The organism is Agrococcus beijingensis, assembly GCF_030758955.1.
GTDB classification, from domain to species: Bacteria; Actinomycetota; Actinomycetes; order Actinomycetales; family Microbacteriaceae; genus Agrococcus; species Agrococcus beijingensis.
Map to the genome: position 1 here is coordinate 692,614 of NZ_CP132360.1, position 112,529 is coordinate 805,142.

Annotated in this window: 107 protein-coding genes and 1 pseudogene (1 of these 108 running past the window's edge); 52 read left to right on the top strand and 56 right to left on the bottom strand. The window is 71.4% G+C overall.

What is annotated here, in order from left to right:
* Together Q9250_RS03220 and Q9250_RS03225 are read right to left on the bottom strand one after the other, a co-directional pair.
* Nucleotides 1-882, bottom strand: a pseudogene (locus Q9250_RS03220) (hypothetical protein); the annotation flags it as partial.
* Between the two features lie 2 nt (nt 883-884).
* The gene (locus tag Q9250_RS03225) at nt 885-1,352 is read right to left on the bottom strand and encodes an ABC transporter permease (RefSeq protein WP_306233135.1); all 468 of its coding nucleotides are present in this window, start codon (nt 1,350-1,352) and stop codon (nt 885-887) included.
* A 126-nt stretch (nt 1,353-1,478) separates the two neighbouring features.
* Between Q9250_RS03225 and Q9250_RS03230 the strand changes: the two genes are divergently transcribed.
* The gene (locus Q9250_RS03230) at nt 1,479-2,852 is read left to right on the top strand and encodes a short-chain fatty acid transporter (protein ID WP_306233136.1); all 1,374 of its coding nucleotides are present in this window, start codon (nt 1,479-1,481) and stop codon (nt 2,850-2,852) included.
* A gap of 93 nt (nt 2,853-2,945) precedes the next feature.
* Here the strand turns inward: Q9250_RS03230 and Q9250_RS03235 are convergent, their stop codons facing one another.
* Both Q9250_RS03235 and Q9250_RS03240 read right to left on the bottom strand, forming a co-directional pair.
* Nucleotides 2,946-3,887 (bottom strand): hypothetical protein, encoded by a 942-nt coding sequence (locus tag Q9250_RS03235; RefSeq protein WP_306233137.1) that lies wholly within the window; start codon nt 3,885-3,887, stop codon nt 2,946-2,948.
* An 80-nt stretch (nt 3,888-3,967) separates the two neighbouring features.
* The gene (locus Q9250_RS03240) at nt 3,968-4,330 is read right to left on the bottom strand and encodes a sterol carrier family protein (RefSeq protein ID WP_306233138.1); all 363 of its coding nucleotides are present in this window, start codon (nt 4,328-4,330) and stop codon (nt 3,968-3,970) included.
* A gap of 98 nt (nt 4,331-4,428) precedes the next feature.
* On the opposite strand from Q9250_RS03240, the gene purD reads away from it, so the two are divergent.
* Together purD and Q9250_RS03250 are read left to right on the top strand one after the other, a co-directional pair.
* Nucleotides 4,429-5,688: a phosphoribosylamine--glycine ligase gene (purD, locus tag Q9250_RS03245; protein WP_306233139.1), complete on the top strand. Its 1,260-nt coding sequence runs from the start codon at nt 4,429-4,431 to the stop codon at nt 5,686-5,688.
* A complete protein-coding gene (locus tag Q9250_RS03250) occupies nt 5,685-6,587 on the top strand; it encodes a phosphoribosylaminoimidazolesuccinocarboxamide synthase (RefSeq protein ID WP_306233140.1) in 903 nt (300 codons plus the stop codon). Before purD ends, Q9250_RS03250 begins: the two co-directional genes overlap by 4 nt.
* 162 nt (nt 6,588-6,749) lie before the next feature.
* On the opposite strand, the gene ypfJ is transcribed toward Q9250_RS03250, so the two are convergent.
* Entirely contained in the window at nt 6,750-7,649 is a 900-nt protein-coding gene (ypfJ, locus tag Q9250_RS03255) for a KPN_02809 family neutral zinc metallopeptidase (protein WP_306233141.1), read from the bottom strand.
* Between the two features lie 123 nt (nt 7,650-7,772).
* Between ypfJ and purS the strand changes: the two genes are divergently transcribed.
* The 6 genes from purS to Q9250_RS03285 all read left to right on the top strand — a co-directional run bounded on the left by purS (nt 7,773) and on the right by Q9250_RS03285 (nt 12,770).
* Nucleotides 7,773-8,048 carry a phosphoribosylformylglycinamidine synthase subunit PurS gene (purS, locus tag Q9250_RS03260; protein WP_306233142.1) on the top strand — a complete coding sequence of 92 codons (276 nt, stop codon included), beginning with the start codon at nt 7,773-7,775 and terminating at the stop codon, nt 8,046-8,048.
* Nucleotides 8,045-8,734, top strand: a complete 690-nt coding sequence (purQ, locus tag Q9250_RS03265) for a phosphoribosylformylglycinamidine synthase subunit PurQ (RefSeq protein WP_306233143.1) — start codon at nt 8,045-8,047, stop codon at nt 8,732-8,734. The genes purS and purQ overlap by 4 nt, the downstream gene beginning before the upstream one ends.
* 170 nt (nt 8,735-8,904) lie before the next feature.
* Nucleotides 8,905-9,396 carry a DUF3817 domain-containing protein gene (locus tag Q9250_RS03270; protein WP_306233144.1) on the top strand — a complete coding sequence of 164 codons (492 nt, stop codon included), beginning with the start codon at nt 8,905-8,907 and terminating at the stop codon, nt 9,394-9,396.
* A 94-nt stretch (nt 9,397-9,490) separates the two neighbouring features.
* A complete protein-coding gene (purL, locus tag Q9250_RS03275) occupies nt 9,491-11,785 on the top strand; it encodes a phosphoribosylformylglycinamidine synthase subunit PurL (protein WP_306233145.1) in 2,295 nt (764 codons plus the stop codon).
* Between the two features lie 74 nt (nt 11,786-11,859).
* Nucleotides 11,860-12,297: a DUF1761 domain-containing protein gene (locus Q9250_RS03280; protein ID WP_306233146.1), complete on the top strand. Its 438-nt coding sequence runs from the start codon at nt 11,860-11,862 to the stop codon at nt 12,295-12,297.
* Complete coding sequence (locus tag Q9250_RS03285) at nt 12,294-12,770, top strand: SRPBCC family protein (protein WP_306233147.1); 477 nt, start codon at nt 12,294-12,296, stop codon at nt 12,768-12,770. Before Q9250_RS03280 ends, Q9250_RS03285 begins: the two co-directional genes overlap by 4 nt.
* A gap of 221 nt (nt 12,771-12,991) precedes the next feature.
* Here Q9250_RS03285 and Q9250_RS03290 read toward each other — a convergent pair whose 3' ends face one another.
* Nucleotides 12,992-13,282, bottom strand: coding sequence for a chorismate mutase (locus Q9250_RS03290; protein ID WP_306233148.1), 291 nt, complete (start codon nt 13,280-13,282; stop codon nt 12,992-12,994).
* Between the two features lie 9 nt (nt 13,283-13,291).
* On the bottom strand, nt 13,292-13,909 hold the full coding sequence (locus Q9250_RS03295) for a GNAT family N-acetyltransferase (RefSeq protein ID WP_422665068.1): 618 nt from the start codon (nt 13,907-13,909) through the stop codon (nt 13,292-13,294).
* A 50-nt stretch (nt 13,910-13,959) separates the two neighbouring features.
* Here Q9250_RS03295 and Q9250_RS03300 point away from each other — a divergent pair, with 50 nt between their 5' ends.
* The 4 genes from Q9250_RS03300 (at nt 13,960) to Q9250_RS03315 (ending at nt 18,169) form a co-directional block, all read left to right on the top strand.
* Entirely contained in the window at nt 13,960-14,586 is a 627-nt protein-coding gene (locus Q9250_RS03300; protein WP_306233149.1) for a maleylpyruvate isomerase family mycothiol-dependent enzyme, read from the top strand.
* Nucleotides 14,587-14,655: 69 nt separating this feature from the next.
* Nucleotides 14,656-16,005 (top strand): NADP-specific glutamate dehydrogenase, encoded by a 1,350-nt coding sequence (gene gdhA / locus Q9250_RS03305; protein WP_306233150.1) that lies wholly within the window; start codon nt 14,656-14,658, stop codon nt 16,003-16,005.
* A gap of 65 nt (nt 16,006-16,070) precedes the next feature.
* A complete protein-coding gene (locus Q9250_RS03310; RefSeq protein ID WP_306233890.1) occupies nt 16,071-17,387 on the top strand; it encodes a glycosyltransferase 87 family protein in 1,317 nt (438 codons plus the stop codon).
* Between the two features lie 53 nt (nt 17,388-17,440).
* Nucleotides 17,441-18,169, top strand: a complete 729-nt coding sequence (locus Q9250_RS03315) for a DUF899 family protein (RefSeq protein WP_306233151.1) — start codon at nt 17,441-17,443, stop codon at nt 18,167-18,169.
* 34 nt (nt 18,170-18,203) lie between these two features.
* Here Q9250_RS03315 and Q9250_RS03320 read toward each other — a convergent pair whose 3' ends face one another.
* From Q9250_RS03320 to Q9250_RS03340, 5 genes are all read right to left on the bottom strand, one after another.
* Nucleotides 18,204-19,490: an adenylosuccinate synthase gene (locus Q9250_RS03320; protein ID WP_306233152.1), complete on the bottom strand. Its 1,287-nt coding sequence runs from the start codon at nt 19,488-19,490 to the stop codon at nt 18,204-18,206.
* Between the two features lie 107 nt (nt 19,491-19,597).
* Nucleotides 19,598-20,539: a sugar kinase gene (locus tag Q9250_RS03325; RefSeq protein ID WP_306233153.1), complete on the bottom strand. Its 942-nt coding sequence runs from the start codon at nt 20,537-20,539 to the stop codon at nt 19,598-19,600.
* On the bottom strand, nt 20,536-21,153 hold the full coding sequence (gene eda, locus Q9250_RS03330) for a bifunctional 4-hydroxy-2-oxoglutarate aldolase/2-dehydro-3-deoxy-phosphogluconate aldolase (protein WP_306233154.1): 618 nt from the start codon (nt 21,151-21,153) through the stop codon (nt 20,536-20,538). Before eda ends, Q9250_RS03325 begins: the two co-directional genes overlap by 4 nt.
* On the bottom strand, nt 21,150-21,905 hold the full coding sequence (locus Q9250_RS03335; protein ID WP_306233155.1) for an SDR family oxidoreductase: 756 nt from the start codon (nt 21,903-21,905) through the stop codon (nt 21,150-21,152). The genes eda and Q9250_RS03335 overlap by 4 nt, the downstream gene beginning before the upstream one ends.
* Nucleotides 21,902-22,927, bottom strand: a complete 1,026-nt coding sequence (locus Q9250_RS03340) for a zinc-dependent alcohol dehydrogenase (protein ID WP_306233156.1) — start codon at nt 22,925-22,927, stop codon at nt 21,902-21,904. The genes Q9250_RS03335 and Q9250_RS03340 overlap by 4 nt, the downstream gene beginning before the upstream one ends.
* A gap of 159 nt (nt 22,928-23,086) precedes the next feature.
* On the opposite strand from Q9250_RS03340, the gene Q9250_RS03345 reads away from it, so the two are divergent.
* The 5 genes from Q9250_RS03345 to Q9250_RS03365 are packed head-to-tail and all read left to right on the top strand — an operon-like array spanning nt 23,087 to nt 27,582.
* Nucleotides 23,087-24,100, top strand: a complete 1,014-nt coding sequence (locus Q9250_RS03345) for a TRAP transporter substrate-binding protein (RefSeq protein ID WP_306233157.1) — start codon at nt 23,087-23,089, stop codon at nt 24,098-24,100.
* A complete protein-coding gene (locus Q9250_RS03350) occupies nt 24,100-24,636 on the top strand; it encodes a TRAP transporter small permease (RefSeq protein WP_306233158.1) in 537 nt (178 codons plus the stop codon). The genes Q9250_RS03345 and Q9250_RS03350 overlap by 1 nt, the downstream gene beginning before the upstream one ends.
* Complete coding sequence (locus tag Q9250_RS03355) at nt 24,633-25,940, top strand: TRAP transporter large permease (protein ID WP_306233159.1); 1,308 nt, start codon at nt 24,633-24,635, stop codon at nt 25,938-25,940. The genes Q9250_RS03350 and Q9250_RS03355 overlap by 4 nt, the downstream gene beginning before the upstream one ends.
* A 20-nt stretch (nt 25,941-25,960) precedes the next feature.
* Entirely contained in the window at nt 25,961-26,791 is an 831-nt protein-coding gene (kduI, locus tag Q9250_RS03360) for a 5-dehydro-4-deoxy-D-glucuronate isomerase (protein WP_306233160.1), read from the top strand.
* Between the two features lie 8 nt (nt 26,792-26,799).
* Nucleotides 26,800-27,582 (top strand): IclR family transcriptional regulator, encoded by a 783-nt coding sequence (locus tag Q9250_RS03365; protein WP_306233161.1) that lies wholly within the window; start codon nt 26,800-26,802, stop codon nt 27,580-27,582.
* 67 nt (nt 27,583-27,649) lie between these two features.
* Here Q9250_RS03365 and Q9250_RS03370 read toward each other — a convergent pair whose 3' ends face one another.
* The 3 genes from Q9250_RS03370 to Q9250_RS03380 form a co-directional block, all read right to left on the bottom strand.
* Nucleotides 27,650-29,008, bottom strand: coding sequence for a TIGR01777 family oxidoreductase (locus Q9250_RS03370; protein ID WP_306233162.1), 1,359 nt, complete (start codon nt 29,006-29,008; stop codon nt 27,650-27,652).
* Between the two features lie 70 nt (nt 29,009-29,078).
* The gene (locus Q9250_RS03375; protein ID WP_306233163.1) at nt 29,079-29,561 is read right to left on the bottom strand and encodes an SRPBCC family protein; all 483 of its coding nucleotides are present in this window, start codon (nt 29,559-29,561) and stop codon (nt 29,079-29,081) included.
* Nucleotides 29,562-29,591: 30 nt separating this feature from the next.
* Entirely contained in the window at nt 29,592-30,017 is a 426-nt protein-coding gene (locus Q9250_RS03380; RefSeq protein ID WP_306233165.1) for an SRPBCC family protein, read from the bottom strand.
* A 163-nt stretch (nt 30,018-30,180) separates the two neighbouring features.
* On the opposite strand from Q9250_RS03380, the gene argG reads away from it, so the two are divergent.
* The 4 genes from argG to Q9250_RS03400 all read left to right on the top strand — a co-directional run bounded on the left by argG (nt 30,181) and on the right by Q9250_RS03400 (nt 37,864).
* Nucleotides 30,181-31,602, top strand: a complete 1,422-nt coding sequence (gene argG, locus Q9250_RS03385; RefSeq protein ID WP_306233167.1) for an argininosuccinate synthase — start codon at nt 30,181-30,183, stop codon at nt 31,600-31,602.
* Nucleotides 31,603-31,776: 174 nt separating this feature from the next.
* Nucleotides 31,777-32,109 carry a YciI family protein gene (locus Q9250_RS03390; protein WP_306233168.1) on the top strand — a complete coding sequence of 111 codons (333 nt, stop codon included), beginning with the start codon at nt 31,777-31,779 and terminating at the stop codon, nt 32,107-32,109.
* A 63-nt stretch (nt 32,110-32,172) separates the two neighbouring features.
* Nucleotides 32,173-36,963 carry an Lhr family helicase gene (locus Q9250_RS03395; RefSeq protein WP_306233169.1) on the top strand — a complete coding sequence of 1,597 codons (4,791 nt, stop codon included), beginning with the start codon at nt 32,173-32,175 and terminating at the stop codon, nt 36,961-36,963.
* 94 nt (nt 36,964-37,057) lie between these two features.
* Nucleotides 37,058-37,864 carry a DNA-formamidopyrimidine glycosylase family protein gene (locus Q9250_RS03400; protein WP_306233170.1) on the top strand — a complete coding sequence of 269 codons (807 nt, stop codon included), beginning with the start codon at nt 37,058-37,060 and terminating at the stop codon, nt 37,862-37,864.
* Here the strand turns inward: Q9250_RS03400 and Q9250_RS03405 are convergent.
* From Q9250_RS03405 to Q9250_RS03420, 4 genes are all read right to left on the bottom strand, one after another.
* On the bottom strand, nt 37,842-38,462 hold the full coding sequence (locus Q9250_RS03405; RefSeq protein WP_306233171.1) for a TrmH family RNA methyltransferase: 621 nt from the start codon (nt 38,460-38,462) through the stop codon (nt 37,842-37,844). The two genes, Q9250_RS03400 and Q9250_RS03405, sit on opposite strands and share 23 nt — an antisense overlap.
* A gap of 25 nt (nt 38,463-38,487) precedes the next feature.
* On the bottom strand, nt 38,488-39,441 hold the full coding sequence (locus Q9250_RS03410) for a class C sortase (RefSeq protein WP_306233173.1): 954 nt from the start codon (nt 39,439-39,441) through the stop codon (nt 38,488-38,490).
* Nucleotides 39,442-39,508: 67 nt separating this feature from the next.
* Nucleotides 39,509-40,957: a SpaH/EbpB family LPXTG-anchored major pilin gene (locus Q9250_RS03415; RefSeq protein ID WP_306233174.1), complete on the bottom strand. Its 1,449-nt coding sequence runs from the start codon at nt 40,955-40,957 to the stop codon at nt 39,509-39,511.
* 56 nt (nt 40,958-41,013) lie between these two features.
* Entirely contained in the window at nt 41,014-43,476 is a 2,463-nt protein-coding gene (locus Q9250_RS03420) for a hypothetical protein (RefSeq protein ID WP_306233176.1), read from the bottom strand.
* Nucleotides 43,477-44,083: 607 nt separating this feature from the next.
* On the opposite strand from Q9250_RS03420, the gene Q9250_RS03425 reads away from it, so the two are divergent.
* Nucleotides 44,084-44,908 carry an HAD-IIA family hydrolase gene (locus tag Q9250_RS03425; protein WP_306233177.1) on the top strand — a complete coding sequence of 275 codons (825 nt, stop codon included), beginning with the start codon at nt 44,084-44,086 and terminating at the stop codon, nt 44,906-44,908.
* 59 nt (nt 44,909-44,967) lie between these two features.
* On the opposite strand, the gene Q9250_RS03430 is transcribed toward Q9250_RS03425, so the two are convergent.
* The 8 genes from Q9250_RS03430 to Q9250_RS03465 form a co-directional block, all read right to left on the bottom strand.
* Nucleotides 44,968-45,879: a class C sortase gene (locus Q9250_RS03430; RefSeq protein ID WP_306233179.1), complete on the bottom strand. Its 912-nt coding sequence runs from the start codon at nt 45,877-45,879 to the stop codon at nt 44,968-44,970.
* 67 nt (nt 45,880-45,946) lie between these two features.
* A complete protein-coding gene (locus Q9250_RS03435) occupies nt 45,947-47,359 on the bottom strand; it encodes a SpaH/EbpB family LPXTG-anchored major pilin (protein ID WP_306233181.1) in 1,413 nt (470 codons plus the stop codon).
* Nucleotides 47,360-47,420: 61 nt separating this feature from the next.
* Nucleotides 47,421-49,952, bottom strand: coding sequence for a hypothetical protein (locus Q9250_RS03440; RefSeq protein WP_306233182.1), 2,532 nt, complete (start codon nt 49,950-49,952; stop codon nt 47,421-47,423).
* A gap of 627 nt (nt 49,953-50,579) precedes the next feature.
* Entirely contained in the window at nt 50,580-51,179 is a 600-nt protein-coding gene (locus Q9250_RS03445) for a hypothetical protein (protein ID WP_306233183.1), read from the bottom strand.
* A 40-nt stretch (nt 51,180-51,219) separates the two neighbouring features.
* Nucleotides 51,220-52,353 carry an NAD(P)-binding domain-containing protein gene (locus tag Q9250_RS03450; protein WP_306233184.1) on the bottom strand — a complete coding sequence of 378 codons (1,134 nt, stop codon included), beginning with the start codon at nt 52,351-52,353 and terminating at the stop codon, nt 51,220-51,222.
* A gap of 194 nt (nt 52,354-52,547) precedes the next feature.
* The gene (locus Q9250_RS03455; protein WP_306233185.1) at nt 52,548-53,474 is read right to left on the bottom strand and encodes an AEC family transporter; all 927 of its coding nucleotides are present in this window, start codon (nt 53,472-53,474) and stop codon (nt 52,548-52,550) included.
* 122 nt (nt 53,475-53,596) lie between these two features.
* Nucleotides 53,597-54,148 carry an orotate phosphoribosyltransferase gene (gene pyrE, locus Q9250_RS03460; RefSeq protein WP_306233186.1) on the bottom strand — a complete coding sequence of 184 codons (552 nt, stop codon included), beginning with the start codon at nt 54,146-54,148 and terminating at the stop codon, nt 53,597-53,599.
* 216 nt (nt 54,149-54,364) lie between these two features.
* Nucleotides 54,365-54,976, bottom strand: a complete 612-nt coding sequence (locus Q9250_RS03465) for a DinB family protein (RefSeq protein WP_306233187.1) — start codon at nt 54,974-54,976, stop codon at nt 54,365-54,367.
* A 68-nt stretch (nt 54,977-55,044) separates the two neighbouring features.
* Here Q9250_RS03465 and Q9250_RS03470 point away from each other — a divergent pair, with 68 nt between their 5' ends.
* Nucleotides 55,045-55,857, top strand: a complete 813-nt coding sequence (locus Q9250_RS03470; protein WP_306233188.1) for an exodeoxyribonuclease III — start codon at nt 55,045-55,047, stop codon at nt 55,855-55,857.
* A gap of 2 nt (nt 55,858-55,859) precedes the next feature.
* Complete coding sequence (locus tag Q9250_RS03475) at nt 55,860-56,219, top strand: hypothetical protein (protein ID WP_306233189.1); 360 nt, start codon at nt 55,860-55,862, stop codon at nt 56,217-56,219.
* 107 nt (nt 56,220-56,326) lie between these two features.
* Here Q9250_RS03475 and Q9250_RS03480 read toward each other — a convergent pair whose 3' ends face one another.
* Nucleotides 56,327-56,755, bottom strand: a complete 429-nt coding sequence (locus Q9250_RS03480; protein ID WP_306233190.1) for a hypothetical protein — start codon at nt 56,753-56,755, stop codon at nt 56,327-56,329.
* 75 nt (nt 56,756-56,830) lie between these two features.
* The gene (locus tag Q9250_RS03485) at nt 56,831-57,352 is read right to left on the bottom strand and encodes a hypothetical protein (RefSeq protein WP_306233191.1); all 522 of its coding nucleotides are present in this window, start codon (nt 57,350-57,352) and stop codon (nt 56,831-56,833) included.
* Nucleotides 57,353-57,663: 311 nt separating this feature from the next.
* On the opposite strand from Q9250_RS03485, the gene Q9250_RS03490 reads away from it, so the two are divergent.
* From Q9250_RS03490 to Q9250_RS03520, 7 genes are all read left to right on the top strand, one after another.
* The gene (locus Q9250_RS03490; RefSeq protein ID WP_306233192.1) at nt 57,664-59,040 is read left to right on the top strand and encodes a DUF6421 family protein; all 1,377 of its coding nucleotides are present in this window, start codon (nt 57,664-57,666) and stop codon (nt 59,038-59,040) included.
* A gap of 223 nt (nt 59,041-59,263) precedes the next feature.
* Complete coding sequence (locus Q9250_RS03495; RefSeq protein ID WP_306233194.1) at nt 59,264-60,502, top strand: glycosyltransferase; 1,239 nt, start codon at nt 59,264-59,266, stop codon at nt 60,500-60,502.
* 106 nt (nt 60,503-60,608) lie between these two features.
* Nucleotides 60,609-61,250, top strand: a complete 642-nt coding sequence (locus Q9250_RS03500) for an NAD(P)-dependent oxidoreductase (RefSeq protein ID WP_306233195.1) — start codon at nt 60,609-60,611, stop codon at nt 61,248-61,250.
* A 222-nt stretch (nt 61,251-61,472) separates the two neighbouring features.
* Nucleotides 61,473-61,943, top strand: coding sequence for a hypothetical protein (locus Q9250_RS03505; RefSeq protein WP_306234013.1), 471 nt, complete (start codon nt 61,473-61,475; stop codon nt 61,941-61,943).
* The gene (locus tag Q9250_RS03510; RefSeq protein ID WP_340318407.1) at nt 61,943-62,134 is read left to right on the top strand and encodes a helix-turn-helix transcriptional regulator; all 192 of its coding nucleotides are present in this window, start codon (nt 61,943-61,945) and stop codon (nt 62,132-62,134) included. The genes Q9250_RS03505 and Q9250_RS03510 overlap by 1 nt, the downstream gene beginning before the upstream one ends.
* A 108-nt stretch (nt 62,135-62,242) precedes the next feature.
* Nucleotides 62,243-62,626, top strand: coding sequence for a hypothetical protein (locus tag Q9250_RS03515; RefSeq protein ID WP_306233196.1), 384 nt, complete (start codon nt 62,243-62,245; stop codon nt 62,624-62,626).
* Between the two features lie 49 nt (nt 62,627-62,675).
* The gene (locus Q9250_RS03520; RefSeq protein WP_306233197.1) at nt 62,676-63,887 is read left to right on the top strand and encodes a nitroreductase/quinone reductase family protein; all 1,212 of its coding nucleotides are present in this window, start codon (nt 62,676-62,678) and stop codon (nt 63,885-63,887) included.
* Between the two features lie 122 nt (nt 63,888-64,009).
* On the opposite strand, the gene Q9250_RS03525 is transcribed toward Q9250_RS03520, so the two are convergent.
* Together Q9250_RS03525 and Q9250_RS03530 are read right to left on the bottom strand one after the other, a co-directional pair.
* A complete protein-coding gene (locus Q9250_RS03525; RefSeq protein ID WP_306233198.1) occupies nt 64,010-64,450 on the bottom strand; it encodes a nitroreductase family deazaflavin-dependent oxidoreductase in 441 nt (146 codons plus the stop codon).
* Nucleotides 64,451-64,533: 83 nt separating this feature from the next.
* Nucleotides 64,534-67,035 carry a DEAD/DEAH box helicase gene (locus Q9250_RS03530; RefSeq protein WP_306233199.1) on the bottom strand — a complete coding sequence of 834 codons (2,502 nt, stop codon included), beginning with the start codon at nt 67,033-67,035 and terminating at the stop codon, nt 64,534-64,536.
* A 69-nt stretch (nt 67,036-67,104) separates the two neighbouring features.
* On the opposite strand from Q9250_RS03530, the gene Q9250_RS03535 reads away from it, so the two are divergent.
* Entirely contained in the window at nt 67,105-68,727 is a 1,623-nt protein-coding gene (locus Q9250_RS03535; RefSeq protein WP_306233201.1) for an SDR family oxidoreductase, read from the top strand.
* A gap of 61 nt (nt 68,728-68,788) precedes the next feature.
* Nucleotides 68,789-69,025: a putative acetyltransferase gene (locus Q9250_RS03540; protein WP_306233202.1), complete on the top strand. Its 237-nt coding sequence runs from the start codon at nt 68,789-68,791 to the stop codon at nt 69,023-69,025.
* Between the two features lie 68 nt (nt 69,026-69,093).
* Here the strand turns inward: Q9250_RS03540 and Q9250_RS03545 are convergent, their stop codons facing one another.
* Nucleotides 69,094-69,960, bottom strand: coding sequence for an endonuclease domain-containing protein (locus Q9250_RS03545; RefSeq protein WP_306233203.1), 867 nt, complete (start codon nt 69,958-69,960; stop codon nt 69,094-69,096).
* 190 nt (nt 69,961-70,150) lie between these two features.
* Between Q9250_RS03545 and Q9250_RS03550 the strand changes: the two genes are divergently transcribed.
* Nucleotides 70,151-70,927 carry an alpha/beta fold hydrolase gene (locus Q9250_RS03550; RefSeq protein WP_306233204.1) on the top strand — a complete coding sequence of 259 codons (777 nt, stop codon included), beginning with the start codon at nt 70,151-70,153 and terminating at the stop codon, nt 70,925-70,927.
* 6 nt (nt 70,928-70,933) lie between these two features.
* Complete coding sequence (locus Q9250_RS03555; protein ID WP_306233206.1) at nt 70,934-71,509, top strand: dihydrofolate reductase family protein; 576 nt, start codon at nt 70,934-70,936, stop codon at nt 71,507-71,509.
* A gap of 67 nt (nt 71,510-71,576) precedes the next feature.
* Here the strand turns inward: Q9250_RS03555 and Q9250_RS03560 are convergent, their stop codons facing one another.
* Nucleotides 71,577-72,239, bottom strand: a complete 663-nt coding sequence (locus Q9250_RS03560; RefSeq protein ID WP_306233207.1) for a DUF2306 domain-containing protein — start codon at nt 72,237-72,239, stop codon at nt 71,577-71,579.
* A 214-nt stretch (nt 72,240-72,453) separates the two neighbouring features.
* On the opposite strand from Q9250_RS03560, the gene Q9250_RS03565 reads away from it, so the two are divergent.
* Nucleotides 72,454-73,770 carry a M18 family aminopeptidase gene (locus Q9250_RS03565; RefSeq protein ID WP_306233208.1) on the top strand — a complete coding sequence of 439 codons (1,317 nt, stop codon included), beginning with the start codon at nt 72,454-72,456 and terminating at the stop codon, nt 73,768-73,770.
* 2 nt (nt 73,771-73,772) lie between these two features.
* Here the strand turns inward: Q9250_RS03565 and Q9250_RS03570 are convergent, their stop codons facing one another.
* The 5 genes from Q9250_RS03570 to Q9250_RS03590 all read right to left on the bottom strand — a co-directional run bounded on the left by Q9250_RS03570 (nt 73,773) and on the right by Q9250_RS03590 (nt 79,461).
* Nucleotides 73,773-74,342, bottom strand: coding sequence for a dihydrofolate reductase family protein (locus tag Q9250_RS03570; RefSeq protein WP_306233209.1), 570 nt, complete (start codon nt 74,340-74,342; stop codon nt 73,773-73,775).
* 237 nt (nt 74,343-74,579) lie between these two features.
* A complete protein-coding gene (locus Q9250_RS03575) occupies nt 74,580-75,275 on the bottom strand; it encodes a DNA alkylation repair protein (protein ID WP_422665069.1) in 696 nt (231 codons plus the stop codon).
* Nucleotides 75,276-75,282: 7 nt separating this feature from the next.
* A complete protein-coding gene (locus tag Q9250_RS03580; RefSeq protein ID WP_306233211.1) occupies nt 75,283-76,338 on the bottom strand; it encodes a PDDEXK nuclease domain-containing protein in 1,056 nt (351 codons plus the stop codon).
* Between the two features lie 65 nt (nt 76,339-76,403).
* Complete coding sequence (locus tag Q9250_RS03585; RefSeq protein WP_306233213.1) at nt 76,404-77,906, bottom strand: SulP family inorganic anion transporter; 1,503 nt, start codon at nt 77,904-77,906, stop codon at nt 76,404-76,406.
* A gap of 67 nt (nt 77,907-77,973) precedes the next feature.
* On the bottom strand, nt 77,974-79,461 hold the full coding sequence (locus tag Q9250_RS03590) for an amino acid permease (protein ID WP_306233218.1): 1,488 nt from the start codon (nt 79,459-79,461) through the stop codon (nt 77,974-77,976).
* Between the two features lie 363 nt (nt 79,462-79,824).
* On the opposite strand from Q9250_RS03590, the gene Q9250_RS03595 reads away from it, so the two are divergent.
* Both Q9250_RS03595 and Q9250_RS03600 read left to right on the top strand, forming a co-directional pair.
* The gene (locus Q9250_RS03595; RefSeq protein ID WP_306233219.1) at nt 79,825-80,253 is read left to right on the top strand and encodes an MFS transporter; all 429 of its coding nucleotides are present in this window, start codon (nt 79,825-79,827) and stop codon (nt 80,251-80,253) included.
* A complete protein-coding gene (locus Q9250_RS03600) occupies nt 80,184-82,940 on the top strand; it encodes an NtaA/DmoA family FMN-dependent monooxygenase (protein ID WP_306233220.1) in 2,757 nt (918 codons plus the stop codon). Before Q9250_RS03595 ends, Q9250_RS03600 begins: the two co-directional genes overlap by 70 nt.
* 225 nt (nt 82,941-83,165) lie before the next feature.
* Here the strand turns inward: Q9250_RS03600 and Q9250_RS03605 are convergent, their stop codons facing one another.
* The 10 genes from Q9250_RS03605 to Q9250_RS03650 all read right to left on the bottom strand — a co-directional run bounded on the left by Q9250_RS03605 (nt 83,166) and on the right by Q9250_RS03650 (nt 92,911).
* Nucleotides 83,166-83,915: a cyclase family protein gene (locus tag Q9250_RS03605; RefSeq protein WP_306233222.1), complete on the bottom strand. Its 750-nt coding sequence runs from the start codon at nt 83,913-83,915 to the stop codon at nt 83,166-83,168.
* A gap of 143 nt (nt 83,916-84,058) precedes the next feature.
* Nucleotides 84,059-85,327, bottom strand: coding sequence for an ABC transporter substrate-binding protein (locus tag Q9250_RS03610; RefSeq protein ID WP_306233223.1), 1,269 nt, complete (start codon nt 85,325-85,327; stop codon nt 84,059-84,061).
* A 23-nt stretch (nt 85,328-85,350) separates the two neighbouring features.
* A complete protein-coding gene (locus Q9250_RS03615) occupies nt 85,351-86,055 on the bottom strand; it encodes an ABC transporter ATP-binding protein (protein ID WP_306233224.1) in 705 nt (234 codons plus the stop codon).
* A complete protein-coding gene (locus tag Q9250_RS03620) occupies nt 86,042-86,779 on the bottom strand; it encodes an ABC transporter ATP-binding protein (protein ID WP_306233225.1) in 738 nt (245 codons plus the stop codon). The genes Q9250_RS03615 and Q9250_RS03620 overlap by 14 nt, the downstream gene beginning before the upstream one ends.
* Nucleotides 86,776-87,876 carry a branched-chain amino acid ABC transporter permease gene (locus tag Q9250_RS03625; protein WP_306233227.1) on the bottom strand — a complete coding sequence of 367 codons (1,101 nt, stop codon included), beginning with the start codon at nt 87,874-87,876 and terminating at the stop codon, nt 86,776-86,778. Before Q9250_RS03625 ends, Q9250_RS03620 begins: the two co-directional genes overlap by 4 nt.
* Before the next feature lie 2 nt (nt 87,877-87,878).
* Nucleotides 87,879-88,757, bottom strand: a complete 879-nt coding sequence (locus Q9250_RS03630; RefSeq protein WP_306233228.1) for a branched-chain amino acid ABC transporter permease — start codon at nt 88,755-88,757, stop codon at nt 87,879-87,881.
* A 97-nt stretch (nt 88,758-88,854) separates the two neighbouring features.
* The gene (locus Q9250_RS03635; protein ID WP_306233229.1) at nt 88,855-89,823 is read right to left on the bottom strand and encodes an SDR family NAD(P)-dependent oxidoreductase; all 969 of its coding nucleotides are present in this window, start codon (nt 89,821-89,823) and stop codon (nt 88,855-88,857) included.
* A complete protein-coding gene (locus Q9250_RS03640; protein WP_306233230.1) occupies nt 89,795-90,562 on the bottom strand; it encodes an SDR family NAD(P)-dependent oxidoreductase in 768 nt (255 codons plus the stop codon). Before Q9250_RS03640 ends, Q9250_RS03635 begins: the two co-directional genes overlap by 29 nt.
* Entirely contained in the window at nt 90,559-92,043 is a 1,485-nt protein-coding gene (locus Q9250_RS03645) for a flavin-containing monooxygenase (RefSeq protein WP_306233232.1), read from the bottom strand. Before Q9250_RS03645 ends, Q9250_RS03640 begins: the two co-directional genes overlap by 4 nt.
* Nucleotides 92,044-92,071: 28 nt before the next feature.
* On the bottom strand, nt 92,072-92,911 hold the full coding sequence (locus Q9250_RS03650) for an alpha/beta fold hydrolase (protein ID WP_306233233.1): 840 nt from the start codon (nt 92,909-92,911) through the stop codon (nt 92,072-92,074).
* Nucleotides 92,912-93,081: 170 nt separating this feature from the next.
* Between Q9250_RS03650 and Q9250_RS03655 the strand changes: the two genes are divergently transcribed.
* The 3 genes from Q9250_RS03655 to Q9250_RS03665 are packed head-to-tail and all read left to right on the top strand — an operon-like array spanning nt 93,082 to nt 95,886.
* The gene (locus Q9250_RS03655; RefSeq protein WP_306233235.1) at nt 93,082-94,209 is read left to right on the top strand and encodes an alcohol dehydrogenase catalytic domain-containing protein; all 1,128 of its coding nucleotides are present in this window, start codon (nt 93,082-93,084) and stop codon (nt 94,207-94,209) included.
* Nucleotides 94,206-94,739 (top strand): VOC family protein, encoded by a 534-nt coding sequence (locus Q9250_RS03660; RefSeq protein ID WP_306233237.1) that lies wholly within the window; start codon nt 94,206-94,208, stop codon nt 94,737-94,739. The genes Q9250_RS03655 and Q9250_RS03660 overlap by 4 nt, the downstream gene beginning before the upstream one ends.
* A 10-nt stretch (nt 94,740-94,749) precedes the next feature.
* Nucleotides 94,750-95,886 (top strand): oxidoreductase, encoded by a 1,137-nt coding sequence (locus tag Q9250_RS03665; RefSeq protein ID WP_306233239.1) that lies wholly within the window; start codon nt 94,750-94,752, stop codon nt 95,884-95,886.
* Nucleotides 95,887-95,892: 6 nt separating this feature from the next.
* Here the strand turns inward: Q9250_RS03665 and Q9250_RS03670 are convergent, their stop codons facing one another.
* Complete coding sequence (locus tag Q9250_RS03670; protein ID WP_306233241.1) at nt 95,893-97,143, bottom strand: alpha/beta fold hydrolase; 1,251 nt, start codon at nt 97,141-97,143, stop codon at nt 95,893-95,895.
* Nucleotides 97,144-97,288: 145 nt separating this feature from the next.
* Here Q9250_RS03670 and Q9250_RS03675 point away from each other — a divergent pair, with 145 nt between their 5' ends.
* Both Q9250_RS03675 and Q9250_RS03680 read left to right on the top strand, forming a co-directional pair.
* Entirely contained in the window at nt 97,289-98,002 is a 714-nt protein-coding gene (locus tag Q9250_RS03675) for a TetR/AcrR family transcriptional regulator (protein ID WP_306233242.1), read from the top strand.
* Between the two features lie 73 nt (nt 98,003-98,075).
* Entirely contained in the window at nt 98,076-98,447 is a 372-nt protein-coding gene (locus tag Q9250_RS03680) for a hypothetical protein (RefSeq protein ID WP_306233243.1), read from the top strand.
* Between the two features lie 70 nt (nt 98,448-98,517).
* Here Q9250_RS03680 and Q9250_RS03685 read toward each other — a convergent pair whose 3' ends face one another.
* The 3 genes from Q9250_RS03685 to Q9250_RS03695 are packed head-to-tail and all read right to left on the bottom strand — an operon-like array spanning nt 98,518 to nt 100,235.
* Complete coding sequence (locus Q9250_RS03685; protein ID WP_306233244.1) at nt 98,518-99,393, bottom strand: potassium channel family protein; 876 nt, start codon at nt 99,391-99,393, stop codon at nt 98,518-98,520.
* Between the two features lie 19 nt (nt 99,394-99,412).
* Nucleotides 99,413-99,604, bottom strand: coding sequence for a hypothetical protein (locus tag Q9250_RS03690; protein WP_306233245.1), 192 nt, complete (start codon nt 99,602-99,604; stop codon nt 99,413-99,415).
* A gap of 49 nt (nt 99,605-99,653) precedes the next feature.
* Nucleotides 99,654-100,235 carry a cation efflux transmembrane domain-containing protein gene (locus Q9250_RS03695; protein WP_306233246.1) on the bottom strand — a complete coding sequence of 194 codons (582 nt, stop codon included), beginning with the start codon at nt 100,233-100,235 and terminating at the stop codon, nt 99,654-99,656.
* Nucleotides 100,236-100,551: 316 nt separating this feature from the next.
* Between Q9250_RS03695 and Q9250_RS03700 the strand changes: the two genes are divergently transcribed.
* Both Q9250_RS03700 and Q9250_RS03705 read left to right on the top strand, forming a co-directional pair.
* Nucleotides 100,552-100,950, top strand: coding sequence for a DUF3054 domain-containing protein (locus tag Q9250_RS03700; RefSeq protein ID WP_306233247.1), 399 nt, complete (start codon nt 100,552-100,554; stop codon nt 100,948-100,950).
* 21 nt (nt 100,951-100,971) lie between these two features.
* On the top strand, nt 100,972-102,693 hold the full coding sequence (locus tag Q9250_RS03705; protein WP_306233248.1) for a nuclease-related domain-containing DEAD/DEAH box helicase: 1,722 nt from the start codon (nt 100,972-100,974) through the stop codon (nt 102,691-102,693).
* A gap of 173 nt (nt 102,694-102,866) precedes the next feature.
* On the opposite strand, the gene Q9250_RS03710 is transcribed toward Q9250_RS03705, so the two are convergent.
* Complete coding sequence (locus Q9250_RS03710) at nt 102,867-104,195, bottom strand: MFS transporter (RefSeq protein ID WP_306233249.1); 1,329 nt, start codon at nt 104,193-104,195, stop codon at nt 102,867-102,869.
* Between the two features lie 44 nt (nt 104,196-104,239).
* Nucleotides 104,240-105,061, bottom strand: a complete 822-nt coding sequence (locus Q9250_RS03715) for a hydantoinase/carbamoylase family amidase (protein WP_306233250.1) — start codon at nt 105,059-105,061, stop codon at nt 104,240-104,242.
* Between the two features lie 98 nt (nt 105,062-105,159).
* Between Q9250_RS03715 and Q9250_RS03720 the strand changes: the two genes are divergently transcribed.
* Complete coding sequence (locus Q9250_RS03720) at nt 105,160-106,056, top strand: LysR substrate-binding domain-containing protein (protein ID WP_306233251.1); 897 nt, start codon at nt 105,160-105,162, stop codon at nt 106,054-106,056.
* 28 nt (nt 106,057-106,084) lie between these two features.
* Here the strand turns inward: Q9250_RS03720 and Q9250_RS03725 are convergent, their stop codons facing one another.
* The gene (locus Q9250_RS03725; protein ID WP_306233252.1) at nt 106,085-107,269 is read right to left on the bottom strand and encodes a CaiB/BaiF CoA transferase family protein; all 1,185 of its coding nucleotides are present in this window, start codon (nt 107,267-107,269) and stop codon (nt 106,085-106,087) included.
* Nucleotides 107,270-107,540: 271 nt separating this feature from the next.
* Between Q9250_RS03725 and Q9250_RS03730 the strand changes: the two genes are divergently transcribed.
* Nucleotides 107,541-108,683 carry an acyl-CoA dehydrogenase family protein gene (locus Q9250_RS03730; RefSeq protein ID WP_306233894.1) on the top strand — a complete coding sequence of 381 codons (1,143 nt, stop codon included), beginning with the start codon at nt 107,541-107,543 and terminating at the stop codon, nt 108,681-108,683.
* Nucleotides 108,684-108,797: 114 nt separating this feature from the next.
* Here the strand turns inward: Q9250_RS03730 and Q9250_RS03735 are convergent, their stop codons facing one another.
* Nucleotides 108,798-108,968 (bottom strand): hypothetical protein, encoded by a 171-nt coding sequence (locus Q9250_RS03735; RefSeq protein ID WP_306233253.1) that lies wholly within the window; start codon nt 108,966-108,968, stop codon nt 108,798-108,800.
* A gap of 197 nt (nt 108,969-109,165) precedes the next feature.
* On the opposite strand from Q9250_RS03735, the gene Q9250_RS03740 reads away from it, so the two are divergent.
* The 4 genes in view from Q9250_RS03740 to Q9250_RS03755 are tightly spaced (at most 46 nt apart) and all read left to right on the top strand, a layout consistent with a single transcriptional unit that may run on beyond the window.
* Complete coding sequence (locus Q9250_RS03740; protein ID WP_306233254.1) at nt 109,166-110,152, top strand: methionine ABC transporter ATP-binding protein; 987 nt, start codon at nt 109,166-109,168, stop codon at nt 110,150-110,152.
* The gene (locus Q9250_RS03745) at nt 110,149-110,967 is read left to right on the top strand and encodes a methionine ABC transporter permease (RefSeq protein ID WP_306233255.1); all 819 of its coding nucleotides are present in this window, start codon (nt 110,149-110,151) and stop codon (nt 110,965-110,967) included. The genes Q9250_RS03740 and Q9250_RS03745 overlap by 4 nt, the downstream gene beginning before the upstream one ends.
* A gap of 46 nt (nt 110,968-111,013) precedes the next feature.
* Nucleotides 111,014-111,844, top strand: a complete 831-nt coding sequence (locus Q9250_RS03750) for a MetQ/NlpA family ABC transporter substrate-binding protein (RefSeq protein WP_306233256.1) — start codon at nt 111,014-111,016, stop codon at nt 111,842-111,844.
* Nucleotides 111,845-111,876: 32 nt separating this feature from the next.
* Nucleotides 111,877-112,529 carry the 5' portion of an MFS transporter gene (locus Q9250_RS03755; RefSeq protein WP_306233257.1) on the top strand. Its footprint extends 529 nt past the window's final position, so 653 of the gene's 1,182 nt are visible here — the first part of the coding sequence; the start codon lies at nt 111,877-111,879; its stop codon lies off the right edge, out of view.

A 112,529-nucleotide genomic window follows, 5' to 3' on the forward strand; every position in this document is an offset into this window, starting at 1 on the left:
GGCGGGCTCGGGCAGCAGCCGCGCGGCGAGCCGGGCGAGCGGCGGGCCGAGCAGCGCGCCGATCGCAAGTGTCAGCGCGAGTGGCCAGCCCGGCTGCGGCACGTCGGCGCCGATCGCCGAGAGCGCTGGGCGGAGCGAGGCGACACCCGCTGCCCCGGCCGCCGCGAGCGCGAGCAGGCCGAGCGCGCGGCGCGGCAGCGCCCGCGGCGGGCCCGACTCGTCGGCGTCCCCCGGGGGGCCGCTGCTCGCCGTCGTCGGCGCGGCAGCGAGCAGCGCCAGCACGACGAGGTGGAGCCCGGCGGCGACCAGCAGCAGCACCGCGACGTCGAACGACGGCACGGGCGCTGCGACGATGGTGGACTCGCCGTCGCCGCCGACACCGGCACCGGCACCGAGCGCGGCACCCGATGCGGAGGCGATCGCTGCGGCGATCGCGGTGCCGAGCGCGGCCGCGAGCAGGGTCGGCGCTGGCCGCACCCGCGGCGCGAGCGGCGGGTCGCTCGCCGCGGCTGTGCGCATCGCGCGCACCTGCAGCCCCGCCGCGAGGCCCAGCAGCGCCGCCGGTGCGATCCCCTGCGTCACCGGTTGCGCCATCGCCGCGGCCATCCCAGGCGCCATCCCGAGCATCACCAGGGAGCCCACCGCGGCGAGCGTCACCAGGGCGAGCGCTGACGCGGCCAGCGCGAGCGTGCGCGGTCGGGCTCGGCGCGGGGCGAGCAGCCCGAGGCCGGCCGCGGCGAGCGCGGCGGCCGAGCCGAGCGCGAGCGCGAGCGATCCGCCGTCGTGACGCACCGCATCCGTCACCAGCGTCGTCGCGCCGAAGCCGTTGGCGATCCACACGAGCGCGTGCGCGACCGCCAGCCGCAGGCGCGCGGTCGGCACGCTCAGGCCCCTCGGGGGCGGTCGTCCTCCGCAGGTCGGTCGTCCTCCGCAGGCCGTGCATCGGCGGTGGGCGACTCGGGCTGCGCGGAGCCGGCCTCGACGCCCTCGTCGGCGAGCGCATCCGTCTCGATCTCGCGCACCTCGGTGCGCTCGACCGTCACGGTGCGAGCGCGCTTCGCGAGCGAGCGGTCGATGATCCAGGCGACCAGCCCTCCCACCGCGACACCGAGCACGAAGCCGACGACGATCGCCAGCCCCAGCACGGGGCTGGTGTCGACCGGCGTGCCGTTGGCGTCGGTCGAGGGCGGCATCGCCGATGAGATGAGCCAGGCGGCCACCGCGCCGATGACGGCGCCGATCGCCATGAAGGCCCCGTACCTCGGCGTCCGCCGCACCTGCATCTGCTCGTCGTCGCGCGTCTCGTGCGAGTTCGCGGCGTCGGGCTGAGCGGAGTCGGCGGGGGCGTTCATGCCGCCATGATCCCACGTCGCGCGCAGGCGCCCGGGACGTGGGCGCCGAGCCTCATAGCGAATCGCTAGTGTCGGTCATGGGCGGTTTCGCCCATGACGACCCCTGCACCACAACGGAGTGAATCCATGTCGAACGCCACGGCTGAGAAGCCCACCGGCGCGCCGCTCGCACGCGCGATGCGGCCCCTGAACACCCTCGTCGAGCGGTGGATCCCCTCGGCGCTGGTCTTCGCGATCGTGCTGACCCTGGTGGTCGCCGTGCTCGCGCTGACGGTGACCCAGACCAACCCCGTCGACCTCGTCGACCACTGGGGCGACGGGCTCTCGGGCCTGCTCGCCTTCATGACCCAGATGGCGCTGATCCTGCTGCTCGGCCACATGCTCGCGAACACCCGCCCCGTGCGGAAGCTGCTGACCAAGCTGTCTGCGCTGCCGCAGACGCCGGTGCAGGCCTACCTCTTCGTGTTCGTGATCGCCGCGGTCGCGTCGCTCATCACCTGGGGCCTCGGCCTCGTCGTCGGCGGCCTGCTGGCGCGCGAGGTGGCCGCCTCGGGCAAGGAGCGCGGCCTGAAGCTGCACTTCCCGATGCTCGTCGCCGCAGGCTTCTCGGGCTTCGTCGTGTGGCACATGGGCTACTCGGGCTCCGGCCCGCTGACCGCCGCCACCCCCGACTCGTTCATCTCGCAGAGCCTCGGCGGCGGCGTCGTGCCGATCACCGACACCACCTTCGCGCTGCCGAACCTGATCGGCGCCGTCGCCACGATCGTCGTCGTCGCCGTGGCCCTGTCGCTCGTCGCACCGCGCGGCAGCGACAGGATCGTCGAGCTGCAGGTCGACCTGCGCGAGCAGCTCGCCGAGGGCGAGGAGGAGGTCGTCACCCCCGCCGATCGCATCGACGCGAGCCGCATCATCACGCTCATCGTCGGCGCCGCGCTGGTCTTCTACCTGGTGGTGCACTTCGTGCGCGGCGGCACCCTCACGCTCGACATCGTCAACTGGTCGTTCCTGGCGCTCATCTTCCTGCTGGTGCGCAACCCGTTCGAGATCATCCGGCTCACGAAGGAGGCGGCCTCGAACGTCGGCGAGATCCTTCTGCAGTTCCCGCTCTACGCCGGCATCCTCGGCATCATGACCGGCTCCGGCCTGATCCAGGTGTTCTCCGACTGGTTCGTGTCGGTCTCGACGCCCACGACCTTCGGCGTGCTCGCGCTGCTGTCGGCGGGCCTCGTGAACTTCTTCGTGCCCTCCGGCGGCGGGCAGTTCGCGGTGCAGGCGCCGATCCTGCTCGACGCCGCCGAGCGGCTGGGCGTCGACCCGGCGATCCCGATCATGGCGGTCGCCTACGGCGACCAGTGGACGAACATGATCCAGCCCTTCTGGGCGCTGCCGCTGCTCGCCATCGCCGGGCTCAAGATGCGCGACATCCTCGGCTACACGACAGTGACGCTCATCGCCTCGGGCCTGGTGTTCGCGTCGATCCTGCTGATCTGGTCGCTGTAGCGAGCAGGTAGCTCGCTCTGTTCCGCGCAGCCGCGGCGGCCCTCCGGCCGCCGCGGCTGTCGTGCGTCGGCAGCGCGAGCGCGCCGGCGCCCGTCAGCGGTGGTGCTGCAGCAGGGAGTTCAGCGACAGCGACGTCTTCGACAGCGAGCTCGACCGCAGCGACGACCGCGTGAGCGCCGAGCCGTGCTGCTTGATGCGCTCGGCGTCGGCGGAGTCGAGCCGCCCGACCAGCGCCTGCGTCGCCTCGTCGAGCCGCATCGGCAGCGCGGTGCTCGCCGCCTGCTGCGCCAGCTTGGCCGCCTGCTGCGATGCGCGACGCACGTCCTGCGCCGCCCGGCGGGGATCCGCCTGGCCGCTCAGCAGCTGCTCGGCGCGCTCGCCGGTGCTGCGCCGCAGCTCCTCGATGCGCTGCAGCCGGTCGGCTCCCGGCGCCTGCGGCTGCCGCTGCGGCTGAGCCTGCGCGGCCTGCTGCTGCACTGGCCGCTGCTGCACTGGCTGCTGCACTGGCCGCTGCATCGGCTGCTCCGAGGGCCGCTGCGCCTGCACGTACTGCTGCACCCGCTGCGGCTGCTGCGCGTGCACCTGCGGCTGCTGCCCTGAGCGACGGGCCCGCTCCTGCTCGGCCTCCTGCGCCACCGCCTCGATCCGGTCGCGCCACGACTGCGGCACCTTGTTCTGCAGGTGCTCGGCCTGCGAGCTCACCTGCGAGACGCGCTGGTCGACCTCGCGGCGCACCTGCTGCGCGCCCGTGCGCACCTGCTCCTGCGCACGGCTGCTGGCGCTGCGGGCGAGCTTCATGAGCGCGCTCCAGCCGCCGCGCAGCATGAGGAACCCCACGAACGTCGACAGACCCGCGAGCAGCAGCGGCACGGCCGCCTCGCTCAGCGCATCCTCGACGCCGATCACCAGCGCCGACTGGGCGATCCAGCTCACCCACTGGACCAGCGCGGGCACGCCGTTGAAGAGCAGCACGATGCCGACGATCAGGATCACCAGCGGTGCGATGAACCCCTGCGGGCGGACGACTTGGGCCATGGCCTCAGTATGGCCCTCGGGGCGGGGAGCGCCAGGGGCTCTGCGCGGTGCGATCGATCCGCGGCGCAGACCGAAGGGTCCTAGGCGGAGAGGCGAACCAGCGGCAGCCAGGCCGACACGTCGGCGCGCACCCCCGACGCCCGCACGGCTCCGCGACCCACCGCATCCGCCCATGTCTCCGTGCCGCTGGCGAGCGCCAGCCAGGTCGCGACGTCGGTCTCGATCACGTTCGGCGGCGTGCCCCGCGTGTGGCCTGGCCCCTCGACGGCCTGCACCGCGCCGAAGGGCGGCACCCGCACCTCGACGCTCTTGCCGGGCGCTCGCTCGGCGAGGCACTGCAGCGTGTAGCGCACCGCGAGCGCCCGATCGGGGCGGGCGGCGTCGGGCAGCAGGGCGGCCCGCACGGCGTCGACACCGTCGAGATCGGGGATGCGCTTGGCCACCCCGCAAGGCTAGTCGCGGCCGCAGACGCAGACGCTTTCACAGGCGATGCATCCGGGTCGGCACGCCGAGGGGCCTCAAGGGTTCGTAGAATGGGCGGGTGCGGATCCTGGTACTCGGCAGCGGCGCGCGCGAGCACGCCATCATCGCGGCACTCCTCGCGGAGGGCGGCCACGATGTCACAGCCGCGCCCGGCAACGCCGGCATCGCCACCGACGTCGAGACGGTGCGCATCGACATCAAGCAGCCCGACCTCGTCACCGAGTTCGCGGTCGACGGCGGCTTCGACCTCGTCGTGATCGGCCCGGAGGCGCCGCTCGTGGCCGGGGTGGCCGACGCGCTGCGGAAGGCCGGCGTGCCCGCGTTCGGCCCGACGAAGGCGGCCGCCGCGATCGAGGGCTCGAAGTCGTTCGCGAAGCAGATCATGGCGCAGGCCGGCGTGCCCACCGGCGCCGACGTCACCGCCACGACGATGGCAGAGGTGCAGGCGGCGCTCGACAGCGCGACGCCGCCCTATGTGCTGAAGGCCGACGGCCTCGCCGCCGGCAAGGGCGTCATCGTCACCGACGACCGCGCGGCGGCCGAGGCGCACGCCGAGGCGTTCCTGCCCGACGGCCCGATCCTCATCGAGGAGTTCCTCGCCGGCCCCGAGGTGAGCCTGTTCGTGCTGACCGACGGCGAGCACGTCGTGCCCCTCGCCCCCGCGCAGGACTTCAAGCGGCTCGGCGACGGCGACGCGGGCCCCAACACCGGCGGCATGGGCGCGTACTCGCCGCTGCCGTGGCTCGCCGAGCGGTACGGCAGCGAGCAGGCCTTCGTCGATGAGGTCGTCGAGACGGTCGCGCTGCCCACGATCCGCGCGATGGCGGCGCACGGCACGCCCTTCACGGGCCTGCTCTACTGCGGCCTGATCGTCACCGACGCGGGCGTGAAGGTGATCGAGTTCAACGCGCGCTTCGGCGACCCGGAGACGCAGGTGGTGCTGCCGCGCATCGAGTCGGGGCTGGCGGATGCGCTCCTGGCGGCCGCGAACGGCACCCTCGGCTCCGTCGCGCCACTGGTGTGGCGCGACTCGGCGGCGGTCGCGGTGGTGCTCGCGAGCGAGGGCTACCCCGGCGACCCGATGACGGGCCGCCCGGTCGAGGGCGTCGACGATGCCGAGGCGCTGGAGGGCGTGCAGGTGCTGCACGCCGCGACCGGCCGCGGCGAGCAGGGCCTGACCGCCACCGGCGGCCGGGTGCTGAACGTCGTCGGCACGGGTGCCACGCTCGCCGAGGCGCGCGAGCGCGCCTACGCGGGGCTCGGCAGGATCTCGCTGCTGGGCGGCCAGTCGCGCTCGGACATCGCGGCGAAGGCGTGACGGCTCTCGCGGCGTCGGCCGAGCTGCCCGGCTGGTCGCTGGCCTACAGCGGCAAGGTGCGCGACCTCTATGTCGCCGAGGGCGAGTCGCTCGCGACGGCCGCCGAGATGCTGATGGTCGCCTCCGACCGGGTCTCGGCGTTCGACCAGGTGCTCGAGCCCGCGATCCCCGGCAAGGGCGAGCTGCTGACGACCCTGACGCGCTGGTGGATCGACCGGCTGGGGCTGCCCTCGCAGCTCGCGCCCGACGCCGACGCCCGCACGCCCGAGGCGGTGCGCGGCCGCGCGATGCTGGTGCGCACCCTCGACATGCTGCCCGTCGAGTGCGTGGTGCGCGGCCGGGTGACCGGTTCGGGGCTCAAGGAGTACCGCCAGGTCGGCTCGATCTCTGGCGTCGTGCTGCCCGCCGGGCTCGACGACGGCGACGCGCTGCCCGAGCCGATCTACACGCCCGCCTGGAAGGCGCCGCAGGGCGAGCACGACGAGAACGTCTCCTACGAGCGCACCGTCGAGCTGGTCGGCGAGGCCGATGCCGCCGCGATCCGCGACCTGGCGCTGGCCGTCTACGCGCAGGGCGCGGCGATCGCGGCCGAGGCAGGGCTGGTGCTCGCCGACACCAAGTTCGAGTTCGGGCGCGACCGCGTCACGGGCGAGCTGATCCTGGCGGATGAGGTGCTCACCTCGGACTCGTCGCGGTACTGGGACGCCGAGGCCCTCGAGGCCGGCCGCGTCGAGTCGTTCGACAAGCAGATCGTGCGCGACTGGCTGGCGGCGAACTGGGACGGCGAGGGCGCGGCACCCGCGCTGCCCGACGACATCGTCGAGCGCACGGCGGCCCGCTACGGCGAGCTGCTGGCCAAGCTGACGGGTTCGCCAGCGGACGCGACCCCCGCCCGCTGACCCGCCCCGCCGACCCGCGCGCCGGCGCGCGCCACGGACAGCCCGGCAGATGTAGGGCCATGGGTCGCTTCTGACGCGCGTCAGCGACCACAAGCCCTACATCTGCGGAGACAGGTGGCGAGCCGCGGCCGCCGGCCGGCCCGACCAGCGGGGCAGCGCTGCTCAGACCTGCGGCGCGCTCCAGGTGTTGCAGGCACCGACGCCGTCGTTGTAGCCCGTGGCGAGCCAGTTCGCGCGCTGCTCGCTCGAGCCGTGCGTCCAGCCCTCGGGGTTCACGCCGCCGCCGCCCATCTGCTGCAGCCGGTCGTCGCCGATCGTCTGCGCCGCGTTGAGCGCGTCGTTCATCTCGGTCTGCGTGGGCGCGATGAGCAGCGGCGCCCCGCCGTCATCATCCGCGGTCTGCGAGGCCGCCGCGATCCACGCGCCGGCGTAGCAGTCGGCCTGCAGCTCGGAGCGCACCGCAGTCGACTGCGGCCCGGTGTCGCCCTGCTGCACCCGCTGCAGGTCGCCGGTGACGTTCTGGATGTGGTGGCCCCACTCGTGCCCCAGCACGTACAGCTGCGCCAGGTTGCCGCCCGAGGCGCCGAACTGGTCGCGCATCTGCTGGAAGAAGGTGGTGTCGAGGTAGATGCGCTCGTCGGGCGGGCAGTAGAACGGCCCGACGGCGCTCGTCGCACCGCCGCAGCCGGTCTCGACCTGCCGGTCGAACAGCTGCACCGTCGGGTCGCGGTACTCGAGGTTGTTCGCGGCGAACGTCGTCTCCCAGAACTGCGACATCGAGTCGGCGCCGCCTTCCATGCGGCAGTCGATGTTGGCCGGGTCGTTGGCCTGCTCGCCGGTGCAGCCGGTGATCTCCTCGCCCGACTGCGTCTGCGACTGCGGATCGATCGGCTGGCCAGGAGCGAGGCCGGTGAGGTCGACGCCGAAGAACATCGACACGAGCACCAGGATGACGGTCAGGATGCCGCCGCCGCCGATCGCGATCGCGCCGCCGCCGCGCCCGCCGCCACCGCCGCGGCTCACGCTCGTGGTGTCGAAGTTCGCATCGCCCCTGAAGGTCATGGCGAAACAATAGCCCCGCGCTCCTCCTGAAGACCCGGAAGCCGCACCCGCGCTCTCGGCGGCACCCGACGCATCCGTAGACTGGAGGCTGCACCCCGACCACCTCACCGTTTAGGGAGACCCATGGCCCTCATCGTCGTCGACGTCATGCCGAAGGCCGAGATCCTCGACCCGCAGGGCAAGGCGGTCACCCGCGCGCTCGCCCGCCTCGGCCACGAGGCGGTGGGCGACGTGCGCGTCGGCAAGCGCTTCGAGCTCACCGTCGACGGCGAGGTGACGGATGCGCTGCTCGCGCAGGTGCGCACGGTCGCCGAAGAGGTGCTCGCGAACACCGTCATCGAGGACGTCGTGGGCGTGCAGGTCGTGGAGGCCGCGTCGGCGCAGGGATCCGCGCAGTGAAGGTCGGCGTCATCACCTTCCCCGGCACGCTCGACGACCGGGACGCGCAGCGGGCCGTGAAGGTGGCCGGTCACGAGCCGGTCGCCCTCTGGCACGGCGAGCACGACCTCAAGGGCGTCGACGCGCTGGTGCTGCCGGGCGGCTTCTCGTACGGCGACTACCTGCGCTGCGGCGCGATCGCCGCGCTGTCGCCGATCATGACCGAGGTCGTCGAAGCCGCCGAGCGCGGCATGCCGGTGCTCGGCATCTGCAACGGCTTCCAGATGCTCGCCGAGGCGCGACTGCTGCCGGGCGGCCTGGTGCGCAACGAGACCGGCCTGTTCGTGCGCCGCGACCAGCGCCTGCGGGTCGAGAACGCATCGACCGCCTGGACGAACCGCTTCGAGCAGGGCCAGGAGATCGTCATCCCGCTGAAGAACGGCGAGGGCCGGTTCGTCGCGACGCCCGATGAGGTCGCGCGCATCGAGGGCGAGGGGCTCGTCGCCTTCCGCTACGTGGGCGAGAACCCGAACGGGTCGATCGACGACATCGCCGGGCTGACGAACGCCGCCGGCAACGTCGTCGGCCTCATGCCGCACCCCGAGCACGCGGTCGAGCTCGGATTCGGCCCGACCACGACGCGCATGAAGGCGGGTCTCGACGGCCTCGAGATCTTCAAGTCGGCGCTGGAGCGCATCGCCGCCTGACCCGACTCCGCACGGCCGCGCGACCCGACCATCGTCGCCCGACGGAGCGCTGCACAACGCAAGCCGAGGCGCGGCGTTCGGCACCGATCTCGCCCACAGCTCCCGGGCTGCGGCTGGATCGACCGCGCGGGCTTGCGTTGTGCACCGGCGCGTGGATGTAGGCTGTCTACATGACCGCCGCCACCGCATCCACCACCGGACTCAGCCCGAAGCGGCTCTACCGCTTGCTCGCGATCGCCGAGGCGATCACCTGGACGCTGCTGATCGTCGCGATGATCGCCAAGTACGGCTTCGGGGTCGAGGCGCTCGTGCCCATCGCCGGCCCGATCCACGGCTTCGTCTTCATCGCCTACGCGGCGATGCAGCTCGTCGTCGGCCACAACCAGCGCTGGTCAATCGGCACGCTGCTGCTCGGCATCGTCACGGCGGTCGTGCCCTACGCGACGATCCCGTGGGAGCGCCGCATCGCCCGCCGGGGCCTGCTCGACGGGGCCTGGCGCACCGAGGCGAGCGACGACCCGCGCGACGCCCGCTGGATCGACCGGGCATACCGGTGGGGCATCACCCACCCGCTGCGCTCGGCGCTCATCGTGGTCGCCCTCGTCGCCGTCGTCTTCGTGGTGCTGCTGAACGCCGGCCCGCCCAGCGAGTGGTTCTCCTGACGACGACGGCGGGCGACCCGACGCATCCGCCCGCTCGATAGGATCGAGAGACCGCCGAGCAGAGCCCCCGAAGGGCTCGACGCCGAGGAGAGCCGTGAGCGCAGCACCCCGCACCATTCCCCGTGACACCGTCGAGGTGGCCGCATCGACCCCCGAGCGCGAGCAGCCGTTCGCCGCCCTGGGCCTGAAGCCCGACGAGTACGAGCAGATCCGCACGATCCTCGGCCGCCGCCCGACGAGCGCCGAGCTCGCCATGTACTCGGTGATGTGGAGCGAGCACTGCTCCTACAAGTCGTCGAAGACGCACCTGCGCACCTTCGGGCAGAAGGTGACGCCCGAGATGCAGGAGCGCCTGATGGTCGGCATGGGCCAGAACGCGGGCGTCATCGACGTCGGCGAGGGCTGGGCCGTCACCTTCAAGATCGAGTCGCACAACCACCCCTCGTTCGTCGAGCCGTTCCAGGGCGCCGCGACCGGCGTCGGCGGCATCGTGCGCGACATCATCTCGATGGGCGCCCGCCCGGTCGCGGTGATGGATGCGCTCCGGTTCGGTGCGATCGACCACCCCGACACCGCTCGGGTCGTCCACGGGGTCGTCGGCGGCATCTCGTTCTACGGCAACTGCCTCGGCCTGCCGAACATCGGCGGCGAGACGGTCTTCGACGCCGTCTACCAGGGCAACCCGCTCGTCAACGCGCTCGCCGTGGGCGTGCTGCGGCACGAGGACCTGCACCTCGCCAACGCCACCGGCGTCGGCAACAAGGTCGTGCTCTTCGGTGCCCGCACCGGCGGCGACGGCATCGGCGGCGCATCGATCCTCGCCTCCGAGTCGTTCGACGACGAAGGCCCCGCCAAGCGGCCCGCCGTGCAGGTGGGCGACCCGTTCGCCGAGAAGGTGCTCATCGAGTGCTGCCTCGAGCTCTACGCGGCCGGCGTGGTCGAGGGCATCCAGGATCTCGGCGCCGCCGGCATCTCGTGCGCCACCAGCGAGCTCGCCGCCAACGGCGACTCGGGCATGAAGGTCGAGCTCGATCACGTGCTGCTGCGCGACCCCACGCTCACGGCCGAGGAGATCCTCATGTCGGAGTCGCAGGAGCGCATGATGGCGATCGTGAGCCCTGCGAAGCTCGACGAGTTCCTGGCGATCACCAGCAAGTGGGATGTCGAGACCAGCGTGCTCGGCGAGGTCACCGGCGACGGACGCCTCGTCATCACCCACACCGGCGAGACGATCGTCGACGTCGACCCGAAGACGGTCGCGATCGACTCCCCCGTCTACGACCGGCCGATGGCGCGGCCCGACTGGCAGGACGCCCTGCAGGCAGACAGCGCCTCCGTCCTGGCGCGCGTCTCGGGCGCGGCGCTCGGCGACCAGCTGCGCACCCTGGTCGGCTCGCCCAACCTGGCCGACGCATCCTGGATCACCGACCAGTACGACGACTACGTGCTCGGCAACACGGCGCTGTCGATGCCCGACGACGCCGGCATGGTGCGCATCGACGAGGAGTCGGGGCTCGGCTTCGCCGTCGCGGTCGACGCGAACGGCCGCTACTGCCAACTCGACCCGCGCGAGGGCGCCAAGGCGGCGCTCGCCGAGGCCTACCGCAACGTGGCCGTCTCGGGCGCGATGCCGGTGGGCGTGAGCGACTGCCTGAACTTCGGCAACCCCGAGATCCCCGCGGTCATGTGGCAGTTCGCCGAGGCCGTCGACGGCCTCGCCGACGCCTGCGTCGAGCTCGGCATCCCGGTCACCGGCGGCAACGTGTCGTTCTACAACCAGACCGGCGAGACGCAGATCCACCCGACGCCCGTCGTCGGCGTGCTCGGCATCATCGACGACGTCGACCGTCGCCTGCCCTCCGGCTGGCAGGACGACGGCCAGGCGCTGTTCCTGCTCGGCACCACCCGCGACGAGCTCGACGGCTCGGCTTGGGCCGGCGCCATCCACGACCACCTCGGCGGGCTGCCGCCCAAGGTCGACCTGCCCGCCGAGAAGCAGCTCGCCGGCCTCATGCAGGGCATCGCCTTCGAGGGCCTCGCGACCTCGGCGCACGACCTCTCGGAGGGCGGCCTCGGCGTCGCCGTCGTCGAGAGCGCCCTGCGCTTCGGCATCGGCGCGCGCATCTGGCTCTCCGGCCTGACCGAGCGCGACGGCATCGACGAGACCGCGGCGCTCTTCTCCGAGTCGGGCGCGCGCGCGATCGCCGCCGTCGCCCGCGAGGACGAGGTGAAGTTCACCGGCATGTGCGAGGCGCGCGGCGTGCCCGTGCTGCGCATCGGCGTCACCGACGCCACCAGCGGCACGATCGAGATCCAGGACGTCGCGACGCTGTCGCTCGACGAGCTGCGCGCCTCGAACCGCGAGACGATCCGCGGCCGCTTCGCGTAGGCGCCCGACGGTCAGCCGTTCCGGCGGGCGCGGCTGACCGCCACGGCGGCGCTCCGCGAGCCTATGCTTCAGCCATGGACCTCACCGTGCCCGCAGTCAACATCTTCGCCGTGCTGCTCGCGACCGTCGCCGCGATGGTCGTCGGCTTCGTCTACTACCACCCGAAGGTGCTCGGCACGTCGTGGATGAAGGCCATCGGCCACACTCCCGACTCGGTCGGCAAGGGGCCGAAGCCGTGGGTGTATCCGCTGATCATCCTGTGCGCGTTCGTCACCGCCTGGGTGCTCGCCGGCGCCACCTGGATCGCGTTCGAGTTCTACGGCGGCAGCTTCCTGCTGAACGCGCTCGTCACCGGCTGGATCCTCTTCGTCGGCTTCACCATCTCGCGCGTGGTCGTGCACGACGCGTTCGACCCGCGCGGGTTCCGCGTCACCGGCCACACGGCCCTCAACGAGTTCCTGATCATCACGGTGATGGCGCTCATCATCGGCGTCTGGCCGCCGGCCGCATGAGCGACATCTCGCTGACCCTGGAGCGGTCGATCGATGCTTCGCCGGATGCAGTGTGGCACGTGCTCACGGATCTCGAGGGCTCGCAGACGGTGCTGTCGGGCGCGACCCGCATCGAGCGGCTCGCAGGAGTCGGCTACGCGATCGGCACCCGCTGGCGCGAGACGCGCACGATGATGGGCCGCGAGGCGACCGAGGAGATGGAGGTCGTCGGCATCGATCCGGGCCGATCGACCACCATCGCCGCGGAGGCGAACGGCATGCGCTACCGCACCGAGTTCACGCTCGAGCCGCAGCCCGCCGCCGAGGGCCGCGCGGGCACGCTGCTGCGCATGCGCTTCAGCGGCACCTACCAGACCCTCTCCTGGGTGCAGCGGGTGGTGGCGAAGCTCACCTCGGGCATCGGCATGCGCGTGACCCGCAGGATCATGCAGCAGGACCTCGACGACATCGCCGCGGCTGCCGCGGCGCTCTGAGCGCCGTCGCGGAACGCGCGTAGCCTGCGCGACTGGAGCGCGGCATCCGCGGCGCCCTGCCGAGCACGTCGCGAAACGCGGAGATCCCACGAGACGCGGACGATGCATCCGCGTCTCATGGCCGAACGCGAATCGATCCGCTTTCGGTGACCGACCGACCGCTCTGCGAGCCGATCCTCGGTCGGTGACCGGCGGGCCGCGCCCGCTGCAGACGCCTGAGCTCAGGCCTCGCCGGCGATCCGCTCGTGGTGGTGGATCACCTCGGCGATCACGAAGGTGATGAACTTCTCGGCGAACTCGGGATCGAGGTCGGCATCCTCGGCCAGCCGCCGCAGCCGCGCGATCTGCGTCGCCTCGCGCGACGGGTCCGACGGCGGCATCGCGTGGGCGGCCTTCAGCTCGCCGACCGCCTTCGTCAGCTTGAAGCGCTCCGCGAGCGTGTGGATGAGGATCGCGTCGACGTTGTCGATGGAGTGCCGGTAGCGGGCCAGCTGTTCGTCGGGCGTGCTCATGGCTCCAGCCTATTTCGCCCGCTGCGCCAGGCGCGCCTCGAGCCCGCGCCGCACCGCCGGCCACTCCGACGCCACGATCGAGTAGACCACCGTGTCGCGCAGCGTGCCCTTGTAGACCTGATGGCTGCGCAGCACGCCATCCTGCTTCGCGCCCAGCCGCTCGATCGCGTCGCGCGACTGCCGGTTGTGCCAGTGCGTGCGGAACTCCACCGCCACGCAGCCCAGCACCTCGAACGCCCGCTCGAGCATGAGCAGCTTGATCGCCGCATTGACGCCGGTGCCCTGCTGCGACACCGCCATCCAGGTCGAGCCGATCTCGAGCCGCGGCGTCTCCGCCTCGATGTTCATGTAGGTGGTCTGGCCCACAGCGCGGCCCGCCACCACGATCGTCCAGGGCGCCATCGTGCCGGCATCGAGCAGCGCGAGCCGCCGGTCGATCTCGGCGCCGACGGCGCTCGGCTCGGGCACCGAGGTGTACCAGGCGCGCTCCCACAGCTCGCCCTCGGCGGCCGCGAGCGCGAGGTCGGCCGCGTGCTCGTGCGACAGCGGCTCGAGGGTGGCGAGCGGATGCGTCAGCACGGGTCGGTCGAGGATGCTCGGCTTGGAGGTCGGTTCGGTGCTCGTCACCCGCCCATTCTGCCGTTGCCCGCTCCGGCGGCGCGTGCGACGATGCGACCGTGTCCGTGCACTTCGGCAGAGCCGCCTTCGAGCTCGTCGACCTGGTCGACCGGGTGCCGCGCGAGCGGCTCGACCGGCCGGGCCTCGGCGAGTGGAGCCTGCGCGAGCTGATCGGCCACACCTCGCGCGCGATCAGCACGGTCGTCGACTACCTCGCGCAGCCGGAGCCGGCCGAGGTGACCGTGCACTCGGCCTGCGAGTACCTCGAGGTCGTGCTGCGGCAGCAGGGCGACGACGAGGCGATCGAGCTGCGTGGCCGAGCGGCGGCGCAGCAGCTCGGCGACGATCCGGCGACCGCCATCGCCGAGCTGGCGTCTGCCGCGGTCGCGGCGGTCGACGCGGTGGGCCTCGACCGCCTGATCGCCGTCGGCCTGCCCGCCGCCGGCGTCGCCATGCGGCTCGAGGAGTACCTGCGCACGCGGGTGTTCGAGCTCACCGTGCACGGCGTCGACATCGCCGATGCCGCGGGGCTCGACTGGACGCCGCCGAGTGGGCACCTGGTCGACGCCCTGCACCTGGCCGCGGTCAACGCATCCGCCCGTGAACGGGGCCTGGAGGCGCTGCGCTACCTCACCGGCAGGCGTCCGGATGCGGGGCTCGAGGGCGTCATGCGCGCCGGTCGTTGACGACCCTATGGAGCGAAAACAGCGATTTGGTAGGATCGAGGGCTGTCTGATCCCGCCCGGAAGGCCTCTGTGACCCAGCTCCACCCCCACCTCGCCCCCGTCTTCGACGACGTGCTGAAGCGCAACCCCGGGGAGGCGGAGTTCCACCAGGCAGTGTTCGAGGTGCTCGAGAGCCTCGGGCCGGTGGTGGCGAAGCGGCCCGACTACGTCGACGCACAGATCCTCAGCCGCATCGTCGAGCCCGAGCGGCAGATCATCTTCCGGGTGCCGTGGATCGACGACCGGGGCACGGTGCAGATCAACCGCGGCTTCCGCGTGCAGTTCAACTCTGCGCTCGGCCCGTACAAGGGCGGCCTGCGGTTCCACCCGAGCGTCTACCTCGGCATCATCAAGTTCCTCGGCTTCGAGCAGATCTTCAAGAACTCCCTCACCGGGCTGCCCATCGGCGGCGGCAAGGGCGGCAGCGACTTCGACCCCAAGGGCAAGTCCGACATCGAGATCATGCGCTTCTGCCAGTCGTTCATGACCGAGCTGCACCGCCACATCGGGCAGTACACCGACGTGCCCGCGGGCGACATCGGCGTCGGCGGCCGCGAGCTGGGCTTCATGTTCGGCCAGTACAAGCGGCTGACGAACGCGTACGAGTCGGGCGTGCTCACCGGCAAGGGCGTCACCTGGGGCGGCTCGCAGGTGCGCAAGGAGGCCACCGGCTACGGCACGATCTACTTCCTCGAGCAGGTGCTGCTCGCCAAGGGCGAGACCTTCGAGGGCAAGAGGGTCGTGGTCTCCGGCTCCGGCAACGTGGCGATCTACGCGATCGAGAAGGTGCAGCAGCTCGGCGGCATCGTCGTCGCCGCCTCCGACTCGTCGGGCTACATCGTCGACGAGGACGGCATCGACCTCGAGCTGCTCAAGGAGATCAAGGAGGTGCGGCGCGGCCGCATCGCGGAGTACGTCGAGCACCGCCCCAAGGCCTCGTTCTCGTCGAACGGCAGCACCATCTGGTCGGTGCCGTGCGACATCGCCGTGCCCTGCGCGACCCAGAACGAGCTCGACGAGGCCGACGCCCAGACGCTGGTGCGCAACGGCTGCATCGCGGTCGGCGAGGGCGCCAACATGCCGACCACGCAGGGCGCAGCGCGCGTGTTCGCCAGCGCCGGCGTCGCCTTCGCGCCCGGCAAGGCCGTCAACGCCGGCGGCGTCGCCACCAGCGCGCTCGAGATGCAGCAGAACGCCTCGCGCGACTCGTGGACCTTCGAGCACACCGACGCCCGCCTGCACGAGATCATGAAGGGCATCCACGACCGCTGCTGGGAGACCGCCGACGAGTACGGGCGCCCCGGCGACTACGTGGCCGGCGCCAACATCGCGGGCTTCAACCGCGTGGCCGACGCCATGCTGGCACTGGGCGTCATTTGACCGGCCGACTCCCAGGGACCGACCGTACCCTGACCCGAGCACCGGAGGGGGCCCGCTTGAGCGACATGATGCAGGCACAGTCGGCCGCGTTCGACGCCCACGTGCGTCGCCGTGCGCAGCGCGCGCACGTCGCCGACCGCATGCTCACCAAGCGCTGGATGGTTCGCAGCTTCCTGCTGCTGCACGGCGCCGCGCTGGTGGTGCTGCTGCCCGAGATCATCGCGGGCGGCACGATCGGCGACCTGCCGCTCTACCGCGAATGGGCGATGGATGCGTTCGAGGGCGGCACGATCATCGGCCTCGAGGCCGACTGGGTCTACCCGCTGCTCGCGTGGCTGCCGATCGGCGCCGCGAACCTGCTCGGCGCTCCGCTCTACCAGCTGCTGTGGTTCGCCATGACCGCCGGTCTCAACTGGTGGGCCCTCTTGGTCGTCAGTGACGGCGGCCGCAGCCGCAACGGCATGCTCGCCGGATACACCGCCATGTTCGGGTTCCTGCTGCTCAGCCCGGTGGCGCTGCTGCGCCTGGAGGGCATCACCGGACCGCTCGTCGTCATCGCGCTCGTGTGGCTCGCCAAGCGCCCGCTCGTCTCGGGCGCCCTGCTGGCGATCGCCACCTGGATCAAGGTGTGGCCGGCGCTCGTCATCGGGGCGATCGTGGCGGTGCGCCGCGAGCGCTGGCTGGTGGTCGCCGCCGGCTTCGCCGTCACCGCCGCCACCGCCGCGATCAGCGTCGCATCGGGCGGGCTGTCGCACCTGTTCAGCTTCCTGAGCACCCAGGGCGACCGGGCGCTGCAGCTCGAGGCGCCCATCGCGACGCCGTGGGTGTGGCTGGCCTCGGTCGACGCCTTCGGCTCCCGCGTCTACCAGAACTACGCCCTCGCGACCCGCGAGGTGGTCGGCCCGCTCGACGACTTCGCCATCGTGCTGTCGACGCCGCTGCTCGTCGCGGCGGTCGCCGCGATCGCCGGGCTCATCCTGTGGGCGCGGCGCCGAGGCGCCTCCGACCACGACCTGCTGCTCGTCGGCGCGTTCGCGCTCGTGGCCGCATCGATCGTCTTCAACAAGGTCGGCTCGCCGCAGTACCTGCTGTGGCTGCTGCCGGTGGTCGTGGTGGCGATGCGCACGCCGACGCCGTGGTGGCGCAGGATGACGGGCGCCCTGCTCGTGACGTCGCTGCTGACGACGCTGATCTTCCCGATCTTCTACATGCCGCTCGTGCGCCTCGAGTTCCTCCCGGTGCTGCTGCTGACGGTGCGCAACGCGATGCTCGTGCTGCTGCTGGGTGCTGCCGTCGTGCAGCTCGTGCGCCTGGGGCGCCGCGGGATGCCCGTCGTCGTCGAGGCCGTGCCGACCACGACGCGCCCGATGTCGATCGTCTGATCGCACCGATCGGGCCGTTGCCGCGTCGCACGGAGCAGCGCGAGGATCGGCCCATGATCGAATTCGACGAGACGACCCCGGCGCCCGCGGTCGTCGACCGCGACACCTGGCAGGCGGAGCGGCTGCGCCTGCTCGACCGCGAGAAGGCGCACACCCGCGAAGGCGACGCCATCGCCGCAGCCCGACGGCGGCTGCCCATGACCGAGGTGCCCGACGTCGAGCTGCTCGGCGAGCAGGGGGCGACCTCGCTGCTCGACGCCTTCGACGGCCGGTCGCAGCTGATCGTCTACAAGCACATGTGGCACCTCGGCCAGCCGATCGAGGGGCAGTGCGAGGGCTGCACCGCGACCATCTGGGACTTCCACGATCCGTCGTACCTGCACGCGCGCGGCGTCTCGTTCGCCGTGCTCAGCCGTGGACCGTGGCGCGAGCTCGCGCCGTTCCGCGCCTTCATGGGCTACACGCATCCGTGGTTCTCGGTGCAGCACGTCGACGACCCGCTGCTCGGGCCCGACATCGAGGGCGCGTTCGTGTCGCTGCTGCGGCGCGGCGACCGCGTGTTCGCGACGAACTGGATCACCGGCCGCGGCACCGAGCTGGCGATGACGTCGCTGAGCCTGCTCGACATGACGGCCTACGGCCGCCAGGAGGCATGGGAGGACTCCCCCGCCGGCTGGCCGCAGGAGCCCACCTTCACCGGCTGGGCGCGCGACGGCCGACCCGTGCCCCAGTGGAGCCGTCCGGGCGCGACGCCCGTGGACGCATCCGCCCACCACCACTGACCCCGCGGCGACCAGCCGGCCGGCCGGCCGGGGCTCAGTCGATCAGGTCGTGCACCTGGATGATCGCCTCGCGGTCGGCGCCGACGCCGATGGCCGAGATGCGCGAGCCCGAGCGCTCCTCGAGGAAGCGCACGTAGGCCTGCGCGTTGGCGGGCAGCTCGTCGAAGGTGCGGCAGCCCGAGATGTCCTCGGTCCAGCCGGGGAGCGTCTCGTAGATGGGCTTGGCGTGGTGGAAGTCGGTCTGCGACACCGGCATCTCGTCGTGGCGCACGCCGTCGACGTCGTAGGCGACGCAGACCGGGATCTGCTCGATGCCGGTGAGCACGTCGAGCTTGGTCAGCACGATGTCGGTGAGGCCGTTGATGCGCGAGGAGTAGCGGGTGATGACCGTGTCGTTCCAGCCGCAGCGGCGCGGGCGCCCCGTGGTGGTGCCGAACTCGAAGCCGTTGGCGCGCAGCAGCTCGCCCCACTCGTCGAACAGCTCGGTCGGGAACGGGCCCGCGCCGACGCGCGTCGTGTAGGCCTTGACGATGCCGATGACGCGGTCGAGCCGGTTCGGGGCGACGCCCGACCCCGCCGCAGCGCCGGCCGACGTCGCGGTCGAGGAGGTGACGAACGGATAGGTGCCGTGATCGATGTCGAGCATCGTCGCCTGGCCCGCCTCGAAGACGACCGTCTTGCCCGCGTCGAGCGCCTCGGCGAGCTCGAGGCTCGTGTCGCCGACCATCGGGCGGATGCGCTCGACGTAGGAGGTCAGGTCGTCGAAGATCTCGTCGACCGAGACCGCGCGACGGTTGTAGACCTTGGTGAGCAGGTGGTTCTTCGCGTCGAGCGCGCCCTCGATCTTCTGGCGCAGGATCGACTCGTCGAACAGATCCTGCACGCGGATGCCGACGCGGTTGATCTTGTCGGCGTAGGTCGGGCCGATGCCGCGCCCGGTGGTGCCGATCGACCGCTTGCCGAGGAAGCGCTCGGCGACCTTGTCGAGCGTGCGGTGGTAGTCGGTGATGACGTGCGCGTTGGCCGAGATGCGCAGCTTCGACACGTCGACCCCGCGAGCCGAGAGCGCCTCGAGCTCGTCGAAGAGCACCTCGAGGTCAATGACCACGCCGTTGCCGATGACGGGCGTGACGCCCTCCGTGAGGATGCCCGACGGCAGCAGGTGCAGCGCGTACTTCTCGTTGCCGACGACGACGGTGTGACCGGCGTTGTTGCCGCCGTTGAACTTCACCACGTAGTCGGTGCGCCTGCCGAGGAGGTCGGTGGCCTTCCCCTTGCCCTCGTCGCCCCACTGGGCGCCGACGATGACGATTCCTGGCATGGAGCATCCCTCCGACGGGTTCGCGTACACCCCAGCCTATCGAGCGACGGCTGGGGGCCGAGCACGGGCGGACGGGCGGACCCCCGCTCGCTGAGAAGGCGGAGCCCTCAGCGCTGCACCGGATCGCCGCCGCGCATCATCCGCGCGATGGCGGCGCGGTCCGGCGCGGCCTCCCAGTCGCCGGGCGCGGTGCAGGCGAGCGCGCCGCAGGCGGCCGCAGTGCGCAGGCGACCGGCGAGCCCGGTGCCGGCGAGCAGCTCGGCGAGGTAGCCGGCCACGAACGCGTCACCCGCGCCCACCGAGTCGATCGCCGTGACCGGGAACGCCGCCTGCTCGACGCGCTCGCCGTCGGCCAGCCCGATCGCGCCGTCGGCACCGCGCTTGATCACGACCTCGGTCGGCCCGAGCGCACGGATCGCGGCGGCCTGCGTGTCGGGCTCGTGCTCGCCGGTGAGCAGCGCCGCCTCGTCGTCACCGGCGAACACCACGTCGGCCCGGCTCGCGATCGCGCGGTATGCCGTTCGGGCCTCCTGGGCACCCCAGAGCCGTGAGCGATGGTTGACGTCGAAGGAGACGAGCACGCCCGCCTCGTGAGCGGCATCGACGGCGGCGTCGATCGCGGCGCGCGAGGAGGCGCTGATGGCGGCACTGATGCCCGTCAGGTGCAGCAGGCTCGCCCCGCGGATGCTGGCGAGGTCGAGGTGCTCGGGCGCCAGCCGCGACCCCGCGCTGCCGGCCCGGTAGTAGCTGACCGCGCTCGCGCCGGGCGCCGGGCGCTCCTTCAGCATGAGCGCTGTCGGCGCCTGATCGTCGCGCGTGACGCTGGGCATGACGCCCTCTGCCCGCAGCCCACGCTCGATCAGGCGGCCGAGCGCGTCGTCGCCGAGCCTCCCCATCCAGGTGACGGGCACGCCCAGGCGCGCGAGCCCGATGGCCACGTTGCTCTCGGCGCCGCCGAAGTGCAGATCCATGCTCGGCGCGAGCTCGAGCCGGCCGAGCCGGCCGGCGACGAGCAGCCCGAGCGACTCGCCGATCGTGACGACGCTCACTCCGCGGCCTCGGCGATCGCGACGGCCTCTCGGGCGGCCTCGGCGATCGCCTCCGCTCCCGCTGCCACGCGCTCGGCAGAGGCGATCCACGAGCCGCTGGCGGCGAAGACGGCCGGATGCGCCAGGTAGTCGGCGAGGTTGGCGGGCTTCACGCCCCCGGAGGGCATGAAGCGCACGGTCGGGAAGACGGGAGCGAAGGCGCCGAGCGCATCGAGCCCGCCCGCGACCGAGGCGGGGAAGAGCTTGAGCCGGTCGAGCCCGAGCCGCAGACCGCGCTGCACGTCGCTCGCGGTCTGCACACCGGGCAGCACGGGCACGCCCGCCGCGAGGGCGGCCTCGACGACCTCCTCGTCGAGGCCGGGCGCGACGATGAAGCGCGCGCCGGCGTCGATCGAGCGCTGCAGCTGCTCGGGCGTCAGCACGGTGCCGGCGCCCACCGCGACGTCGCCCCGCGCGGCGATCCGCGCGATCGCGTCGAGGCCGTAGTCGTTGCGCAGCGCCACCTCGAGCACGGGCAGGCCGCCCGCGACGAGGCCGTCGGCGATCGTGTGCGCGGCCGCTTCGTCATCCACGGTCGCGAGCGGGACGACGCCGGAGAGCTCGAGCTGTGTCACCGGCCCATCCAACCACCGTCGACCGGCAGCGTCACGCCGGTGACGTACGCCGCCGCGGGGCTCGCGAGGAAGACCGTCGCGCCCTGCAGATCCTCCGGGCTGCCCCAGCGACCCGCGGGGATCCGCTCGAGGATGGCGGAGGAGCGCTCCTGGTCGTCGCGCAGGGCGGCGGTGTTGTCGGTGGCGATGTAGCCGGGCGCGATGGCGTTGACGGTGACACCGCGACCCGACCACTCGTTGCTGAGCGCCTTGACGAGACCGGCGATGCCCGACTTGGCCGCCGTGTACCCGGGCACGTTGATGCCGCCCTGGAAGCTCAGCAGGCTCGCGGTGAAGATGACTCGACCGCCGCCGCGCTCGAGCATGCCCGCGCCGATGGCCTGCGTGAGCACGAACTGGCTGCGCAGGTTGACGTCGAGCACCTCGTCCCACCATTCGATCGGATGCTCTGCGGCGGGTGCCCGGCGGATGGTGCCTGCGTTGTTCACGAGGATGTCGGCACGGTCGCGCACGAGCGTGGCGAAGGCGAGCACTGCGTCGCGGTCGGCGAAGTCGACGGCGTGGCCCTCGAAGGCGCGACCGAGCTCGCGCACGCGCGCGCCGATCGCGCCACCATCGGCCTCCTGGCTCGCCGATGCCGCGATGATGTCGGCGCCGGCTGCGGCGAGGCCCTCGGCCATCGCGAAGCCGATGCCGCGGCGGGCGCCGGTGACGACGGCCGTTCGGCCGGTGAGGTCGAAGGCGGCGATCATCGGTCTGCTCCCTGCACGTCGACGAGGATCTTCATCGCTGCGGCCGCGAGCAGCGCGTCGAAGGCGGCCCCGGTGTCGTCGAGCTGCACGACTCGGGTGATGAGCGACTCGGCGGGCACCGCGCCGTCGGCGAGCAGCGCGATCGCGCGCTCGAAGTCCTCGCGCTCGTAGACGCGGGCGCCGAGGATCTCGAGCTCGCGCCAGAAGACGCGGTGCAGGTCGACCGGCACGGGCTCCGGGTGGATCGCGACGAACACGACCCTGCCGCGCGTGCGGGCGTGGCGGGTGGCGTCGAGCGCCGTGCCCCTCGTGCCCGCGACCTCGAAGACCACGTCGGCACCGGCGCCGCCGGTGCGCTCCTCGACGATCGCAGCGAGGTCGTCGGCATGTGGGTCGACTGCCTCGGCGCCCTGCGCGGCGGCGAAGGCACGGCGCTCGGCGTCGGGTTCGGCGAGGATCACCGTCGCGCCGGCTGCGCGCGCGACGATGGCGATGAGCTGGCCGATGGGGCCGCCGCCGATGACGACGGCGGTCTCCCCCGCCGTCAGCCGCGAGCGCCGCACGTCGTGCACGGCGACCGCGAGCGGCTCGACCAGCGCGGCGTGCCGGAGCGACACGGTCTCGGGCACCGGCACGACGATCGCGGCCGGTACCGTCCAGAGCTCCTGCAGCGCACCGGGCGAGTCGATGCCCACGAAGTCGAGGCGCTGGCAGATGTGCTGATGTCCTGCGCGGCACGAGGCGCACTCGCCGCACCACCGCAACGGCATGACCGTGACGCTCTGGCCGATGGCGAGCGCGTCCACGTCGCCGCCGACCGCCTCGACGACCCCGCTCATCTCGTGGCCGATGACGGCGGGGGTGGCGACCCGCGCGTCCATGTGGCCCTGCACGATGTGCAGATCGGTGCCGCAGATGCCGTTGTAGGCGACGCGGATGGTCACCTCGTCGGCCGCGGGCATGCGGGGTTCGGCCTCGCCGACGACGATCTGACCGCCGCCGGTGTATCTCGCTGCTCGCAACGCGATCTCCTCTTCGAGCTAGGGTGAGCGGCGCCTGAAACTCGATTCCATTCGCAGTTCCATGTGGCGCAACTGGGTTCTATCTGGTTACAGTAGCCCCTGACCCCGCCAAGGGCGCAAGCCCGATCTGCCAGCAGGCACTCAACGAGGAGGAACCACATGCAGGGACGACGAACGCTGAGCGCGCTGGGCGCCGCAGCCGTCATGACGATCGGTCTGGCGTCATGCTCGGCCGCATCCGGAGGCGATGGAGAGCCGCCCGCGACGACCTTCCGGGTCGCCTTCAACCAGGACATCGACCACCCGCAGGCGCAGGCCCTCGTGCAGCTCTCGGAGGAGCTCGAGGCGCGCACCGGTGGCCAGTACTCCCTCGAGCTCTACACCGACGAGACGCTGGGCGACCAGGCTGCCACCATCGAGCAGGTGCAGTCCGGCACGATCGACTTCGCGATGGTCGCGGGCAGCCTGCTCGAGAACTTCGACTCCGACTTCTCGGTCGTGAACCTGCCCTACCTGTACGAGTCGCCCGAGCACCAGATGAGCGTGCTCAACGACCGGGAGATCGTCGGCGAGCTGTACGACGCGGTGCTGGAGGACAACATCCAGGTGCTCGCGGCCTACCACGGCGGCGTGCGCAACGTGTACTCGGGCGCCGGCCCGGTCGAGACCCCGGCCGACCTCGCGGGCCAGAAGATCCGCGTGATCGGCTCTGACACGAACGTGCGGATGATGGAGCTCATGGGCGGCGTCGGCACGCCGATGGCGCAGGGCGAGGTCTACACGGCCATCCAGTCGGGCGTCCTCGACGGCGCGGAGAACAACCCGCTCATCTACTCGAGCCTCTCGCACGACGAGATCGCCCCGTACTACTCGCTCACGCAGCACCTGATGATGCCCGACTACCTCATCGGCAGCCCCGCGGTGTGGGACGCGCTCGACGAGGAGACGAAGGGCGTCTTCCAGGAGCTGCTCAGCGCTTCCGTCGACGCCGAGCTCGAGGCGTTCTCGACCGCCGTCGAGGAGGCGACCGCGGCTGCCGAGGAGGCGGGCGCGACGGTCAACGAGGTCGACGTCGAGGCGTTCCGCGAGGCCGTGCAGCCGCTGCACGACGAGCGCATCACGACCGACGTCACCCGCTCGGTCTACGAGGCCATCCAGGCAGCGCGCGGCTGATGGCCATCCGGAAGGTCATGACGACGGCCAGGACCTGGCTCGACAACTCCCTGCGCACCCTGTGCGTCGCGCTCTTCGCGCTGCTCGTGGCGCTCGTCGCCTGGCAGGTGTTCACCCGTCTCATCCTCGGCCAGCCGAGCGCGTGGTCGGAGGAGGCGGCACGCCACACGTTCGTGTGGGTCAGCCTCATCGGCATCGCGATCGCAGTGGGCGAGAAGGCGGACGTCATCATGGACTTCCTCGTCGAGCGCCTCCCGCGCTCCCTGCAGCGGGTCGCCGACCTCCTCGCCTACCTCGCGACGCTCTCGTTCGTGCTGTACGTGATGGTGTTCGGCGGCCTGCAGCAGTCGATCCTGGCCTGGAGCCAGAAGAACCCGCTGCTGCCGCTCACGCAGGGCCAGCTCTACCTCGCGCTGCCCATCTCGGGCGCGCTCCTCACGATCTACCTGATCATCCACATCGTCACGACGTTCTCGAGCCGCTACGCCGGCCACGTGGGCTCGCCGGACGAGGACCTCGAGGCGGCATCGCTGTGATCGACCCCGGCACCATCAGCGCGATCCTGATCGGCGGCCTCGTGCTGCTGCTCGCCGTCGGCGCGCCCGTCTCCATCTCGATCGCGCTGCCGAGCGCGCTCTGCATGCTGCTCATCGTCGACTTCGACCGCGGCGCGGTCACGTCGGCGCAGCAGATGCTGGGCGGCGCCGACTCGTTCGCCCTGCTCGCGATCCCCTTCTTCATCCTCGCGGGCGTCATCATGAACAACGGCGGCATCGCCGAGCGACTCATCAACCTCGCTCGCGTGCTCGTCGGGCGCACGCCCGCACCGCTCGTGCAGTCGAACGTGATCGCCAACGCCATCTTCGGCACCGTCTCGGGCTCCGCGGTCGCGAGCGCCGCGGCCGTGGGCTCGACCATGGCACCCATGCAGCAGAAGGCCGGCTACGACCGGGCATTCAGTGCCGCGGCCAACATCGCCTCCGCCCCGGCCGGCATGCTGATCCCGCCGAGCAACACCCTGATCGTCTACTCGCTGGCGGCCGGCGGCACCTCGGTCGGCGCGCTCTTCGTCGCCGGCTACGTGCCCGGCGTCCTGTGGGCGCTCGCCTGCGCCGCGGTCGTCTTCGTCTACGCGCGCCGCCACCCCGAGCTCAAGGGCGAGCCGTTCCCGGGCTTCGCGGTGCTCCTCACGACGTTCCTCCGAGCACTGCCGTCGCTCGGCCTGATCGTCGTCGCGATCGGCGGCATCGTCGCCGGCTTCTTCACGCCGACCGAGGGGTCCGCGATCGCCGTGCTGTACGCGCTCGGACTCTCGTTCATCTACCGGACCATCTCGGTCAAGGAGCTGCCGCGCATCCTCTATGACGCGTGCCGCACGAGCGCGATCGTCATCTTCCTCATCGCGGTGTCGACGATCATGTCGTACGTCATGACCTACGCCAGGCTCCCGCAGCTCATCGCGGAGACGCTCTTCGGCTGGACCGACTCCAAGGTCGTCGTGCTGCTGATCATGATGCTCGTGCTGCTGCTCATCGGCATCCCGCTCGACCCCACCCCGGCGATCCTCATCTTCACGCCGATCTTCCTGCCGATCGCCGTCTCGTACGGGATCGATCCGGTGCACTTCGGCATCATGATGGTCTTCAACCTCTCGATCGCGGTCATCTCGCCGCCGTCGGCGCCGGTGCTCTTCGTCGGCACGCAGGTCGCGCGAGCGAAGCTCGAGTCCGTCATCGCGAAGCTGGTGCCGTTCCTGATCGTGCTCGTCGTGATGCTGTTCATCGTCGTCTTCGTCCCCCAGCTGACCCTGTGGCTCCCGGGCCTCATGGGCCTGCTCTGATCCCCCGAAAAGGAAGCGCCATGCCCGTCCACGGCCCCACCTCCCCCGAGCAGATCCCCGGCTCGACGCAGCAGCAGCTGCGCGAGCGCTACCTCGTCGAGGACCTCTTCACGCCCGGCGAGGTGCGCGTCGTGGTCACGCACTACGACCGCGTCGTCGCGGTCGGCGCCGTGCCGACCGACGCCCCGCTCGCGCTCGAGGCGGTGCCCGAGATCCGCTCCGACCGCTTCCTCGACCACCGCGAGATCGGCATCGTCAACATCGGCGCCGCCGGCACCGTCGTCGCCGACGGCGAGCGCTTCGCGATGGCCACCGGCGCGTGCCTGTACCTCGGCCGAGGTGTCGCCAACGTGACCTTCGAGAGCGACGAGGCCGCGCATCCGGCCCGGTTCTACGGCTTCTCGGCGCCCGCGCACACCAGCTACCCGACCGCCCTCGTCGAGCCGGGTCAGGGCACGGTGCGCGAGCTCGGCGACCCGCTCACCTCGAACCGGCGCACCCTGAACCAGTACATCCACGAGAACGGCGTGCGCTCGTGCCAAGTGGTCATGGGCGTCACGCAGCTGCACCCCGGCAGCATGTGGAACACGCTCCCGTCGCACACGCACGACCGCCGCACCGAGCTCTACGTCTACTTCGACCTGCCTGAGGACGCCCGCGTGGTGCACCTCATGGGCGAGCCGACCGAGACGCGCCACCTGCTGGTGGCCGACGGCGGCCTGGTGCTGTCGCCGTCGTGGTCGATCCACTCGGGCGTGGGATCATCGAACTACTCGTTCGTGTGGGCGATGGCCGGTGAGAACCAGTCGTTCGACGACATGGACGCCGTCGCGATCGCCGACATGAGATGAGACGCACGATGACTGCTGAGCCGCAGGCGCTCGACACCAGCGCCGCACCCTCCGGGGGTGCGAGCGAGAAGACGCTGCGCGTGCTCGAGGCGGCCATCCTCCACGACCGCTTCACCGACATCGTCGAGGAAGCGGGGCTCGCGAAGGCGACCGTCCACCGGATCCTCGCCACGCTCGTCGAGCAGGAGTTCATCACCGGCGACGCCGAGCGCGGCTACCAGCCGGGCGCGCGATTCCTGCGCGTCGCGGGCCGCGCCGTCTCGAGCATCGACATCTCGGCCATCGCCGGCCCCATCGTCGACCGACTGGTGCGCGACGTCGACTGCACGATCCACCTCGGCGTCGTCAACGGCTTCGAGATGGTCTACGTGGTGCGCAAGGACTCCTCGAAGCCCTACCGGATGGCGTCGCGCGTGGGCTTGTCGATGCCGATGCACAGCTCGGGGATGGGCAAGGCGGTGCTCGCACATTGGGCGCCCGAGCAGGTCGACGGGCTGGTCGAGGCGGTCGGGCTGCCGGCGCGCACCGAAGACACCATCACCGATCCTGCGGCGCTGCACGAGGAGCTGGCGCGCGTGCGGGAGCGCGGCTACGCCCTGGATCTGGGCGAGAACGAGCGCGGCACGGTGTGCGTCTCGGCAGCGATTCGCGATCACCTGGGCCGCCCGACCCACGGCATCTCGATCTCGTCGATCGCGCTCGAGCACCCCGGTTCGAGCATCGAGCAGTTCGCCCCGCAGGCGATCGCCGCGGCCGCCGCGATCTCGCGAGCGCTGGGAGCGCCGAGCTAGCGCTCGCCGTCGCGCTCGCCGCGCCGACGGCAGAGGGCCGGCCTCGCTCGGGCACCGGCCGGTCGTGCTAGCGGCCCGCCTCGCGCTGCCTGCCGAGCTGGTGCCGGAAGGCGTCCTCGAGCCGCGGCCGTCTGAACCGGTGGCCGAGCTCGGTCAGCCGAGCGGGCACGACGCGCTGGTCGGCGAGTGCGAGCTCCTGCATGCCCTGGTGGCCGAGCAGCACGCGCGGGCCGAGCGAGGGCGTGCGCAGCACCGCCGGCCGGTGCAGCGCGGCGGCCAGCTCGGCGGCGAACTCGGCTTGGCGCACGGGCTCGGGCGCCACGGCGTTGATCGGGCCCTCGAGGCGCTCGTCGACGAGCGCCCGCGCATAGATGTCGACCAGGTCGTCGAGGTCGATCCACGACTGCCAGTGCTCGCCGCTCGCGAGCGGGCCGCCGAGCCCCGCCGCGTAGATCGGCCGGAGCACCTGCAGCATGCCGCCTCGGGGGGTCTGCACCAGTCCGGTGCGCACCTGCACCGTGCGCACGCCGCCGTCGGCGGCCGCTCGGGCCTCGGCCTCCCAGTCGGCCACGACCTCGGCGAGGAACCCGTCGCCCGCCGCGCTGCGCTCGGACAGCAGCTCGTCGCCGCGGTCGGAGCCGTACAGGCCGATGGCGGATGCGCTGACGAAGGCACGCACGCCGCTCGCCGCCGCCAGCTCGGCGAGCCGCCGGGTGGGGCCGATGCGGCTGGCACGGATCCGGTGGCGATGGCCCTCGTCGAAGCGGCCGAAGATCGATGCGCCGGCGAGGTGCACGACCGCATCGACGCCGTCGAGCAGCTCGGGCGTGGGCGCATCCGGATCCCAGCGCCGCTCCCCCTCGCCGGCCTCTCGGCGCACGAGCCGCACGACCGTGTGGCCGGCGGTCGTCAGGAAGGCGCTCAGTGCCGAGCCGATGAGGCCGGAGGAGCCGGTGACGGCGACGGTCATGGGCGCGGTGCGCAGCTCGCGCTGGCGGCGGATGTCGTCGGCCAGCTGCCGATGGCGGTAGACGAACATCGGGCGCAGCAGGTGCGAGCCGATGAGCGTGTCGACGGCATCGTGCATGCGCGTGCCCTCGACACCGGTGGCCAGCGCGACCGCGTCGAAGCGGTGCTCGTGCCGCCACCGCACCGCCGCCAGCGCGGCAGAGCTCAGCCCGTCGTCGACGCGCTCGTCGACGAACGCCCGGCCCGCGACGTACCCTGCCGGGTCGTGCCTGCCGACCCAGATCTGGCCGCCGGGCAGCGCGAGCTCGGCGCGACCGTCGACGAGCGACTCTGCCTCGCGCCGCACCTTGCCCGGCACCCACGGCGGCATCAGCCGCTGCAGCGCGCCCGGCCGCTCGTGCCAGGCGAAGACCTCGCCGATGGGCGCCTCGATCGTGCTCCAGTGCTGGATGCTCATGCGCCGACGGTACGCGTCGAGCCTGTGCACCCGCGAGGCGGGGCACAGGCTCGACAGGTGGAGCTGGGCGTCAGAGACCGACGCCGTCGGCCGGGCGGGAGATGTCGCCCTCCCAGCCCGACTCGGCGGCCTGGCGGGCGGGCGCCTGCTCGGCCAGCTCCTTGAAGCGCTTCAGGTCCTTGCCGATCTGCGCGTCGTCGATCTGCAGCAGCGCGCCGGCCGCCTCGACGACGCCCTGGGGCTTCCAGTCGAGCTGCAGGTTGACGCGCGTGGTGCTGTCGTCGATGCGGTGGAACGTGACGACGCCAGCGTGCGTCTCGCCGTCGAGGCTGCGCCAGGCGACGCGCTCGTCGAGGTGCTGCTCGGTGATCTCGGCGTCGAACTCCCGCTCGACCCCGGCGATCGAGACCTCCCAGTGCAGCTTGTCGTCGGTCTGCTGGGTGATCGACTCGACGCCGCCCATGAACTTGGGGAAGTCCTCGAACTGGGTCCAGAGCGCGTAGACGGCGCTGATCGGGGCCTGCACGTCGATGCTGTCGTTGACCTGGGGCATGGTTGTGCCCTCCTTCCGTTCGGGGCGGCGTCAGGCCGCCCGTGCGAGCGCGCCCTCGGCAAGGGCGCGGAAATGCTGCAGGTCGCAGCGGATCTTGAGCTCGTCGAGGGCGATGGCGTCGAGGCTGCTGCCGACGCCCTCCCGCGGCGAGGCGATGACGCGCACCATGACGCAGGTGCGGTCGGGGGCGATCTCCTCGAGGTCGATCCACCAGCCGAGGCTCGACTGGTCGACGCTCACCCAGGCGATGCGCGAATCGGGCTCGAACTCCGTGATCACCGCATAGAAGCTGGACTCGATGCCCTGCATCGCGACGCGCCAGCGCAGGCGCTCCTTCGTCTCCGCGTAGACCGACTCGACGCCGCTCATGAACTCGGGGAATCGCTCGAACGAGGTCCAGAGGTCGAACACCTGAGCGCGAGACGCCTGGACCTCGAACTGCTCATCGACCTGCATGGGGCGCCTCCGGCTCGGGTCATCGGAAAAGCTTCAGGGGACGCGATCTGTCCCCCACTCACGACCATGTCACGCGTCCCTGTGACCGGCAACCGGCCCGCTCCCAGGTTCGCTCCGAGACCGGCGGAACCCGACGCATCCGCCCCGAACGTAGGATTGACCCATGTCCAAGGTCCTCTCCTCACTTCCCGTCGGCGAGCGCGTCGGCATCGCCTTCTCCGGAGGCCTCGACACCTCCTGCGCCGTGGCGTGGATGCGGCACAACGGCGCGGTGCCCTTCACGTACACCGCCGACATCGGGCAGTACGACGAGCCCGACATCGACGCGGTGCCCGGGCGCGCCACGGAGTACGGCGCCGAGGGAGCACGACTGGTGGATGCGAAGGGCGCGCTGGTCGAGGAGGGCCTGGTGGCGCTCGCCACCGGTGCGTTCCACATCCGCTCGGGCGGCCGCACCTACTTCAACACCACGCCGCTCGGCCGCGCCGTCACCGGCATGCTGCTCGTGCGCGCCATGAAGGAGGACGGCGTCGAGATCTGGGGCGACGGGTCGACCTACAAGGGCAACGACATCGAGCGCTTCTACCGCTACGGCCTGATGGCCAATCCGGGCCTGCGCATCTACAAGCCGTGGCTCGACGCGCGCTTCGTCAGCGAGCTGGGCGGCCGCAAGGAGATGTCGGAGTGGCTCGTCGCCCACGGCTACCCCTACCGCGACGCGACCGAGAAGGCCTACTCGACCGACGCGAACATCTGGGGCGCGACGCACGAGGCGAAGACGCTCGAGCACCTCGACGAGTCGATGGAGATCGTCGAGCCCATCATGGGCGTGAAGTTCTGGGACGAGTCGGTCGCGATCGCGACCGAGGACATCGCGGTGCGCTTCGAGGCGGGCCGCCCCGTCGCGATCAACGGCGTCGAGTTCCCGGATGCGGTGGCGCTGGTCATGGAGGCGAACGCGATCGGCGGTCGTCACGGGCTGGGCATGAGCGACCAGATCGAGAACCGCATCATCGAGGCGAAGAGCCGCGGCATCTACGAGGCGCCAGGCATGGCGCTGCTGCACATCGCCTACGAGCGGCTGCTGAACGCCATCCACAACGAGGACACCATCGCGACCTACCACGAGCAGGGCCGCCGCCTCGGGCGCCTCATGTACGAGGGCCGCTGGCTCGACCCGCAGTCGCTGATGCTGCGCGAGTCGATCCAGCGCTGGGTGGGCTCGTCGGTGACCGGCGAGGTCGTGCTGCGCCTGCGCCGCGGCGAGGACTACACGATCGTCGACACCCGCGGCGAGGGCTTCTCGTACCACCCGGACAAGCTGTCGATGGAGCGCGTCGGCGACGCGGCGTTCGGCCCCGAGGACCGCATCGGGCAGCTGACGATGCGCAACCTCGACATCGCCGACTCCCGCTCGCGGCTCGAGGGCTACGCGGCCGCCGGGCTCGTGCAGGGCGAGACGGCGAAGCTGCTGGGCGCGCTCGAGGCCGGGCGGGCGAACGAGATCATGGTCTCCCCCGATGCCGACCCCGAGGCGATCGAGCAGTCGAACGACCGTGCGGCGATGGACCTCGGCACGGACTAGCTGCCGGAGCGCTCAATGCCGCGCAGCGGCGTTGAGCGCGGAGGGAGCTAGATCGAGTAGCTCACGTCGCACAGCGACGTGCGCGTACCGAGATCTCCTGCCGAAGGGTGTCCTCCCGGGCATCCCCCATCCGTCGTATGGGTGAATGCAGGCACGCACCCAGGAGGAGACCCCATGCGCTACGTGCTGTTCATCTGCACCGACCCCGACGGCGAGCCGTACGACGCCGCGACCGACGACCCGGGCAGTTGGGTCGGCGAGCTCGAGGCGGCCGGCCGCTACGTGACGGGCGACCGGCTGCGGCCGGCCGAGGACGCCACGACCGTGCGCGTTCGCGCCGGCGAGCGGATCGTCACCGACGGGCCGTTCACCGAGAGCCGCGAGCGGATCGCGGGCTTCGACATCATCGAGGCCGACGACCTCGACCAGGCGATCGAAACGGCCGCCGGGCACCCGATGGCGCGCTTCGGCCGCGTCGAGGTGCGGCCGGTGTGGCCGTTCGAGTAGCCCCTCCCGACCGCCCGCGTCGACCGGAGCCTGTACCCCAGGTCGCTGTGCTGTACTGAGCGCGTGGGCGACGCGCTCGAGCCGTTCTCCCCCGCGACCAGGGCGTGGTTCACGGGGGCCTTCGCCGCTCCCACCGCCGCGCAGGCGCAGGCGTGGGCCTCGATCGCGCGCGGCGACCACACGCTCGTCGTCGCCCCGACCGGCTCGGGCAAGACCCTCGCCGCCTTCCTCTGGGCGATCGACGCGCTGCACCGAGAGGACGCCGAACCGCACGCCGAGCGCGAGCCGGGCGTGCGCGTGCTCTACGTGTCGCCGCTGAAGGCGCTCGCCGTCGACGTCGACCGCAACCTGCGCGCGCCGCTCGCCGGCATCGCCGCGCAGGGCCGCGCCGACGGCAGCGAGCCGCCGCCGATCCGCATCGGGCTGCGCACCGGCGACACCCCGCAGGAGGAGCGCCGGCTGCAGGCGAAGCATCCCCCAGACATCCTCATCACCACCCCCGAGTCGCGGTTCCTGCTGCTCACCAGCCGCGCGCGCGAGACGCTGCGCACGGTCGAGACGGTGATCATCGACGAGGTGCACGCGGTCGTGCCCACGAAGCGCGGCTCGCACCTGGCGCTCAGCCTGGAGCGGCTCGACGCGCAGCTCGCGAAGCCGGCGCAGCGCATCGGGCTGTCGGCGACCGTGCGCCCGATGGACGAGGTGGCGTCGTTCCTCGGCGGCCCGGCCCCGGTCACCGTGGTTGCGCCGCCGAGCGACAAGCGCATCGAGCTGACGATCACCGTGCCGGTCGACGACATGACCGACCTGCGCGGGCCGCAGCGCGACGAGGCGGCGCCCACCGGCAGCGCGTTCGGCGCGACGAAGCCCGACCAGCCGTCGATCTGGCCGCACATCGAGCGCGAGGTGCTCGACCTCGTCGACCGGCACCGCTCCACGATCGTCTTCGTGAACGCCCGGCGCGCGGCCGAGCGGCTGACGGCGCGACTGAACGAGCTCGACGCCGAGCGGCTCGACCAGGCGGAGGCCCAGGCGGCCGAGCATCAGGCGGCGCAGCGGACGGGGGCGGATGCGTCGCCGCCATCGTCGGGGTCGCAGTCGTCGAGCGCGGCATCCGCCGGCACCGCTTCGGGAGCCGCGCCGTCGGCGGCCGGGGTCGTGCTGCGCGACGCGACCGAGCACATCCGCCTGCGCCTCGCGGAGCGCGCCGCGGCGCGCGATGCGGTCGGACCCGACGCGGAGGCGCCGCCGCTCGCGCGCGCCCACCACGGGTCGGTCTCGAAGGAGCAGCGGGCCGAGATCGAGGACCAGCTGAAGTCGGGGCGGCTGCGGTGCGTGGTCGCCACCTCGAGCCTCGAGCTCGGCATCGACATGGGCGAGGTCGACCTGGTGGTGCAGGTGGAGTCGCCGCCGAGCACCGCGAGCGGGCTGCAGCGGGTCGGCCGTGCGGGGCACAACGTGGGCGACGCGTCGCGCGGCGTGCTGATCCCGAAGCACCGCGCCGACCTGCTGCACGCGACCGTCGTCGCCGACCGGATGGCGCGCGGCGAGCTCGAGCCGATCCGGATGCCGCGGCATCCGCTCGACGTGCTCGCCCAGCAGACGGTCGCGGCGGCCGCGATGGACGAGCTGGTGGTCGACGAGTGGTTCCAGACGGTGCGGCGGGCGGCGCCCTTCGCGAAGCTCACGCGCGGCGCCTTCGACGCCACGCTCGACCTGGTCGCGGGCGTCTACCCGAGCGACGAGTTCGCCGAGCTGCGGCCGCGCGTCGTGTGGGATCGGGAGGCGGGCACGATCGTCGGCCGCCCGAGCGCGCAGCGCATCGCCGTCTCGAGCGGCGGCACGATCCCCGACCGGGGGCTGTTCGGCGTGTTCCTCGCCGGGCAGGAGGGCAAGCCGGGCGCGCGCGTCGGCGAGCTCGACGAGGAGATGGTCTACGAGACGCGCAGCGGCGACGTCTTCGCGCTCGGTGCGACCAGCTGGCGGGTGGTCGACATCACGCACGACCGGGTGCTGGTGGTGCCGGCGTTCGGCGAGGTCGGCAAGCTGCCCTTCTGGCACGGCGACAACGAGGGCCGGCCCGCCGACCTGGGCGCCTCGATCGGCCGGGCAACGGCGGCGCTGGCCGAGGGCGTCAGCGGCGGCACGGCGGTCGACCTGCCGCACTCCGACGAGCGCGCCCGCCGCAACCTCGACGCCTATGTGCGCGACCAGCTGGCGGCGACCGGTGCGGTGCCGACCGACCGGCAGATCGTGGTGGAGCGCTCGCGCGACGAGCTGGGCGACTGGCGCCTCATCGTCCACTCCCCCTACGGCCGCCGCGTGCACGCGCCGTGGGCGCTCGCCATCGACCGGCGGCTGCGCGAGGATCGCGACCTGGGCGCGGCGGCGATGGCCTCCGACGATGGCATCGTGATCCGCATCCCCGACTCCGACGCCGAGCCGCCGGGCGCCGACCTGCTGCGCTTCGAACCCGAGGAGCTCGAGCGCATCGTCGAGACCGAGGCCGGCGGCACGGCGCTCTTCGCCAGCCGCTTCCGCGAGTGCGCCGCACGCGCGCTGCTGCTGCCGAAGCGCGACCCGGCACGCCGTGCCCCGCTGTGGCAGCAGCGGCAGCGGGCGGCGCAGCTGCTCGACGTCGCCAAGCGCTACCCCGACTTCCCGATCGTGCTGGAGGCCCTGCGCGAGGTGCTGCAGGACGCCTACGACCTGCCGGCGCTGCGCTCGATCGCGGAGCGGCTGCAGCACGGCGACATCCGCGTGGTCGAGGTCGAGACGCCGAGCCCGTCGCCCTTCGCGCACCACCTGCTGTTCGGCTACGTCGGCGCGTTCCTCTACGAGGGCGACGCGCCGCTGGCCGAGCGTCGTGCGGCGGCGCTGACGCTCGACCCGACGCTGCTGGCCGAGGTGCTCGGCACGACGGCGCTGCGCGAGCTGCTCGACCCGGCCGTCGTCGAGCGCATCGAGCTCGAGCTGCAGCGGCTGGCGCCCGACCGCCGGGCGCGCGGCGTCGAGGGGGCCGCCGACCTGCTGCGGCTGCTCGGGCCGCTGACCGTCGACGAGCTGGCGGCGCGGCTCGAGCCGGCGGGCGCCGCGCGGACGGGGCCGTCATCAGGACAGGCGGATGCGTCGCCCGACCGGACGGATGCGTCGCCCGACCGGGCGGGCGCGTCGCCCGAGGCGGCTGCGTCGCTCGACCGCGAGGGCGCGCTCGCCATCGCCGCCGAGCTCGTCGACGCCCGTCGCGCGGTGCGGGTGCGGATCGGCGACGAGGAGCGGATCGCCGCGATCGAGGATGTCGCGCGGCTGCGCGACGCGCTGGGCGTGCCGCCGCCGCCCGGCGTGCCCTCCAAGCTGCTCGAGACGGTCGTCGACCCGATCGGCGACGTCGTCTCGCGGCACGCGCGCACGCACGGCCCGTTCACGGTCGAGCAGCTGTCAGAGCGGCTGGCGCTCGCGCCCGCGGTCGCCCGTGGCGCGCTGCGCTCGCTCGAGGCGCAGGGGCGCGTGCTCTCAGGCGCCTACCGCCCCGGGGGCAGCGGCGAGGAGTGGATCGACGCGCAGGTGCTCACCCGCCTGAAGCGCCGCAGCCTGCAGGCGCTGCGCAGCGACGTCGAGCCGGTCGACCACGCGGTCTTCGCCGACCACCTGCTCGCCCACCAGCACGTGACGCGGCCGCTGACCGGGGCCGACGGGCTGCTCGAGGTGCTCGACGGCCTCGACGGTCTGCCGCTGCCGATCAGCGCGCTCGAGACGCTCATCCTGCCCTCTCGGGTGAAGGGCTACCGCCCGTCGATGCTCGACGAGCTCACGGCGACGGGCATGATCACCTGGGCCGGCGCGGGCGCGCTCTCGGGCAAGGACGGCCGCGTCGTGCTGCGCTCGGCCGAGACCGTCGTGCAGCGCCTCGACGTGGCGCACGACGACCCGGAGTCGGCCGCCGTGCTCGAGGCGCTCGCCGGCGGCGGCGCGCTCTTCGCGCGGCAGCTCGGCGACGCGGCGGCCCTCGACCCGGCACGGCTGGCCGAGGTGCTCTGGCCGCTCGTGTGGGCGGGGCGCATCACGAACGACACGATCGGCCCGCTGCGCGCGCACCTGGTCGGCCTGCGCGCCAGGCCGGCGCCCGCCCCCAGCCGTCGCGCGGCGCCCGCGAGCCGTCGCCGCATCGGGCTCGCACGCCCGAGCCGCACCGACACGCTGCCGATGCTGGCCGGCCGGTGGCTGCTTGCGTCGGCGCCGTCGGGCTCGCCCACCGAGCGCGCGGCGCAGACCGCCGACGCGCTGCTGGCGCGCTACGGCGTCGTCACCCGCGGCAGCGTCGCCGCCGAGGATGTGCCGGGTGGCTTCCACGGGGTCTACCAGGTGCTGAAGGCGTTCGAGGAGGCCGGCCACACCCGCCGCGGCTACTTCGTCGACGGGCTCGGCGCGGCCCAGTTCGCCGACGCTCCCGTGGTCGATGCCCTGCGCGCGCGGCAGTCGAGCGGCGCGTCGGACGCAGTGGCCACCGTCTCGGCGGTCGACCCTGCGAACCCCTTCGGCGCCGCGCTGCCGTGGCCCGAGGCGCGCGGCGACCACAAGCCGACCCGGCGCGTGGGCGCGCTCACCACCATCGTCGCCGGACGCTGCGTGCTGCACCTCGAGCGCGGCGGCAAGTCGCTGCTGACCTTCACCGATGACGAGGCGGTGCTGCTGCGGGCGCTCGAGAGCCTGACGGATGCGGTGGCCCGGCTGGGCGGGCGGCGCCGCGTGCTCGAGGCGGTCGACGGCCGCTCGTCGCTCGAGGCCGTCCTGGCCCCGCTGCTCGACACCGCGGGGCTGCGCCGCACCCCGCGCGGCTACCGGATCGGACCCTGATGCCGCTCGATCTCAACGTGCCAGGTGTGCTCTTGCCGCACACCAGCCATCATCAGCACACCTCGCACGTTGAGATCACGGGGAGGAGAGGCTGATGCCCGAGGGCGACACCATCCACCGCGCGGCCCTGCGGCTCGGCGCGGCGATGGCGGGGCGCGAGCTCGTGCGCAGCGACTTCCGGGTGCCGAAGCTGGCGACGGCCGACCTGGCCGGCGAGCGCATCGACGAGGTGCGCAGCATCGGCAAGCACCTGCTCATGCGGGGCGAGCGGTGGACGATCCACTCGCACGCGGGCATGGATGGGCTCTGGCATGTGCTCGCGCCCGGAGGCCGCGCGCCCGTGGCGAGCCACACCATCCGCGTCGTGCTCGAGACCGCCGCGAACACGATCGTCGGCTCGAGCCTGCCGGTGCTCGAGCTGCTGCCGCGCACCGGCGACCTCGAGACGCTCGCCTACCTCGGGCCAGACCTGCTCGACCCCGCATGGGACGACGCGATGGCGGCCGAGGCCGCGCGGCGGCTGCGAGCGACGGCGGCGCCGGTCGGGGTGGCGCTGCTCGACCAGCACGCGGTGGCGGGGCTCGGCAACGTGTATCGCGGCGAGCTGTGCTTCCTGCGCGGGGTGCATCCGTCGACGCCGATCACGCAGGTCGAGGTGGAGCCGCTGGTGGCGCTCGCGCGGCGGCTGATGCTCGCGAACCGCGACCGGGTCGAGCGCACCTTCACCGGCGACACTCGCAACGGGCGGCGCACCTGGGTCTACGGGCGCGGCGGGCGGCCGTGCCTGCGGTGCGGCACGCGGATCCGCGACGCGATGCTCGGCATGGAGGACGGCATGCTGCGGCAGGTGCAGTGGTGCCCGCGGTGCCAGCCGGAGGTCAGCGCGGCGTCCACTCCCTGACCCACTCGTGCATCACGATGGCGGCCGCCGCTGCCGCGTTGATCGAGCGGGTCGAGCCGAACTGGCGGATCGCCACGTGCGCGTCGGCGGCGGCGATCGCCTCGTCGGTGAGGCCCGGGCCCTCCTGGCCGAACAGCAGCACGCAGCGCTCCGGCAGCGGCGCCTGCTCGACGGGCACGCTGCCCTCGGTGTTGTCGACGGCCACGACGACCAGGCCCTCGTGCCTCGCCCACTGGGCGAACGCATCCGTCGTGTCGTGGTGCACGACGTGCAGGTAGCGGTCGGTGACCATGGCGCCGCGGCGGTTCCAGCGGCGCTTGCCGATGATGTGCACGGCGGCGGCGTTGAACGCGTTGGCGGTGCGCACGATGGAGCCGATGTTGAGGTCGTGCTGCCAGTTCTCGATCGCCACGTGGAAGCCGTGGCGGCGGGTGTCGAGGTCGGCGACGATCGCCTCGACGCGCCAGTAGCGGTAGCGGTCGACGACGTTGCGGCGGTCGCCCTGCTCGAGCAGCTCGGGGTCGTAGCGGTCGTCGGCGGGGTGCGGGCCGGGCCACGGGCCGACGCCGACCTCGAGCTGGGGTTCGTCGTCGTGCACGGCTCCAGGCTAGGGCCGCTGGCGCTCAGAGGATGATCACACCGGACGCGACCGGCGCGGCGGCGGGCGCAGGAGCCGCTCGTGCCGCAGGCGCGGGCCGGGCGGTCATCGAGCGATAGCCGACCGCGGTCGCCCAGCCGAGGCTCAGCCACACCGCCCACCACGGAAGCCCCGGCACGTCGGGCATGACGATCGCTTCGGGGCTGTCGGGCGCGGGCGTCGGCACCCGCTCGCCGGTGACGATGATGCGGTGGCTGTTGACGCCGAGCGGCGTGCACGTGACGAGGCTGACGAGATCGCGCCCGGCCTCGGGCATCAGCAGGTCGGTGTCGCCCGGCTCGATGACCTGCACGTCCCGCACCTCGTAGGTGAGCACCTCGCCGTACACGTCGACCTCGAACCGGTCGCCCATCCGCACCTGGTCGAGGTCGCTGAAGAGCACCGACTCGGGCAGTCCGCGGTGGCCGGTGAGCACCGCGTGCGTGCCCGCGCCGCCGACCGGCAGCGCCGAGCCGAGCAGGTGGCCGATGCCGCGGCGCAGGGTCTCCTCGTCGGTGCCGTGATAGACGGGCAGGTCGACCTGGATGCCGGGGATGCGGATGCGTGCCATCACGTCGCCGGGACCGAGATCGAGCTGCTCCTCGTAGGCGGCGACGATCGCGCGCTGGTCGCTGAGCGGCGTGCCGCCGTAGGGATCGATGAGCGCGCCGCCGGTGAGGGTCTGGTTGTAGGCGCGCGCCGCCGCGAGCTCGGCGGCGCGGCCGTCGTCACCGAGCTCGGTCATCACCTCGGTGTAGTCGTCGACGCGGGCCGACTGCTCCAGCTGCGAGAACCAGCCGGCGATCGTCGGGTAGAGCAGGATCACGACGCCCACCATCGCCATGATGGCGACGACGAGCGACGTGCGCGTCGCGCGCAGCCGCCGACGGCGCGGGCCGACCGGTGCGGCCGGTGCCTCACGCCCTTCGATGACGCTCACGCTGCACTCCCTCGGAAGAGGACTGCCCCGCCGCTGCTGAGCGCGGCCGCGGGGCAGTCAGGTCGGATCAGGCCCCAGCCTGAGCCTTCCGCCGGCGCAGCAGGGCGAAGCCCAGCGCACCGAGGATGAGACCGGCGCCGCCGATCATGAACGCGGCCTGGCCGCTGCCACCGGTGATGGGGAGGGCGTAGGCGGGAACCTGCTGGTTCTCGACGCTGACCTCGACGCCGGCGGGCGTGCCCGCGACGACGGTGAAGGAGTGAACCCGATCCGCGGGATCGGACGGCAGCACGTAGCCCGACGGGGCGGTGATCTCGACCAGCTGGTAGCCGAGGCCGGCGGGGCTCGCCGTGCGCAGGCCGCTGATCGCGATCACGCCGTTCTCGTCGCTCTCGTACTGCACGACGTCACCCGTGCTGTCGAGCACGGGCGCACCGGATGCGTCTCGCAGCTCGAAGATGGCTCCCTCGAGGCCGCGGTCGTTGCTGTCGTGCTTGAAGAGCTCGACGGCGCCCCAGTAGTCGGTGGCCGTGGTGCTCGGCACGCGCGTGCCGTTGATCACGACAGCAGCCGTGTTGGGGATCGTGCCGGTGCCGATGCCGGCCACGACCGTGTCGAAGGTGATGACCACCGCGGCTCCGGGGTTGGCCAGCAGGTCGGCGCGGCCGCCCGTGAAGGTGACGACGAGAGAGCCGCCTGCGGCTGCAGGGGCTGATACCTCGTAGTCATCCGCCAGCCTGAGCAGCTCGCCTGCGACGCTCACCTCGACCGAGCCCTCGACGTAGTCGAGCTCTGTCGCCAGGTCGTCCTGCACGACATAGGTCGCCAACTGGGTGCCCTGCGACGGAACCGGCGCGTTGGAGGTGATCGTCCAGTCGACCGTGGTGCCGAGCACCTGGTGGTCGGGCGTCGAGACCTCCTTGGCGGCGAGCGCCGTGGTGTTCTTCGGGTAGACGTGCACGTCGTAGAACCAGTCACCGGTGGTCTGGTTCACCTGCGGCAGCGTGACGAGGAAGGGGGCCGTCTGGATGACGACGTTCGGGCCACCGACCGTGGGGGCGGGCACGCCCGACTCCTGCACCAGGTAGACGCCGAGCGGCAGGCCCGTGAGCTTGATCTCGCCGTCGTCGTTCGTCGATGCGACGCGGGGCGTGCCGAGCGTGTAGTCGTCCAGATCGTCGACGACCTGGATGCCGTCGAGGCCGGCTCCGAGCCGCGCCCAGGTGTCGTTGTCGAGCACGCTGAGGTTTGTGAGCTGCGTGACCGTGAACTCCACGCCCTCCACGGCCACGAGGCCCGTCAGGTCTGCGTCGGCGAGTTCGAGGCCCGTGCCGACCTGGCCTGCTGTGACCGGCTGCTCGAACTTGTGGATCGTGAGCGCGGCGGGCGCCGCGGGGTCGATGTTGGGTGCTGCGGAGGCGGGCAGCGCGCCGCCGACGGCGACGAGCGACGCGAGTGCGACCGCTCCGAAGCCTGCTGCGACGCGCGCGGTCAGGCCCTTCTTGGTGGATGCCATTGCGGCACTTCCTTCCTGGATGGATGCATGGGGTTGCTGGGGACGGGGCAGGTTGCTCATGTCAGACGACCCGAGAGGCGGCGGCTGGAGCTGCTCCGCGCCTGGACGGCAAGGAGCACAGCGGCGAGCGCGAGCAGCGCTGCACCGCCGAAGACGTAGGCGTCGGCACCGACACCGCCGGTCAGCGGCAGGGTCAGCACGGGCACCGGCATGTTCACGAAGCGGTAGGCGACGTGCAGTCCGGCGGCGACCTGCACGGTGGCCGGGGCCTGGGTGACCCAGAGCCTCTCCTCGAAGACGCCGTTGGTGGGATACGGGGCGTTGTAGCGCTGCAGCGCCACGCCGAGGTAGGCGAGCCGGCTGGTCTCGGACAGTGTGTAGGCGTGCGCCGGTCGCACCGCGAAGGTGTTGGCGCCGACACCGCTGGCCACCGGAAGCTCGCTGCCGGGGAAGCTGACGTCTGCGAGACCGGGGAGCGTCGCGGGCGTCAGCGTGAGCGTGAAGTCCGCCGATTCGATGGTGGCCGGCACGCTGCCGTCGATGTGCTTCAGCAACGTCAGCATCGCGGTGCTGAGGGTGACGGTGCAGATGATGCTGTCGCCGAGGCTGGCCGTGACGACGTCGCCGATTACGGGCAACGCGTCGGTGCCGCGCAGGCACGACCATCCCGTCGACACATAGGCGGCGTCGCCGCCGGATGCCCTCAGCAGGTAGCCGGCGCCGGGCGTGATCTGGCCGGAGACGCCGGCCTTGCCGACGGGCCCGACGGTCGCGGGCGTCGTCTGCGCGGTCGCGGAGAGGTCCCAAGAACCGAGCAGCGACTGATCTCCGAAGGAGATCGCGGAGCGCAGCGTGAGGGTGGTGGCGGGCTGGGTGTTGACGTACTCGCAGGCGACGACGGAGCCTGGTGCGACGTCTTTCAGCGTGAGCGTGACCGTGCTGCTGATCGCTGTGCGACTGGTCGTGCCGTTCACGGTGGTGACGTCGCAGTAGCCGCTGGTGAAGCGATAGTCCGTCTTCTCCCCCTCGGAGATGCGGAGTTCGACCCGAGTGACGGTGGTCGGGAATGCCAGATTCCAGCGCGCCGTACCGTCGGGGCCTGCGACACCGGCGGTGCCGACCGGGGTCAGCGAGGCGCTGCCGCCACCGGAGGTCGCTGCGATCGAGGCGCCGAGCGGCCAATCGGCCCCGTTGGTCCGGTTTCCGGCGACGTCGACGAGCGTCTTGTGGATGGAGACCGCGGTGATGAGCGGGGAGTTCGTGAAGGTGCACACGTAGCTGACACCGCTCGCGGGGGTCAGCGAGCCTGAGGGGCCGTTCCCTGCGATGCGCGACCCATCCGTGCCCACGCATGCATAGCCGCTGGCGTAGCGGGTGACGGCAGCGCCGCCGGCCATCGTCTCGCTGAACCGGTACGGCACACCGGCGACGACCGCGGCGGGGCCGAGCTGCGCGGCCTGGGGGCCGGTCACCGAGCCGCTCGTCGTGACGGTGCGCGCAGGAGCGCCGCTTCCCTCGAGCGTCAGCGAGAACTGGTCGCTCGACGCCACGCGCCCGACGACGTTCTTGACGATCGAGATGGTCGACGGCGAGGAGCAGCTCGCGAGGTCTGTGGGGCTCGAGAGCTTGTTCGAGACCATGTCCGAGTACTGCACCCAGGTGCTGGGGTTGTAGCGGTAGGCCTGCTCTGTCGTTCGGGCCAGGTAGACGGAGCCATCAGCGTCGAAGGCCATGCCTGCGGTGCTCGTCATGCCGTTGAGCCCCGACGCGAGCACGTTGTGGCCGATGAGCCCTGGCGCTCCGGATCGCCCTGCCGCCGCAGCGGACGCCAGCTGGCTCGCGGTCACGGAGTAGGCGGTGGGCTTGTTCGTGCCTGCGATCAGGTAGAGATTGCCCGCAGCATCGAAGGCGATGTCACCCGCAGCACCATCGATGCTGTCGATCGGGATGTATCCGACGTATGTGTAGGTGTTGTCGGTGTTCACCATGGTCAGCTCGAACCTCAGCGAGCCTTCCACCAGGTCGAACCCGCCGATGAAGTAGCTGCCGCTGAAGGGATTCACCGCCCCAGCGCTCAGGCGGTAGTCATTGCCATCGGTGAGGGGTGCTGGCGTCTTGCTGAAGACGCCCGCGGCCGCGTCGTAGGTCAGGAGATTGGCGATGCCCGTCGCGTTCACCTCGAACGCTCGTGCCTGCGCACCCCCAGCGGACACGCCGAGACCGTCCGCGAAGTTCGGGCTGACGATGCCCCAGCCGTTCGGCGCCGCGCCGACTGCGGTGACGATGCCGCTGTTGTTCGAGGTGCCGCGCTGCACCTGCTGCAGCAGCCCGCTCGACGACACCGAGAAGAACGTGCCGGCCACGCACGGCAGCGCAGCCGCCGGCGCTGCCTGAATCGACAGCGCTGCGGGCGCCATGACCTCAGCGCCCTTCGTCAGCCTCGGTTCGAGGTTCGCGTCGGTCTCCGGCTCCTCTGTCGGCACCGGCAGCGGAGTCGCCAGGGGTGCCTCGTCAGGCACCGGCGCGGGCGTCGGCTCAGCCGGGTCCGCGGGCAGAGGCTCAGCCGGTGTCGGCTCAGCGGGATCGGGGGCAGCGGGGCCGACGACAGGCTCGGCAGGCGCCGGCTCGATCGGCGCGGGGAGCGCCGGAGCCGAGTCGACCGGGGGAGGCGACGCCGGCGCCGGGTCGCCGATGACCGGCGCGACGGGATCGGCAGGCGCCTCAGCTCCAACTGCGCTGGCCTCGGCAGCATCGGCAGGCACCGTGCTCAGCGCTGCACCCGAGTCCGTCGCCCAAGTGGGCGTGGGCGACGCCATCGGCAGCAGCAGACCGGCGACCACCGCGACCACGGCCGCAGCGACGACGGCGCGAGCCGATCGTCGAGCGGTGTGTGGGCGCGTGCGCATGAGACTGCCTTCGTGACGGGTGCGAGCCACGACGCTGCGGTGCGTTCAGCGGCTCGGAGAGTGCCCCAAAGTTATTGAGCGCGCCTCAGCAAACCGCTCCGCACGCTGAAGCAGAACTGTGTTTTGCAGGACTTTTCCTCAGGTTCGCCTCAATCTCCTTCAGTTTCGAACGAACCGGGGTCTTCATGCTCCCGAAACACGGCCCGCGTAGCCTTGCTGCATGCCCAACCGCACCCGAGCCGACATCGAATGCTGGCTGACCGACATGGATGGCGTGCTCGTCCACGAGGAGCAGCCCCTCCCCGGCGCGAAGGAGCTGCTCGAGCAGTGGCGCGACGACGGCACCGAGTACCTCGTGCTCACCAACAACTCGATCTTCACGCCCCGTGACCTCGCGGCGCGACTGAAGGCATCCGGCCTCTCCGTGCCCGAGGAGCGCCTCTGGACGAGCGCGCTCGCCACCGCCGACTTCCTGCACGATCAGATGCCGGGCGGCTCTGCCTACGTGATCGGCGAGGCGGGACTCATCACCGCGCTGCACGAGATCGGCTTCACGATGCGCGAGACCGACCCCGACTTCGTGGTGGTGGGCGAGACCCGCTCGTACTCGTTCGAGGCGATCACCAAGGCGATCCGCCTGATCGCCGGCGGCGCCCGCTTCATCTCGACCAACCCCGACGCGACCGGCCCGAGCGCCAACGGCATCCTGCCGGCGACCGGGGCGATCAACGCACTCATCACGAAGGCGACCGGCCGGGTGCCCTACATCGTCGGCAAGCCCAACCCGATGATGTTCCGCTCGGCGCTCAACAAGATCGGCGCGCACAGCGAGACGACCGGCATGATCGGCGACCGCATGGACACCGACATCATCGCCGGCATGGAGGCGGGCCTCCACACCGTGCTCGTCATGACCGGCATCTCCGATCCGTCGCTCGTCGAGACCTATCCCTTCCGGCCCGACGAGATGCTGCAGGGCGTCTTCGAGCTCGTCGACCCGGCGCCCGCCGAGTCGGAGCTCGACGAGCCGCGCGCCGACGTCTGAATCTGCTCCCCGCACTGCTGCGGCGCTGCGACGGGCGGATGCGTCATGGCCGCAGGCGCTCAGGGGCGCGGCCTGGGCAGGCGGGGCGTGACGAGGCTGCGGTAGGCGACCGACAGGGCCCAGCCGCCGGCGAGCAGCACCGCCCACCAGGGTGCGCCGGGGATCTCGGGCATCTGCAGCTCCTGGGCCGCGGGGCTGTCGGCGGGGGGCGTCGCGATGCGCTCACCGGTCACGATGATGCGGTGGCTGTTGATGCCGAGCGGTGTGCAGGTGACGAGGCTCACCAGGTCGCCGCCCGACTCCGGCAGCAGCAGGTCGGTGTTGCCGGGCTCGATCACCTGCACCTCGCGCACCCGGTAGACGAGCACCTCGCCGTAGACCTCGAGCTCGAAGAGATCGCCCGACGCGATCTTGTCGAGGTCGCTGAACAGCACCGCCTCGGGCAGGCCGCGATGCGCGGTGAGCACGGTGTGGTTGCCGTCGCCGCCGACCGGCAGCGCCGAGCCGAGCAGGTGACCGACGCCCTTGCGCAGCGTCGCCTCGTCGGTGCCGTGGTAGATCGGCAGGTCGACCGCGATCGAGGGGATGCGGATGCGTGCCATCACGTCGGCGGGACCGAGATCGAGCTGCTCCTGGTAGGCCCGCACGATCGCCTGCTGGTCGGCCAGCGGGGTGCCGCCGTAGGGGTCGATGAGGGCGCCGCCGCTGAGCCGTGCGTTGTAGTCGCGGGCCTCGGCGAGCTCCTGCTGGCGTCCCGCGGGGCCGAGCTCGGTCATGACCTCGGCGTAGTCGTCGACGCGGAACGACTGCTCGAGCTGCGAGAACCAGCCGGCGCCGGCCGGATAGAGGACGATGCTGGTGCCGAGCATGCCCATCAGCGCCACGGCGAGCGACGCGAGACCCGCACGACGGCGGCGGCGCCGCGCCGGCGTGCGTGACGCGGGCGGTGCTGCCTCGATCGTGCGGGTCATCGTCGCTCCTCTGCGATGAGACGGCTCCGTGGCAGAGGGCGAGAGCCTCTGCCACGGGGCCTGGAGCTCAGGCCCCAGCCTGCTCCTTGCGGCGACGGATGAGCATGAAGCCCAGCGCCGCTCCGATGAGGCCGAAGCCTCCGATCATGAAGGCTGCTTCGCCGCTGCCGCCGGTGATGGGCAGCGCGTACGCGGGGATCTTCGCGTTCTCGACCTGGACCACGACGCCGGCCGGGTCGCCGGCGAAGACCTGGACCGGGTTGTCGATCGTCCCGATCTCGTAGCCGAGCGGCGCCACCGTCTCCACCAGGTAGTAGTCGACACCCTCGCGAAGCGCGGGGAACGTCGCGACGCCGTCCGCGCCCGTCGGTGCGGTGGTGTGCACCAGCGTCGAGCCAGGTGCTCCCGGAACCCCGGCCCAGAGCTCGAACACGGCACCCGCGAGCGTCGTGTCGGTGTCGTCCTCGACCTTGAGGACGGTGAGCAGGCCCCAGCGCGAGTCCACCGTGTTCGAGGTGATGTCGGTGCCGTTGATGTTCGCGACCGCCGTGTTGGGGATGATGCCGTACTCGGCGGCTTCCCCGTTGTCCACGCCGTTCACGACCGTCTGGATCGTGACCACGATGTCGGCGTTGTCGAGCCCCGACAGGTATGCGAGGCCGGCCGCGGTGAAGTCGACAGTCACCAGACCGCCGACGTGAGTGACGGAGTAGTGCTCTGCCAGCAGCCCCGCGGGACCGCTCACCGTCGCGCCGCTGTAGGTGAGCCGGGCGTCGAGCTGGTCGGTGATGGTGAAGCTGTCGAACACCTCATCCGCGGGCAGCTCGGGAACGGGCACGGAGACCGCCCAGCTGACCGTGTCGCCGAGCTCGAGGGCGTCCGCATCGTCGACGGTCTTGACGAGCGGGTCCGTGACCGAGTTCTTGGGGTAGGCGTGGACGTCGTAGAGCCATGCCGAGGTGTTCGTCGGGTGGGCCATGGGCACGGAGATCAGGAACGGCGCCGACTGCACGATGATGCCGTTGTCTCCGGTGTCGGCGCCCTCGGTGACGAGGTACACACCGAGCGGGAGGTCCGAGAACGTCGCCGTGCCGGCCGCCGTGGTCAGCACGGGAGCGGGCGCGGGCGGAGTGATGAGCCCTTGGGCGTACGCGACCGGATCCGCGGCCGCCGCGATCTCGCTGGCGAGGAGCCAGCCTTCGGGCGTCGTCAGGTCGGTGCCGGGCACGAGCTGCGCGGTGAACTCGACGCCTGCGAGCGGTGCAGCGACGTCTGAGACGGGCAGACCGTTGCTGGGGAGGCCAGGCACTTCGGGCTGCGCGTGCTTGTGGACGACGATCGAGCCCAGCTTGTCCACCTCGACATTGGGACCGATGGCGGACGCGGGCAGCGCGCCGCCCAGTGCGGTGAGCGTCGCCAGTGCGATCGCTCCGAACCCGGCGGCGACTCGCACCGTCAGGCTCCTCTTCGTTGTTGCCATGGCGGCGATTCCTTTCGGGTGAGGTGCAGAGGACTGCGTTGGGGATGTCGTGTCAGGGAGGTCAGGCATGCTCGGCTCGCAGTCGGGCCGAGTCACGAGCGCTGCGGAGCAGCACCACCACGGCGGCGAGCATCGCCAGCAGCAGCAGCGAGCCGCCGCCGTAGCCGAAGAGGTCGGAGCCGATGCCACCGGTGAGCGGAAGCGCGAACGGCGTCGGAGCAGCGTTGACGAAGCGGTAGGTGTGGTGCTCGCCGATCGGCACCTGGATCGCTGCGGCGGGGTCATCGACCTCGACCCAGACACCCTCGACGAGCTGCTCGAGCCGCAGTCCGACGTACGCGAGGTCGACGTCGTCGCTCGTCTCGCTCAGCAGGTAGTCGTGGCCGGGCCGCACGTCGAACGTGTTGATCGCGCTGGCATCCGTGGCGCCCTCGCGCGTCACTGCGGTCAAGCCGGCCAGCGACGCGGGAGCGGCAGTCAGATCGAACATGCTCGGCGTCAGGATGCTCACACCCTCGATGACCTTGAGCAGCGTCAACTGGGCGGTCGCGTTGGTGACCGTGCACCCCACGTGCCTGCCGAGCGGCACTGCCACCGACGCATCCGCCGTGTCGGTCCAGCCGGATCCCTCGACCGCTGCGCCGTTCGCGTCGAGCACCGCGCAGACCCACTGGCCGCTCTGCACATAGACCGCGGGGCCGCCGTTCTCGGACAGCGCGTAGATCGCGTCGGCGATCACCGATGCGCCCGTGATGGCCGCGTCGCCGGTGGCACCGGTGAGCGTGCTGCTCGGGGCCTGCGCGGTGAGCGTGAAGTCTCTCGGATCAGCCGCACCGCCCTCGACGACCTTCCGCAGCGTGAGCTCGGTGTCGCAGTCGACCGTGTTGGTCACGGTGAAGGCCTGCTGACCCTGCGTCAGGAGGAAGCCGTCCGTGACCGGGAGCGGCACGGTCCGCCCCGACGGGTCGGTGATCGTGGATGCCGTCACGGAGCAGCCGACCATCAGGGGATCGATCATTGTCGTCTCGCGGATCACCACGGTGCCGCCGACGACGAAGCCTGCCCGCGGCACCGACCAGCCCTGGTCGGTGGCTGCTGCGGCACCCGGCCCTGTGAGGGTCAGCGAGGCGTCGAGGCCGTCGGGCTGCTGGCCGTGGGCGTAGGCGACGCCGTCGACCATCCACTGCTTGTGGACGACGACCGAGGCGTTCTGGATGTTCGTGAACGTCACGTCGACGGCCTGCCCTGCGACGGTGGTTACGACGGTGCTCCGCGCGGCGAGATCGACCGTGCCGCCGCTGATGCTCCGCAGCGTCCAGTCGGCATCGTCGCCGTTCCCGGCGTTGACGTCGGCCAGCAGCTCGGCGACGGTCACCGCGGTGTTCGGCTTGTAGAGCATCGCGGTCGAGGTCGTGCCCGGTGCGGACGTGCCGACGAGGCTGAGGTCAGACAGACCGTCGGCAGTGAGGTCGAAGCCGAAGGCCTGATCCTGCTGGCCGATCGCGATCTTCGTGACCGTGAGCATCGACGTCGTGTTGGTGATCACGCAGCTGGTCGTCTGGCGCGCGACCACGGGGAACGTGGATGCGGCGCTCGTCAGCACGAAGGGCGCCTGGCCCGGCACGGTGCAGACGGTCGACAGGTGCGCCCAGGGCACGGTGCTCGGGATCGCGGCCTCCACCAGCGTGAAGTCGGCGCCCGCCGGCACGGTCACGACGGTGTCGGTCTCGCCGATCTTCAAGGTGCCGTTGATGACGGATGTCGACGGCGCGACCACGGGGCCGGTGCCGGTGCGGTCGAGGGTGTACGCGAAGTCGTAGGAGCTGGCCGCGGCGACATCCGCCGCCTTCGTGATGCTGATCGAGCCGCAGTTCGACGGCGGATCGACGGAGACGGGGGCGACCCAGGCCTGGACCTGCCGGTTGCCGGTCCACGAGCGGATGTACCCGGTCGAGCCGAGCGTGGATGGGCACCCCTGCTGGCCGACGAGCGTCGGGTCGAGCGTCAGGCTCAGCTGCATCGTGAAGCCGCCGTCGAGCGACGTCAGCACGTTCGGGACGGTGACGCACGTGCCCGGGTAGTTCGCCAACGACGTGTAGAGGCAGCGTTGAGTGGTGTAGTTCTGACCGTTGTCGTTGTTGATGATGATGACCATGCCGCCCTGCGAACGATCAGGCTGCGGCACGAGCACGGTGCCCTTGGCCGCGCCCCATCGCTCGGGCGCCACGGTGTACTCGATCGACCAGCCCTTGGCGCCGGTCGCGCTCGGCCTCGTCCACGTCGCACCGAGCACGAAGCTCGTGCCGGTCTGCGTGTAGGAGGATGTGAACGAGAAGATCTCGGTCGCTTCGGCGGGGCTGCCGGAGGAGTACCAGTCGAGCGGGTCGTCGCTGTCGAAATCAGGTTGGTAGGCACCGGTCACCCCGGCTCCCACGGGCGCGACCTGCGGTGCGATGAGCGAGTCTGCGAGCGGTGCGACGGATGCCTGCTCGAGCGCAGACTCGATCGGCGCCGCCGGCACGGGCGCCGCGAGCGCGAGATCGGGCTCAGCTGCAGCCGGCTCGACCTCAGGAATGCCCTCGACGGGCGGCACGATCTCAGCCTCGGTCGGTGGGACGGGGTCGGTCCCCGGCACTGCGGGGACTGCGGGATCTGCAGGGACTGCGGGATCAGCGGGAGCCGTGGGATCAGTGGGAGCCGTGGGATCCGTGCGATCCGTGAGATCCGTGGGATCCGGAAGAGGATCGGTGAGGACCGGCTCGGGCTGGATGGCAGCCGCGTCGGCGTCTTCCGCGGCCAGGGCCGTCGTCGCCGGAGCGAGGAGCATCGCGGTCGCCAGCGCGAGGACGAGGAGCATCGCAAGCAGATTCGCGACCGCCCGTGGGGCGTTGATCCGCAACGACATGACTACCGTCCTTGGTCCGCAGCGTCGGTCGCAGACCGGATCTCCCCGGCCCCGACCGTTCTTGAACAACGTTCGCTAACGGTGTTATCGAATCATCGACGGCTCAGGAGCGAGGATCCCTCAGACCCAGGTTGCGCTGAGCAAGAGGTGAGGAACCGCCAGTTCTGCCCAGGAACGGACCACGCCGGGGCGAAAGCCGAAGCGCGCAGGCGCGGCGCCGACGTGCGAATCTCGACGCGGCAGGTGATGCGCTGAGGGCACTATCGCGTCGCGCGACCACTGACGCCGTTGAGGAGGCTTCGGCGAGGAGGTCTGTCAGGCCTCCGAGAGCTGGCGGAGCACGAAGGCGCCGAAGGAGCCGGCCGCCACGGCGGCCGCGACCGCCACCGGCGCGACGAGCTGATCGAGCGGCCGATGCGGCACCTCGCGGGCATCGATGCCGTCGAGCCTGATCCAGCCGAACAGCGCCGCCCTGCCCCGCCGCACGGCGATGCCGGCGAGCCAGAGCGCGACCAGCGCGGCGGCCGCGGCGACGATCAGCCAGCCCCAGGCGATCGTGGCGCCGGCCGCCGCCTGGAACGGCGCGAACGCCAGGGCGCCGAGCCCGACGGGCAGCACCCACCAGGTGGTCGGCGGGCCGAAGCCGCGCGCGACGACGATGCCGAGCAGCGTGCCGACGGCCATCAGCACGACGCCCATGAGCAGCCCGCCCCAGCCGGAGATCGCGCACACCGTGGGCGAGTTCGCGCCGCACGCGCCGTCGGCGGATGAGATCAGCAGCCCGCCCGACTTCGCGGCCGCCGCCGCCCCGTAGCCGAGCGCGCCCCACGAGGTCAGCAGGCCGATCCAGCCGGTGGCGGGCTCGCCTGCGACGATGCGCGGAGGCGGCTTGAAGAGGTGGTCGGCGAGGCTCACGGATCCACGCTACGCCGGTCGCGCAGCGCCGGGCGGCGCCTCAGACGGAGAGCGCCGGCTCCCGTTCGCCGCTGCGGGCGAGCAATCGGTCGAGCTCGGTCACGGCGGCCCGGCCCGCGCGATTCGCGCCGACCGTCGACTGGCTGGGCCCGAAGCCGATCAGGTGCACGCGCGGCTCGAGCGCGACCCGCGTGCCGGTGACCTGCACCACGCCGCGCTCGTTGCGCAGCGCGAGCGGCTCGAGGTGCGCGAGCGAGGGCGTGAAGCCGGTCGCCCACAGGATCGCGTCGACGCTCGTGAACGACCCGTCGGCCTCGCGCACACCGTGCGGCTCGATCGCCGTGAACATCGGCCGCCGCTCGAGCGCGCCGCGGTCGCGGGCCCGCAGCGCGTAGTCGGTCCAGAGCAGGCCGGTGTACGAGACGACGCTGCCGGTGGGGATGCCCGCTTCGGCATCGCGGGTCACCCGCTCGATCACGTCGCGGCCAGTGGTCTCGGGCACGAACTCGCCGTCGAGGAAGACCGGCTCGCGGCGGGTGTACCAGCGGGTGTCGGCGACGGCCGAGAGCTCCTCGAGCTGCTGCACGGCCGAGATGCCGCCACCGACCACCGCCACGCGCTGGCCGGCGAAGTCCTCGGCCGCCACGTAGTCGCGGGTGTGCAGCTGACGGCCCTGGAACGCATCCGCCCCCGGGTGCTCGGGCAGCCGGGGGCTGTTCCAGGTGCCGGTCGCGTTGATGATCGCGCGGGCGCGCCAGCGGCCCGCGCTCGAGTCGACGAGCAGGTCGCCGTCGGGGTCGTCGTCGGCGCGCGCCACGGTCGAGACGTGCACGGGCCGCAGGATCGGCAGCTGCATCGCGCGCTCGAACGCGGCGAAGTAGCGGGGCACGGCGAGGCGGCTGGGCTCCTGCGGGTCGATCGGCGGCTGCGCGAAGGCGGGCAGGTCGAAGATGCCGTTGACGGTCGCCATGCGCAGCGACTCCCAGCGGTGCTGCCAGGCGCCGCCGGGCGCGGCGTCGGCGTCGAGCAGCACGAAGGTGCGTTCGCCCGTCGGATCGTCGAGCGCGCTCGTGAACCCGCGCTTCTGCAGGTGGAAGCCCGCCGAGAGCCCTGCCTGGCCGGCGCCGATCACGACGATCGTCGCGAGCCGTTCGGTCGCGCGCATCTCGGTCATCCAGCCGCTCCAGTCATTCGAATTGCAACGACAGGTGCAACGGGCGGATGCGTCCGCGGATTCCCGCGCGCCGGTGCGGCGGGCGATCGTGGCGCGTGCCGCCGCCCGGCAGGCTGCAGCAGCCGGGCGACCCAGGCAGCCGCGCAGGCGCGGAGCCGACGGCGGCCACGCGGGCCTCAGCGGCCCGACGGCGGCTACGCGGGCTTCAGCAGCCAGGCGATCACGAGCATCACCGGCAGCGAGGCGACGGTCGTGAGCAGCACGATGTCGCGGGTGATGAGCGTCGCCCTGTCGTAGCGCAGCGCGTACTGGTACATGTTCTGCGCGCTCGGCAGCGCCGCCATCACGGTGCAGGCATAGGTCAGCTGCTCGTCGAGGCCGAACGCGAACCGGGCCAGCACGTAGGCGATCAACGGCATCGCGATCGACTTCAGCAGCACCGCGAGCGCGACCTCCTTGCGGCCGGTGCCCGGCTGCAGCGGCTTCTCGCCCGCGAGCGAGACGCCGAAGGCGAGCAGCATCAGCGGCACGGCGGCACCGCCGAGGATCTCGAGCGGCGCGAGCACGGGCGCGGGCAGCTCGATGCCGAGCGCCGACACGACCGCGCCGAGCGCCGCCGCGATGAGCATCGGGTTGCGCAGCGGCTGCGTGAGGATGCCGGTCAGCGACGCCCGGCCGGCGGTGAGCACGTCGAGGGTCGCCAGCAGCAGCGGCGCCAGCACCAGCAGCTGCAGCAGCAGCATCGGGCCGACGAAGCCGGCATCGCCGATCACGTAGATCGCCACCGGCAGGCCGATGTTGTTGATGTTGGCGTAGCCCGAGGCGGTCGCGCCGAGGGCGATGCGGGCGGGGTCCTTCGTCAGCCAGAGCCGCGCGACGACGACGTAGACGAGCGCCACCGCGATGAAGCCGAGCAGCGCCACCGCCAGCACGCTCGAGAAGAGCAGACCGACGTCGGCCTCGCTGAGCACGACGAACAGCAGCGCCGGGCTGGCGGCGAAGAAGCTGGTGCGGTTGAGCACGAGCCGACCCGACTGGTCGACGACGTCGAGCTTCGCGAGCAGCCACCCGACGAAGATGACGAAGCCGATGATCGCGAAGCCGATGAGCACACCGCCCACGTGACCTCCCGCATCCGCCGATCAGATAGCCAGTGTGACACGCACCGCGCGCCCGGCTTCCCCGACCTGCGGGATTCGGCGGCGAAGGCCCGCGAGGGAGGGAAGCTCGATGGACGCCCGGGCTACTGCGGCGCGAGCCCCAGGTCGTCGAGGGTGATCGCCGCGCGGTACTCGACGCCGGCGGCCTCGATCGCCGCCTGCGCGCCCGTGGCGCGGTCGACGATCACCGCGACCGCCACCACCTCGGCGCCGACCTTGCGCAGCGCCTCGATGGCCTGCAGCGGGCTGCCGCCGGTGGTCGAGGTGTCCTCGAGCACGACGACGCGCTTGCCGGCGAGCTCGGGTCCCTCGATCTGGCGGCCGCGCCCGTGGTCCTTGGGCTCCTTGCGCACCACGAACGCATCCACCGTCAGGTCGCGCGCGAGCCCGCGGTGCAGCACGGCGTTCGCGAGCGGGTCGGCGCCCATCGTCAGCCCGCCGACCGCCGAGACGTCGGGGATGTCGGCGATCAGGTCGAGCAGCACGTCGCCGATGAGCGGGGCGGCGCGGTGATCGAGCGACAGCTTGCGCAGGTCGATGTAGTAGCTGGCGCGCTTGCCGCTCGTGAGCACGAAGTCGCCGTGGAAGACGGCCTCGTCACGGATGAGCTGGATGAGCTGGTCGCGCGCGTTCACTCCCCCAGCGTACGGGCTGACGGAAGGGGGTGTCGGGGTGCTGCTGGTGCCGCCGCCGTCGCGCAGATGCAGGGCCAGTGGTCGTTCTCGCGCCGCCGAAGCGGCCACTGGCCCTATACCTGTCGCCTGCGAAGGGGTCACGGGCCGTGCGCAGGCGCGGCGTCACCACGGGGCGGATGCGCGGGGTCACGACCCAGGCGCCGCGACCGGGAGCGCTCAGTCGCCGCTGGCGGCCAGCGCGGCGCGCTGCCGCGCGCTGCCCACGCGGGGCTCGCGGCCCGTCCAGGCGGCGAAGCGCTCGGAGCGGGTGGCGTCGGCGGGCGGCTCGACCGCCGGCAGGAAGACGCCGGGGCGACGGATCGACTCCTCGGCGGCGCCGCCGCGGAACTCCTCCATCCAGTCGAGCAGGCCGGCGGGGAACTCGAGGTTGTCGGCGAGCCCGATGCGCACCGCGGCCCAGCGGATGTCCCACGCGTGCATCGCCATGTCGAGCGTTGCCATCGGCAGCTCGAGGAAGGCCTCCTCCTCGGCGTCGTGCGCGGCCGAGCGGAGGCGTGCCGCCAGCACCTCCCAGCGCTCGACGGCCTCGAAGTCGCCGCTCGGCGCCATCACCGACTGGTGGTCGTCGGCCGACGCGCCGGTGCCGAGGGCCTCGCCCAGCAGGGCGCTGCCGCCGTGCTCCCCCTGCACACCGGTCACGTGGCGCACGACGTCGGCGATCGACCAGTCGGCGCACGCCGATGGCAGGCCCAAGCGGTCGGCGCCGGCTCGCGCCTCGGCCGAGAAGAGGTCGAGTGCCTGGAGGTAGCGGTCGCGCGCGGTGCCCATCGCCCCATCTTCCCACCTTCCCGTGCGCGGTCGCGGATGCGACGCATCCGCTCGCCTAGGCTCGGAGCATGCGGATCGCCACCTGGAACGTGAACTCCGTGCGCGCACGCACGGCCCGGATCGTCGACTGGCTCGAGCGCAGCGACGTCGACGTGCTCGCGATGCAGGAGATCAAGTGCAAGACCGAGCAGTTCCCGTACGAGGCGTTCGAGGCGGCCGGATATGAGGTGCAGGCGCACGGCGCGAACCAGTGGAACGGCGTCGCGATCGCGTCGCGGCTGCCGATGAGCGACGTCGAGCGCGACTTCCCCGGCCAGCCCGGCTACGCCAACACCGGCGACCCGATCGTCGAGGCGCGCGCGATGGCCGCGACCGTCGAGGGCGTGCGGCTGTGGAGCCTCTACGTGCCCAACGGGCGCGAGCTGACGCACGCCCACTACGGCTACAAGCTCGAGTGGCTGCGGGTGCTCACCGGCCTGCTCGACGAGTGGCGCGGGCAGCCGCTGGCGCTCATGGGCGACTTCAACATCGCACCGCTCGACCACGACGTGTGGGACATCGGCGTCTTCGAGGGCGCCACGCACGTGTCGCAGCCCGAGCGGGATGCGTTCCAAGGGCTCATCGACGCCGGTCTCGTCGACGTCGTGCGCGAGCGCGCGCCGGGCTACACCTACTGGGACTACAAGGCGGGGCGCTGGAACAAGGACGAGGGCATGCGCATCGACTTCGTGCTCGGCTCCCCCGAGCTCGCCGAGCTCGTCGGCCGCGCCCGCATCGACCGCGACGAGCGCTCGGGCGACGCGCCGAGCGACCACGTGCCCGTGGTCGTCGACCTCGACCTCGAGACCGAGCTCGACGACGACCGCCCGATGATCTTCTGACCATGACGCACGCACCACTGAGCGACTGGGACGGCGAAGAGGAGCTCGAGCCGCGGCGCGTCTGGACGCCCGCCGACCGCTGGCGACTCGTCACCTGGGTGCTGATCTTCGCGAACGTCCTCGGCCTGCTGCTGCTCGCGCCGGTCGGCGATGGCACGCTGCAGCGGACGGCGGATGCGTCCGGCAGCGACCCGGAGCAGGCACGGCTGGTGTTCTGGGTCACCGTTGTCGCCGCCACGCTGGTGTCCGGCGGGCTGGGAGCCGCTGCGGCGGCGACGAAGCAGCGCTGGGCGATCGTGATGCCGCTGCTCGGCACGGCGGCGAGCTGGGTCGGCTTCGCGATCGCGACCTCGATGGTGTGAGGCGCCGCCGCGGGGCGCTGCGCTGCGGCGGGTGACCGCGGGTGCGGCGCTGCGGCGGGTGACCGCGGGGGCGGCGCTGCGGCGGGTGACCGCGGGCGCGGCGCGCGTCAGGCGCGGCGACGGGCGCGCGTGCGCCGGACGAGCTGCGTGGCGGCTGCCACGATGAGTGCGATGCCGATCAGGATCCAGCTCGAGATCAGCGTGCCGAAGCCCACGCCCGGCCAGTCGAGCGGTCCGTAGCGCAGCACCGCCGCGTAGACGAACGCGAGGATCGCCACGATCGCTGCGGCGCCGGGCAGCCAGAAGCTCGAGGCTCGCCGCCACGCCGCGGCGCGGGCGAGCACGATCGCGGCCCAGAGCAGCGAAGGGCCGAGCGTGACGACCGCCCAGTAGCGCGGCACGGGGCCGACGTCGCGCTCCGTGTAGCCGAGGCCCGCGATGATCGACGCGATCGTGATCGCGTGCGCGATGACGATGCCGCCCACCTGCGCCGCGCTGAGCAGCACCGGCCGGGGGTCTCGCGACGATTCCTCCACGCGCACCTCCTCGTCGAGAGCGAGGCTATGCGAGACCGGTGACACGGTGCCAGCGTCGGCGAGTTGCCTTCGACGCTAGACGCCGTTGCGCCCGAGGTCGCGCCGAGCGCTCCGGCGCTGGGCGCGCAGACGATCAGCGGAGCGCTGCACGAGAGCGGTCAGCGCCGCGACCACGATGGCGCACGGCACCAGCAGCCACGCGGCGGCGACCATGCCGGGGCCAGCGCCCTCCGGCGAGGAGAGGCCGGCGCCCAGCACGAGCGCGAACGATGCCACCGCGACGAGTCCCGCGGCGCAGGCGAACCAGAATCCGCTGACCGAGCCCTGCAGCCGTGCGCGCGCGAGCACGAGCACCGCCCATGCCGCGGCCGGGCCGACGGTCAGCTCCGCCCACCCGGGGAGCACGTCGCCGGGTGCGGAGGCGTCGAGCGGCCAGGCTCCCATCGCTGCGCCGAGCTCGGGCGCGGCAGTCAGCGCCAGCAGCAGCGACAGCGCGATGTGCAGCACGAGCGCCGCGCCGAGCTGCAGCCCGGCGGTCGCCAGCTGGCGCGCCGACGGAGCGTCCGCGGGCATGCGGCTGCCCTGCTTCGCTTCCATGGCTGCTCCTGGGTGGGTGTGCGCGCGCCGCTGCCGGCCCTTCGCGCTGTGCGGTCCAGCCTCGCATCGCGCCGTACCCCGACGTGCCGACTTCGACGCCTGCTGAGGCGATGCTCAGCGGCGCCCACGCAAGAGAGTTGCGGGCGACGGCGGGCATCGCCGCGACGCACGGAACGGGCAGCAAAGGCGGGGCTCAGCGCAAGATGCGTGCGCAAGGACGCCCGTACGCTCGAAATGCGCAGCATCCTGCGCCGCTGAGCACCCTTGAGGCTCCGCTCCCGCCCCACCGACACCCCTCCCGGGAGGCTCCCATGACGATGACCCAGGCCACCGCCGACACCGACCTCCGCCGGCACCCCGCCTGGTTGCAGATCAAGGCAGCCGCGACCGCGCTGCAGCCGCTGCAGTCGAAGAACGGCGCCATCGAGGAGCCCGCGCACCACGAGGCCGCCGCGACCCACGTGACCGAGCTGGCCGACGGCATCCGCACCCTCGCCCCCGAGTTCCCGCACGACGCCGCCTACCTCGCGCAGGCAGCGCTCGACTTCGAGCGCTGGGCGGCCGAGGGCTTCGGCGAGCCCGACTTCTTCGACGCGCTGGCGCTGTTCCAGCCGCAGCAGCACCGGGTCGACGGGCTGCGACACCTCGTGGTCTTTCCCATGTACACGCAGAACGGCTCGTCGAGCCGGCTGGTCGAGGCGGTGCTCGTCGAGGTCATCTGGCCCGACTTCATCGGCGAGCTCGAGGCCGGCGACTACAGCAACGGGCTGTTCGTGCCGCTGCGCTTCATCGACTTCACCGCCGGCTACGACACCAACTCGGCCGTGCTCTTCCCCGAGACGGTCGCGATGCGCGAGATCCCCACGTTCACCTGGGGCGCGATCTTCCAGGACCGCGAGGCTGCCCGCTTCCGCCGCGTGGTCGAGGCCGCTGTCGGCGTCACGAAGCTCGAGCTGCCCGCCGACGCCGCCGAGATGCTCGCCGACCAGCAGCTCGCCGAGCAGACCTTCGTCATGTGGGATCTCATCCACGACCGCACGCACATGCGCGGCGACCTGCCCTTCGACCCGTTCATGATCAAGCAGCGCATGCCGTTCTTCCTCTACTCGCTCGAGGAGCTGCGCTGCGACCTCACCGCGTTCCGCGAGTCGGTCGCGATCGAGCGTCGCATCGCCGCGGACGAGAACGCGACGGATGCTGACCGCGAGCTCGCGAAGCACGCCAAGTGGGTGCAGTACGCGGTGATCTTCGACCGCATCTTCCGCTTCTCGATCACCGGCTCGCGCGTGCGCAACTACGACGGCCTCGGCGGCCAGCTGCTGTTCGCCTGGCTGCACCAGCACCGCGTGCTGCACTGGACCGACACGCAGCTCGCCTTCGACTGGGAGGAGGTGCCCGACGTCGTCAACAAGCTGGGCGCTGCGATCGAGCTGCTCTACTGGAAGTCGATCGACCGGCCGAAGGTCGCGCACTGGCTGGCCGCCTACGAGCTCGTCTCCTCGGTCGTCGAGCCGCACCCGGCATCCGCCTGGAAGGCCGGCGCGCTGCCGCTGGAGGGCACGCCGCGCCAGCTCACCGACCTGGTGATGGACGACGAGTTCCCGCTGTCGATGTTCTTCGAGGCGTTCGAGAAGAAGATGCGCGATGTCATCGCGTCGACCGCCGGCATCACGGGCGAGACCGCCTGAACCGCGGCGGCGCGGCCGCCTGAGCCGCCATGGCGAGCGCCTGAACCGCGGCGGCGCGGCTGGTCGGGCGGGGGCGACCCGCATCGACCGGGCTCGCCGCAGCCATGCCGAACCGGGTTCTTCCCGCGTCGGCATGGTTCGATAGAGGTCGAGGCTCCGAGCCGCACTCCCCAGATCGCGCTCGAGCCCGATCCGCCACGGCCCGCGAGGAGGTCCGACCGACATGGCCCTCATCGCCGCCTACACCAGCCCGGCGATCGCGCACACCTACCCGTTCGCCGGCATCCTGCTCGAGCTGCAGGAGCGCGGCCACCGCATCCGGCTGCGCACCCTCGCCGAGGAGGTCGACCGCATGCGACTGCTCGGCTTCGACGCCGACGCCATCGATCCGGCGATCGACAGGATCGCGTTCGACGACTGGCGCAGGCGCAAGCCGCTCGAGAGCCTGCTGCGGCTCGGCCAGCTCTACTGCGCCCGCGGCGAGCTCGACGGGCCCGATCTGCAGTCGCTCATCGACACCGACCAGCCCGATCTGCTGCTCACCGACGTCAACACCTGGGGTGCGGCGGCCGTCGCCGAGCGCTCGGGCCTGCCGTGGCTGTCGATCTCGCCCTACACGCCGGTGCTGCGCTCGAAGGGCTGGCCGCCGTTCGGCCCCGGCCTGCCGCCCGCGCGGGGCCCTATCGGGCGGGCCCGGCAGGCGATGGTCGGGCGCGCGGTGCTCGATGCCGCGACGCGGCTCGCCATGCCGAGCATCAACGGGCTGCGCGAGTCGGTCGCCGGACTGCCGCCGCTGCCCGACTTCGACGCGGTGCTGCGCCGAGCGCCGCAGATGCTCGTGACGACCGCCGAGCCGCTCGAGTACGCGCACGAGGACTGGGCGCCGCAGGTGCAGATGGTCGGGCCGACCAGCTGGGAGCCGCCGTCGGCGCCGCTCGACTGGCTCGACGAGATCCAGGGCCCGATCGTGCTCGTCACCACCGCGAGCGACTACCAGGGCGACACCGACATCGTGCGGGTGGCCGTCACCGCGCTCGCCCACGAGCCGGTGACGGTGATCGCCACCATGCCGGTGGGCGCGAGCCTCGGCTTCGAGCCCCCTGCCAACGCCCGCATCACCGGCTTCGTGCCGCACGGCCCGCTGCTCGACCGCGCGGTCTGCATGATCACGCACGGCGGCATGGGCGTCACGCAGAAGGCGCTCGAGCGGCGCGTGCCGGTGGTCGTCGTGCCGTGGGGCCGCGACCAGTTCGAGGTGGCCGCGCGGGTCGAGCACGCCGGCGCGGGCGTGCGGCTGTCGCGCCGGCACCTGACCCCGGCGAGGCTGCTGGATGCGGTGCGTCGCGCCCGTCGATCGGGCGCGGGCGTCGAGGCGGTCGCCGCCGGACTCCAGGCTGCGGGTGGCGCGCGGCTGGCCGCGGATCTCATCGAGGCGCAGCTCGAGACGCGGGTGTCGGAGTAGCGCCCTCGGCCGGGCGCTGCGCGCCCTGACCCACCCGATGCGGAATGCGCCCACTGCTCCCGCCGTTGGCCCTCGCAGCAGGACTTCACGACGAGGGGAATCGAAGATGGCAAGGATCACCGTGCTAGGCGCGACAGGGTTCGCAGGCGGCAACATCGCCAAGGAGGCCGCCGACCGCGGCCACGAGCTGACGCTGGTGTCGCGCTCGGTGCCGCAGGACGCCCCGGCCGGCGCCCGCGTCATCCAGGGCTCCGTGCTCGACGGCGACGTGCTCGCGCAGGCGCTCGACGGCGCCGACGTCGTGGTCGGCGCGCTGTCGCCACGCGGCGACATGGAGGGCAAGGTGGCGGATGCGTACGCCGACATCGCGGGACGGCTCGCCGGCACCCCGACCCGCTTCATCATCATCGGCGGCTTCGGCTCGCTCAAGAACGAGGCCGGCGAGCGCATCGTCAACACCGACGCGTTCGCGCCGGAGTACAAGCCCGAGGCGCTCGAGCTGTTCGCCGCCTTCGAGCGGGTGAGCGCGACCGACGGCGTCGAGTGGACGTACGTCTCCCCCGCCGGCAACTTCGGCTCGTACGTGCCCGACCAGACGCGCCGCGGCGCGTATCGCACGGGCGGCGACACGCCGATCGTCGACGCCGAGGGCAGCTCGACCATCTCCGGCCCCGACTTCGCGCTCGCGGTCGTCGACGAGATCGAGGCCGGCGCGCACCGCAACGAGCACATCTCGTTCGCGTACTGAGCTCGCGCTCGCCCGGCGCGAGCCGATCGTGACGGAGGCCTTCCCGCTGCGGGGAGGCCTCCGTCGTGCGCGCTCGGTGCTCGTCGACGGCGAGCGCGGCCGAGGCGGCGGCTCGGCCGCCGCGAGATGTCCAGTTCACTTGTCGTCAAGCAGACTTGTCAGTACAGTGAGCTTGACAGGCGGCATCGGGCGGCCTGAGCACCCCTCGAGGAGGGCATCCCCGTGAACGACACCACCGCATCCGCCCCCCGGACCCGGCTCGGCCGGTCGCGCTGGGGAGGCGGCGCCGCCGCGCTCGTCCTTGGCGCACTGCTGATCGCGCTCGTGCTGGCCGGCAGCATGGGCGCGCTCTACGCGTGGCTCGGCGAGTCGGGCGGGGGCCGGCTGCGCTTCGCCGTGATGGCTGCCGTCACGCTGCCCATCGGCCTGGCGCTCGGGTGGGCGCTGCTCGTCGATCGCTCGAGCGTGCGGGGCGCCGCCGAGCGGCCCGAGGAGTCGGTGGAGAGCGCCTGGTACCAGCAGGCCGCCGAGGGCACGATGCGCGACATGCTCATCACCCTCGGCCTCGGCGCGGCCGCGTTCTCGATCACCGGGCTGCAGGTCGACTCCGGCATGCTGCTCGCCGGCGCCGTGACGCTGATGATGCTCTCGTTCCTCGCGCGCTACCAGCTCGCCAAGCGCGCCGACGCCTGATGCGCAACTCGCTGCCCGAGCGCCGGCACGCGCTCGGCTGGTCGCAGCAGCGCCTCGCCGACGAGCTCGGCGTCTCGCGGCAGACCGTGATCTCGATCGAGAAGGGGCGGTTCGACCCGTCGCTGCCGGTCGCCTTCCGGCTGGCCGGCGTGTTCGGGTGCACGATCGAGGAGCTGTTCTCGCCGGAGTGACGCGGGGTGCGATCGCCCGCGCGGCCCGCGCGTGGTCGAGCCCCACCGGTACCGAACTGCGGGTCTGCGCCGCTGTCGCGCCCGCCGCCGCGGGGCTACGCTCGCGGCATGAGCCTCGTGGCGCCGGTGCCGAAGCGCATCCGCACGCGCGAGACCGTGCTCGGCATCGCCGCGCTGCTGGCGCTGCCGCTCATCCTGCTGCTGCCGCCGCTGATGCTGCAGGGCGTCGGCCCGATCACCGCTGAGAGCGCCTGCCCCGCCGTGACCGGGCCGGCCGGCTGCACGCCGAAGTACGCCGAGCAGGTGCTGGGCACCATCGCGCTGCTGCGGGTGGTCGCACCGGTGCTCGCGGCCATCACGCTGCTCGTGGCCGCGGTGCTCATCCTGCGCGGACGCCGCTCGTGGCCGACCGCAGTGCTCGGCGCGGTGCTGACCGCGGCGGCGGTGCTCGGCCACGTCGAGATCGCGACGCAGAACGCGTCGGTGCCGTGACGCATCCGCCCGCCTTCGACCGCCCGTCGACGACCGAGGCGAGGCACTGATGCGCCGACCGATCCGCCGGATGCTGCGCCGGCTGCTGGCGCCCGTGTCGCGCACGCGCGCGTTCCGGCGCGTCGGGCCGCGGGCGCTGCCGGTCGCCGAGCGGTGGCTCGCGCGGCTCACCGGCGGGCGGCTGGTCGTCTCGGGGACCCTCGTACCGTCGCTCGTGCTGCACACCACCGGCGCGAAGAGCGGACTGCCGCGCACCAGCGAGCTGATGTACACGCCAGACGGGCAGGGCGGCGCGATCGTCGCCGGCACCAGCTTCGCGCGCGAGCGCCACCCGGCCTGGACCGCCAACCTCGCCGCCGACCCCGATGCGGAGGCGGTCGTGCGGGGGCTGCGGTACCCGGTGTTCGCGCAGCGCATCCGCGACTCCGAGCGCGATGCGACCTGGGCGCTGCTCGAGCGGCAGTGGCCCGGCTACCGCCAGTACGAGCGCGATTCAGGTCGCACGGTGCGGCTGTTCCGGCTGACGACGGATGCGGTCCCGTCGCCGTTCACCGACCGGCTGAGGCGCGGCGGCTGCAGGCGCGGGGCTGGCAGGCTTCCGTGGCGGGCGAGCGCCAGCCCGTGCGCGGTGGGCCAGACTGTGCGCATGCGCATCCTCATCGCCGGCGCCACGAGCGCGCTCGGGCACGCCACCGCATCCGCTCTGCTCGAAGCGGGGCACCACGTCATCGCCGTCGGCTCGGATGCCGACCGCCTGGGGCTCGTGGATGCGTCGGAGCACTTCGCGTGCGACCTCACCGACCCAGAGGCGGTCGCCGAGCTGGCCGTGGCGGTCGGCGAGCTCGACGGGCTCGTGCACCTCGTCGGCGGCTGGCGCGGCGGCGGCGGGCTGGCCGGGCAGTCGGACGCCGACTGGGCCTGGCTCGAGGCTCGCGTGCTGACCACGCTGCGGAACACCACGCGCGCGTTCGCGCCGGCGATCGGCCGCTCATCAGCGGGCGTCATCGCGATCGTCTCGTCGAAGGGCGTCGATCGGCCGACCGCGGGCAACGCCAACTACGTCGCCCTGAAGGCGGCGGCCGAGGCGTGGGTCGCGGCGGTTGGCCACGAGCTGCGCGCGACGCCCGCCCGCACGGTCGTGAAGCGCGTGAAGGCGCTGGTCTCCGATGCCGACCGGGCCGCGCAGCCCGACCGCGACTTCGCCGGCTCGACCGATGTCGCCGACCTCGCGGCCGAACTCGCCGCCGAATTCGCCGCCTGAGCGCCCCGGGCTCGCAGCCTCGACGGAGCCAGTGGTCGCGTGAGGGCAGCATCCCCTCCTGATGCCACTGGCCCCGTTGAGATCGCGACGCCCAGCGCGGAGCGCCGTGCGGGCCGTGCGGCTCAGTCGCGGCGGGTGAGCACGAACACCGGGATCAGGCGCTCGGTCTTCTCCTGGTAGTCGGCGTAGGGCGGGAAGGCGGCGACCGCCCGCTCCCACCACGCGTCGCGCTCCGCGCCCGGCTCGAGCTCGCGCGCCTCGTAGTCGTGCTTCTCGGCGCCGTCCTGCAACTCGACGTGCGGCTGCGCCTTCAGGTTGAAGTACCAGACCGGATGCTTCGGGGCACCGCCGAGCGACGCCACGACCGCGTACTCCCCGTCGTGCTCGACGCGCATGAGCGCGGTCTTGCGCAGCTTGCCGCTCTTCGCGCCGACCGAGGTCAGCAGGATGATCGGCATGCCCTGCAGGGTGTTGGCCTCGGCTCCGTTCGAGGCCTCGAAGGCCTCAGCCTGCTTGCGCGCCCAGTCGGATGTGCTGGGCTCGTACTCGCCGTCCAGTGGCATGTGCTCCCTCTCTCAACGTGTCAGGTGTCGCTTCGTTGCAATTATCTCGCCGAGCACACACCTCGCACGTTGAGAAACCAGCGCTACAGGCGACCGACGCGGGTGACGCGCACGACCGCACGCCCCGCATCCGCCGACGCATGCAGGTCGATGGTCGCCCAGATGCGCCAGTCGTGGTCGCCCGCCGGGTCGGCGAGGATCTGCTGCACCGACCACTCGGCGTGACCCTCGTCGATGTCGAGCATGCGCGAGCTGCGGGCGTCGGCGCCGGTGCCGATCGACGCGTGCTCCTCGTAGTACGCGTCGAGCGCGTCGCCCCAGGCGTCGGCGTCGAAGCCGGCCTCGGCGTCGAGCTCGCCGAGCTCGTCGTGCTTGTCGAGCGCCGCCAGCTGCACCCGCCGGAACATCTCGTTGCGCACCAGCACCCTGAACGCCCGCGGATTCGCGACCACCGAGGGCGGCGGGGGCGGCAGCACCGGCGCCTCGCCGGGAGCCGTGGGGTGCATGAGCTCCTCCCACTCGTCGAGCAGGCTCGAGTCGACCTGCCGCACGACTTCGCCGAGCCACTCGATGAGGTCGAGCAGCTCCTCGGTCTTCGCGTCGGCCGGCACTGTCTGCCGGATCGCCCGGTAGGCATCCGACAGGTAGCGCAGCACGAGCCCCTCGCGCGCCGCGAGCGCGTAGTGCTGCACGTAGTCGGCGAAGGTCATCGCCCGCTCCCACATGTCGCGCACGACCGACTTCGGCGACAGCTCGAAGTCGCTCACCCACGGCTGCGACGCTGCGAAGAACTTCAGCGACTCGGTGAGCAGCTCGTCGAGCGGCTTCGGGTGCGTGACCTCCTCGAGCAGCTCCATGCGCTGGTCGTACTCGATGCCCTCGGCCTTCATCGCGCCGATCGCCTCGCCCCGCGCCAGGAACTGCTGCTGCGACAGGATCGGCCGCGGGTCGTCGAGCGTCGACTCGATCACCGAGATGACATCGAGCGGATGCGTCGGGTCGTCCGGGTCGAGCACGTCGATGACCGCGAGTGCGAACGGGGAGAGCGGCTGGTTGAGCGCGAAGTTCGGCTGCAATTCGACCGTCAGGCGGATGCGGTCGTGGCCGCCGGCCGGATCGGGGTGCTGCTCGACGACGCCAGCGGTGCGGAGCGTGCGGTAGATCGCGAGCGCCCGCCGCTCGAGCGCCAGCTTGCCGCGCCACGGCTCGTGGGAGTCGGCGATCAGCTGCCGCACGTCGGCGAAGGCGTCGCCGCCGCGGCCGATCACGTTGAGCAGCATCGAGTGGCTCACCTGCATGCTCGACTGCAGCGGCTCCGGCTCGGCGTTGATGAGCTTCTCGAACGACGGCTGCCCCCACGAGACGAAGCCCTCGGGCGCCTTCTTCCGCACCAGCTTGCGGCGCTGCTTCGGGTCGTCACCGGCCTTCGCCAGCATCTTCGCGTTCTCGGCCTCGTGCTCAGGTGCCTGTGCCACCACCGTGCCGGCGGTGTCGTAGCCCGCCCGACCCGCGCGCCCCGCGATCTGGTGGAACTCGCGCGCCGTGAGCTGACGCATCCGTGTGCCGTCGAACTTCGTCAGGCCCGTGAGCAGCACCGTGCGGATGGGCACGTTGATGCCGACGCCGAGGGTGTCGGTGCCGCAGATGACGCGCAGCAGCCCCTGCTGCGCGAGCTGCTCGACGAGCCGGCGGTACTTCGGCAGCATGCCCGCGTGGTGCACGCCGATGCCGCTGCGCACCAGTCGCGAGAGGGTCTGGCCGAAGCGGGTGGTGAAGCGGAAGTCGCCGATCGCGGCGGCGATCTCGTCGCGCTGCTCGCGGGTGGTGATCTTGCCCGAGGTGAGCGCCTGCGCCCGCTCGAGCGCGGCGGCCTGCGAGAAGTGCACGATGTAGACGGGGGCGCGCTGGGTGCTCAGCAGCTCTTCGATCGTCTCGTGCACGGGCGTCATCGCGTACTCGTAGCTGAGCGGCACGGGGCGCTCGACGCCGGTGACGAGCGCGGTCTCGCGGCCGGTGCGCTTCGTCAGGTCGTCAGCGATGCGGGTGACGTCGCCGAGCGTCGCCGACATCAGGATGAACTGCACGTGCGGCAGCGTCAGCAGCGGCACCTGCCACGCCCAGCCGCGCTGGGGGTCGGCGTAGAAGTGGAACTCGTCCATCACGACCTGGCCGACCTCGGTGCGCTCGCCGTTGCGGAGGGCCAGGTTGGCGAGGATCTCGGCGGTGCAGCAGATGATTGGGGCGTCGGCGTTGACCGACGAGTCGCCGGTGACCATGCCGACGTTCTCGGCGCCGAACACCTCGACGAGCGCGAAGAACTTCTCGCTCACGAGCGCCTTGATCGGCGCCGTGTAGAAGCTTCGCTGCCCCTGCGCCAGGGCGGCGAAGTGGGCGCCCATCGCGACCAGCGACTTGCCGGTGCCGGTGGGCGTCGAGAGGATCAGGTTCGCGCCGCTGACGATCTCGATCAGCGACTCCTCCTGCGCCGGGTAGAGCGGCAGCCCGCGCTCGGCGGACCAGGCGGCGAACGCGTCGAACGCTTCGTCGGGGTCCCAGGGGGACGGGGTGTGGTCGAGGAGGGGCATCGGGTCGAGTCTGGCGCACTTGGGCGGGGAGGCTGCCGCCTCGGTTGGGGCTCCGGAAGATTCGGGCGGATGCGGGCTCCCAGGTGGATCATCCAGCCGGATGCTCGCAGCGCCGCGAATCTTCCGGCTCGCGCGAGTCCTCCGGTAGAATCTCCTGTGCTCCCCGATCCCCTCACCTGCTCCGACGACGTCCGCGACCGGGTCGAGCACCCCGCGCCACAGGCCGCGCCGGCCGCTGCCGAGTCGCCCGCAACCCTCGACCCCGCCGACGTCGCGACGACCCTCCGCGTGCTCGAGACCCTCCACGCCATGGATCGCGACGACCCGCACTACGTCGCGGTGCGGCAGGCGACCGCGAACATGTTCAAGGAGGTCAAGCTCGCCAGCCGCAAGGCGAAGCACGCGCGCATCCAGGCCGCCGACCGCGCTGTCGTCGCCGCGACCGCCACCGGAGCGCCCGACCGCATCGATGACGAGACCCGCGGCATCCCGCTCGCCACCCGCGTCGCGGCGCCGACCGCGGGCGAGCTGCTCCGCTCGCGCGGCTGCTACATCTGCAAGCAGCAGTACACGCTGGTCGACGCGTTCTACCACCAGCTCTGCCCCGACTGCGCGGCCCTCAGCCACGCCAAGCGCGACGCCGGCACCGACCTCGCCGGCAAGCGGGCGCTGCTCACCGGCGGCCGCGCCAAGATCGGCATGCACATCGCACTGCGGCTGCTGCGCGACGGCGCCCACACGACGATCACGACGCGGTTCCCGAGGGATGCGGTGCGTCGCTTCACGTCGCTGCCCGACTCTGCGGAGTGGATCGATCGTCTGAAGGTGGTCGGCATCGATCTGCGCGACCCGGCGCAGGTCGTCGGTCTCGCCGAGGACGTCGCCGCAGCCGGCCCGCTCGACATCCTCATCAACAACGCCGCGCAGACGGTGCGCCGCTCCCCCGGCGCCTACGCGCCGCTGGTCGATGCGGAGCTCGCCCCGCTGCCCGACGGGCCACTGCCCGAACTGGTCACCTTCGGGCACACGAACGACGCGCATCCGCTCGCTCTTGCCGCCTCGGTGGCGGCCCACCCCATCCTCGCGAGCGCCGCGAAGACCGCCGACGAGCTGACGGCGCAGGCCATGGCCGCCGGCAGCAGCTCGCTCGAGCGGCTCGCCGCCGGCACCGCGATCGATGCCGGCGGGCTGCTGCCTGACGAGCACCACATCAACAGCTGGACGCAGCACGTCGACCAGGTCGAGCCGCTCGAGATGCTCGAGGTGCAGCTGGCCAACATGACCGCGCCGTTCCTGCTGGTGTCGAGGCTGCGGCCGGCGCTCGCCGCGTCGACCGCGCGGCGCAAGTACATCGTGAACGTGTCGGCGATGGAGGGCGTGTTCGGCCGCGGCTACAAGGGGCCCGGCCACCCGCACACGAACATGGCGAAGGCGGCGCTCAACATGCTGACGCGCACGAGCGCCCGCGAGATGTTCGAGAGCGACCGGATCCTGATGACCGCCGTCGACACCGGCTGGATCACCGATGAGCGCCCCCACTTCACGAAGGTGCGGCTGGCCGAGGAGGGCTTCCACGCGCCGCTCGACCTGGTCGACGGCGCCGCCCGCGTCTATGACCCGATCGTGCGCGGCGAGGCGGGCGAAGACCTGTTCGGCGTCTTCCTGAAGGACTACGCGCCGGGCTCGTGGTGAGCGCTTCGGCTGGTCGAGCAGCGGCCGCGGGCCGGGTCTCGAAGCCGTGACTCCGGCCGAGTTGCGCGCCCTCCCGCTCGGCACCCGCGTCGTCGTGCGCTACCGCCTGCACGGCGACGCGCATAAGGCGACGGATGCGCTGGGCGACCTGGTCGCGGTCGATGCGGCCACGTGCACGGTCGCCACGCGTCGCGGCGAGGTGCTGATCGCCATCGCCGACATCATCGCGGCGAAGCAGGTGCCGCCGCCCCCGGCGCCGCGCCCGCGCCCGCACCCGCACCCGCACCCGCGGGATTGATCTCAACGTGTGAGGTGTGCGTTCGGCGCACCTGGTGCGGCAACGCACCACCTCACACGTTGAGAACGTCAGCTCCAGGGAGCGCGGCGGTGCACGCCGCGCCGCACCAGGTCGAGCACGACCTCGCGCACGTACTCGGGCTGGAAGAGCACCTGCTCATAGGTGAAGCGCACCACCACGTAGCCGCGGCGCGTCAGCTCTGCGTCGCGGCGCCGATCCTTCGCCAGCTGCTCGGGCGAGGCGTGCCACGCCACCGAGTCGATCTCGACCACGAGCGAGCGACCGATCAGGAAGTCGACGAACTCGCCCTCCACCGGTGACGCCTGCTGCCGGAATGCGATGCGACAACGCCGGAGCATCGCGGCGAACTCCGACTCCGATCCGGAGCCCGCAGTTCCTGTCGCCCACGCCAGCCCGCGCGTGCGGCGACTCGGCAGCAGCTGCACCAGCTCAGCGAGGTCCTCGAGCGCGACGAGCTCCTTCGCGAGCGCCGTATCGGCGGCCGCCATCAGCTCGGTCTCGCTGATGCAGTGTGCCGCATTGGCCAGCGCGGCGATGGGTGCGTCGATGCCGAACCGCGGGCGTGACTCGTCGAGGCGGGACGGCGTCGCGTGCGCGACGACGCTGTCGTTCGCGCGAGTGCCGGCCGCTCGCACGCTGTGCGTGTTGCGCCGGATGCGCACGTGCAGCTTCTGGGGGCCGTGCGGCAGCCAGAGCTCGTGCTTGGCGAACGCCGTGACGCACGTCGCGACACCGCCGGCGCGCAGCGCCCGCGTCACCTCGTTCTGCAGACCGATCAGTGCGACCCAGCCGCGCAGCGGCGTCCAGATCTGCGAGCCCGACATCGCCTGCAGCTCCCCCTTCGAGACGACGTTGCGCGCCGCCTGCACGGTGCAGACCCCGCCCTCGCTCGCCAACCACTCCAGGAACTCCATGCGCGGAGGATGCCCGCCGGGGTGGTTGAGCCGGGACGGTCGGGCGCCGACCTGTGGAGAGTTCTCAACGTGTCAGGTGCGTGTTCGCCGCACAGGGTGCGCCGAACCGACACCTGACACGTTGAGATCAGGGCCGCGCGGGCGGGACTCGCACCTGGACGGCGGGCGGGGCGCCTGCTTGGCTGGCGCCGTGCAGCACGTCAGCTCAGCAGACGGCACGGCCATCGCCGTGCACCGCAGCGGGTCCGGCCGGCCCGTGGTGATCGTCGGCGGCGCGTTCTCGACGGCGCCCGACGGAGCCAGGCTCGCCGAGGCGATCGTCGCGCGCGGCTTCGAGGCGATCGCGTTCGACCGGCGGGCGCGCGGCGACAGCGGCGACACGAAGCCCTACGCGCCCGAGCGCGAAGCCGAGGATCTCACCGCCGTGATCGAGGCGGCAGGCGACAGCGCGATCGTGCTCGGCCACTCCTCCGGCGCGCTGCTCGCCCTGCTGGCCGCCGCGCACGGGGCGCCGATCGAGCACCTCTTCCTCTCCGAGCCGCCGATGCGGTTCGGCAAGGACGAGCCCGGCGACGACCTGCCGCAGCGCCTGCAGTCGCTCGTCGACGAGGGCCGCCCCGGCGAGGCGGTGACGCTGTTCCAGCTCGAGGGCGTCGGGCTGCCGCCCGCGATGGTCGAGCAGATCAAGGCATCGTCGCTGTTCGAGCACCTGACGACGCTCGCCCAGTCGACCGTGTACGACGCGACGATCGCGGCGGCCACCTCCAACCCCGACGCCCGGCTGCTCGGCATCGCGGTGCCGACGACGATCCTCGTGGGCGTCGAGACCATGCCCGTGCTCGAGCGGGCGGCGCCGATGCTGGCCGAGCGCATGCCCGCGGCCGAGCTCGTCAGGGTGCCCGAGTCGCGCAACCACGCGATCGATCCGCCCGCGACCGCCGCGATCATCGCCGAGCGCGTCGGCTGAGCGACCATGGGCACCGCGCTGCTCGACATGTCGATGTCGCTCGACGGCTACATCGCCGGCCCGGGCGACGCGCTCGAGCTGCCGGGCGGCGAGGGGTTCGCCCTGCACGACTGGTTCGGCGACCCGGATGCGCCTGCCGGCACCGAGGCAGACCTCCGCCAGTTCGCAGAGATCACGCAGGCGGGTGCGGTCCTCTCGGGCCGCCGCACGGCGCAGCAGACCGGCCACTGGGGCGGTGACCATCACGCCATGGGGGTGCCGATCTTCGTGGTGAGCCGAAGCGCGCCGCCGTCGGAGGTCGCCGACATGCCGCTGGTGCACTACGTGCGCGATGTCGTCGAGGCGATCGGGCAGGCGAAGGAGGCCGCCGGCGACCGGCACGTGCACATGATCGGCGCCGGCTGGGTGCCGGCCGCGATCGACGCCGGAGCGATCGACGAGATCCGCATCCACCACGTGCCACTCCTCATGGGTGGCGGGCGGCGGCTCTTCGACGTGCTGGCTCGGCCCGTGGCGCTCGAGATCCTGCAGGTCGACGCGGCGCCGAAGGCGACGCACATCCGCTACCGGGTGGTGCGCTGAGCCGCGCCGTGCCCGCTATCGTGACGCAGCGCATCCTGCGCCCGCGAGCGCAGCCGCGCGGCGCCGACTACCCGATCGTGATGCGCGGGCGGTGGGTGCGGCGCCAGATCACCAGCTCGGCGACCGCCAGGTTGATGAGCCAGCCGGCGGTCATCGCGACGGCCCGCGAGGTCTCGTCGGCGGAGCCGTAGATGATCGAGCCGGGGATCAGCGCGAAGGCCTGCGTGCCGGCGGCGACGCCGAGGGCGTAGGCGCGGGTCATCCAGGCGCCGTGGGCCACATAGCGCCGCTGCATCAATGCTCGCACCGCGAGCACCAGCGCGACCACCATGTACGTGCCGAACGCCCAGCGGATCACGAGCAGCGCCGGCCCGTCGCCGGGCGGCAGCTCGGTGGCGGTCGCCATCCAGAGCGCCGAGAGCGCCACGGCGAAGCCCGCCGGGATCAGCACGCGCCCCGCCATGCGATGCCAGCTGCCCCGCCCGCGCCGCAGCGAGGGGATGAACTGGAACGCCCCGAGCATGCCGAACACGACGCCGCCGACGATGTGCACGACCACCGGCACCGGGAAGTCGGTGAAGCGGGTCGCCTCGGGCATGATCGCTGGGCCGCCGAAGAGCTGGGTGATGCGCAGCGAGCCGGTGGTGATCGGGATGCTCACCAGCAGGATCAGCCCGACCGGCACCAGCCAGATCGCGCCCGACTGTGCGCGCGCTCGCGTGACGCTCATGCTCATCGTCTCCTCGCCCAGGCCGCGCGGCGCCGAACGCGCCCGTCGCGGGCCTGCACGGCAGGTCTACTCCGGTGCGGCCCGTGGCGACAGCCGGGTTTCCCCCGCACGCCCGATCGCGCCGCCGAGGCCGGTGTCAAGGCAGTCACGCGACCACGCGGCCGCACCGCCGACCGCAGGATACGATCGGAAGCCCGTCTGACTGGAGACCGCTGTGCTCACCGCGCCCCGCACCCACGCCGAGGATCTGGCCGACTTCGTCGAGGCCTCCCCCTCGAGCTACCACGCGGCGGCCGAGGTGGCCCGCCGCCTCGAGGGCGCCGGCTTCACGGCACTGCATGAGGCGGATGCGTGGCCCGAGCAGGCGGGCAGGTACCTGGTGGTGCGCGACGGCGCCGCGATCGCCTGGGTCGTGCCGCCGACCGCCACCGCCACCACGCCGGTGCGCGTGTTCGGCGCCCACACCGACTCCCCCGGATTCAAGCTCAAGCCGCAGCCGACCACCGGCCGGCTCGGCTGGCTGCAGGCGGGCGTCGAGGTCTACGGCGGGCCGCTGCTGAACTCGTGGCTCGACCGCGAGCTGCGCCTCGCCGGCCGGCTCGTGCTCGACGACGGCACCGAGGTGCTCGCCGACTCCGGCCCGCTGCTGCGCCTGCCGCAGCTCGCGATCCACCTCGACCGCACCGCCAACGAGGGGCTCACGCTCGACCGCCAGGCGCACACGCAGCCGGTGTGGGGGCTTGGCGCACCCGAGTCGGCCGATCTGCTCGCCGAGCTGGCCGCATCCGCCACCGACTCCGACGGCGGCAGCGCGCCGGTCGATGCCGCGCGCATCCGCGGCTACGACCTGACCACCGCCGACGCCGCGCGCGGCACGGTGTTCGGCAAGGACGACGCGTTCTTCGCCGCCGGACGCCTCGACGACCTCGCGAGCGTGCACGCGGGCGTCGTCGCGATGGCCGCGTTGGGCGCAGGGTCCGAGGGCCACGACTTCGAGGGCGACCACATCCCCGTGCTGGCCGTGTTCGACCACGAGGAGATCGGCTCGGAGACCCGCTCGGGCGCCGCAGGCCCGTTCCTCGAGGACGTGCTCGAGCGCATCGGCCTCGCCCTCGGCGCCGACCGGGCAGAGCGGATGCGTGCGCTCGCGTCATCGTGGTGCGTCTCGAGCGACGTCGGTCACTCGGTGCACCCGAACTACGCCGAGAAGCACGACCCGGTCGTGCGGCCGCTGCTCGGCGCCGGACCGATCCTGAAGATCAACGCCAACCAGCGCTACGCCACCGACGGCGTCGGCGCCGCCGCGTGGAGCGCGTGGTGCGAGGCGGCCGGCGTGCGCAGCCAGGAGTTCGTCTCGAACAACGCGGTGCCGTGCGGCTCGACGATCGGGCCGATCACGGCGACGCGGCTCGGCATCCGCACGGTCGACGTGGGCATCCCGATCCTGTCGATGCACTCGGCGCGCGAGCTGGCGGGCGTCAGCGATCTGTTCGACCTGTCGCGCGTCGCGGAGGCCTTCTTCCGCGGCTGACGTCAGCCCGCCCCCGGCGGCCCGTCGAGCACCGTCGGCACGTACTCCAGCAGCTGCAGCCCGCCCTCGAAGGTGCGCGACTGCACGAGCTCGAGCCGCACGTCCGGGTAGCCCTCGAAGATGCCGTCCTGGCCGGTGGCTCCGGTGATCACCGGGAACACCACGAGCCGCAAGCGGTCGACGAGTCCCGCTTCGAGCAGCGATCGGCAGAGCGAGATGCTGCCGAGCGTGCGCAGCGGCCGATCGCCCGACTGCTTCATCGCGCGCACCGCCTCGACCGCATCCGTCGTCACGAGCTTCGAGTTCGGCCACTCCAGCGGCTCGCTGAGCGTCGACGAGAACACCACCTTCGGCATCGCGCTCAGCTCGTCGACGCCCTCCTCGCCCGACTGCGCGAACGCCCACATGAGGCGGTAGGTGCTCGCGCCCATCAGGATCGGATGGTCGATCTCGGGCAGCTCGCCGAGCCACCGCAGGTACTCGTCGCTCTGCATGCCCCACCAGCCGGGCCAGCCCTCGGCGGCGCCGTAGCCGTCGAGCGAGCAGATGAAGTCGACGGTCAGCGGCTGCATGCGCGCTCCTCTCGACGCCCGGGCGGCGCCGGTGCCGGCGCGCTCCGGTCGCCCCCGAAAATAAGACGGGCGGATGCGGTGCGCAAGCCCCCGACGTCGGCCCGGCGTCGCGCGCGCCCCGCTGAGCGAAGCGCTGAGCGATCCGCCGACCGAGAGGCAGCGCGGCGCCCGGCAGGTAGCCGCAGGCCGCTACCGCTCGGGCGGACGGCTACCGCTCGGCGAAGTCGCGGCCGGCGATCAGCTGCCGGCGGCCGCGAGCTCCTGCCGACGCACGATCTCGTTGATCCAGGCGGGGGCGAAGGGCGACGTGCAGTTGGGCGGCGTCGGGTAGTCCTTCAGCACCTCGAGCCGCTCGCCGATCGCGAGCGCGCGGGCGCGCAGCGCCGGATGCGAGATGCCGATCTGCGCGAGGCAGTGGTTCATCGCCCACTGCTTGCGCTCCGGCGCATCCACCAGCTCGGCCTCGATCAGGTCGAGCAGGCCTGGCAGGTCGAGCCCGTCGGGCCGCTTCGCGACCCTGTCGATCGTGAGCGCCCATCCGGCACTGGCGACCACCGCATCCGCGTCGTCGAACCAGCGCAGGCGCAGCGCCTCGGCGTGCGGCGACTTCTTCACCACGTAGTTGACGAGCCAGTCGTGCACCTTCGGCGCGCGCGACTCGCGGAGCATCGCGTCGAGCTCGGCCTCCGAGAACGCCTTCGGCCGGCAGATGAGCAGCGCGAGCAGTCGCGCGGCCGTCTCGTCGGTCGCCCACAGCTCGAGCGCCAGCTCGTGCTGCGCCTTCAGCCGCTTCGCGATGGCGCGCAGCTTGCCGAGGTTGACGCCGTGGTCGTCGCCGTTGCGCTCGTTCACCTCGCGCGCTCGGGGATCGTCGAGCGCGGCCAGCTCGGCCAGCAGCTCGGGCACCGTGTCGGTCATCCCGATCACCTCCATGCTCAGCCTACGAGTCGCTGCTCAATTTCTTCTCGGGCCGGCGCTCCAGTCCGTCGAGCGCATGCGCGATGCGGTCCGCGTCCGGCAAGGCTGCCTGCTCAGCGGCGGGCAGTGTGTCGTAGGTGTAGGACGACACCGCGAGCGCACCCGACGCAGAGCTCAAGGAGTATCGGACTACCGCTTCGTTCTTGTCAGAGCACAGGAGGATGCCCACGGTCGGCGCGTGCTGGGGAAGTCGCATGAGGTCGTCGACCACCGCCACATAGAAGCCGAGTTGACCGATGTACTCCGGTTTGAACCTGCCCGCCTTCAGCTCGAACACCACGTACCGGAGCTGCTCGGTGTGGAAGAAGATCAGATCGACATAGAAGTCGTCGCCATCGATCTCCAGGTGCTTCTGCCGGTCGACGAAAGCCCATCCCGGCCCCAACTCGCGGAGCACCTCGACGAGCCGATCCATCATCGCTTGCTCGAGCTCGCGTTCCGCGGCGTCTGCTCGTAGTCCGAGGAAGTCGAAGACGTAGGGATCCTTGGAGAGCGCTTGGGCGAGCCGAGCGTCGGGCGCGTCGAGGTGGTCAGCGAAGCTGCTGGGCGCTGCGCCCACCCGCTGCTTCAGCTGACCCATGATGCTGTGCTCGAGCACAGCACGCGACCAGCCCTCCTCGGCCGCACGTGCCGCATACCAATCGCGCTCGTCCCGAGAGTCGAGCTTGCCCAGCAGCAGAGTGATGTGGCCCCATGGAAGTTGTGCAACAGGCTGTTGCACAATCGAGGAGCCATCGCTCCACTCCGCGGCGAAGCCGCGCATGTACATAAGGTTGCGGCGTGACAGGCCCGTCATCTCAGGAAACTCACGTCGCAGATCGTGAGCCAGCCGGTCCACGACCTTGGCGCCCCACCCGGCGGCTTCCTGCTGATCCAGGATCGTGCGGCCGATGTGCCAGTACAGACTGATCAGCTCGGCGTTCACCGAACGGCGGGCACGCATCTGCGCAGAGCGCACCCTGCGCTTGAGATCCGCCAATACCTTGTCGTACCGCGGAGGAAGCTCGACGGTGCTCATGGCTGGAAGCTAGCGCCGGCCACCGACATGCGGGAGCGCGACGCCGGTCGCATGGGGACGCGCCCTCACTCGTCGCCCAGCTGCCCCGTCATCCGATCCCGCATCGAGACCGACGCGTCGTTCAGCCCCACGAGCGACACCGCCTTCCCGAGCCGCGCGTACTTCGTCTCGATGGCGTCGAGGGCGGCGACGGTCGAGGCGTCCCAGATGTGCGAGCGCGACAGGTCGATCACGACCGACGAAGGGTCGTCGGCATACGCGAACTGGGTCGTCAGGTCGTTCGACGAGGCGAAGAACAGCTCGCCCTCCACGCTGTAGTGCGCCACCCCATCCGCCACCGAACGGCGCACCGACTGGAAGTGCGCCACCCGCCGCGCGAACAGCACCATCGCCACCACCGTGCCGACGATCACGCCGATCGCGAGGTTGTGCGTGATCACGACGACCACGACGGTCGCGACCATCACGAGCGTCTCAGAGAGCGGCATCCGCTTGAGCGTCGAGGGGCGGATGCTGTGCCAGTCGAACGTCGACACGACCACCATGATCATCACGGCCACGAGCGCCGCCATGGGGATGAGCGCCACGACGTCGCCGAGCACCACGACCAGCAGCAGCACGAAGACGCCGGCGAGGAAGGTGGAGACGCGCGAGCGGGCACCCGAGACCTTCACGTTGATCATCGTCTGGCCGATGACGGCGCAGCCGCCCATGCCGCCGAGGAGGCCCGAGGCGAGGTTGGCGACGCCCTGGCCCCACGACTCGCGGGTCTTGTTCGAGCGGGTGTCGGTGATGTCGTCGACGAGCTTCGCGGTGAGCAGCGACTCCATGAGGCCGACGAGCGCCATCGCGAAGGCGGTCGGGCCGATGATGCCGAGCGTCTCGAGCGTGAGCGGCACCTGCGGCACGAAGAGCTCGGGCAGCGAGCGCGGCAGGGCGCCCTGGTCGCCGACGTTCGGCACATCCCAGGCGAACACGAGCACGGCGGCGGTGAGCAGCACGACCGCGATGAGCGCCGCCGGCACGACCTGCTGCACCCGCGGCAGCAGCACGATCACCAGCACGCCGACCGCGACCAGCGGGTAGACGAGCCACGGCACCCCGAAGAGGTGCGGCAGCTGCGCGAGCAGCACCAGGATCGCGAGCGCGTTCACGAACCCGACCATCACGCTGCGCGGGATGAACCGCATCAGCCGCGCGACGCCCGCGAGCGCCAGCACGATCTGCATGACGCCGGCGAGCAGCACCGTGGCGATCAAGTAGTCGAACCCGTGCTCGCGCATGATCGGCGCGATCACCAGCGCGACGGCGCCGGTGGCGGCCGAGATCATCGCGGGCCGCCCGCCGACGAGCGCGATCGTGACGGCCATCACGAAGCTCGAGAACAGCCCCACGGCCGGGTCGACGCCGGCGATGATCGAGAACGAGATCGCCTCGGGAATGAGGGCGAGCGCCACCACGAGCCCGGCGAGCGCCTCGCGCGTGAGCAGCCTCGGGCTCTTCAGCACGGCGACGACGGATGGGTCGTCGCGGTACCGCTCACGCGGCGGGGCGGCGTCGATGGCCATGGGACTCCTCTGGGCCGCGGCGGGCGGCGTGGAAGGGGGAGAGCGCATCCGCCCTCCCCCGATCCTGTCAGCCGACCGGTGCCGGCTCGAACTCGACCTCGCCCGCCGACCGCGCCCGCCGCAGGTTGCGGCGCACGATCGGCCAGAAGATCGCCAGCGCGCCAGCGGCGATGAAGCTCGTGAGCACCTGGGCGCGACCGCCCTCGGTGCCGAGCATGATCACGACGATGCCGATGGCAGCGGCGATGAGCACGATGTTCAGCACCGGGAAGAGCCACACCTTGAGCTTCAGGTCGGCCTGCTCCTCGGGCGTCATCTTCACGCGCAGGCGCCACTGGGTGACGGCGATGAAGACGAAGACGAAGAGGGCCACGAGGCCGGTGGAGTTCATGATGAACTCGTAGATGCCCGAGCTCGGCGCGATGAAGTTGACGAGCGTGGCGACGAGTCCGCCGGCGGTCGAGGCGAGCACGGCCGCGACCGGCACGCCGCGCTTCGAGCGCTTCGACATGATCGCGGGGGCGAGCTTCTGCTCCGACAGGGCCGCGAACATCCGCGATGCCGAGTAGGTGCCCGAGTTCAGCACCGAGATGACCGCGGTGAAGATGACGAGGGTCATGATCTCCTCGGCGAACGGGATGCCGAGGAGGCCGAACACGTAGGCGAACGGCGGGATCTCGTCGGGCGTGGGCAGCTGGTCCCACGGCACGACCATGACGATCACGAGCACCGCGCCGACGTAGAAGAGCATCACGCGCCAGATGACGGTGTTCGCCGCCTGGCGGATGCCCTTGGCCGGGTCCTCCGACTCGGCGGCGGCCATGACGGCGATCTCGGCGCCGAAGTAGGCGAAGAGCACGAGCGCGATCGATGAGACGACCACGCCGAAGCCGTTGGGCATGAAGCCGCCGTGCTGCCAGAGGTTGGCGACCGACAGGGTCGAGTCGGGCCAGAGGCCGAACGCGAACAGCAGACCGGCGCCGAGGAAGACGACGATCGCGACGACCTTGATGCTCGCGAGCCAGAACTCCGTCTCGCCGAACGCGCGCAGCGAGATCAGGTTGGTCGTGACGAAGATCGCGAGGAGGATCAGCGAGCCGGCCCAGGCGGGCAGCGCCGGGAACCAGGCGTTCAGCATGCCGCCGCCGACGACCGCCTCGTAGGCGATGACGCCGACCCAGAAGTACCAGTAGAGCCAGCCGACGATGTAGGCGGCCCAGTCGCCGAGGCCGACGCGGGCGTACTCCATGAACGAGCCGACGGCCGGGCGCACGGCGGCCATCTCGCCGAGCATGCGCATGGCGAGGAAGACGATGAGGCCGCCGCCGAGGTACGACAGGATCGACGCGGGGCCGGCGGCGAGGATCACGTTCGCCGAGCCGACGAACAGGCTCGCGCCGATGATGCCGCCGAGGGCGATCATCGTGACGTGGCGCGACTTGAGCTTCTTGCTCGTGGGGCCGTCGTCGACGGCGATGGCGGATGCGTCCGCCGGCGAGGCGAGCACGTCGCGTTCCGCGATCGGCTGCGGGTTGGAGTGGGAGTCAGTGGCCACGGAGGCGCCTTCCTGGTCGGTTCGCGCGCCGGCCCGAGAGCCGAAACACCGTCCTACTGTACTTATCTGACTTCGCGCGCCGCGCATCCGCCCTGTCGTGCCTGCGAAGGCGGCAGTGGCACCGGCGCTCTGTTACCGCCCGTGACACGGCCGAGCGCGGCCGTCGATGCCCGCTCGCTACCTGTGCCGCACAGCATGCAGAGCGGATGAGAGACCTGGCTCGTCGACGTCGCAGCAACCCGCGCAACCGCACGGGTGCTCCGGCCAGGACCGATGGAGAACCCGAATCGGCGACTGGCCCCGGCCGGCATCGACCGAGCCCGCCGGACATGCCCTAGGCATGCCCGGCAGCGGCGATCCTCGGTGCCACCGAGAGGACCACCGACGACCACGACAGAGCTCGCCCCGCCGCCCGGCGATCCGGCACCGCCGCGGCAGCCGCGCGTCGCGGGCTCGCTGCTCGGCAAGCGCCGGGTGCTCGCCTCCGCCTTCGTCGGCACCACCATCGAGTGGTACGACTTCTTCCTCTACGGCACCGCGTCCGCCCTGATCTTCAGCACCCAGTTCTTCCCCCAGGCGAGCCCGCTGGCCGGTACGGTCGCGTCGTTCGCGACGCTGGCGGTCGGCATCGTGGTGCGGCCGCTCGGCGGCATCATCGCCGGCCACCTGGGCGACCGCATCGGCCGCAAGTCGCTGCTGGTCGCCTCCCTGCTGCTCATGGGGTGGCGACGACGATCATCGGCCTGCTGCCCAAGTTCGCCCAGATCGGCTGGTGGGCGGTCGTCGGGCTGATCGTGCTGCGGCTGTTGCAGGGTCTCTCGGCCGGCGCCGAGCGGGGCGGCTCGGCGCTGCTGAGCGTCGAGCACTCCCCCGCCCGCCACCGCGGACTCTTCCGCTCGTTCACGCAGGTGGGCTCCTCGGCCGGCATGCTGCTGGCCACCGGCGCCTTCTTCCTCGTGCAGCACCTGCTGACCGCTGAGCAGTTCGCGGACTTCGGCTGGCGGATCCCGTTCCTCGCCTCGGCCGCGCTCGTCGTGGTGGGCCTGTGGATCCGGCTGGGCGTCGAGGACACCGCCGAGTTCACCGACCACCGCGCCACCGGCGCCGTGCCGCGCGCGCCGCTCGCGGTGCTGCTGCGCCACCACTGGCGGCCGGTGCTGGTGACGATCGGCCTGCGCCTGGGGCAGAACGCGGCGGAGGGTCTCGATCGCCGGCTACGCCGCGACCGGCGTCTTCGGCTGGGTGAGTTCGCGTTCCTCGACGCCGGACCGCTCTCGCTGCTGCCGCTGCTGCTCATCGTCGGCATCAACCTCGCGCATGAGTCCGTGTACGGCCCGCAGCCGGCGTGGTTCGCCGAGCAGTTCCCCGTGCACGTGCGCTACTCGGGCGTCAGCTTCGGCTACCAGGTCGGCTCGGTGCTCGGCGGCGGCCTCATGCCGATGATCGCCGCGCTGCTGCTCGCCGCCGGCGGCGGCACGCCGTGGTTGATCGCCGGCTGCCTGTCGGTGCTCGCCGCATCTCCATCGTCGCGGCCCTGCTCGCCAAGGATCCCGCGCGCGACCGTCGCGGCACCGAGCTGGGCGACCTGCATGACGCGACCCGGCCCATCCGCCCCGATGCCGAGCCGGCCGACGCCGCGCTCGTCACCGTCGCCGCCACCAACGCCAACGCCACCGCCAACGAGAGGACCACCCGATGACCCGCCCCTGCTGCTGAGCGCCTTTGACATGCTCGTGCCCGCGCACCAGTCCTCCGGGCTTTGGCGCCACCCGGAGTCGCAGGCGACCCGCTTCGATCGGCTCGACTACTGGACGACACTCGCGCGCACGCTCGAGGAGGGCGGCTTCTTGTCGCTGTTCCTCGCCGACATCCCGGGCGTCTACGACGTAGACGGCGACGGCATCGAGGCGGCCGCGCGCGGCGGCGTGCAGTACCCGGTGCTCGACCCGCTGGTGGCGGTGCCCGCGATGGCGGCCGTCACCGAGCGGCTCGGCTTCGGCGTGACGGCCTCCGTGACCTACGAGTCGCCCTACCTGCTGGCGCGCACGCTCACGACGCTCGACCACTTCACCGGCGGGCGGGTGGCATGGAACACCGTCACCTCCTATCACGATTCGGCGGCGCGCAACCTCGGCTACGAGCGGCAGCTGCCGCACGACCTGCGCTACGACCGCGCCGACGAGTACATGGAGGTCATGTACAAGCTGTTCGACGGCTCGTTCGAGCCGGGCGCGGTTGTGGACGACAAGGCGGCCGGCGTCTACCTCGACCCCGAGCGCGTGCACCCGGTGGAGCATGCCGGCGAGTGGTTCCAGGTGCCGGGCTACGCCCTCGCGCACCCGGGGCCGCAGGGAACGCCGTTCCTCTTCCAGGCAGGCGCCTCGAAGCGCGGGCAGGAGTTCTCGCTCGACCACGCCGAGGCGATCTTCTTCTCGGGCTCGACGCCGCAGCTCGTGCGCCGCTGGGTCGACGGCGTGCGGCAGGGGCTCGTGGAGCGGGGAAGGGCGGCGGATGCGGTGCGCATCCTCTCGATCGCGACGGTCGTCGTCGCCGACACGGATGAGGAGGCCGAGGCGCGGCTGGCCGCCTACCGGGAGCACGTCGACGTCGAGGGCGCGCGCGCTCTTCGGCGGGTGGACCGGCGTCGACCTCTCGGGGATGACCGGGATGCGAACCCTCGAGCACGTGCAGACCGAGGCCAACCACTCGGCGCTCGCGTCGTTCACGACGCTCTCGCCGGATCGCGTCTGGACGGTGCGCGACCTCGCCGAGTTCGTGGCGATCGGCGGGCGCGGCCCGGTGATCGTCGGCTCGCCGGCGACCGTCGTCGACGAGCTGGAGCGCTGGCGCGACGAGGCCGGCGTCGATGGCTTCAACATCTCGGCGGCCGTGAGGCCGGCCGACTTCGAGCGCTTCGCCGCGCTCGTGACGCCCGAGCTGCGGCATCGCGGCCTGCTGCCGGAGGCCGGCGACGAGCCGGTCGGGCTCACCCTGCGCGAGGCGTTCACCGGGGCCGGCCCGCAGCTGCCGGCTGTCCACAATGGCGCCGGGTACCGGCGCGAGGCGGCGCTGGCCGAGTAGCCCGTCTGGCCGGGGCGGCGGTTCCTCATCGGCATTGCGCCGGTCGAGGGGCCGCCACCATTCGTCGGTCGAGGAGCCGCCGAAGGCGGCGTCACGAGACCTCGCCTCAGCAGGAGCCCGCGACGTCAGCGTCTCAGCGCCGGTTGAACGCGGCCACCGCCGAGCTTCAGCGTCGGTGCCCCGCCCAGCAGCAGCACCTCCTCCGGCGCAAGCCGCTGCAGCGCGGTCGGCGACGGCGCTGGCACGCACGCGGTGCGGGCCAGCAGCAGCGGCGCCTCGACCGCCCCTGGCAGCGCATCAGGGAAGCCCAGCGCGCTCGCGATCAGGATCTCGTCGAGCACGGCGCGCGGCACCGAGCCTGTCGGCCGCCACCCGCATGTCGCGCAGATCCTGCATGACGCTGTCGAAGCCCCAGGGCGGCGTGTCCCGTCGACGACGTCTGCGATGACCATGAGCCCATCGCGCACGGCGCGATTCGGGCCGTGCGATCGGGTGCGGGCACGAGCCGAGCGCGCGATCAGTACCCGGGCGGCTTCGCCGCACACGTCCCCCCGGGCTCCAGACATGAGCGGGAGTTGCCGGGGCCGCATACCCGACGCCCTACGCGCGAAGCGATGCGTCCGTCAGTCGGTCAGTGCGAGCGCCCGGATGGGGCTGGCGCTGGACCCTTCCAGTGGCAGCGGCACGCCGACGAACTGGAACCGGCGGGCCGGGATGCGATCGATCCCGACCAGGTTCTCGATGATCCCGATGAAGTCGTCCGCGGCGAGCCCGAGCACCTCGGGGCGCAGGAAGTTGGTGTGAATGGGTGCCGTCAGTGCCCCGCTGGTAGTCTCCGGCGTCGCGAGGTCGACGCCGAGCGTGCGGATGCCTCGCGCCCTCAGCCACTCTCCCGACTCCTTGCTCAGGCCCGGGTGGTCGCGGAGGTAGACCTCGGGATCGGTATCGGCGAACCGTGACCAGCCGGTGTGGACGAGCACGATGTCGCCCGCGCCGATGGTCACGTCTGCGGCCTGCTCAGCTCGCTCCAGCGCGCCGGGCGTGATGGTGCCGCGCGCCTCCGCGTCGGCTGCGCAGTCAAGCCAGACGGCGGTGCCGAAACCGTACTCGAGGGGGATCCGCTCCGCAGTGAAGTGGGTGTCGGGGTTGGCGTGCCACGGCGCGTCCATGTGCGTGCCGGTGTTGCCATTCATCACCCACTGCTCGTTCTGAAACGAGACGCGCGTGCCGTCGTAGTCGTTGCGGCGCTCCGTGTGCGCGTAGCCCCAGTGGTTGAGCGAGCCGGCGATCTTGATCGGCGTGCGGCCGTGCGTCGGATGACCAGCCATGCCCTCACGGATCACGTGCGTCAGATCAGTCACTGTCTGGTCCACGGGTCGGCCTCTCGGTTCGGTGTCGGGGCTATGTGCGGCGAGATCCGCAGCGCGCGGGGTGCGTTCGCGGGTGCTGCCGAGTGGTCTCGGCAGCACCCGCGCCTGCATGGTGATGAGATGCCTCAGATCGGTGGAGTGCTGACCTAGCGGTCTTCGTCCCAGCCCGGAAGCGGCACGTTGATCGGGTCGGCGAGCGCGAGGTCCTCCGGGAACACCGGAATGATCTCGCCATCCTGCCACTGGCTGACGAAGAATAGGGCGCGGTCGTTCTGGCCGTTCTCGTTGAACGAAAGGCCGGAGCCGTCGACGCCGGTACGGTCTGCGAGGTCGATCTCGTCGGCTGCTGCGGCGATGCCCTCGGGCGTCAGCTCGTCTGCGGCCCGCATCGTGTCGAATAGTGCCATGGCGCCCATGAATCCGTTCATGTCGAAGGCACCGGGCAGGGCGCCGTCGTTCGCGTCCTGGTAGCGCTCCATGAACAGGTCGTAGTAGCCCTTGGCCTCGTCGCTCAGGCCGTCGCTGTTGAGCTGCGAGGAGAAGCCGACGTTGAAGAACCCGTTGCCGGAGTCGCCCATCGACTCGATCCACGACTGGTTGACGTGGCCGCCACCCGAGCCGATGATGACCGGCGGCGTGACGCTCGCCGCACGCATCGCGCGGCCGAGGGCCGCTGCATCCGCGTCATAGCTCGTGAGCACGAGGACGTCGGGGTTCGAGTCGCGGATCTGCAGCGCGACGCTCGTCAGGTCGGAGCTGTCCAGCGGGTAGGCCGACTGCATCACGACGTCCATGCCGAACTCGTCGGCCGCGTCGATGACGCCGTTCATGACGTCTTGGCCGTAGGAGTTGCTGACGCCCGCCCATGCGACCGTCATCTCCTCAGGAGCCTTGCCGATCTGCTCGGCCAGCTGCTCAGCCGCGAAGGCGACCGAGTCGAGGCCGATGTCCCGTGCCGTCAGCGAGGCGCGGTAGACGTTGTCGTAGGTACCGTCCGTGATGCCCACGGCCGATGCGCCGGTCTCCCAGTACAGGCCGCCCTCGCCCGTGATGACGGGGATCGCTGCGAGGGCGAGCGATGAGCCGAACGTCCCGAGGACGACGTCGATGTCCTCGTTCAGCAGCCGCTCGGCCGCCTGGCGCGCGGACTCGTCGTCCGGTGCGTCCTCGGTCACGAACTCGACGGTCGCGCCGTTGATGCCGCCGTCCTCGTTGATGATCTGGCGAGCGATCTCCGAGCCGTCAGCCACGCGGTTGCCGGTGCCCGCGAGCCCGCCGGTCAGCGGCAGGATGCGACCGATGGTGACGCTGTCACCGTCGCCAGCGCCCTCACCGCCGGCCGCCGCGGAGCAGCCTGCGAGCGTCAGTGCTGTGACGGCCGCCATGGCCGCACCAGCAATCAGTTTCTTGTTCATGGTGTCCTTTCGTTGGGGTGTTGCTAGATGCCGAGGTAGGCGGTCTGCAATTCGTTGTTCGCGAGGAGCTCCTGCGATGACCCGCTAAGCGCGATCGTTCCCTGCTCGATCACGTAGCCGCGGTCGGCGACGCCGAGGGCCTGCGCCACGTTCTGCTCGACGAGCAGCACCGTGACGCCGTCGTCCTTGACGCGCTCGATCACCTCGAACACCTCGCTGACGATCTTGGGAGCGAGGCCCAGCGAGGGCTCGTCGAGGATCAGCAGCTCGGGGTCGGCCATCAGCGCACGCGCGATCGCGACCATCTGCTGCTGACCGCCGGAGAGCAAGCCGGCGTGCTGACGGTGCCGTTCCTTCAGGATCGGGAACAGCTCGTACATGTGCTTGAGGTTCTGCGCCTGCTTACGGCGGGCTCCCGCCGTCGAGGCGCCGAGCATCAGGTTGTCCTCCACGGTCATGCCTCCGAAGAGGCGGCGCCCCTCCGGGCAGTGGGCGATGCCGAGCTGCGAGATCTCGTGCGACGGCAGGCCGTCGATGGCCTGACCCTTGAACTGGATCGACCCGCCGCGCGGCTTCACCAGTCCCGAGATCGCCTTCAGCGTCGTGGTCTTGCCGGCGCCGTTGTTGCCGAGCAGCGCGACGACCTCGCCCTCGCCGACCGTGATGTTTAGGTCGAGGAGCACCTTCGCGCGGCCGTAGGAGACCGCGAGGTTCTCAATGTGCAACATGTTCGTACCCCTCTCCGAGGTATGCGGTGAGCACCCCGGGATCCTTGGTGACCTCGGCTGGCGTGCCCTCCGCGAGGTTCCGTCCGCGCTCGAGCACGACGACGTGCCGGGACAGGCCCATGACGGCCTTCATGTGGTGCTCGATCAGCACGACCGACATCCCGTCGGCGGCGAGCTCGCGGATCGTGTCCATCATCGTCTGCACTTCCGAGGGCACGAGGCCGCCCATCACCTCGTCGAGCAGCACGAGCTCGGGCTCGGTGGCCAGCACCCGCGCGACCTCCAGGCGCTTCCGCAGGCCGATGGGCAGTGCGTCAGCGGTCGCCTCCGCGAAGGAGGCGAGCCCGAGGCGCTCGAGGATCGGCTCGACGACGTCCCTTGCGTCGCTCACCGTCAGGTGGCGGTTCAGGGCACCGACGAGCACGTTCTCGCGCACGGTCATCTGGGGCAGCCCGCGCACCTTCTGGAAGGTCCGCGTGAGCCCGTCCTTCGTGATCTGCTCGGGAGCGCGGCCGATCAGCTCTCTGCCGTTGAACTTCACGGAGCCGGACGACGGCTTCATGAAGCCAGAGACGATGTTGAACAGCGTGGTCTTGCCGGCGCCGTTGGGGCCGATCACACCGGTGATCTGGCCGCGCTCGGCCATGAGGTGCACATTGTCGAGGATCTGCAGTCCGCCGAGCGAGATGCTTACGCCGGAGACCTCGAGGATGTTGTCCTTCATCGCTGTCCCTCCTGGGTGCCGGCGTCTGCCGCACGCTCTTCGACCGACGACGCATCCGAGCCGAGCTCTTCGACGTGGATCGTCTCGACCGCGCTGGTGGGGATCACCGCGCTCGGCTTCGGCCGCCGTGTGATCGCGCTCTTGAGCCAGGCGAACCCGTTCCGGATGACGCCGATGAGCCCGTTGGGCAGCAGCAGGATCACGATGATGAGCAGCGCGCCATAGATCAGGTCGGACAGTCCGGGGATCGACGAGCCGACCGACGCGATGACGTAGTGCTCCAGCAGCGTGATGAGCGTCGCACCAATCAGGGGGCCGAAGATGCCGACCATGCCGCCGATGATCGCCATCAGCGCCGGCTCCCACGTCACGCTCACCGAGCCGACATTCGACGGCGTGATGTAGAGCGTGTACTGCGCGAACATCGCACCGGCGAGGGCCGAGAAGAACCCCGAGAGCCCGACCGCGAACATCTTCGTGCGGACTGCGGGGATACCCATCGACCGCGCGCTGACCTCGTCCTCCTTTACGGCCATCATCTGGTAGCCCAGGCGCGAGCGGCTGAGCACGATCACGACCGCTGCGGTGACGACGTACAGGCCGAGGGTCACGTAGACGTACTCATCCTTCGACTGGAAGATGAGGTTCCACAGGCCCGTGTCCTTGGGGATCGAGATGCCCTCGTCGCCGCCCGTGAGCTCGGAGAAGTTCTGCAGCGCGATGTAGACGATCACGGCGAGGCCGAGCGTCGCCAGCGCGAAGTAGTGCCCCCGTAGGCGCAGGCTGATGGCGCCGATGAACAGCGCGACGAGCACGGCCAGCAGCGCGGCGATGAGCATCGCCGGGATCGTGCCGATACCCAGGTGCAGTCGCAGCAGCGTGGTGCCGAACGCGCCGATCGCGAACAGCGCGCCGTGGCCGAGCGAGAAGAGCCCGGTCATGCCGCCGGCGATGTTCCACGCGGTGGCGAACGTCGCGAAGATCAGGATCGTGTTGATGAGATCGAGCGACAGTCGACTCGGCCCGCTCAGCGTGTAGATGATCACCAGCACCGCGATGATCGCGAGCGGGATGAATGGCTTGAACCTCTGCAGCATGATCAGCCTCCAACCATCGCCGAGTCGAGCGACTTCTTGCCGAACAGCCCGCGCGGGCGGAGGGCCAGGACGAGCACGAACAGGACGAAGATCGACGCCTGCATCCACTGGGTGCCGAAGAAGTAGCCGGTGAAGGTCTCGATGATGCCGACCAGTAGGCCACCGATGAAGGCGCCGCCGACCGAGCCGAAGCCGCCGAGCACGACGATCACGAAGCTCGTCAGCACGTAGTTGAGGCCGGTCGTCGAGTTCACCGACGTGAACGGCGCTAGCAGGACGCCCGCGGCGACCGCGAAGGCTGTGCCGAGCATGAAGACGATCGCGTACGTGCGATTGATGCGCAAGCCGACGACCTTCGCCGCGTAGTTGTCCTCCGACACCGCGCGGATCTGCTTGCCCATGCGCGTGCGATAGAGGAAGAACCACAGCGCGGCGACGAGCAGGATGCCGCCCAGGAACGCGATCACGCGACCGGCCTCGACCTGCACGCCGAAGACGTCGACGCGGGACGACGCGAACGGGTCGGAGATCGCGAACGTGCGCGACCCGAAGGCCATGAGCGCGACCGCCTGCAGTGCGATGCTGAGGCCCAGCGTCGTGAAGATCTGGACGTTGATCGACTTCCCCAGCGTCGGCCGGATGATGGCGATGTAGACCAGGAAGGCCAGCGGCAGGGAGGCGATCACCACGAGCAGCCCGGCGAGGTAGGGGTTCATTCCGGTAGTGGTGACCACGACGATCGTCCCCATGATGCCGAGCATGACGAACTCGCCGTGCGCGAAGTTCATCACGTCCATGACGCCGAAGATGAGTGTGAGGCCAACCGCCACGAGGGCAAGTACGCCACCGGCCATGATGCCGAGTACGAGCAGGTCCCACATAGGGCGGCTCCTTTCTAGACGTTGGGAATGGGTGAGCGGAGGGTGTCTCCGTGGTCTGCGGCATCGCCTTCGATGCGTGCCGACCGGGTGCGCAGCATCAGCCGCTGCTGGAGCCGGGGAGCTGCTCGTGCGACCGCGGCGAGCTCGGCAGCTCGGATTCCCAGTGCTGCACGTTCTGGGCGGCGACCGCGCGCTGGCTGCGATCCCAGGCAGCGCTCGTGTAGAGCGGCCGGAGCCAGTGGATGGCGCGATAGAGCTTCGGCACGTAGGTGGTGCGCGCTCGCCGCAGGATGGAGTCCGCGTAGGCATCGGCGACGTCGTCGACGCGGTTGGTCATGCTCAGCGGCCACGGCAGGCTGCTGCTCGAGCTGGCGCGAGAGGTGGCGCCCTGGAGCATAGGCGTGTTGGTCCAGCCGGGGTAGAAGACGCCGACCGTGACTCCGCGGTGCAGCACCTCCAGGCGCAGGGCGCCGGCGAACGCGTCGACGCCCGCCTTTGCCGCCGCATACGCCGACGACTTCGGCGTGTGCTTCAGGACTGCGGCCGAGCAGGTGAACGCGATGTGCCCGCGCGAGGCGATGACGTGCTCCAGCGTGGCCTTGACGGTGCGGATCTGCCCCGACAGGTTGATGTCGATGATGCGCAGCAGCTGCTCGGCGCTGGAGGCGCGCACCGTGCTGGCGCTGCCGATGCCGGCGTTGGCGACGACCACGTCGATCCGGCCGAACCGGCGCACGGTGGCTTCGGCCGCAGCCTCGAGCGAAGCGACATCCGTCACGTCTGCCTGCAGGCCGATGTGGTCAGCGCCCAGTGCCTCGGCAGCCGCCACGGCTTGATCGCCGGCTTGGTCGACGAGGGCGACCTTGCAGCCGCGCGCGGCGAGGCGCTGTGCTGTGGCCAGGCCGATGCCGCTGGCACCGCCGGTGATGAAGACCGCCTGCTCGGTGGCCTGGCCGGTCTGGGAAGGGGAGGTCATCATTGCGCTTTCGATCCGCTGCGGAAGGTGCACGGGCGCGCCGTCACGCGCCCAGAGGGGTCTACTGCATGTGCGAGCCGCCGTTGACATCGACCGTGGCTCCGGTGATGAACGACGAGTCGGGGTCGGTGAGGAATCGCACCGTGTGGGCCACGTCGCCCGCCGTGCCGAGCCGGCCGACCGGGATGGTCGATGCGTAGTCGGCGTTGACCGAGGCTCCCACCATGCTCGCCATGCCTGCGGCGATGCGCCCGGGGGCGACCGCGTTCACGGTGATGCCGTGCTGCGCGAGCTCCTGCCCGAAGGCACGGGTGATGCCCAGCACGCCGGTCTTCGTCGCCGCGTAGTGGAGGCCACCGAGGCGACCGCCATACCGTGCGGCAACGGATGCGATGTTCACGATACGGCCATATCCCTGCTCGATCATGTCCGGCGCGAGTGCCTGCACGCCGAGGAAGGGGCCCGTGAGATTGACGCCGACGACGGCGTTCCACTCGTCCAGCGGGATGTCGACGCCGTCGAGCTTCTTCCCGTCATGCTTCGGCGAGATGCCCGCGTTGTTGACCAGGATCGTCGGAGCACCGAAGCGCTCGAGCGCGGCTTCCCGGATGGCACGCCAGCCGTCGACCGACGCGACATCGGCGACGACGGTCGCAAGGCGATCCGCAACGTCCGCCAGCCGCTCGCGCAGCGCGGCGAGCGACGCCTCGTTGACGTCGGACGCGACGACCTGGTCGCCACGGCCGAGCAGCGCCTCGACGATCGAGGTGCCGAGGCCGCCGGCTGCACCGGTGACGACGGCGATCTGCTGACGATCTGCGCTGCTCATGCTGCGGCTCCCGCCAGCTCGATCTCGTACGGGTCGGTCGCGAAGGTGCTGTTCACTTCGCGGAAGGTGAAGGAGAAGTCCGGCCACAGAGTGGTGAGGCGGCCCGAGCGCGGGTCGACATACCAGCTGCTGCAACCGCCTGAGAGCCAGACGGTGCCGGCGCTCAGCTCCTCGAGCTCCTGCATGTACGCCTCCTGCTCCTCGGCGCGCACCTCAAGGACCTCGCCGGAGTGGGCGCGCTTGAGCGCCTCGAGGACGTACTCCATCTGCGCTTCCGCGATGTAGATGGCAGAGTTGTGACCGAGACCTGTGTTCGGGCCCTTCAGGAACCACATGTTGGGGAAGCCGCTGACGGCCATGGTCTTGTACGCCTCCATACCGCGGCCCCAGTGCTCGTGCAGAGTCCGGCCGTCGCGGCCATAGGTGTGGTGGGCCATCGGGATGTCGGTCGCCTCGAAGCCGGTCGCCGAGATGATCACGTCGACCTGGTGCTCGACGCCGTCCGCCCCGATGATGCCGGTCGGCGTGATGGCCGTGACACCACCTGTGACGAGCTCGACGTTGTCGCGCAGGAAGGCCGGGTAGTAGTCGTTCGACTTCAGGATGCGCTTGCACCCGATCGTGTAGTCGGGGGTGAGCCGGTCGCGCAGCGGCCCCTCGGGAATCTGGTTCGCGAGGTGTCCGAGCGCTGCCTTCGTGACGGTGTCGATCAGCGTCTGGGTGCCGCGGCGCTGCGCGTAGCGCTCTTCGTTCGCCCAGAAGAGGTCGTCACGGATCCGCTTCATCAGCTCCGGTCGGCGAGCGAACATTCGCTTCTGCGCCTCGGTGTATTTCGGGTCGTGGCGCGGCGTGACATACGCGGCGGAGCGCTGGATGACGACGAGCTGTTCGGCGAGCTTCGCCACTTCCGGCACGATCTGGATGGCGCTCGCACCCGAGCCGATGAGCGCGACGCGCTTCCCGGTCAGGTCGACCGAGTGGTCCCACTGCGCCGAGTGGAACAGCGCGCCCTGGAAGGAGTCGATCCCGGGAACATCCGGGAACTTCGCGTCCGACAGGTAGCCCGTGGCCATGACGAGCGCGGGAGCCTCGAAGGCGTCGGCACCCGAGCGTGCGATCCACAGCTTGCGCTCGTCGTCCCAGCGGAGGCTCTCGACGTTCGTGTTGAAGCGGATGCGGGGCAGCACGCCCTCGGCCTCGGCCACGCTCTGCATGTACTCGAGGATCTCCGGCTGCTGGGCGTGCATCTTCGTCCAGTTGGGATTCAGCGCGAACGAGTACGAGTACAGGTGCGACGGCACGTCGCACTCGGCTCCCGGGTAGGTGTTGTCGCGCCAGGCGCCGCCGACGGTGTGACCGCGCTCCAGGATGACGTAGCGCTGGTCGGTCTCGCGCTCCAGGTGGACACCGATGCCGACGCCCGAGAACCCGGCGCCGATGATGAGGACATCCGTCCTCGTGGTCGTTGCGATCTCACTCATGCTGTGCTCCTCGTGTCTCTTGCTCGCGCTACACCGTGAGCGGCTGGATCGTGTTGCCGGCGGGCACCGCAGCGGGCTCCTTGACGAAGTCGTCGATGAGCATGAAAACCTGGGCCGGGCGCTCGGAGGTGATGGCGTGCCCGGCATCCACTTCGGCTAGGCGCGCGTCCTCGATGCCGCCGAACAGCATGTAGCTGTGCACGATCGGCACCATCTGGTCGGCGGTGGCGCCGATCACCAGCGTGGGAGCGGTGATCCGCTCGACGTCCGAGGTGATGTCGACGGAACGGTTGATCGCCATCTCGATGTCGACGCCCGCGCGCGATGTGCGGCCCGCGATGAGGTTCTCCAGGTCCTGGTCTGCACGGCTGCGGAGGAACTGCGCACTGTACGCCGCGAACGTCTCGAACTCCTGCAGCGGACGGCCGCCCTGCTCGAACAGCGCCTGCCAGACGCTGTTGCGCACGCGCTGCTGCTTGTCAGTGGTGATCCAGCCGGCGATGAGGGTGAGAGTCTCGACCAGGTCCTGTCGGCGGCCCGCGAGCGCAGCGGTGACGACTGCGCCGAGCGAGTACCCGACGAGGTGGACGGGCTGCTTCGCCGCTCGCGCCTCGATGACCGCGACGACCTGCGCGACGAGCGCGTCGAGGTCGGTGCCCGGAGAGACGGTGAGGTCGAGGCCGATGACTCGGTGGCGTGCTGCGAGCATCGGGAACACCGTACGGAAGTGCGTCTCCGTGCTGCCGCCGGTTCCGTGCACGAGGACGATGGGAGTGCGTCCGTCGCCGGGCGCTCCGGTGTCGTGGAACGCGATCTGCGCCTCGCCGAACGGCACCGTGCCCGCGTCCGAGTCGGGATGAAGCTTCACTGCCCCTTCTTTCACTCAACTGGTGTCTGTGGAGGGGCCCTCGCTCGGGCGGATCTCCTCATTGAGAGTGCACTTCCATTCGGAGTACTCTCTCACTATAGGCACATGAGAGCGCACTCCGCAATTTGTGCCGACGAACTCTCCTCCACGGAACCCAAAGGAGTAGCCCCGTGAAGATCACCGCTGCAGTGCTCCGGCGCTCAGGGGCGCCCCGCCCCTACGCCGAGAGCACACCGCTCGACATCGTCGAGCTCGAGCTGGACGGTCCCGGCCCCGGTGAGGTGCGCATCCGCGTCGAGACGGCCGGACTGTGCCACTCAGATCTCTCGGTGGTCGACGGCAACCGGCCGCGCCCGCTGCCGATGCTGCTGGGCCACGAGGCCGCGGGCATCGTCGACGAGCTCGGCGAGGGGGTGACCGATCTGGAGGTCGGGCAGCGCGTAGTGACGGTCTTCCTTCCGCGCTGCGAGGAATGCCCCTCCTGCCTCACCGGGGGCAAGCTCCCGTGCGAGCCGGGCTCGAAGAGCAACACCGAGGGCGTGCTGCCCGCCGGTGGCATCCGCCTCTCGGAGGGCGGCGCTCCCGTCAACCACCACCTCGGCGTCTCTGGCTTCGCGACCCACGCTGTCGTCGATCGCCGTTCGGTCGTCGCGGTCGGTGCTGACGTGCCGCCCCAGGTCGCGGCAGTGCTCGGATGCGCGGTGCTCACGGGCGGCGGCGCCGTGAAGAACGCGGGCGCGCTGCAGCCGGGTCAGGACGTGATCGTCGTCGGCCTCGGCGGTGTCGGCATGGCCGCCGTGCTCACTGCCCTCGCGATCACCGCAGCGTCGGGAGGGCGCGTGATCGGCGTCGACGCGATGCCCGCGAAGCTGGACGCCGCGCTCGAGATGGGTGCGCACGATGCCGCGACACCTGACGAGGCGGTGGCCCGCGGACTGCGCGCTCCGGTCGTCATCGAGGCCGCCGGGCACCCGAGAGCGTTCGAGACCGCAGTCGCGCTCACCGCCCCCGGCGGAATCACGGTCACCGCGGGGCTCCCCGCCCCCGACGCCCGCTCGCAGATCGCCCCGCTGACAATCACCGCCGAGGCGCGCACGATCATCGGCAGCTACCTCGGCTCGGCTGTGCCGGCGCGCGACATCCCTGAGTACGAGCGGATGTGGCGCGCAGGATCGCTGCCGGTGGAGAAGCTCACCTCTGCGACCGTGCCGCTGCGCGAGATCAACCACGCGCTGGACGTGCTCGACGAGGGCCGCGCGATCCGACAGATGATCAGCTTCGAGGGGCTCGAGGCATGATCCTCGACTTCGGGCAACCGGTCTCCGGGATCGTGCAGTTCGCCTACACTGTGCCGGATGCCGAGGGCGCGGCACGGCGCTGGACCGAGCTGACCGGCATCGGGCCCTGGTTCTTCCGCGGCCCGTTCACGACGCAGCGGGCGAAGTACCGCGGGGTCGTGGCGCCGAGCAGGCTGCTCGTGGCTCAGGCCTTCTCGGGCCATTCGATGATCGAGCTGATCGAGCAGCAGGACGACTCCCCCTCCGTCTACCGCGAGCGGGTAGAGGCCTCGGGCTATGGCTTCCATCACATCGCGCGCGGCACGCAGCGCTTCGACGAGGACTTCGCGATGTACGTGGAGCAGGGCCTCGTCGTCGTCTACGAGAGCGTCCTGCCCACCGAGGCGCGCCTGGCGTACTTCGACGCCACGGAGGAGCTCGGCGGCATGGTCGAGCTCGTCGAGCTCAACCCCGCACAGGAGGCCGTCTACACGAAGGTCTTCCGCGCTGCGCAGGGGTGGGATGGCGCCGACGTCTTCCGACGGGCCTGAGGAGGGCGCGATGCGAACCACCGCGCCCGCGGTCGACGGTGCCGGCCGGAGCGCGGCGTTGATCGACCGTCCGCTGCGGCTCGCCGCGGGCACGCTCGCGACGAACCGCCTCCAGCTCGCCCCGATGACCAACCGGCTGAGCGCCGTCGGCGGCGAGATCACGCAGGCCGACATCGACTGGTACCGGGGTCGCGGTGAAGCCGGCTTCAGCACGATCGTCACCGGCGGACTCTCCGTATCGCCCGCGGGCCAGCTGCACATCGACCAGCCCCGTGCGGACGACGACCGTTTCATGCCCGGCCTCGCACGACTCAGCACCGCGCGGCACCCAGGCACAGTGATGCTCGCCCAGCTGCTGCACGGCGGGCTGCGCGTGAACGCCTGGGAGGAACGACGTGCCGAGCCGGTCGGCCCCTCGGACGGGGTCGGCGTCCGCGGCCTGGCCAGCGGAGAGGTCGAGGCGACGCTGGATGACTTCGTCGCTGCGGGCACGCGAGCGGTCTCGGCAGGCTTCGACGGCGTCGAGATCCACGCGGCGCACGGCTACCTCCCAGCGCAGTTCCTCAGTCGAGAGGAGAACCAGCGCACCGACCGCTGGGGCGGCGACTTCACCGGCAGGGCGCGCTTCACGCTCGAGCTGGTGGCGCGACTGCGGGCCGCGCTGCCGGCCGACACTGTCGTGCAGCTACGCATCTCCGCCGAGGACATGCGCCAGTCGCGCGGCATCGACCTCGACGAGTCGGCAGCCCTCGCCAGGCTCGGCGCCGAGGCCGGGGCCGACGTCATCAGCCTCTCGGTGTGGGACATTCATCAGCCAGCCCAGAAGCATCCGCACATCACTCCGACCGAGCACGTGAAGGCACACCTCGGCGACGTCGCGCCGCTCGTCGTAGCAGGGAAGATCTGGACGGCGGAGGATGCCGTGCTCGGCTTCGCGCAGGGAGCTGATGCGCTCGCCGTCGGCCGGGCGGCGATCTTCAATCGGGCGGCGCCCACGATCCTGCGCACGCAGGGCCTGGCGGCGGTGCGCCCTCCGGTGCTCCCGTCGTCACTCGTGCACGAAGGGATCGCGCCGCCGTTCCTCGCGCACCTGCTGCGCCGCTGGGGCGGGCTCTTCCTTCCCGAGGATGCCGCCGCGAGCGCCTGATCCGGCTCAGCCCGGCTGCACCGACCGAGCCATCTGCTCGATCAGCGCCGCCGCGGTGTCGGGGGCCTCGAGGTGGGGGTAATGGCCGATCCCGGGCATGGTGACCACCTGCAGGTCCGGCGCGTTGACGATGCGGCTGGCCGCAGCTTCCACCATCTCGCGCGTCGCCAGCCAGTCCTGATCCCCGTGCACGAGCGTGACCGGGCAGCCGATGCTCGCCATCAGGTGCCGGGTGTCGGTGCGCGTGTAGGCGGTGAGGTCGCCGCGCTGCGGGGGCGGGCTGAGGGTCAGGATGCTCCACTCGATGATCGCGCGGGCCTCCGGAACGGCGCGCTCACCGACGAGGCTCAGCGCCTGATCCATGCTCGAGAACGGCAGCGACACGCGCGGGTGCTCCATCAGCTGCAGCGCCGTCTCGGAGATGGTCGGGCTGTGGTCGCTGCCCTGGAAGGCGACAGACCCGAGCACGCGCGATGACAACGCGGGCAGCAGCAGCGCTAGGTTGCCGCCGACCGACGTCCCGGCGACGACGAACCGCTCGTGGCCGACTGCCGTCATAAACTCCAGCAGCCAGCGGGCGATCTCCTCGATATCGCTCAGGCATGGTTCAGGGTGCTGCGGCCAACTCTTGCCGTGGCCGGGGAGGTCGGGGGCGTAGAGGCGATGCGAGGCGCCGAGCCGCTCCATGACCGCGTGCCACTGCCGCCCATCGCGCCCGGCGGTGTGCAGCAAGAGCACCGGCGGCACCTCATCCGCCGCGGGGTTCGCAACTACGGTCGCTTCGTAGTAGGCCTGGACGCCGCGGACCTCGACGTACCGGCCGGTCACGGTCGAGGTGTCTGCGTGGGCTCCAACGATTGAGCCCACGGGGACTGCGATCGTCGCGCGCGGGGCGAACAGGCGCGACAGGATCGGCGTCAGCCAGGCCCAGACCACCGGGTCGCCTGCGATGCGGATCGATCCGAGCGCCGCGTTGGTCGACGCCACCCAGCTGCGCTCGCCGGCGAGCAGCGCCTCCCAAGCCGCTTCGGATCCGGTCGCTGTCAGCTGCGGGAGCGGCTCGGCGCCGGCGTGCTCGCGGAGGAACTCGATGCCGTGGGCGCCGATCGCGATCACGCCGTGCGCGGCGCCGGCCCCGGTGCCGCTGACGAACGCCACCTCGTGCGACTCGAGATCACGGAGCGCCCGAGCCAGCCCCGCATCGGCTGCACGCTCACGGATCCGCTCGCGGAACGCGACCAGAACGCTCGATATCACGGGACCCCCGATGGCTATGGCTGCCCCGGCACTAGCAAGCAGACTCTGGAACGGATTACACTCTCACTTTAGGGCCGATCCGTCGCAGCCGAAATCCTCAGCCGCAACGGCAGTGCTGACTGCCTGCCCAGACTCAGGAAGCGTGATGACGACTACCCCCACCGCGCCGGACGGCGACGAGCCGCTCGGCCTCCGCGAGCGCAATCGCCAGGAGCGGCTCGCTCGCATCCTCAGCGCAGCAGAGCAGTTGTTCGCCGAGAGGGGGTTCGACCAGGTCACGACACGCGAGATCGCGCACGCCGCGCGGGTGGGTGAGGCGACGCTATTCCGCTACGTGCCGAACAAGAGCGATCTGCTGCTGCTCGTCATCGGCAGCAAGCAGGACGTCCTGCTCGATCGGCTCGAGCAGGCCGACGACCGCACCGAGGCGCAGGCTCCCCCGTCGCCTCCCGCGCAGTGGTTCCTCGATCGGATCACCGAGATCTACCGAGCCCGCATCCACTACTACGTCGCCGATCCGGTGAACGTCGCACAGTATGTGACGGCCGGGCTGCAGTTCGGCAGCACGCTGGGCCCGAAGAGCACCTTCGCGGGCGACCGTGTCATCGCCCGCGTGCAGAGGATCCTCGCGGCCGGCCAGCAGTCGGGCGCACTGCGCGACGACGTCGACGCGCTGCTCGTCGCTCGCAACGTCAACGGCACCTACATCCACGAAGTACTGCGCAGCCCGGCCCGCAACCTGACGATCTCTGCCACCTGGGATCGTCTCGCGGAGCGCCTCGACGTGATGCTGCGCCCGCTCATCACAGAGCACGGCCGTTTAGGGCCGCAGCCCATTCAGGAGAAGATCGAGCAGTGAAAGCTATGCGGCACCGCATCGCGCTCGTCCCCGGCGACGGCATCGGCAGCGAGGTTTTCTCCCCCGCCACGCCGTGCTCGATGCCGTCGGCCGCCGCCACGGCATCGCGTTCGACTACGACGAGCTCGACTGGTCGTGCGAGCGCTACGCGGCGACCGGCTCGATGATGCCAGCCGACGGCATCGAGCGGCTGCGCGGCAGCGGCGCGATCCTGCTCGGCGTCGTCGGCTGGGAGGGCGTGCCGACCACCTGTCGCTGCGGGGGCTGCTCATGCCGATCGGCCGCGAGTTTGAGCAGTCCGCTGCGGCATCGCGGCCTGCTGCCGGAGGCCGGCGACGAGCCGGTCGGGCTCACGCTGCGCGAGGCGTTCACCGGGGCCGGCCCGCAGCAGCCGGCTGTCCACAAGGGCGCCGGGTACCGGCGCGAGGCGGCGCTGGCCGAGTAGCCCGTCTGGCCGCGGCGGCGGCTCCTCATCGGCGCTCCGCCGGTCGAGGGGCCGCCGCGCTGCCGCTGTGTCAGCCGCGCGGGTCGTGGCGATGGTCGGCCGCGTAGGCGGCGAAGACCTCGGCGACGTCCTCCCCGGCCCGCAGGAACTCCCCGCGCAGGGCGGCACCGAGCTGGTCGATCGCCGTGCCGAGCTGGTGCGTGCTCAGCCGCACCGCGAGCTCGGGTCGCCGCAGTGCCGCGTCGCGGAGCACGAGCACGTAGGGCAGCTGGCGTGCGAGCGAGAGCTCCTGGTTCTGCTCCTGGAAGTAGAAGCCCTCGGCGTGCTGCGCGAAGTCGACCCGCACGCGGGCGATCTCGAGCGCGAGAGAGTCGAGCGTGCGCGAGAGGGAACCGGCATCGACCTCCGGCACCGCGGCGGCGTAGCCGGCCTCCGCAAGCCCGTCGATCTGCAGCGCGAGCGCCCGGCGTCGCGACATCGGCGGATACACCTGCGAGAACCAGGCGAGCGCCGTCGTGAGCAGCCCGAAGCCGGTGAGCGCCTCGATCGGCGAGACGGCACGCACGAACGGGTCGACGGGCGTCATGTCGCCGAGGCCCAGCGTGGTGAGCATCACGAACGAGAAGTAGAGGGCCTCGCCGATCGGCGTGTAGTCGTTCGCGTCGATGCCCTGCGAGTAGCTGAAGCCCTTGGGGATGCGCGGCAGGTAGATGAGTGCCCAGCCCACCACCTGGAGCGCGATCCAGAGCGTGATCACGACGATCATGCCAGTGGCTCCGGCGGCCGAGCCCGCGCGGTGGCCGGTCGCGCGCGACAGCCGCCAGACGATCGCGAGCACCTTGCGGGTCAGCCTGCCGCGGCCGACGGGGTGGAGGAGCGTGTGGAACATGTCGCGCAGCCCGAGCGCGACGATCAGCGCCCCTGCGACCGTCAGCGCCACATCCATCACGGGCTCCGTGCCGGGGTCAGCGCGTGAAGTGGTTGCGGATGCGCTCCGCCTGTTCGGGGGTCAGGTGCCACTCGGTGCCGATCTCGTGCCCCTCGAACGGGCCGCCGCCATCGGTCGGGTTGCGCAGGAAGCCGCGGATCTGCTTGCCCTTGCGGTCCATGCCCAGCTCGCGCGAGAGCTCCACCGGGGTGATCGTCGACTCGTCCATGTCGCGAGGCTACCGGCCGCGGAGTCCGCCGCGCAGCGCGCTGGCGAGCTCAGGGCTGCGGGTCGGCACCGGTCTCGTCGCGCGCCGCCTGCCACACCTCACGGGCCGCGTCGGCGTTCAGCAGTCCGATGGCGACGCCCACGACGATGTCGAGCCAACCGGTCGCGAACCAGAAGGTGAGGATGCCGACGGCGACGATCGCGAGGTTGGCGATGCTGTCGTTGCGGGCCGAGAGCCAGGCCGCCTTCGTCAGGCTGCCGCTGTGGTGGCGGTGCCGCACGAGCAGCAGCGCGCAGCTGAGGTTGACGAGGAGCGCGCCGACCGCAGCGAGCGTGAGCGGCACGGGTTCGGGCGGGTAGGGGTCGAGCACCTTGCTGACGGCCATCCAGATCGTGGCGACCGCCGGCACCAGGATCACGATGGCGAGCACCGAGCCGACCAGCTTGCGGCGCGAGGCCGACCAGCCGATCGCCGCGAAGATCAGCAGATTGATCAGCGCGTCCTCGAGGAAGTCGACGCTGTCGGCGAAGAGCGACACCGAGCCGATCGCGAGCGCCACCCCGACCTCGACGAAGAAGTAGGCGAGGTTGAGCAGGGCGACGATCAGCACGACACGACGGAGGCTCTGCATGCGCATCATCGTGGCAGGTGGTCGGCCGCGGCGGTGTGCTGCCGAGCGAGGCACCGGTGCTCGCCGCTATGGTCGGCGCATGGCGGAGTCAGGCGAGTGCCCGATGTGCGAGAGCTACGGCACGTATGTGCGCGAACCCAACGGCTCGATGACGTGCGTTGTGTGCAACACGTCCTGGGGCGGCGGCGGGGACGCTTCGAACAGACTCGGCCCGACATGGCTCCCGAAGCCACCATTGCGCTGACGCCGACGGTCGGCGACTTGTGCGCTGCCGGCCGAGCCGTCCCACGGCGGCCCAGCGGGCTACCGTGACGAGGTGACCGGTCCGAATCGACCGCCCGCCGCCACGTCGGTTCGACCCGCCTTGCTGGCCCTCGCCGCCGACGCCATCCTCGTCGTCGTCTTCGCCGCCATCGGCCGGGCGAGCCACGACGAGGGGCTGACCCTCTGGGGCGTCGGCATGACCGCGCTGCCGTTCCTTATCGCGCTCGCCGTCGGCTGGGTCGTCAGCCTCGTCTGGCGCCGGCCCCTCGCGCCGCTGCGCACCGGCGTGCCGGTCTGGCTCGTGACAGTCGGCGGCGGCATGCTGCTGCGCACCCTCCTCGGCCAGGGCACGGCGCTGCCCTTCGTCATCGTCGCGACGCTGACGCTGCTACTCATGCTCGTGGGCTGGCGCGCAATCGCAGCGCTGGTGCGCCGAGGCCGCCGCCGCTGACGCCTCGGTTACGTTGAGCCCATGGCCACGATGATCCCCGCCAAGATCCGGCCCGGCACCCCGCCGGGCGAGGTGAAGGTCTTCGAGGCGCTCCGCGACCACCCCGGCATCGACGGCTGGGTCGTGTGGCACGGCATGCGCATCCGCCACCACGAGACGCAGGTCGAGGGCGAGGCCGACTTCGTCGTCATGGTGCCGGGCGAAGGCATGCTCGTCATCGAGGTGAAGTCGCACGACCGCATCGAGGTGGGGGCGGATGGGTTGTGGCGGCTCGGGAGCCAGGAGCCCACCGATCGCTCCCCCTACGACCAGGCGATCGAGAACGCCCGCAGCCTGCGGTCGTGGGTCATGCGTCGCGCCTACGACCCGCGGTACCCGATCTGGCACGCGGTGTGGTTCCCGAACCGCGGCGGCGAGCTCGTCGCGCAGCTCGAGGCGCGCGTCGACGTCACGCCCGACGTCACCCTGACGCGGCCCGACCTGCAGCCCGGGCACCTCGTCACGAAGATCGTGAAAGCACTGCGCGCGGGCGAGGAGCAGCTGCGGCGTCGCGGCGTGCGCTACGAGGAGGGGCGGCCGACCGCCGACGACATCGCCGAGGCGCGCGAGCTCCTGACGCCGCCGGTGACCTGGCAGCAGGTGACCGCCGATGCTCGCGAAGCCCGCGAGCGCGACCTGCGCGAGGCGACCGAGCGCCAGGAGGAGGCACTGCAGTACTTCGCCCACTACCCGCGGCTCGTCGTGGAGGGTCCGGCGGGCACCGGCAAGACGAACATCGCCGTGCGCGCGGCGCTGCAGGCCGCCAACCGTGACGAGCGCGTGCTGCTGACGTGCTTCAACCGCAAGCTCGAGGCCGACCTGCGGCACCGCCTGCGCGACCGCTCCGAGCTGACCGTCGCGCGCGTGCACCAGCTGATGCTCGCGCTCACGGGCCTCACGCCCCCTGACGACGCCGACGACGCCTGGTGGAACGGCACCTTGCCGAACGAGACGCTCGCCGTCACGCGGGCGCCCGACTTCGAACCTCCCTACACGTGCCTGGTCGCCGACGAGGCGCAGGATCTCGCGCGCGACTCCACCCTCGACGTGCTCGACAGCCTGCTGGTGGGCGGTCTCGCCGGCGCGCGGGTGGTCGTGGCCGGCGACTTCGACGGGCAGGACATCTACCGCCCGCGCCAGTCACGCTCGTCGAGTAGCCCGACGGAGCCGGGCGTATCGAGACGAGAAGCGCTCCTCGCCCGCCTCCCCGACGCCGGCCGCATGACCGTCACCCGCAACGTGCGCCAGCGCCCCGAGCTCGCCGCCTTCGTCGAGCAGCTGCTCGGCGACGACGTCTACGCGCAGTACGACCGCGCCGAGGTGGGCGCCGACTGCGGCCAGGTGCTGCGGTTCGACAGCGCCGAGCACCAGCAGCGGCTGCTGCAGCAGGTGCTGCGCGACGTGTGGGAGGAGGGCTGGGAGTCCCGCGACATCCTCCTGCTCTCCCCGCGCCGCGCCTCCGCTGCCCGCACCGCGACGGGCACTGTGGCGGATGCCTTGGCGCCCGACGGCGCGGACGGTCCCGGTATCCGATGGGGCACCGTGCACCTCTTCAAGGGGCTCGAGGCTCCGGTGGTCGTGCTGACCGACGTCGACGACGCCACCCCGAACTGGCAGGACCTCCTCTACGTCGGCGCGACCCGAGCGACCGAGCGGCTCATCGTGCTGACGAGCGCCGACGAGGTCGCCGACCGCGTGCCGTAGCCCTAGGGAGCCAGCAGACCTGACGGGACCCGTGTGCTCGGGCGCGACACCGGTCTAGAGACCGCAGCTCCGAGCCCTCTCCGTCCCCTCCACGAGCAGGTCCCCGCGTTCGGCTGGAGCGCAGCCGGCCGTGGGGACCTGCGAGGAGGAGCGGGCCCGATGGCCCGCCCGCGTCAGTCGAACGACTCCTGCTTGGCGACCATCCGGGTGAAGAACGGCAGCGTGATGAGCGCGACGACACCCGCGAGCGCCACGTAAATGCCCGTCGCGAGCGGCGTGAAGCCGATCGCCCAGGTCATCAGCGCGGGCGTGAAGCCGGCGAAGAAGATCGCGGCGATGTTGTAGGAGAACGAGGTGCCGGTCGAGCGCACCTCGGGCGGGAAGGCTCGCGCGAGCGCCGAGGGGATGATGCCGGCGAAGCCCGACACCGCCACGCAGAGCACGATGTGGATGCCGATCAGCATGGGCAGCGTCGGCACGGCGTGCAGCAGCGCGAGCGCCGGCACGGGCACGACGATGAGCGCCCAGGTCGTCCAGCGCAGGGTGCGGCGGGTGCCGAACCGGTCAGCGAGGCGGCCGGCGTAGACGCAGGCGAAGATCATCACGAGGTTGCCGGCGAGGGACGCCCAGAACGCCTCGTTCGAGGTGAAGCCCAGGCCGGCCGCATCCGACGCGTAGTAGACGGTCGAGTAGATGACCAGCGCGTAGACGCTCACCTGCCAGAGGATCGCCATGAGCGCCGCCACGAGCAGCTGCTTCCGGTACGAGCGGAAGAGATCACGGATCGGCGTCTGCTTCTTCGCGCCGAGGTCCTCCTTCATCTGGAGGAACTCCTCGGTCTCGTTGAGCTGCTTGCGGATGTAGATGGCCACGGGCACGATCAGCAGGCCGACGAAGAAGGGGATGCGCCACGCCCACGCGACGATCTCCTCCTCCGGGAAGGCGGAGGTGATGATGACGCCGAGCAGCGCCGACATCGCGTTCGCGATGCCCATCGAGCCCTGCAACCAGCCGGTGAGGCCGGCGCGGCGCTCCGGCGGGGCCTTCTCCACGAGGTACGAGGTCGCGCCGCCGATCTCGCCCCCCGCGGAGAAGCCCTGGAAGAGCCGGCCGATCGTGAGCAGGATCGGCGCACCGATGCCGATCGCCCAGATGGGCGGGGCGAAGCCGATGATGAAGGTGCCGACGGCCATGAGCGACACGGTCAGCATGAGCGTGGCCTTGCGCCCGTGCGTGTCACGGTAGGAGCCGAGCACGATCGCGCCGAGCGGGCGGGCGATGAAGCCCACCGCGAAGACGAGGAACGTGGCGATCATGCCTGAGCCGGTGTCGCCCTGCATGAAGAAGTTCGCGCTGATGTAGGCGGCGAAGAAGGCGTAGCTCGAGAAGTCGAACCACTCGAGGGCGTTGCCGGCGGCTGCGGCGGCGACGACCTTCTTGAGCGGATCCTTCTGCTTCGAGCGCGCGGCGTCGGGCGGCGAGGCGGAGGAGGTCATGGTCATGGGAGCCCTTGGGATAGAGGAGATCGGACGGGTGGGTGGTCGGCTCAGGCCAGCAGCGCTTCGGTGCGATCGAGCTGGGTGAGCACATCGATGAGGACGTCGACACCGCGCACGATGTCGTCCGTCGGGGTGAACTCCTCCGGCGCGTGGCTGCGACCACCGACGGAGGGGATGAAGATCATGGCCATCGGCCCGAGGTGGGCGAGGTGCGCGGCGTCGTGGCCGGCGCCCGAGGGCACCGCCTTCCAGGAGTAGCCGAGCCGGTCGGCGCTCTTGGCGATGAGGTCGCGGATCGCGGGCGACGTGGGCACTGCATCCTGGTCGGTCAGCCACTCGATCATGAGGCCGACTCCCCGGCGCTCGGCCTCGAGCCCGATGTCCTTGGCGAGGCGACCCTTCACGCCGCTCAGCCACTCCGAGTCGGTCGAGCGCAGCTCGGCCCACAGCCGCGCCTCGGAGGGCACGATGTTGAACGAGCCCGGGTACGCCTCGATGCGCCCGGTGGTGGCGACGCCGTGCACCGGCGCCCCGCAGCCTTCGCGCTCGATCGTGAGCACGGCGGATGCAGCCGCAGTCAGCGCATCCATGCGTGCGTCCATCGGCGTCGCGCCCGCATGGTCCTGGCGGCCGGTGAAGGTCGCCATCAGTCGGTCGATGCCAGCGATCGCCGTGACGATGCCGATCTCGTCGCCCGAGCGCTCGAGCATCGGACCCTGCTCGATGTGCAGCTCGATGTAGGCGTGGAGCGAGCCGGGCTGCCAGGCGTTCGCGAGCGCGCGCTGCGGGTCGAGCCCGAAGCGCTCCATCGTGCTGCCGAGCGTCGCGCCGCTCGTGCCCTGCATGTCGAGGTGCTCGGGCAGCAGCACACCGGCGACAGGGCCGACGGGCTGTGGTCAATCGGGCAGCAACTCTAGCGAGACCCGGTCGGGCGCGCCGTCCGGAGCTCGACCGCTACCGTGTGCTGGTGGAGATCCGCAAGGCCCGCGCCTTCCTGGCCCTCGCCGAAGACCTGCACTTCGGGCGTGCGGCGGCGCGGCTGCACATCGCGCAGTCGGCGCTCAGCCGATTGATCCGGCAGCTTGAGCAGGATTTCGGCGCGGCGCTCTTCGCGCGCACCACCCGCGATGTCACGCTCACGGTGCAGGGCGAGGCGCTCGTCGGTCCGGCGCGAGAGCTCGTGACGCTCTCCGAGCGGATGCACGAGATCGTGCGTCGCGCGGCGACAGGCGAGACCGGTCGCGTTCGGCTCGGCTTCGCGGGAGCGTCAGTCAATCACCTCGTCGCAGACCTCATCAAGGGGGTACGGCGCGCGCACCCGGGCCTGACGGTCGAGCTCGAGAGCGCGCAGCTCTCGCATCCTGGCCTCGAGCGGCTGCGCGACGGCAGCCTCGACGTCCTCCTCGGCCGGTGGGACTTCCTGCCCCGGGAGGTGGGCTCGCGCGTGATCGCGCGCGAGTCGCTCCTCGTCGCGCTGCCGTCGCACCACCGCCTCGCGCGGCGCAGCGAGCTGCGGCCCGACGACCTGGCAGCAGAACCGTGGGTGGTGCTGCCAGGAGGCAGCGGCGCGACGCTCTCGAACCGCCTCCACATGCTCGGCCTGCAAGGGCGGTTCGTGCCACGGATCGTGCAGACGGCTCCGGATTCCGCGACGGAGCTGCTGCTCGTGAACGCCGGCGAGGGCATCGCGCTGACGCTTTCGGGCGTGCGCGACAACCTCCCGGCGCGCGGCGTCGAGTTCCGCCCGCTGACGGCTGACCTCGGCGCGGTCGCGGTCCGGCTCGCCTGGCGGTCCGGGTCTGTCGATCCTGCCGTGCAGGCCGTGCTCGACGTCTCCCGCCGCGTCTTCTCCGACGGCGCGTGATGCGCCTACCGCGGGTGCGGCGATGCCGTCAGCGCTCGCTGGCGAGCCAGCGCAGCACTCGCCCGCGGTCGCCGTCCAGCGCAGGCGGCGCTTGCGAGTAGTCGACCTTGGCGTTCTCGTAGCTGACAGGGTGACGGACGGTGGGAACACCGGAGCCAGGCGGGCCCGCGAGCGCGATCGGTTCGAGGCCAAGCTGATCGGCAAGACGAACGCCGCCGTCGATGCCCTGAATCGGCCCACACGGCACCCCCGCGGCACGGAGCGCGTCGAACCACACATCCGCCCCAGCCGTCCGCAGCCGTTCCACGAGCAGCTCGCGGAGCAGCGCGCGGTTCGCGTTCCGGGCACCCATCGTCGCGAAGCGCTGATCGGCGGGCGCGTCCGGCAGCCCTACCACCTCGCACAGATGCGCGAACTGACGGTCGTTGCCGACGGCGATCACGAGTTGGCGATCGGCGGTCGGGAACGGTTCGTATGGGTACAGGCTCGGATGCTCATTGCCCATGCGGGCGGGAACGATGCCAGCCGCGACGTGCGCCGACGCCTGGTTCACGAGACCTGACAGGATCGAGGACAGGAGATTCGTCTCGATGCGGTCGCCGGTCCCTGTCGCGCTGCGCGCGTGCAGCGCGGCGAGGATGCCTGCGGTTGCATGCAGGCCTGTGATCACATCGACCACGGCGACCCCGACCTTGAGAGGATCGCCCTCAGCCTCGCCAGTCAACGACATCAGGCCCGAGACGGCCTGCGCGAGCAGGTCGTAGCCGGGCAGGTCGGCGCCGCCCTTCGAACCGAAGCCGGTCACCGAGGCGTAGATCAGCTCTGGGTGCCGAGCGCGGACCGTCTCGGCGTCGAGCCCGAACCGCTTGAGGCCCCCCGGCCGGAAGTTCTCCACCAGGACGTCGGCACGGTCGACGATCCGATTCGCGAGCGCCAGCTGCTCAGGATCGGAGAAGTCGATGGCGATCGAGTACTTGTTGCGGTTGGCGGTCAGGTAGTAGGTGCCGACCCCGTCGCGCACCGGCGGCACCCAGCCCCGGGTGTCATCGCCATGCGGACTCTCGACCTTGACGACGAGCGCGCCCATGTCGGCGAGGAGCATGGTCGCGTACGGACCCGCGAGCACGCGGCTGAGGTCCGCGACCACCACGCCCGCGAGCGGCCCGCCGAAGGGGCGCTCGAAGATCGACTCATAGTCGGTCGCTGCAATCACTTGATGCTCCTTCGCTCCGCGCCCAGGTACATGACGAGGCGCGGCTCCGCGCAGACTGCCGGCGACCAGTCGCGACTCGCTGAGCGGACGGGTCGAGCCTCCCTGCGGGATGCCGTCCGCCGGGCTACTGATGCTCGATCGACATCGATCGATACCAAACGTGCGCTCGCGGAGCATCAGTCGGTGACTGCCCCCACACTGGTCACGCAGACCGAGAGAAGGAGTCTCCGTGACCATCGACAGCAGCGCCGTGCGCAGCGCCAGCGACCTGATGCGGCTCGACGAGGAGCTGAGCGCGCGCGAGCTCGCCGTCCGCGACGGCGTGCGCGAGTTCGTCGACCGCCGAATCCGCCCCAACATCGCTGAGTGGTACGACGCCGCGGTGTTCCCGCTCCAGCTGGTGCCTGAGATGGCCGAGCTCGGTCTGCTCGGCATGCACATCACGGGCTACGGATGCGCGGGGCGCTCCGCGGTCGAGTACGGCATCGCGATGCAGGAGCTCGAGGCGGGCGACAGCGGGATCCGCACCTTCGTGTCGGTGCAGGGGTCGCTCGCGATGACGGCGATCGTCAAGCACGGCTCCGAGGAGCAGAAGCAGACATGGCTGCCGCGCATGGCCGCGGGCGAGGTGATCGGCTGCTTCGGGCTGACCGAGCCGACGGCAGGCTCCGACCCGTCGAGCATGCGAACCACCGCTCGCCGAGACGGCGACGAGTGGGTGATCGACGGTGCGAAGCGGTGGATCGGCCTGGCGTCGATCGCGCAGATCGCGATCATCTGGGCCGCGACTGACGAGGGAGTGCGCGGGTTCATCGTGCCGACCGACGCGGAGGGCTTCACCGCAACCCCCATCGGGCAGAAGCTCTCGATGCGAGCGTCGATCCAGTGCGACATCGCGCTCGACCGCGTGCGGCTGCCGGCCGATGCGCTCCTGCCCGGCGCGAATGGCCTCAGCGGCCCCTTCTCCTGCCTGAACGAGGCCCGCTACGGCATCGCCTGGGGCGCGGTCGGCGCCGCCCGCGACAGCTTCGACGCTGCGCTCGCCTACGCGCTGGACCGCATGCAGTTCGGCAAGCCGCTCGCCGGCTACCAGCTCACCCAGCTCAAGCTCGTCAACTGGGCGCTGGAGATCCAGAAGGCACAACTGCTCGCGCTGCAACTCGGGCGGCGCAAGGACGCCGGTACCCTCGAGCACCACATGATCTCAGTCGCGAAGCTCAATAACACTCGCATCGCGATCGACATCGCTCGCGAGGCGCGCGCGGTGCTCGGCGGCAACGGCATCACCCTCGACTACTCGCCGCTGCGGCACGCAAACAACCTCGAGTCCGTGCGCACCTACGAGGGCACCGACGAGGTCCACACGCTCATCCTCGGCAACCAAATCACCGGCATCCCCGCGTTCCGCGGCTGAGTCGGGATCCGGCCGGACGGCGAGACGACCGCACGCCAGTCGATCGACCCGGCGCGGGCCCTCGTCGCGGCGTCAGCAGAGCGGGTCTGACCGCTCGGGAAGCCCGCCAGGGCGCTACTCGCCGGCGAGAGACTGCGTCGTGCCGAGTACATCGGCGTCGCGCTTCAACTCCAAGCCCTCGCTCACCGGCGGCACGGTGTGTACCTCCCGTGGGATCGCGGTGACCCGGTCGTCGATTGTCGAGCGTCGGCAATGTGCGGTCAAGGGATTCGAACCCTGATCCATAGCCACATGCTATTCGGCTCCACGACCGAGAGCTCAGCGTCGAAGCTCGCGCCCTGTCACGGCGCTCTAACCGTGTCGCCGGGACACGTGCTCGACCTAGCGACCAATCTGCGGGACAATGTCAGATAGCCCGCCACCGAGGACGGGCGAACCAGACCACACTGCAGGGCGCCGGCCGCGCCCCCGCTTGGAGTTCCATGATCTCGATCGAGCACGTCAGCCGCCGCTTCGGCGACGGCCCCGACGCCGTCGTCGCACTCGACGACGTGTCGATCGAGGTGCCGCGCGGTTCGATCTTCGGCGTCGTCGGCCAGTCGGGCGCCGGCAAGAGCACGCTGCTCCGCACCGTCAACGCGCTCGAGCGGCCCGACTCCGGCCGGGTCGTCGTCGACGGCGTCGAGGTCACGAGCCTCGAGGGCAAGGCGCTGCTCGCCGCCCGCCACAAGATCGGCATGGTCTTCCAGCACTTCAACCTGGTCGGCAACCGCACCGTCGCGCAGAACGTCGAGTTCGCGCTCGAGGCCGTCGGCACAGCTAAGAAGGATCGCCGCCCGAAGGCGCTCGAGATGCTCGACCTCGTCGGCCTCGCGCACCGCGCCGACGACCGCCCGGCGCAGCTCTCCGGCGGGCAGCGCCAGCGCGTCGGCATCGCCCGCGCCCTCGCGAGCGGCCCCGACGTGCTGCTCAGCGACGAGGCCACCAGCGCCCTCGACCCCGAGACGACCCGAAGCATCCTCGAGCTCATCAAGCGGCTCAGCCGCGAGCTCGGCCTCACCGTGCTGCTCATCACCCACGAGATGGAGGTCGTCAAGCGCATCGCCGACGCCGCCGCGCTCATGGAGCACGGCCGCGTCATCGAGCAGGGCTCGCTCGCCGACCTCATCCGCACCCCCGGCAGCGCCATCGCCGCCGAGCTCTTCCCGGTGGGCGAGGCGCACTACACGCCGGGTCACCGCATCATCGACATCACCTACACGGGCCTGAGCGCCGATCGCCCGATCATCGCCCAGCTCGCCCGCGACTTCGGGCTCGATGTCTCGATCCTCGGCGCCGCCCTCGAGACCATCGGCGGCCGCCAGGCCGGCCGCACCCGCCTCGCCGTGCCCGGAAACGCATCCGTCGCCCTCAAGGTCATCGACAAGCTCACGGCACAGGGCGTCACCGCCTGGGAGGTGCTCGCATGATCGACCCCACCGCGCCGGAGTTCTGGCCCAACCTCATCGCCGTGCTGCTCGAGGGCACGTGGGAGACGCTGTACATGACGGCGGTCGCGATGGCGATCACGTTCGTCGTCGGCCTGCCGCTCGGCATCATCCTGGTCGGGACCGAGCAGGGGCGGTTCCTCGAGGCGCCGCTCGGCTCGCGCGCGCTCGGCCGCGCCATCAACGCCGTGCTCGGCTTCATCGTCAACCTCGGCCGCTCGGTGCCGTTCATCGTGCTGATGATCGCGCTCATCCCCTTCACCCGCTGGCTGCTCGGCTCGTTCATCGGCACCGGCCCCGCGATCGTGCCGCTCACGCTCGTCGCGATCCCGTTCTTCGTGCGCGTCGTCGAGATCGCCGTGCGCGAGGTCGACCCGGGCCTGTTCGAGGCTGCCGACTCGCTCGGAGCCTCGCGCTGGCTGCTCGTGCGGCGCGTGCTGCTGCCGCAGGCGACCCCGTCGATCCTGCTCGGCACCGCCACCACCATCACGTCGATCATCAACTTCTCGGCGATGGTCGGCGTCGTCGGCGGCGGCGGCCTCGGCAACGTCGCCCTCACCTACGGCATGCAGCGCTACAGCTGGGTGCACATCGTCGGCGTCGTCGTCATCCTCTTCGCGCTCGTGCAGGTCATCCAGTGGGCGCTGACCGCGCTCGCCCGGCAGCTCGGCGCGCCCGTGACCCGGCGCGGCAAGGGTGTCGGGGCCGCTCCCGCCGACGGCGGCTCCACCGAGTCGAACCGTGCGGTGGCGGATGCCCGTGCCCACCTCGATCTCGACACGCCCCGACAGATCTAGGGTGCGTCGCGCATCCGCCCCTGAACCCCTCACCGAAGGAAGCACCATGACCATCAGCATCCGTCGCCGCCTGGCGACCACCGTCGTGGCCGGCATCGCCGTCGCCGCGCTCGCCGCCTGCTCGTCGCCCGCCGCCGCCCCCGAGGCGCCGGAGGACGGCTCGCTCGGCACCATCCGCGTGGGCGCGCTGCCCGTGCCCGCCGGTGACCTGCTCACGTGGGTCGACGAGAACCTCGCCGAGGAGGCCGGCCTCGACATCGAGTGGGTCGAGTTCACCGACTACAACACGCCCAACCCGGCCCTCACCGACGGCTCGACCGAGGCCAACCTCTTCCAGAACGCCACGTTCATGGAGACCTACAACTCGCAGGCCGGCGGCTCGCTCGTCTCGGTCGGCGAGGTCTACCTGCCGGCCGCCGCGTTCTACTCGGAGTCGCTCTCGTCGCTCGACGACCTCGAGGACGGCGCCTCGATCGCCATCCCCAACGACCCGACCAACGAGGCGCGCGCGCTCGAGATCCTCGCGGCCGAGGGCCTGATCGAGATCGCCGACGACGCCACGAACCTCGACGGCATCACCGCCAACCCGAAGAACTTCGCGTTCACCGAGGTCGAGAACGCCACGCTGCCGCTGGCGCTGCCCGACAACGACGCGGTGTTCGTCACCGCCTCGTTCGCCCTGCCGGCCGGCCTGACGGGCGACGACGCGATCCTCACCGAGACCGACGACTCCGACTACTTCAACATCCTCGCCACCACACCCGAGCTGCAGGACGACCCGCGCATCGCGAAGCTCTACGAGCTGCTCACGTCGGCCGAGACGCAGGAGTACATGTTCGAGACGTGGACCGGCCTGATCATCCCGGTCGAGAACTGACCGACAGGGAGCCGACTCTCGACACGGGGGTCGTGAGCGAGGCGCCGCCCATGGGCGGCGCCCGGCAGCTCGCGGCCTCCGTCCCCATCCGCACGGCCGCCGGTGGCGCGACGATCGCCATCCCGATCCTCGCGGTCGACGTGACCGGCGACCTGGCGCTCGGCGCCGCGCTGGTCGCGATCGCGCTGGTGCCGGGCATCGTCGTCGCGCCGCTCGTGGGCGCGCTGCTCGACCGCTCGCACAACCCGCGGCTGCTCATGATGCTCGCCGCCGCGGGCACCGCCGCTGCCTACGGCGTCGCCGCATTCCTCGGGCCGGTGCCGGTCTGGGCCGTGATGCTCGGCCTCGCCGTCAGCGGCCTGCTGATCCCCTTCGGCTTCGGCGGGCTCTCGAGCTTCGTCGCCGCGCCCGGTACCGATGCCCGCAAGGCCTACGCGCTCGACGCCCTCAGCTACAACCTGGGCGGCGTCGCCGGGCCCGCGCTCGTCGCGGCGCTCGCGCCCACCCTCGGGCCGCGCGCCGCGCTGCTCGCGATGGCCGTGATCGCGCTGCTCTCGCTCGCCGGCCTTCCGCTGCTGCGGGTGCCGCCGCGCGCCGCCTCGCACCCGCACCTGGTGCGCTCGATGGCCGACGGGCTCGTCGCCCTCGCCACCCACCGGCCGCTCGCCGCCGTCACGACCTCGGG

What these genes read in the sequence shown, in the direction of transcription:
- Q9250_RS03225 (WP_306233135.1), bottom strand. Translation starts at nt 1,352, where the DNA reads ATGAACGCCCCCGCCGACTCCGCTCAGCCCGACGCCGCGAACTCGCAC.
- Q9250_RS03230 (WP_306233136.1), top strand. Translation starts at nt 1,479, where the DNA reads ATGTCGAACGCCACGGCTGAGAAGCCCACCGGCGCGCCGCTCGCACGC.
- Q9250_RS03235 (WP_306233137.1), bottom strand. Translation starts at nt 3,887, where the DNA reads ATGGCCCAAGTCGTCCGCCCGCAGGGGTTCATCGCACCGCTGGTGATC.
- ypfJ (WP_306233141.1), bottom strand. Translation starts at nt 7,649, where the DNA reads ATGACCTTCAGGGGCGATGCGAACTTCGACACCACGAGCGTGAGCCGC.
- purS (WP_306233142.1), top strand. Translation starts at nt 7,773, where the DNA reads ATGGCCCTCATCGTCGTCGACGTCATGCCGAAGGCCGAGATCCTCGAC.
- Q9250_RS03270 (WP_306233144.1), top strand. Translation starts at nt 8,905, where the DNA reads ATGACCGCCGCCACCGCATCCACCACCGGACTCAGCCCGAAGCGGCTC.
- Q9250_RS03280 (WP_306233146.1), top strand. Translation starts at nt 11,860, where the DNA reads ATGGACCTCACCGTGCCCGCAGTCAACATCTTCGCCGTGCTGCTCGCG.
- Q9250_RS03285 (WP_306233147.1), top strand. Translation starts at nt 12,294, where the DNA reads ATGAGCGACATCTCGCTGACCCTGGAGCGGTCGATCGATGCTTCGCCG.
- Q9250_RS03290 (WP_306233148.1), bottom strand. Translation starts at nt 13,282, where the DNA reads ATGAGCACGCCCGACGAACAGCTGGCCCGCTACCGGCACTCCATCGAC.
- Q9250_RS03310 (WP_306233890.1), top strand. Translation starts at nt 16,071, where the DNA reads ATGATGCAGGCACAGTCGGCCGCGTTCGACGCCCACGTGCGTCGCCGT.
- Q9250_RS03315 (WP_306233151.1), top strand. Translation starts at nt 17,441, where the DNA reads ATGATCGAATTCGACGAGACGACCCCGGCGCCCGCGGTCGTCGACCGC.
- Q9250_RS03320 (WP_306233152.1), bottom strand. Translation starts at nt 19,490, where the DNA reads ATGCCAGGAATCGTCATCGTCGGCGCCCAGTGGGGCGACGAGGGCAAG.
- Q9250_RS03335 (WP_306233155.1), bottom strand. Translation starts at nt 21,905, where the DNA reads ATGATCGCCGCCTTCGACCTCACCGGCCGAACGGCCGTCGTCACCGGC.
- Q9250_RS03345 (WP_306233157.1), top strand. Translation starts at nt 23,087, where the DNA reads ATGCAGGGACGACGAACGCTGAGCGCGCTGGGCGCCGCAGCCGTCATG.
- Q9250_RS03350 (WP_306233158.1), top strand. Translation starts at nt 24,100, where the DNA reads ATGGCCATCCGGAAGGTCATGACGACGGCCAGGACCTGGCTCGACAAC.
- kduI (WP_306233160.1), top strand. Translation starts at nt 25,961, where the DNA reads ATGCCCGTCCACGGCCCCACCTCCCCCGAGCAGATCCCCGGCTCGACG.
- Q9250_RS03365 (WP_306233161.1), top strand. Translation starts at nt 26,800, where the DNA reads ATGACTGCTGAGCCGCAGGCGCTCGACACCAGCGCCGCACCCTCCGGG.
- Q9250_RS03370 (WP_306233162.1), bottom strand. Translation starts at nt 29,008, where the DNA reads ATGAGCATCCAGCACTGGAGCACGATCGAGGCGCCCATCGGCGAGGTC.
- Q9250_RS03375 (WP_306233163.1), bottom strand. Translation starts at nt 29,561, where the DNA reads ATGCCCCAGGTCAACGACAGCATCGACGTGCAGGCCCCGATCAGCGCC.
- Q9250_RS03380 (WP_306233165.1), bottom strand. Translation starts at nt 30,017, where the DNA reads ATGCAGGTCGATGAGCAGTTCGAGGTCCAGGCGTCTCGCGCTCAGGTG.
- argG (WP_306233167.1), top strand. Translation starts at nt 30,181, where the DNA reads ATGTCCAAGGTCCTCTCCTCACTTCCCGTCGGCGAGCGCGTCGGCATC.
- Q9250_RS03390 (WP_306233168.1), top strand. Translation starts at nt 31,777, where the DNA reads ATGCGCTACGTGCTGTTCATCTGCACCGACCCCGACGGCGAGCCGTAC.
- Q9250_RS03400 (WP_306233170.1), top strand. Translation starts at nt 37,058, where the DNA reads ATGCCCGAGGGCGACACCATCCACCGCGCGGCCCTGCGGCTCGGCGCG.
- Q9250_RS03415 (WP_306233174.1), bottom strand. Translation starts at nt 40,957, where the DNA reads ATGGCATCCACCAAGAAGGGCCTGACCGCGCGCGTCGCAGCAGGCTTC.
- Q9250_RS03425 (WP_306233177.1), top strand. Translation starts at nt 44,084, where the DNA reads ATGCCCAACCGCACCCGAGCCGACATCGAATGCTGGCTGACCGACATG.
- Q9250_RS03430 (WP_306233179.1), bottom strand. Translation starts at nt 45,879, where the DNA reads ATGACCCGCACGATCGAGGCAGCACCGCCCGCGTCACGCACGCCGGCG.
- Q9250_RS03435 (WP_306233181.1), bottom strand. Translation starts at nt 47,359, where the DNA reads ATGGCAACAACGAAGAGGAGCCTGACGGTGCGAGTCGCCGCCGGGTTC.
- Q9250_RS03450 (WP_306233184.1), bottom strand. Translation starts at nt 52,353, where the DNA reads ATGACCGAGATGCGCGCGACCGAACGGCTCGCGACGATCGTCGTGATC.
- Q9250_RS03465 (WP_306233187.1), bottom strand. Translation starts at nt 54,976, where the DNA reads ATGGGCACCGCGCGCGACCGCTACCTCCAGGCACTCGACCTCTTCTCG.
- Q9250_RS03470 (WP_306233188.1), top strand. Translation starts at nt 55,045, where the DNA reads ATGCGGATCGCCACCTGGAACGTGAACTCCGTGCGCGCACGCACGGCC.
- Q9250_RS03475 (WP_306233189.1), top strand. Translation starts at nt 55,860, where the DNA reads ATGACGCACGCACCACTGAGCGACTGGGACGGCGAAGAGGAGCTCGAG.
- Q9250_RS03485 (WP_306233191.1), bottom strand. Translation starts at nt 57,352, where the DNA reads ATGGAAGCGAAGCAGGGCAGCCGCATGCCCGCGGACGCTCCGTCGGCG.
- Q9250_RS03490 (WP_306233192.1), top strand. Translation starts at nt 57,664, where the DNA reads ATGACGATGACCCAGGCCACCGCCGACACCGACCTCCGCCGGCACCCC.
- Q9250_RS03495 (WP_306233194.1), top strand. Translation starts at nt 59,264, where the DNA reads ATGGCCCTCATCGCCGCCTACACCAGCCCGGCGATCGCGCACACCTAC.
- Q9250_RS03500 (WP_306233195.1), top strand. Translation starts at nt 60,609, where the DNA reads ATGGCAAGGATCACCGTGCTAGGCGCGACAGGGTTCGCAGGCGGCAAC.
- Q9250_RS03510 (WP_340318407.1), top strand. Translation starts at nt 61,943, where the DNA reads ATGCGCAACTCGCTGCCCGAGCGCCGGCACGCGCTCGGCTGGTCGCAG.
- Q9250_RS03515 (WP_306233196.1), top strand. Translation starts at nt 62,243, where the DNA reads ATGAGCCTCGTGGCGCCGGTGCCGAAGCGCATCCGCACGCGCGAGACC.
- Q9250_RS03520 (WP_306233197.1), top strand. Translation starts at nt 62,676, where the DNA reads ATGCGCCGACCGATCCGCCGGATGCTGCGCCGGCTGCTGGCGCCCGTG.
- Q9250_RS03525 (WP_306233198.1), bottom strand. Translation starts at nt 64,450, where the DNA reads ATGCCACTGGACGGCGAGTACGAGCCCAGCACATCCGACTGGGCGCGC.
- Q9250_RS03530 (WP_306233199.1), bottom strand. Translation starts at nt 67,035, where the DNA reads ATGCCCCTCCTCGACCACACCCCGTCCCCCTGGGACCCCGACGAAGCG.
- Q9250_RS03535 (WP_306233201.1), top strand. Translation starts at nt 67,105, where the DNA reads ATGCGGGCTCCCAGGTGGATCATCCAGCCGGATGCTCGCAGCGCCGCG.
- Q9250_RS03545 (WP_306233203.1), bottom strand. Translation starts at nt 69,960, where the DNA reads ATGGAGTTCCTGGAGTGGTTGGCGAGCGAGGGCGGGGTCTGCACCGTG.
- Q9250_RS03555 (WP_306233206.1), top strand. Translation starts at nt 70,934, where the DNA reads ATGGGCACCGCGCTGCTCGACATGTCGATGTCGCTCGACGGCTACATC.
- Q9250_RS03560 (WP_306233207.1), bottom strand. Translation starts at nt 72,239, where the DNA reads ATGAGCGTCACGCGAGCGCGCGCACAGTCGGGCGCGATCTGGCTGGTG.
- Q9250_RS03570 (WP_306233209.1), bottom strand. Translation starts at nt 74,342, where the DNA reads ATGCAGCCGCTGACCGTCGACTTCATCTGCTCGCTCGACGGCTACGGC.
- Q9250_RS03575 (WP_422665069.1), bottom strand. Translation starts at nt 75,275, where the DNA reads ATGGAGGTGATCGGGATGACCGACACGGTGCCCGAGCTGCTGGCCGAG.
- Q9250_RS03580 (WP_306233211.1), bottom strand. Translation starts at nt 76,338, where the DNA reads ATGAGCACCGTCGAGCTTCCTCCGCGGTACGACAAGGTATTGGCGGAT.
- Q9250_RS03585 (WP_306233213.1), bottom strand. Translation starts at nt 77,906, where the DNA reads ATGGCCATCGACGCCGCCCCGCCGCGTGAGCGGTACCGCGACGACCCA.
- Q9250_RS03610 (WP_306233223.1), bottom strand. Translation starts at nt 85,327, where the DNA reads ATGAACAAGAAACTGATTGCTGGTGCGGCCATGGCGGCCGTCACAGCA.
- Q9250_RS03615 (WP_306233224.1), bottom strand. Translation starts at nt 86,055, where the DNA reads ATGTTGCACATTGAGAACCTCGCGGTCTCCTACGGCCGCGCGAAGGTG.
- Q9250_RS03620 (WP_306233225.1), bottom strand. Translation starts at nt 86,779, where the DNA reads ATGAAGGACAACATCCTCGAGGTCTCCGGCGTAAGCATCTCGCTCGGC.
- Q9250_RS03625 (WP_306233227.1), bottom strand. Translation starts at nt 87,876, where the DNA reads ATGCTGCAGAGGTTCAAGCCATTCATCCCGCTCGCGATCATCGCGGTG.
- Q9250_RS03630 (WP_306233228.1), bottom strand. Translation starts at nt 88,757, where the DNA reads ATGTGGGACCTGCTCGTACTCGGCATCATGGCCGGTGGCGTACTTGCC.
- Q9250_RS03635 (WP_306233229.1), bottom strand. Translation starts at nt 89,823, where the DNA reads ATGTCAACGGCGGCTCGCACATGCAGTAGACCCCTCTGGGCGCGTGAC.
- Q9250_RS03640 (WP_306233230.1), bottom strand. Translation starts at nt 90,562, where the DNA reads ATGAGCAGCGCAGATCGTCAGCAGATCGCCGTCGTCACCGGTGCAGCC.
- Q9250_RS03645 (WP_306233232.1), bottom strand. Translation starts at nt 92,043, where the DNA reads ATGAGTGAGATCGCAACGACCACGAGGACGGATGTCCTCATCATCGGC.
- Q9250_RS03660 (WP_306233237.1), top strand. Translation starts at nt 94,206, where the DNA reads ATGATCCTCGACTTCGGGCAACCGGTCTCCGGGATCGTGCAGTTCGCC.
- Q9250_RS03665 (WP_306233239.1), top strand. Translation starts at nt 94,750, where the DNA reads ATGCGAACCACCGCGCCCGCGGTCGACGGTGCCGGCCGGAGCGCGGCG.
- Q9250_RS03675 (WP_306233242.1), top strand. Translation starts at nt 97,289, where the DNA reads ATGACGACTACCCCCACCGCGCCGGACGGCGACGAGCCGCTCGGCCTC.
- Q9250_RS03685 (WP_306233244.1), bottom strand. Translation starts at nt 99,393, where the DNA reads ATGGATGTGGCGCTGACGGTCGCAGGGGCGCTGATCGTCGCGCTCGGG.
- Q9250_RS03690 (WP_306233245.1), bottom strand. Translation starts at nt 99,604, where the DNA reads ATGGACGAGTCGACGATCACCCCGGTGGAGCTCTCGCGCGAGCTGGGC.
- Q9250_RS03695 (WP_306233246.1), bottom strand. Translation starts at nt 100,235, where the DNA reads ATGCAGAGCCTCCGTCGTGTCGTGCTGATCGTCGCCCTGCTCAACCTC.
- Q9250_RS03705 (WP_306233248.1), top strand. Translation starts at nt 100,972, where the DNA reads ATGGCCACGATGATCCCCGCCAAGATCCGGCCCGGCACCCCGCCGGGC.
- Q9250_RS03710 (WP_306233249.1), bottom strand. Translation starts at nt 104,195, where the DNA reads ATGACCATGACCTCCTCCGCCTCGCCGCCCGACGCCGCGCGCTCGAAG.
- Q9250_RS03730 (WP_306233894.1), top strand. Translation starts at nt 107,541, where the DNA reads ATGCGGCTCGACGAGGAGCTGAGCGCGCGCGAGCTCGCCGTCCGCGAC.
- Q9250_RS03735 (WP_306233253.1), bottom strand. Translation starts at nt 108,968, where the DNA reads ATGGATCAGGGTTCGAATCCCTTGACCGCACATTGCCGACGCTCGACA.
- Q9250_RS03740 (WP_306233254.1), top strand. Translation starts at nt 109,166, where the DNA reads ATGATCTCGATCGAGCACGTCAGCCGCCGCTTCGGCGACGGCCCCGAC.
- Q9250_RS03745 (WP_306233255.1), top strand. Translation starts at nt 110,149, where the DNA reads ATGATCGACCCCACCGCGCCGGAGTTCTGGCCCAACCTCATCGCCGTG.
- Q9250_RS03750 (WP_306233256.1), top strand. Translation starts at nt 111,014, where the DNA reads ATGACCATCAGCATCCGTCGCCGCCTGGCGACCACCGTCGTGGCCGGC.